Below are 114,887 nucleotides of genomic sequence, written 5' to 3' on the forward strand. Positions count from 1 at the left end.
CTCGACCGCCAGCGACAGCTCGACCAGCGTCTTCACCGGCCCGTCCGCACACAACACCGCGTCCGTGAGCTCGAAGAGCGCATCCGCCCGCTTGTACAGGCACTCGTAGAACTCGACCCGAAAGCGGGACAGGACACCCAACGCCTCGCCCTCGGACGCTCCGGCAGGGACACTCATACACAGCGGCCGTTCCTCGATGCTTCGTTGCTCGACACCTCGAAGCGTGAAGAACGGCCGCCTCCGCTGTCCCGGAAAGAACCGCAGATCAGCAGGTCGGGTGACCCGCGCGGTTAAACGCCAAGCTGAGAGTTGGCGGTGGTGAGCGTGATCTGCTTCACGCCGTCCCTGTCCCGGTCGGTGTCCCCTTGGGCGGGGGACGCTATGAGCATGGCGGGGAGCAGCGTCAGCGCACCCAGCGCCAGTGCGTGTGAGGCTTTCATCGGGCGTCCTCGATTCTGGGGTGTGAGGGAGACGTTCCCTAGCTGATCTAACGTCGACTCGGCCCCGGCTTCCTGTTGTGTGCGGCCGGAGGGGTGTACGCACGCCGGACACCGCTGCGGAACCGATCACCGGACAGGCCCGGCGGCGGTCCATCGAATTCGCCTCCACCGAATGCCGCGCCCTGCTCGACACCTGACAGACCCGCAGCCGCACGGAGACCGCGGTGCGCCGCAGCGTCCCTTTTCGGCCGTGTTCTCCCATCTGCCTTCGGCCGTGCTCTCCCGTCTGCCGAGGTGGTCTTGCCTGGCTTCAGGGCCGCCACCAAATCCGGTTCAGCCCACGACCGGTGGAGACGCCGCCACTTCGCAGCCAGCCCGCGAACAGTGACATAGGCCGACAATTCATCCTCCCGCGGCACGGCCCACCCCTGACGCAACATCACTTGCGGCTGCGCGTTACCTGATTGAAACCTTTTACTACCTAGCGGTAACAAAACAGTTCGTGCCACATTCACGCCCATCACCGGCCGGTGCACCCCCCTCTTCCCCGCCAGAGCCAGAGCTCCCACGCTTCCGCCTGGCCCAGTCCCCGGAGAGATCCCCCATGAGACGCTCCGCCCGCACCGCCGCCCTCGTCGCCGCCCTGGTGGTGGCACCGCTGGTCACCACACCGCAGGCGCACGCCGCAACCCGCAACCCCGTCCTCTTCGTCCACGGTCTGAGCAGTTCGGCCAGCACCTGGAACACCTGGGTCGGCAAGTTCAAGGCCGACGGCTACTCGGACTCCGAGCTGTTCACGTGGTCCTACGACTGGAAGCAGTCCAATCTGACGACCGCCTCGCAGCTCAGCCGGAAGGTGGACGAGATACGCGCCACGACCGGCGCCACGAAGATCGACATCGTCGCCCACTCCATGGGCGCCCTCAACTCCCGCTGGTACGTGAAGTACGGCGGCGGCACCTCCACCGTGGACGACTTCGTGTCCGTGGCCGGCGTGAACCACGGCACCGACATGTCGCTGTTCTGCTCCTTCTACACCTCCTGCCGGGAGATGGTCGCCGGCAGCACCTTCCTCAAGACCCTCAACTCCGGCGACGAGACACCCGGCAGCGTCAACTACGCCACCCTCTGGTCGACCTGCGACGCCATGATCAATCCGGACGAGTCGGCGAAACTGGACGGTGCGACCAACACGTCCGTGGGCTGCAAGACGCACAACGCCATGAACGAGAACTCCGACAACTACGCCAAGGTCCGGGACTTCATCGCCTGACGGTCCATCTCGTGCACGGCATCGCCGACGGGCCGTGCACGGCGAACCCCGCAGGGTGGAGACGGCGATCGGCCGGACTGCCCGGCGGGCGAACCGGCCGGCATCCCGGTGCTCGCTCGCCTGCTCGTCGAGACGGCGGAGCCGGGCATCGCGGTCCGGACGGTGTCCCGCCGAGTGTGCAGCAGGAGCCTCGGCCCTGCTCATGGGGCGGCCATCGCGCAATCCTCCGAGGAGAGAAGCCCTTGGGGAGGTGACGCGATGGCCTCGCCCCAGCACGACTCGCTCCGGCTGACACTGCCACCGCGTACGGCGGACGGAGTCGATCCGATCCGGGTCCTGGCCCAGCGGATCTTGCAGGAACCCGTCGCGTCGGATCGTGCGCAGGGGAAGGACCGGCCGGCCCACCGATGGGGCCGGGTGGCCCCTGATCACACCGGTGCCGGGGCGCCACGCTGGGTGTGGCGGACCTCACCACCGGAGGTGGAGACCATGTCCCGAACCGTCACCGTCGGTCTCGACGACTCACCGGAGAGCCGGGGGGCGGCCGAGTGGGCGGCACGTGAGGCGGTACTGCGCGGACTGCCGCTGAAGGTCGTGTACGTCCAGGAGCGCGCGTCCCGCTACGTCACCCGGACTCCGCTGCTGGATCTCGACGGCTACCGGCGCTGGGCCGAGCGGCTGACACAGGAAGCGGCGGACGGCATACGGCTTCGCCATCCGGGCGTCGAGGTGATCACCGAACTGCCCACGGGGACCGCGGCTGACGTCCTGAGTGAGGCGGCGGGCTTCGCCGAGCTGCTGGTACTGGGCTCGCGGGGACTCGGCAGGCTCACGGGGTTCATGGTCGGCTCGGTGAGCCTGGGAGTCGTCGCCCGCGCCGAGCGACCGGTGGTGCTGGTACGGGCCACGGAGCAGGCAGCCGACGAGCACGCTCCGGATCCGGCGGGCGTGCCGTCCGCTGCGACGCCGTTCCGGCCCGTCGTGCTCGGCCTGGACGTCGATCAGCCGGACGACACGCTGCTGGACTTCGCCTTCGACGCGGCCTCGCGCAGGAAGGCCCCCCTGCGGGCCGTCCACGCCTGGCCCGAACCGCCGCCTTCCTTCTACGGCTTCTCGGGGGGCGCGGAACTCCACGACAGACTCGAGCGCGAGCAGGCCTCGCTCCTGAGCCAGGTGCTGCATCGCTGGCGTCGGAAGTTCCCGGACGTCGAGGTGATCGAGGCGAGCCGTTGCGGCAACGCCGCGCAGGTCCTCGTCAACGAATCCCGTGACGCGTCCCTCGTCGTCGTCGGCCGGCGCATCCGCACCGGCTCCGTGGGCGCTCACATCGGCCACGTCACCCACTCCGCCCTGCACCACATCGCCGGTCCCGTGGCGGTTGTCGCTCACAGCTGAGGCGCCTGGCGAGCGAACCGGACAGCACGGCATGGGCCAGGGGCCCCGGATCGCCGGACGGCTCCGGAAACAGCCGCCCCGGCTGGAGCCGCATCGCGCGACGCCGTCCTCCGGAACCGAGCCGGCCCGGGTGCCGGCGCCGCACCCTGCCGCGAACACGGTTGCTCGAAGCGGGTCCGCAGCCGCGATGCGCCGGGCGAACACCCGTTTCCCGGCCGACGGCGGATGCGTGCCGGGTGACGGTGTGCACCTCGGTGTGGCGGTGTCACTGCGCGGGGGCGGGTCGCCCCGCCCCCGCACGACGCCGCCACCCTCGACCTGCCGCAGCTGACGGCCGGTCCGCAGGATCTGGTCGCCCCGGCCGTGCGGGCCGGCTGCGCGGGGTCTCGGCGCCCGCGGTCACGGTCGCCAACCTCGGCGCCCAGGGGTGAAGACCGTCCTCGGCGTGATCCACCCGCCCCAGGTGGCCTCGTCGGTCACGGCCTTCCGTTCGCGACTCGACCGGTCCAGGGGGAATCCCCGGGTCAGTCGGGCGGGGTGAGGAGCCCGTCGATGAGGTAGACGGTGGCGTTGGCGGTGGTGATGTTGCCGCAGACGATGTCCGCCGTGTTGTTGACCTTGAACGAGGTACCCGAGCCGGAGGTGGTGAGCTGCGAGCCCTCCAGCGTCTTGAACGAGCCGTTCGGCAGCTCACTCGGGGTGACGTCGGCGTCCACGACGTGGTAGGTCAGTACCTTCTTCAACTGCTCCGGGTCGTTCAGCAGGGAGTCGCGCTGTGCCTGGGTCAGGCTGTTGAAGGCGTGGTTCGTGGGCGCGAAGAGGGTGATGTCCTTCGACTGGTTGAGGGTGTCGTCCAGTCCGGCCTTCGTCAACGCCGCCGCCAGCTGAGCCAGCTGGCGGCTTCCGGCCGCGGCGTCCGCCACCTTCTGCTCTGCCATGGCCGCGACACTGCCTTCCCCGCTCCGGGGCAGTTCCGAGCAGTCGGGCCCGAACGTGCCCGTCGGACCGGGAGTCGGCGTCTGTGCGTGGGTGTGCGGGGCGAATGCGCCGAGCGCGAGCGGGACGGCGACCACCGGGGCGATGGCGGCCTGTGCCATACGAGTTGCCGTGAACCTCATGGTGACCTCCTCGGGGATGAGCTTCTGAGCGTGCCGCCGGGGCCGCCCGGTCGGCGTGCCCCGGGCTGCGCGGGAAGAGAACCGCATCCGGACGCAGTGCCTCTCCCTCTCCCGGTGCGGTGACGAGGGACCTCCCCGGTGGTCACTTCCCGGCGCAGACGACCTCGACGAAATGCCCCACCCGCTCCTCCGGCAGGCGGCGGGCGAGGTCCGCCTCACTGATCATGCCGACCAGGCGGTGGTTCTCGACGACCGGCAGCCGTCGGATCCTGTGCTGCTCCATGGCCTGCAGGACCTCGTCCGAGTCGGCCCCGGCGTCGATCGTCACCGGCTTGCCCTGCTCGAGCATGCCCGCGGTCATGGTCTTCGGGTCCTTGCCCTTGGCAAGACACTTCACCACGATGTCGCGGTCGGTGATGATCCCGTGGAGCCGGTCGTCCGGCCCGCAGACCGGCAGAGCTCCGATGCCCAGCTCACTCATCCTGCGTGCCGCGTCCGCCAGGGTCTCGCTCTCCTGGATACACGTGGCGCCGACGTGCATGATGTCCCGTGCAGTGGTCATAGCCGTCTCCTTCGAGCCTCGCGACCTGCGAGGGGAGCCGCCGCCCCGACCGGCCCCCCATGCCAGTGTGGGTCGTCCGCATCCCGTGCGCATGCCAGGGCGCACGCCGTTCCCGGCAGCTGTGGGACGGCCCGGGTGGGTCGTGGTGCCGACGGCACGCGAGTGCAGGTCAACCTGCCGGCAGCACGAGCGTGCAGCTCTCCCCCGGCGCGACGGTGACGGCCCTGTCGGTCAGCACCACCCGGATCGGCGATTCCTCCGAGTCCGGTACGACGATCCGCAACTGCCCCCGTCGCAGCCGTACGCCGACGCCCCAGTGGCCGCGGTACCGCAGCGAGAATCCGTACTCGGACAGCGCGGGAAGAGGCACCGGGTCCAGCCACAGCGCCTCCTCGCGGGTCTCCAGTCCGGTCAGGCCGCGCTGGACCAGGTCGAGGGTTCCGGCCATGGCGCCGAGGTGGATGCCTTCGCCGGTGGTGCCGCCCTGGATATCGGCGACGTCCGCCTCCAGGGCCTCGCGGCAGTACTGCCACGCGTCGGCCCGTCTGACCCGGGCGAGAACCCAGCCGTGGACGAGGCCGCTGAGCGTGGACCCGTGGCTGGTGCGCCGGAGGTAGTAGTCGACCGTCCTGCACCAGAGCTCGTCGTCGAGGTCGTAACCGAGACGACCGAAGAGCTGCCGCAGCTCCGCCGGCGAGAAGAGGTAGCCGAGCATCAGGACGTCGGCCTGCTTGGATGCCTGGTAGCGGTTGACGTCGTCCCCCTCGGCCTCGAGTATCCGGTCGAGGCGCCGGATGTCGTCGTACCGCTCCCGGTAGACGTCCCAGTCCAGCTCGTCGAGGTCGCCGTACCCGTCGAACTGGCTGATGACGCCGCGGTGGTGAGGGACCGTCAGCAGCCGGGACACGTCGTCCCACCTGGGAAGCTCGTCGGCGTCCAGCTTCACGCGTTCCAGGAGTTCCCGGCGACGCCATGCCGGAAGGCGCCGCACGAGGTCCACGGTGCGGCCGAGGACCCACGCCGCGGTGACGTTGGTGTACGCGTTGTCGTCCAGTCCGGGCCGGTCGGCGCCCGGGTAGCCGTCGTGGTACTCGTCGGGGCCGACGACCCCGCGGATGCGGTAGCGGCCCGACTCGGTGTCGAAGACGGCGGTGTCCGCCCAGAAGCGGGCGATGTGCAACAGCATCTCCGCTCCCTTGGTGTGCAGGAACTCCGTGTCGCCCGTGGCCTCGCAGTACCGCCAGACGTTGTACGCGACCGCCGAGCCGACGTGGTGCTGGAGCCGGGTGCGGTCCGGCAGCCACCGGCCCGAGCGGGGATTGAGATGCAGCCGTGGGGCCTCCTCACGGCCGTCGCTGCCGCTCTGCCACGGGTACATCGCCCCGGCCCGCCCCGCCTCCCGGGCGGCGCGGCACGCCTGCGGAAGGCGCCGGTACCGGTAGTTCAGCAGCGCCCGGGACACCTCCGGGAAGTGCAGGTTGAGGTACGGCAGCACGAACAGCTCGTCCCAGAAGACGTGTCCGCGGTACGCCTCACCGTGCAGTCCTCGGGCCGGCACGCCCACGTCGAGGTCCGCGGTGTGCGGTGACACTGTCTGCAGCACGTGGAAGAGGTGCAGGCGCAGGACGCGACCGGCCTGACCGGGCACCTGGACGTCGGCGTGCCGCCACAGCTGGGCCCACGCGGTGACGTGGGATTCCATCAGGGCGGGGAAGTCCCCGGCCGTGGACGCCCGGTCGACCGCCGCCTCGAGCGGATCGCCGATCGCCGGGTCGCGTGAGGTGTGCAGCGCCACGGTCTTGTCCACGACGACGGGAACGCCTGGAGCGATGGGTATCACGAGACGGCGGACGGCTCGGTGCCGAGCGGGACGGAGCCGCGACGAAGTCGGCTCCTGACCGTGGACGACCGTCCGGGCCGCCATGGCGACACCGACGTCGGAGCTGTTGGTGCGGCAGCGCAGCCACACGGTTGCCGACTCCTCCACACCGGTCTGCACATGCGCCAGGTGGCTCCGGTTGAGGGACCGGTACCGGTGCACATTGGCGTTGACCACATCGCCGTCGATCGCCGACTCGACTTCGATCTCTCCCGACCAGCCCTCGGCGGTGAAAACGGTGCGCAGCACTGCCAGATGGGGGTCTGCCATGTGCACCGCGCGGATCTGCTCCACGCTCAGCACGCCGGCCTGCTCGTCCCGGTAGCGGAAGGTCCGGGTGAGCGTGGCACGTCGCAGGTCGAGGGTGTGCCGGTACTGCAGGAAGGGACGGGTGTCCGCGGTGAACCACCGGCCCGGCTGCCCTCCGGCGGAGCGGAGGCGGAACCTCAGCGGCAGCCAGTTCGGGAGGTTGACCAGGTCCTCGTTCACCACCGACCGCCCGGCCACGGTGGACTCCAGGCGGTTGTAGCATCCGGCCACGTATGTCCCCGGATAGTGCACCAGGCCCGCCCTGCTCTCGGGGACGGCCCCACGGGTGGCGAAGTAGCCGTTGCCGAGTGTGCAGAGCGATTCGCGCAGCCGTTCGGCCGCGGGCTCGTAACCCTCGTACTGCCAGGTCCACTCCGCCATACGCCGTCCTCACCCCTCTTCCTTCCCGCGAGGTGTACGGGTGCGCGGTCGACGCGGACGTCAGGTGCGCTCGGGGACGACGGCGACCGGGCACTCGGAGTGGTGGAGCAGGGCGTGGGCGACCCTGCCCAGTTGCAGACCGAAGTGGCCGTGCGGTCTCAGGGCGCCGACGACCAGGAGGTCGGCGCCGACCGAAGCGCTCAGCAGGACCTTGTGGGCGGGCCCTTCGACCGCTCGGGCCTCCACCTCGACCCGGCCCCGGACGAGATCGCGCAGCGCTTCGTCCAGGATGGCCGAAGCCCGCTCCTCGTGCGTGCGGCCGGCGTCGTCCGCGAGGAGGGGATGGTCCGCGCGGTCGTGCGCGGGGCACCGCCATGCCCTCACAGCCTCCAGAACGCAGCCGCGGACCTCGGCCTCGCGGAGGGCGAAACGTACGGCTCCCAAGTCCTCGGCCGCTTCGCCCACACCGACCGCCACCCGTCCGAAGGCCCCCTGCCGGTTCCGCTCGGAACCCCGCACCACGACGACCGGGCACGTCGCGCGGGCCGCCACGGTGAGGCCGACCGATCCCAGCAGCAGCCCGCCGAGGTCACTGCGACCCCGGGATCCCGTGACCAGGGCGGAGGCGTCGTGCCCCTCCCGCAGCAGCGCGGACACGGCATCGTCGGGCAGTACCTCGCCTGACACCTTCACCTCGGGGGCGCGCAGCCGGGCGCGCTCCGCGGCGGACGCGACGATGTGCTCCCCCATGACCTCCTCGGCCGGACGTTCGGTGCTGAAGGACGGCTGCCTGCCCTCGTAGCGCTCCCACAAGGAGGCGTAGACCAGGCGCAGGGGGAGCCCGTGCCGTGCCGCGTGGTCGACGGCCCAGTCGACCGCCCGCAGGCTGGAGTCCGATCCGTCCACGCCCACGACCAGCGGGAGTTCCATCGTCCCCACCGCCTTCCTGTCCGGCCTCGTAAAGCACCCCCTGTGAATACCGTTGCACCACCCGGACACCGCCGCGACACGCGCGGGATCGGCTCCCGTGCCTCCCGCCGCCGGTGGCGCCGGCCCCGGCGCCCCGGCTGGGCCATGTGTCCGGAAGGCCCCTCCCGCCTCCCGCCGCCTCGGGAATCGCCCGGCGGTCCCGGTACCCGGTCAGCCGCCCGGCCACCTCACCGAGAGGCCGGACCGATACGGCGGCCGGTGAGGCGCTGGGGCCGGATCGACACCCACATCTCTCGCTCACCGCCCGCCCACGGGTGGGTGTGGGCGCCGTCTGTCAGCCGTCGCACCGCATCGGGTTCCGTGACGTGTCGCGCCGGGCCGACGGCGAGGACACTCCAGCCCTGGCCGGCGGTCTCGTCCAGATGATCGACTTCGAAGGCGACCTCGGACCCCACCGCCGCCGCGGGCACCGAGCCGGGTGCGGTGCGGAAGGCGATCTCGTCGTCGACGACTTCGTAGTTCACCGGAACGACCGCCGGGCCGTTCGGGGTCGTCAGGGCGACGCGGCCCACGCCATGGGTGGAGAGCAGGGCGCGGCAGTCGTCCGCGCCGAGTTCCCTCAGCTCGGGGTGGAGGAGGGCCTGGCCCTGCCCGGGCGGCTGGTCGGTGCCGCCCCCGCGCAGGGCTTCCACGCTCGTTCCCAGCGCGCCGGCCAGACGGGTCAGGGTGCCCAGACCTGGGTCGGCCGGGCGTTCTTCCAGGTACGCGAGGTACTGCGGAGCCATTGCGGCGCGGCCGGCCACGGTGGCCCGGGTGAGCCCCTGCCGCTCGCGCTCGGCTGCCACCCGCCGGCCGACGTCGCCGGGGCTGGGTGCCCGCCCCGCATCCGGCCTCGAAGGCGCGGGCGTCGCCCCGGACGGGTGCTCCAGGTGACGGACGTGGGCGTCGGGGCCGGGGAACACCAGCGTGACCTCGTCCGTGTCCGACCAGCGCACGTCGTAGGGGGGTGTTCCATCCGCATGGTGGAGTCCGACGATCTCGCCGTCGCGCCTGGTGCCGCCGGTTGCCGGGCTTTCGATGACGAGTTGATCGCCGAGGTGCGCTCGCATGACCGCCGCCCTTTCCTCAGAATGTTGCTGTAACCCAACGTGCCACGCGTGTCGGGCCGCCGCACGGGCCGGAAAGCCCCGATCCAGGGCCGACCAGTCCCCTTCCCGGGACGGCGCCGACGCGGGCCTGAGCCGCACCCCGTCGGAGTGCCGGTTCCGACGGCTCGACATGACCGCGTGCGCCGGCACGGGCCTCGAAGGGACGGGCGTCATGCACCACCGAACGGTCGCGGAGCTCATGACCCGGCAGGTCGTCCGGGCGCGGCGCGATCTACCGTTCAAGGAGATCGTCAAGCTGCTGGCCGAGAACGACGTCACCGCCGTACCGGTGGTGGACGAGCAGGACCGCCCGATGGGTGTGGTGTCCGAGGGGGACCTGCTGCGCAAGTCCGCGGACCAGGCCGACCCGTCCGGCAGGACGGCGATCCCGCATCCGGAGGCGTGGGAGAGGGCAAAGGCCGAGGGAGTCAGGGCAGAGGAGCTGATGTCGGCTCCCGCGGTGTGCGCGCGCCCGGAGTGGAACGTCGTCGAGGCGGCCCGCCTCATGGAGGTCCACGGCATCAAGCGGCTGCCCGTGGTGGACGAGACGGACAAGCTCCGGGGCATCGTCAGCCGCGGTGACCTGCTGCGGATCTTCCTCCGTCGAGACGACGCCATCCGCGAGGAGATCACCCGGGAGGTGCTGCAGCAGACCCTGGGGCTCGCTCCCTCGGAGGTGTCGGTCGACGTACGAGAGGGGCAGGTCACCCTGGACGGATCCGTCGAGTTCCGCAGCCTGGTCCCCGTTGTCGAACGCCTGTGCAGGAGTGTGGACGGGGTCGTCTCGGTCTCCACGCACCTCAGGTACCGGACCGACGACGCCGAAGGACCCGGCGCAGGCCCGTGAGTCGACGTGGAGCGGAGCCCGGGCGCGTCTCCCACATCCGGTCGGGGGCCGGACGATCGCGGCGGGCGTCCGCGCGCGAGGGATGTCACGGCGCCCGGTGGTCCGGGACGGACCGGGCCGCCACGACGAGCCGGACTCTCGCGCTGTGAGCCGTCACATCTGCGGGACGACGGCGATCGGGCACGGCGCGTGATGCAGCAGCGCATGGTTGATCAGGCCCAGCTGGAGCCCGAGGTGCCCGCGTCGCCTGCGGGCACCGACCACGAGCAGGTCGGCCTCGGACGCGGCTTCCAGGAGCGCCTGACGCGCCGGGCCTTCGACCACCCGACGGCTCACCGAGGCGTTCACGTACCGCTCGGCGGGACCGTTCAGCGCGTCGTCGAGCACCTGGGCGGGCGGGCGGCGCGAGGTCCGGACCCCGTACCCGGCCGGGGGCGGCGGATCGGCGAGGCCCCCGAACGGGACGCTCCAGGCGTGCACCGCGACCAGCCGGCAGCGCCGCACATGGGCTTCGCGCATGGCGAAATCCACCGCGGTGCCGCTTCCCTCGCCGTCCTCGACGCCGACGACGACGCTGCGGAACCGGACGCCGCGGTGCTCCGGCCGGCCGCGCACGACGACGACCGGGCAATCGGCGCGCGCCGCCACGGCAAGACTGACCGATCCGAGGAGAAGCCCCGCGAGGTCTCCGAGCCCTCTGCGTCCGAGGACCAGGGCGAAGGCGTTGCGCCCCTTGCACAGCAGGGCTGTTGCGGGGTCCTCGTGCAGCACCTCGCCCGACAGCCGGGCCGAGGGTGCGCCCTTCCTGGCCCGTTCCGCGGCGACGCCGATCGGATCGGCCGCCCCGTGGTCCGGCGCGGCAGCGTGCACGAGGAGTAGCGGCACGTCATGCCGGACTGCCTCATCGGCGGCCCAGTCCACCGCCTCCAGGCTCGCCTCGGACCCGTCGACGCCCACCACCAGCGGGATCGCCACCGATGTCACCTCCGCCACATGCCGGACCTCGTCTCCCTCAGGACCCGCCGCGGCCGGCAGCCTCCCGCAGCAGGCTTCGGCTCGCCGCTCGGTGCGACACCCGCCACCGGAACGTGCGACGTCCACCGTCCTTCCAGCTTCTTACGCCACGAAAACGCTCGCAATGGAGCGCTTCGGCGGAGCCGGTCGCCCGGCTCCGCCGAGTTGCCGAGCGGGTCGGGGCCGGTCGGTGTCAAGGAAGTGTCAGTGATCGGGGCGGGCCGTGGGGAGTCACGGAACGGGCCGCATACTGCTCGTGTGATGCCTGACTGGCTACCGGACCAAGGGATACGCCGGGCCACTCTCGCCCTTGCGGGAGTGGCAGCGGTCCTGATCACCGCCGGCGCGTTCCTCGACGCCATGTGGGTGCTCGGCATCGGAGTCTGGGCCGTCATCGCGGCCGCGGCGATCGAGCTCGTGTACCGGCCTTGACGAACATCTCGGCCACAGGCGCACACCGGTCACCCGGGCCATGCGTTCGGGTGCCGTGGCCCAGAGGCCGACGGGTACGTCCTCCCCCTCCGCCGGCAGCTCCGCTCCGCGGCGGGCCTGCGATCGAACGCACGGCCACGGCCCGGCGGTTCCGCGACGACCACCCGCGCGGTAGGGCGTTGATCGTACGCTCCGCTTCACCCCCGTTCGTCCCCGTTCGTTCCCGCGTTCGCGGGCCGTTTCCGTCGATGGCGGCGGGCCGCCGCGGGAGCGAGTCCCGGCGGCGGCCCGTCCTTCGGACCCGGCGGAGTGCGGTCGGCACGACGGACGCGGGAGCCCCTGGGTCGATGGGGCCGACGCCGACGGGACATCGGGTCAGGAGTCGGGCATGAGCACGGTGTCGACGATGTGGACGGTGGCGTTGGCCGTGGGGACGTTGCCGCAGACCACCTTGGAGTTGTCGTTGATCGTGTAGTTCTCGCCGGATCCGCTGGTGGTGAGCGTGGACTTCTGCAGGGTCTCGTAGGTGCCGTTCCCGAGCTGCTGCGCGGTGAGCTTCCGGCCGACGACGTGGTAGGTGAGGATGTCGGTGAGCATCTGCTTGTCGGCGAGGACCTTGTCGAGGTCGGCCTTGGGGATCTTGGCGAAGGCGTCGTCGGTGGGGGCGAAGACGGTGATGTTCTCGGCGTTGTTGAGGGTGTCGACCAGACCGGCCTTCTTCACCGCGGCGACCAGGGTGGACAGCGCGGGGTTGTTGGAGGCGGCCGTGGCGACGGGGTCCTGCGCCATGCCGTCGAAGGAACCGGCACCTTCCTTCGGCACCGAGGCGCAGGCCGGGCCGAAGGGGCCGCCGGCGGGTGCCGCCCCGTCCCCGGCCGGCGGGGGCTGCTCCTCCGCCGGGGCCGAGGAGGCGGACTTGTCCGCGGCCTCGTCGGAGGCACTGTCGCCACCGCCGCAGGCGCTCAGCGTGAGCGGCAGGACGGCGGCCGCGGTGACGGCCATGGCGGTGCGGCGGAAGCGCAGGGCGTACATCGTGTTCTCCTTGGGTGTGCTCATGATGACCCGGCGTGATCGCCGAGTGGCGTGTGGGTTCGCCGGAGGAGGCAGGCGGGGCTATTCGACGGTGACGAGCACGGAGTGCCGTCCGTCGGCGCCGTCGGGTACCGTCCGGGTCCGTCTCTCCGGCTGCGTCCGTCCGCTGCGGTCGGTCGCGCGGACGCTCAGGGTGTGGCGTCCGGGAGCGGCCCTCCAGGGGAAGGACCACTGGCGCCAGGTGTCGGTGGTGTGTTCGGTGGCGAGGTCGGCGGGCTTCCAGGGGCCGTCGTCGACGCGGATTTCCACCCTGTCGATGCCCCGGTGCTGGGCCCAGGCGACCCCGGCGACCATGACGGTTCCGGCTGTCGGCCGGGCGAAGGGCCTGGGCGTGTCGATACGGGACTGGGTCTTGACCGGTGCCCTGCGGGCCCATTCGCGCTTCACCCAGTAGGGGTCGTAGTCGGCGAAGGTGGTGAGTTCGATGTCCTCGATCCACTTGCATGCGGACACGTAGCCGTACAGGCCGGGCACGACCATGCGGACCGGGAAACCGTGGTCGAACGGGAGGGGCCGGCCGTTCATGCCGACCGCGAGGATCGCGTCACGGCCGTCCATCACGTCCTCGACGGGGGTACCCAGCGTCATGCCGTCGACGGAACGGGAGACGAGCTGGTCGGCGGGGCCGCCGCGCGAAGGGGGCTCGACGCCTGCCTCCCTGAGGAGTTCGGCCAGGCGTACACCGGTCCAGCGGGCGTTTCCGACGTAGGGCCCGCCCACCTCGTTGGAAACGCAGGTCAAGGTGATGTCCCGCTCGATCAGTTCACGCTGCAGCAGGTCCTGGAAGGAGACGCCGAGCGGGCGCCGTACGCCCCTGCCGTGGATGCGCAGCCGCCAGGTGGTGGCGTCCACCCTCGGCACGACCAGGGCGGTGTCGACCCGGTAGAAGTCCTCGTTCGGGGTGGTGAACGGCTTCAGGCCCGGGATGCGCAGAGCGGCACCGGCAGGTACGGACGCGGCCGGTGAACCCGCCGCAGGCAGCATGACCGCGGCCCGGGACGCGACGGCGTCACCGCCGCGGGCGGAGCCGAGGCCGCGTCCCAGCGCACCTGCCCCGGCCGATGCGGCGGCCGCCGCGGAGGCGGTCACCAGGAATCCGCGGCGGTCCCAGTCCGCCCCGCCGGCGGGGCTGTTCGGCGCGCCGCCCCGGCTCACCGTCAGCCGGGCGGTCAGCAGATGGAGAAGCGCGGCGCCGGCCACGGCCCCGACGGCGGAGGGCAGCGCGTCCGTCCAGGACACGGAGTCCGGTCGGCCGAGCGCGGCCACCGCACCGACGGCGCCGACCAGCAGCACCCCGGTGACGGCCGCCAGGCGGTGCCGCAGTGCGAACAGGCCCAGCGTGACGGCGAAGGCCGACAGCACCGCGACGATGCCGAGTTGCAGGACCAGCTTGTCGTGGGTCCCGAACTGACGGATCGCCCAGTCCTTCACCTCGGCCGGGGTGGCGTCGATCACCGAGCCGCCGACCGCGGTCACGGGGCCCGCCTCCGGTCTGACCACGGCCGCTGCGAGTTCCGCCACGGCGAGCGCTGCGAATCCGGCCAGCAGGCCACTGGCGCAGGCCGACACGCGGCGGGTAGCTGATGCGCTCTCGATCGTCACGGGGGGAATTCGGCACGCGGGCCGAGCACGGATTGGTCGGTCCTGCGAACGAGGGAACGAGCAGGTCTCCGTTGACGCAACCGCGAAGTCGTCCGCCGCGCCGCAGGCCCGAGAGGACTCGACGTCTCCTCCGCGCAGCGGCGGACACCCAAGGGCGGCTCGCGGTGGGGAGGCGCGGAGGCAACGGGCGGCGACCGAACCGGCGGACACCGCCGGCCGTGTCCGGGGTCGGGTACCGCGGATCGGGAGAGCGGTGTTCGGGCGGATCGGACCGGATCCCTCTCGCGGCAATCCGCACGGCTCCCAGCAGCGAATAGCTGAAGAGGGCTGCTTCGCCCCGACATCGTTGAGGAGCTTCATGCCTGTCCCACGAGCTGCCCGCCCCGGCACTCCCGCCGCCGCACACGGTCCCTCCGCCGACGCTCTCCTCGTCCAGGTCGCTCGTGGCGACCAGGACGCCTTCGGTGAGCTCTACGACCTGGTGAGCGGCGCGGTCTTCGGCACCATCCGCAGCGTCCTGCGCGATCCGGCCCAGTCGGAGGAGGTGATGCAGGAGGTCATGATCCAGATCTGGCGTACGGCTGCCAGGTTCCGGGCCGACAAGGGCAGCGGTACGAACTGGGTGCTGACACTTGCGCACCGTCGTGCCGTGGACCGGGTCCGCTCGGAACAGGCGAGCGTCGACCGCGACCACAAGGCGGCCCTGCTCGACTGCACACCGGCCTACGACCACGTCACCGAGCAGGTCGAGGCGCGCCTGGAGCACCAGCAGGTGCGGCGCTGTCTGCGGTTCCTCACACGGCTCCAGCGAGAGGCCGTCACCCTCGCCTACTACCGGGGGCTGACCTACCGCGAGGTCGCGGAACTCCTCGCCCTCCCCCTCGGCACCGTCAAGACGCGCCTGCGCGACGGCCTCATCCGGCTCCGCGACTGCATGGGGGTGGAGGCATGATCCGTCGCGCCGGCGGCGCGGGCCTGCACACGGCGACCGGCGCCTACGCTCTGCACGCACTGCCCGAGAACGAACGCGAGAGCTTCGAACGGCACCTCATGGACTGCGGCGCCTGCGCCCAGGAGGTCCGGGAGTTGCAGGCGACGGCCGTCCGTCTCGGCCTGGCCGCGGCCGTCCGGCCCGCGCCCGAGGTGAGAGCGCGGGTCGTGGAGCAGATCCGGCACGTACGGCAGGAGCCGCCGGCGGTACTGCGGTACCGGACGCACCGGCTGCGCCGACTTCCCCGTTTCGCTCTCGCGGCCGCCGTCGCCGTCGGCATCGCCGGCGGTGCCGCGCTCTGGCAGCACCACGAAGCCGGGAACGCCCGGGCCCGCGCGGAACGCGCCGAGGCCGAGGCCGCCGGGGTCTCCCGGGTCCTGACGGCCTCCGACGCGACCTACACCAGCGGCCGGGCGAAGAACGGCGCGAGGGTGACCTTCGTCGTGTCCCGGGAACGCGACCGGGCGGTGATGCTCGCCTCGGATCTCCCGGCGCTGCCGGAAGGCAAGGTCTACCAACTCTGGTTCGACGACGCCGGCACCATGCGCGATGCGGGCCTGCTCGGCGGTGACACCGGCACCCAGACCGTCCTCGTGCACGGGCCCGTACACGACGCGTCCGGCATGGGCATCACCGTCGAACCGTCCGGCGGTTCATCCTCTCCGACGAGCCCGCCCCTGATGGTCGTGGCGCTCCCCGCCTGACGGGGCACCTTCGCGGCGGCGGTGCATGACCACCCGTTTGCCGGGCACACGGCAGGGACCGCGAGCGGCTGCGTCCCGTGCGACCGGCACGCGGGGCAGCCCTGTCCCGAGGGGGTATTCGACGTGAGGGCACCACAGTTCACCTATACCGGCCCGGCGGTCGTCGGCGGAGTGCCGTTTGCCCGTGTCCGGCTGTCCGAGAATCCCCCCGACGAGAAAGGCGCCCCCTGGGCAGGGGCCACCTCGTTCGGAAAGGACGACGAGCCGGAAGGCTTCACGCCCGACATGGCAGGCGACCCGCCCGTGACGGTGGAGTTGCCCGACGGCCGCGCATCTCGGGCTCTCGTCGTCAACGTGCATTTCAACGGCCAGGGCTGGACCATGGAGTTGATCGGATCCGGACCGGTTCCCCGGTGACCCGGGCGGACGCGGAATCCCCGCGCCCCGGCACTCCATCCGCGCCGGCCGGCTTCCACACCTCCCAGGACGGCGAGCGCGTCGTCGACCGCGATCGGTGGGAGCACGAGAAGCACCACCGCTCCACGCTCGCCGCCCCGGCGCCCGCGCCCATGAGACCCGCGCTGCGACGGTCGCCGCGGGGAGATACAACCACGGCCGGACCGGGTCGAGTCTGCGCACCCGGCGCGAGCCCCTCCGCACAGGCGCTCGTCGCACCCGGCGCGGTCGTGGGCACCGCCGCGTCCCCGGGAGCGTTGGACGCGGTCCCCCGGCAACGCACACGGTGCCCACGACCGTGGTGGCGTCTCCACGGCGCCCGGGCCGGGCGCCACCGGCCCCGCTGCGGGCGGACGACGCCGCATTCGGACCACGCCCTACGCGACCGCCACCATGCTGGCGAACACCACGACGTTGTTGGGGTAGTAGCGGCGATCGGCGTCGAACTGGCCGCCGCAGGTGACCAGTCGCAGGCCCGCGTGATCGAGGTTCTTGTAGACCTCCAGGGTGGGGAACTCCTTCTTCGGGTACTCGGCGATGCGGTCCACCGCGAACTCGGCCGTCTTCCCGTCCTCGCGCGTCACCTTGATCGTGTCGCCGGCCTTCAGCGTCTTCAGCTTCTCGAAGACCGCGGCCTTGCCGTTCCAGGTCACATGTCCGGCGATCACCGCCGGCCCCTGGGAGCCGGGAGTGGGGCCCGGCTCGTACCAGCCCGCGAGGTCGGGGTTCTTCGGGGTCGTCATCGTCCCGTCCTTGTTCTGCCCGAGCGACTCGAGCTCACTCTGCACTCCGAGGGACGGGATGGACACCACGCGCGGCGCGGACCGGGCGAGTGCACCCGCGGCCTTGCCCGCTCCCGCGCCCGCCGCCGGGTCCTGTGCCGCGCTCCGGTCCGAGCCGGCCGGCGGTGCCGCCGCGTCCTGGCCGCCGCAGGACGTGAGCAGCAGTGCCGCCGCGAGGGCGATCACTGACACGGTCGCACGCAGGGCACCGGGCCCTGCCCCGCTGCCGGAGGAACGGTTCATGCGGCACCCGCCGTCTTCGCCGTCGCCGCGGAGCGGGTGGTCGTCCACCGGCGGACGGCGACCAGCGCGCCGACCGCCGCCGTGGCCGCGACGGCACTGCCGGTCACCGCACCCGGGGAGAGCCCGGCGGCACCGGATCCGCTGCCGGTCTCGATCCCGCCGACCGGAATGGACCCGACAGCGGCGCCCTTGACCACCCCGCAGTTGGTCGGTGCGGTCGCCTCCTGGGGGAGCTTGGGGTCGAGTTCGCTCTTGCCGGCGCCCTCGACGTCGTACTCGCCGTTGTCGTTGCGGTCGATGCCGTGCTGCACGATGTGGAGGTCCTTGATGTTCTCGACCACGTCCTGCGAGACCGTGATGGTCCGCTTGTAGGTGATCTTGCCCTCCTTGTCTGCGACGGGCATCCGGTCGACGGCCAGGCCACTGCCCGCGTCCGTCCCCCCTTCCGTGGTGAGGGAGATGTTGATGTCGCCGTAGTCCTTCGTGGCCTCGGTGTTGTTGAGGATCCCGTCGCCGTCGGTGTCGTCGCTCGCGTCCGGGCAGTGGAAGTCGCGCCCGTCGGTCGACCCGTGCAGGTGCTGCGCCGAGGGCTGTCCCGGAACCATGCCCTCCGACTTGATCCACACCGTCAGTTCCCTGCCGCGAAGGCTCAGCATGGCCGTTCCCCGGGAACCGGAGTCGTTCAGCTGCTCGAGGTCGATCTGGAACGCCGGGTTCTCAGCCGCGAACGCCGTGGACGCGACGCAGGTGGTCAGGAGGGCGGCGGGAAGCGCGGCGAGCACCGCGATCCGGCCGGTTCGCTTGGACATCACGTTCGTTCCTGTTCCGCAGCCCCCGGACGGGAAAGCCGCATGTCGTACGGATTCCTGGCGATGCCCGGAGGATCCCGGGCATCGACTCACCCCTTGTCCACAGAACCGTTGCCGTGGACGGCGTGACGAGCGCGGCGCACGGGCACCCGACACCGGACACCTGGGCGTTCCGGGCGAACACGATGCCTCCGCCGTGGCCTCGGACCGGACCGGGCGGGACCGGGCACGGGCCGTTGCTCGTTGCAACTGATATGTAGTTACCTTTGAAACGTACGGATCCCCCCGGGTGTTCAATGTCCGGCAGGACGATCCGGGGAACTCGGCATCGCCCTGAGCGTGCCCCCGCGGGAACTGGCGACTTAGGTTGGGGGATGACGACCACCGCATCGCAGGAAGCGTTCCTCCATGCCTTTCACGCCGAACATCCGGCGGTGACGGCAGAGGCGTTCGGGGGCGGCCGCGCCCCGGACGGCCGGTCCAGCTACGAGATCCTGTGTGATCGGGTGGCTGGAAGCAGACGCGTTCTGGACCTCGGATGCGGCGACGGCCTGCTGCTGGAGCATCTGGCACGCAGTGGGGGAAGGCGGCTCGCGGGAATCGACCTCTCCCCGGAGTCACTGGCCCTGGCGCGGCGCCGACCGTCGCTGTCCGAGGTGCGGTTGGAGGAGGGCCGCGCGCAGCGCCTTCCCTTCGCCGACGACAGCTTCGACGCCTGTGTTGCGCACATGGCACTGATGCTGATGGCCGAGATCGACCGCGTCGCGGCGGACGTTGCCCGCGTGCTGTCTCCCGGCGGCGTGCTGGCCTGCGTCCTGGGCGGCGGAGGCGTAGGCGGCGAGGCGTACGAGCGCTTCACCACCCTGTTGCGGTCCATCGTCGAGGAAGCGCCCCCTTCCCGGCGCATCCCGGCACTCGGGGACAGAAGGACGCGCAGTCGCGACGGGCTCGACGAGATCCTGGGGCCGGCGGGCTTCACCCCGACGGACTGGGAGACCGTCCCCATCGATCTCAGCGGTTCGGCCGACGAGGTGTGGGAGGTCGTGTCCCGCGTCTACGACCTCGGCCCGCTGGACGGGGCCGCCGTGGAGCGCCTGCGTGCGGGCTTCCTGACCGAGGCGAAGGAGATGGCGGGCCCGGACGGGCGCGTTCCCTGCGGGTTCAAGATCCACGTTGCGACGGCTCGGCTGCGCTGAGGACCGGCTGGCGGGCGCCCGCCGGGGGGAGGAGCGGAGCCCTGGCTCACCGCTCCCGCGGCCGGCTGCGCGCCCGCTCGGTGTTCCCCGCTCCCGGGCGCGGGCGGCCGCACGGCGTCCGGGCCGGGCACGGACGGCAGGACCCGGGCCACGAGCAGCGCCACGTCGTCGTGGTCGACGGGATGACGCAGGGTGCGCAGGAGCACATCACAGGTGTCGTCCGGGGAGCGTTCGGGGTCGTCCAGGAGGCTGAGCAGGTCGTTCAGGCACGCGTCGATGGGCTGGTCCCGCCGCTCGACCAGACCGTCGGTGTACAGGACGAGCTGGTCGCCCGGGTCGAGGGCGACCGTGCGGGCGTCGAAGTCGCCCTTTCCCACTCCCAGCGGGGTGCCGGTGGGCAGGTCGAGCAGTTCCCGAGTCCCGTCGGCATGGAGGAGGGCGGCAGGCAGATGACCTGCCTGGGACATGTGGCACTGGCCGCTGTGGGGGTCGTAGGCCGCGTAGACGCAGGTGGCGATGGTCTCCTGTGCGAGTTCCTGGGTGATGCGGTCGAGGTTCCGGAGCACCTCCGCGGGGTCGAGGTCGAGGCAGGCGAGAGTGCGGGTGGCCGTTCGGAGCTGCCCCATGGTGGCGGCGGCGCTCACACCGCTGCCCATGACATCACCGACGACGAGCGCGGTCTTGTCGCCGCCGAGCGCGATGACGTCGTACCAGTCGCCGCCGATCTCCACGGCGGCTCGGGCGGGCCGGTAGCGGGACGCGACCGCCAGGCCCGGTCGCGGCGGCGGTGAGAGGGGCAGCAGGCTGCGCTGGAGGGCGAGTACCGTGCGTCGCTGCTCCTGTACGGCGCGGTGCCGCTCGGTGACGTCCACGCTCGACGTCACCACGCCCAGCACCTTGCCGTTGGGGGCTTCGAGCCGGTGGAAGGAGATCGACCAGGCGTGCTCGTTCTCCGGGTCCGCCGGGGTCCTGCCGACGGTGTACTGGTCCAGGACCGGGGTGCCGGTCGCCAGGACCCGGCGCATCGTTGCCGCGAAGGACGCGTCCAGGAACGGCAGCACCTCCTGGACGTGCCGGCCCACGTGCTCGGCGGCAGGCACGCCGTTCATGCGTTCCTCGGCTGGGTTCACCGAGATGTAGCGGAGGTCGGTGTCCAGCACACCCAGGCCGATCGGCGACTGCGACACCAGGCGGGCGGAGAGGGCCAGGTCCCGTTCGACCCGCCGGAGCGTCGTCTGATCGGCAGCCAGGCCCAGGGCGTAGTAGTCGCCCTGGTCGTCCATGAGCCGCATGTTGCGGAACTCCACCAGCCGGGTGCCGCCGTCCTTGTGCCGTACGGGAAAGACGCCGGCCCAGCTGTCTCCGCCCTCCATGACCTGTGCGAAGAGGCCCAGCACGAAATCCAGGTCCTCCTCGTGGACCAGCAGCCGGCCGGCGAACCGGCCCAGGGCCTCCTCGGCGCTGTAGCCGAACAGACTCTCCGCCTGGGGGCTCCAGAGATCGATCCTTCCCTCGGCGTCGAGCAGCACGGCCGCCACACCCAGCAGGTCGAGCAGCCCGCCGGAGGCGGTCGGAGCGAGCTCCCCCACCGTGGGATCGGTCCAGGACCTGGCCGCGCACATACCAGTCCTCCTCACTGCCCGCACCGCGACCTGCGCACCGGTGTGCGGCGCGGGCCCGGCCGGGAGCACTCGGCCGCAGCCCCATCGTCCCTCCGAAAGGGGCACCCCTGCAGCCTCTCGGCCGTGGGCGTCCACGGAGCCGCGTCTCGCAACGCCCACCTCGCGCGGAGCGCCGGGGGAACGTGCACGGGACGGCTCTCCCGCCACCGTCGGCGCCGGGCGGCCGGTCGGCCCATTCGGCGCTCGCCGGCGGGCGGGCGAGCCGGTCCCCCGCCCGCCGGCGGACACCTGCGGGCTGCCCGCCGAGGCCGACGCACTCGGGAACGTCCTCGCGCAGACCGGCACGGCCGACACATGATCGGAGGTCTGCCCGAGCTCGGGGGCCTCCTGTGCGAGACTCGGGTGCCACGGCACCAGGAACCCACGGGCGACGTCCGAGCCGGGGGCAGCGGGCCGAAGCCCGTCTCACCGGAGCCCGGGCCGGCGCCCGCACCGGATTCGGTGTCCGAGCCGGAGGCCGACGCCGGAGCCGGCCCGGATGCCCGTGCCGATGCCCGATCCGGTGCCGTGGCCGGAACCGCCGAGGAGGGACAGAGCCATGCGGGTCGCGCTCTTCGTCACCTGCGTCAACGACACGCTCTTCCCGCGCACCGGCCGGGCCGTCGTCACCCTCCTGGAGCGCCTCGGTGCGGAGGTGGACTTCCCACCGGCGCAGACCTGTTGCGGCCAGCCGCAGTTCAACACCGGTTACCGGCACGAGACCGAACCGCTGGTGCGCCGCTACGCCACCGCGTTCGACGCCTACGACTACGTCGTCACGCCCTCCGGCTCCTGCGCCGCCATGGTCCGCGACAACTACCCGCGCATCGGTGCGAAGGCCGCCGCCGAGGGCCGCGGCCGGGAGCTCGCCGAGGCCGCGGCCCGCGCGGTGCCGAAGACGTACGAGCTGACCGAGTTCCTGGTCGATGTGCTCCAGGTCGTGGACGTCGGCGCGTACTACCCGCACACCGTCACCTACCACCCCACCTGCCACGGCCTGCGGATGCTCGGCCTCGGCGACCGGCCCCGCCGGCTGCTGGAGCAGGTCGAGGGCCTGGAACTGCGCGAACTGCCCGGCGCCGAGGAATGCTGCGGCTTCGGCGGCACCTTCGCCGTCAAGAACGCCGCCGTCTCCGCGGCGATGGGGGCCGACAAGGCCCGCAACATCGCCTCTACGGGCGCGGAGGTGGTGTGCACCGTCGACAACTCCTGCCAGATGCACATCGGGGGGACACTCAGCCGCCTCGGGTCGGCGGTCCGCCCGGTCCACATCGCCGAAATCCTCGCGAGCACGGAAGGGGACCCGCGATGAGCGGCGGTACGTATCTCGGCATGCCCGCCTTCCCGAAGGCCGCGGCCCGCTCCACGCGGAACGCCACCCTGCGCGGCAACCTGCGCCACGCCACGCACACCATCCGCGACAAGCGAGCCAGGGCAGTCGCCGAACTCGACGACTGGCAGCGGCTGCGGGCCGCCGGCGCCGCGATCAAGACCCGTACGCTGCGCCACCTCGACCACTACCTGGAGCAGGTGGAGTACGCGGTGACGGCGGCGGGTGGCCACGTCCACTGGGCGGCCGACGCCGCCGAGGCGAACCGCATCGTCACCCGGCTCGTCCGCGCAACCGGCGAGACCGAGGTCATCAAGGTCAAGTCGATGGCCACACAGGAGATCGGGCTCAACGAAGCGCTGGCGGAGGCCGGCATCACCGCCTGCGAGACCGACCTCGCCGAGCTGATCGTGCAACTCGGCGACGACCTCCCGTCGCACATCCTCGTCCCCGCCATCCACCGGAACCGCTCCGAGATCCGCGACATCTTCCGCGCGAGGATGGCGGATTGGGGCAGGCCCGCCCCGGACGGGCTGACCGACCGGCCCGCCGACCTCGCCGAGGCGGCCCGGCTTCACCTGCGGGAGAAGTTCCTCCGCGCCAAGGTCGCGATCTCGGGCGCCAACTTCATGGTCGCCGAGACCGGCACGCTCGTGGTGGTCGAGTCGGAGGGCAACGGGCGGATGTGCCTCACGCTTCCCGAGACGCTGATCTCCGTCGTCGGCATCGAGAAGGTCGTACCGACATGGCGGGACCTGGAGGTGTTCCTGCAACTGCTCCCCCGCTCCTCCACGGCCGAGCGCATGAATCCGTACACCAGCATGTGGACGGGCACCACCGACGGCGACGGCCCGCGCGCGTTCCACCTCGTGCTGCTCGACAACGGCCGCACCGACACCCTCGCCGACACTGTCGGACGCCAGGCACTGCGCTGTATCCGCTGCTCGGCCTGCCTCAACGTCTGCCCGGTGTACGAACGGGCCGGCGGCCATGCGTACGGATCCGCCTATCCCGGCCCGATCGGCGCCGTCCTCACGCCCCAACTGCGCGGCACGGACAGTGAGCTGGACGCCTCACTGCCCTACGCCTCGTCACTGTGCGGCGCCTGCTACGAGGTGTGCCCGGTCGCCATCGACATCCCGGAGGTGCTGGTACACCTGCGGGAACGGGTCGTCGAAGGCGGTCCGGTGACCCGCGACGGAAGGAAGGTCGTCATCCGCCCGGCGAAGGGCCACGCCGCCGAGCGGGCCGCGATGCGCGCCGCCCGCTGGACGTTCGACCACCCGGGGGTGCTGCGCACGGTCCAGCGTCTCGCCGCGCGCACCCGCCGGCTGCATCCGGAGAACCTGCCGGGGCCCGGCCGGGCCTGGACGGACACCCGGGCGGTGCCGGAGGTGCCTGCCGAGTCGTTCCGCGACTGGTGGCAGCGCACACGAGGGGAGGGCACCGAGTGAGCAGCAGGGACACGGTACTCGGCCGGGTCCGCCGCGCCCTGGCGGACGTACCGCGCGAGGAACGGCCCGGTGACGTGCCGGTCGCCCGCGACTATCTGCGCGTCCACGGTGCGCGCACGCCGGAGCAGACGGCGGACCTGCTCGCCGAGAACCTCACGGACTACCGGGCGCTCGTGCACCGCTGTTCCGCGGACGGGCTGGCGGGGCTCCTCGCCCGGCTGCTGGCGGAGCGCGGTTCCGCGTCGGTGCTGGTGCCGGACGGCCTGCCACCGCGGTGGCTGGCGGCGGCGGACGCCGTGCGGATCGCCGACCGTGCGGGGGGCACCCCTCGGGAGCTCGACGCCGTGGACAGCGTCGTCACCGGCTGCGCCGTCGCCGTCGCCGAGACCGGCACGATCGTGCTGGACGGCGGCCCGGCGCAGGGCAGGCGCCGGATCACGCTCGTCCCGGACCACCACATCTGTGTGGTGCGGGTCCCGGAGCAGGTCGTCGACTCGGTGCCGCGGGCTCTCGGGCGGCTGGACCCGTCCCGTCCGCTGACGTGGATCAGCGGCCCGTCGGCGACGAGCGACATCGAGCTGGACCGGGTCGAGGGGGTCCACGGGCCCCGGACCCTGGAAGTGGTCCTCGTGGCGGACTGAGCCCGGACCCGCGCCGCCGTGACGAGCCCGTGCACGTCGGCCGGCCCCGGTGGGGCCCCGCCCGCGCGGGGACGCGGACGCGGGAACGACGCAGTTTCACGGAACATCGCCGGTGCCTGTCGGTCGGCGGCCGCGGACGCCGACCGACCACCCGGCCGGCAGACCGCCGCCCGGCGTCCTGCCGCACGCCGGTTACTCGTGAGTTCCTCACGGTCCCTTGGTGTCAGTTGTGACTGTCGGGGCCCTGCCGAACCGTGCCAGTCTTCGGGACGTCGAAACCGGCCACAGGGGGAGCGAGATGAACAAGGGGTACGCCGTCTACTGCGACGCCGACCGGACGTTCTACGACGCCCCGCACCGGCTCGCCGAGGACGGGGACGGACCGGGCAGGCCGTACGAGGCGGCGCGCCGCGAGGCGCCGGCGGGCTGGCAGCGGCACCGCAAGGGCGACTGGCTCGCGTACCGTCCACTCGACAGCCACCTGCCGGCGCAGGGCTGGAAGATCCATGTCTCGGCCTGTCTCGACAACGCGGAGAAGGTGCTCGCCCAGGTCTGGGACTACTGCGTGCCCCGGGACATCGCCTTCAAGTTCGTACCGAGCCGGCATCTGCTGCACATCCGCAACGCCAAGTACGCGGAGCGGGCGGGGAGCGGCAAGTTCATCACCGTCTACCCCGCCGACGACGCACAGTGCCGGACCGCGGCCGAGGATCTCGACGCCCTCCTGGCCGGGGAACCCGGACCGTACATCCTGAGTGATCTGCGTTGGGGTGCCGGGCCCGTCTTCGTGCGGTACGGGAGCTTCACGGAGCGGCACTGCCGCGACGAACAGGGGGAGTTACGGCCCGCCGTCGAGGACGGCTCGGGGCGGCTCGTCCCGGACGTCCGCGGGCCCGCCTTCCACGTGCCGGAGTGGATCACACTGCCCGGCTTCCTCCGCCCGCACGCGGAGGCACGGGCGGCCACCACCACCGACGGCATCCCCTACACCGTGGAACGTGCCCTGCACTTCTCCAACGGCGGCGGCGTCTACGCCGGCCGGGACGAGCGGACGGGCAGACGGGTCGTGCTCAAGGAGGGCCGGCCGCACGCCGGGCTGGCGGCCGACGGCGCGGACGCGGTGACGCGGCTGGAGCGGGAGAAGGACGCATTGGAGCGCCTGTCCGGGCTCGACTGCACGCCGGAGGTGCTGGACTGGTTCACGCTCGGCGACCATCGCTTCCTCGTCCTGGAGTACATCGAGGGCCGGCCGCTCAACAGCTTCTTCGCCCGGCGCCATCCACTCATCGAGGAGAACCCCGGCGACCGGGCCCTCGCCGCCTACACGGAGTGGGCGCTGCGCGTCCACGGGTTGGTGGAGGACGCGGTGGCGCGGATCCACGCACGGGGGGTGGTCTTCAACGACCTGCACCTGTTCAACATCATGGTCTCCGAGGACGAGTCGTCCGTGGTGCTGCTGGACTTCGAGGCGGCCGCACCGATCGGGGAAGGCCGCCGCCAGGTCATCGCCAACCCCGGTTTCGTGGCCCCCGCGGACCGCAGGGGCGCCGATGTCGACCGGTACGCCCTCGCCTGCCTGCGTCTCGCCCTGTTCCTTCCGCTGACCAGCCTGTTCGCCGTTGACCGGGCGAAGGCGGCCCATCTGGCGGAGATCGTGGCCGAGAACTTCCCGGTGGACCGCGCCTTCCTGGACACGGCCGTCGCGGAGATCACCCGCGGTCTCCCGTCCGCCCCGTACTCCGGGAGGACCTCGTCGGCGCCCTCCCAGAAACCGGCCGAGACGTCTCCCGCGGATACCTCCGTGACACCGGCCGCGACACCGCCCACGAACCCCTCCGCGAAACCGGCCGAGACGCACGGGCCGGACTACCTGCCCGTCGAGCCGGGCGACTGGCCGCGCAGCCGCGACTCGATGGCGGAGGCCATCCGCGCCTCGGCCCGCTTCGGCCGGGAGGACCGCTGCCTGCCCGGGGACATAGCCCAGTTCGCCGGTCCCGTGGGCGGCGCCTGCTTCGCCCACGGCACGGCCGGAGTGCTGTACGCGCTCGCCGAGACCGGCTGCGGCGCCTGGCCCGAGGCCGAGGAGTGGCTGCTGCGTACCGTGCGCCGTCCGGCGTCCGGCACCCCTCTCGGCTTCTACGACGGGCTCGCCGGCATCGCCTGGACGCTGGACCGCCTCGGGCACCGGGCGGCGGCCATGGACCTGGTCGACCTCGTCCTCGCCGAGGACTGGTCGGCCATGGGGCCGGATCTGCACGGCGGTCTCGCGGGCGTCGGCCTCGCCCTCGACGCACTCGCGGAGTCCACCGGCGAGAGCTCGCTGCGGGACGCCGCCCTCCGCTGCGGCCGGCTCGTCGCCCGCACTGCGGCGGCGGATCGCGCCCAGCCCGCCCGGCAGCGGGCCGGACTGCTCCACGGCGCCTCCGGCCCGGCCCTGCTGCACCTGCGCCTGTACGAACGGACGGGCGATCCGTCCCTGCTCGGCCTCGCGGCCGATGCGCTGCACCGCGATCTGGACCGCTGCGTCCACGGCGCGGGCGGAGCGCTCCAGGTCGACGAGGGCTGGCGCACCATGCCCTATCTCGGTGCGGGCAGCGCCGGCATCGGCATGGTGCTCGACGACTGGCTCGTCCACGGCGACGACGACCGTTTCACCCGGGCGCGGCAGGAAATCGTACGAGCCGCGCAGGCGAAGTTCTACGCGCAGCCCGGACTCTTCCGTGGGGCCGCCGGCATGGTGTTGCACCTGAGCCGGACGGCCGCGGCCGGGCCCGGCACCTCACGGGCCGACCTGGCACGGCAGATCGGTGTCCTGTCCTGGCACGCCCTGCCGTACGAGGGCCGTCTCGCCTTCCCGGGCGAGCAGATGATGCGGCTCTCCATGGACCTCGCCACGGGAACGGCGGGCTGTCTGCTGGCCCTCGGTGCCGCGCTGGACGACGCGCCGGTGCAGTTGCCGTTCCTTCCGCCCGTTCCGCCCGGCCGTGCGAACGGCCCCCAGAGCTGACCTCCGGTCATCGGAGGTCATGGCAAGGCACATTCCGTCCCCGAGAAAGGAAGACCATCATGTCGCTTCTCGACCTGCAGAGCATGGAGACCCCGAAGGACGAGCTCACGGACGAGATCGCCACCGGCGGCGGCAGCCGCGCGAGCCTGCTGCTCTGCGGCGACAGCAGCCTGAGCGTCACCACCTGCAACTGACCCGGTCGTCGCGCGGGCAGTCCGTGCGACGCCGGTGACACAGTCCGAACGGTCCCGGGCGGTTCCCTCGCCCGGGACCGTTCGGCTCGGACGACGAGGGAGCGCCCATGACCACCCAACGTCCGGCGCCCGTGGCCGGTGACCGCACCCGCGGCGTCGACGGGCCGTCCGGGTCCGGCGGCGCCCGCTCGCTGCTGACGGACGCGGTACGGGAGTCCGCCGGACGGACCGCGGCGCTCGTCGCGGCGGGCCTGCTGTCGGCGGGCGCAGCCATCGCCCTGCCCGCCCTGCTCGGCCGGTCACTGGACCTCGTCCTCGCCGGGGCGGCGGAGGCCGGACCGTGGCTGGCGCTGTGCGCGGCACTCGTCGTCGCGGACATCCTGTGCGACGCGGCCTCCGCGCACCTCACCGGCACGCTCACCGCGGTCTCGGCCGCGCGCATCCGCCGCCGTGCCCTGGGCCGGGTGCTCGCCGCCGGGCCGAGGGCGGCCGAGCGGTTCACCGGCGGGGATCTCGTGACCCGGCTGACGGCCAACGTGACGGAGGCCGCCACGACACCCGCGACCGCCGCGGCAGCCGTACCGGCTCTGGTGCTGCCGGTCGGCGGACTGGTCGCGCTCGCCGTGACGGATCTGTGGACGGCTGCCGTCTTCGTGGCGGGAGCGCCGCTGCTGGTGCTGCTCGTCCGCGCGTTCACCCGCGAGACCTCCGCCGGGGTAGCCGAGTACCAGAAGGTCCAGGGGAACATCGCCGCCCGTCTGGTCGAGGCGCTCGACGGAGCCCGCACCGTCGCCGCCGCCGGCACGTGGGAGCGGGAACGCGCACGCATCCTCGCCCCCCTGCCGGAACTCGCCGCCAGGGGGCGGCACATGTGGCACGTCTACGGCCGAGCCGTCGCCCGCGGCGCGGTGCTGCTGCCCCTGCTGGAGACCGGAGTGCTCGCGGTCGGCGGACTGCGTGTGGCGGCAGGGGAGATGAGCGTCGGCGAGCTGCTGGCCGCGCTCCGCTACGCGGCCCTGGCCGCGGGCGTCGGTGCCGTCGTCGGGCAACTGTCGGGCCTCCTGCGCGGCCGGGCCGCGGCGCGGCGCACCGCCGAGGCGATGGCCGTACCCGTCATCGCGTACGGAAAGCGGGGGCTCCCCGCCGACGGTCCCGGCCGGCTGGAGTTCCGCGCCGTCTCGGTGGTGCGCGACGGCCGGACCGTGCTGGGGGGCGTCGACCTGGTCGTGCCGGGCGGTGCCACGCTGGCCCTGGTGGGCCGGTCGGGCTCGGGGAAGACGGCTCTGGCCCGGCTTCCCGGACGACTGGACGACCCGGACGCCGGCACCGTCTTCCTGGACGGCGTCCCCGTGGCGGAGATCGAACGTGACGTCCTGCGCCGGGAGGTGGCGTACGCCTTCGAGCGGCCCGCGTTGTTCGGCGCGACCGTGCGGGAGGCCATCGCCTTCGGGCCCTGCGAACCGTCCATGACCGAGGTCACCGGCGCCGCCCGGGCGGCGGGCGCGGATGCTTTCGTACGCCGGCTGCCGGACGGCTACGCCACACCGCTGACCCGCGCCCCGCTGTCCGGCGGTGAGGCTCAACGACTGGGCCTCGCACGGGCCTTCGCCCATGCCGGACGGCTGCTCGTCCTCGACGACGCCACGTCGAGCCTGGACAGCGTCACCGAACGCCAGGTCGCGCGGGCCCTGTTGTACCAGGTACGGCCCGGTACCCGTCTCGTCGTCGCCCACCGGGTCTCGTCGGCGGCGCGGGCCGACCTCGTCGCATGGCTCGACGGCGGCCGCGTCAGGGCGGTCGGTCCGCATGCCGCGCTGTGGGCGCTGCCCGAGTACCGTGCCGTGTTCGCCGCCCCCGGCGAGGCGCCGGACCGAGTGCCGGGCACCGCAGGGGCGGACGCCGTGCCGGGCGTCGCGCGAGCCGGTGACGGCACCGCGCGTGACGGCCGCGCGGCGTCGAGCCGCCCGACGGAGCACCGCGCGACGCCGAGCCGATCCGCCGCGAACCAGGCAACGCCGCACCACCGCCCGGACGACCACGGACCGGGGAGCGACCCGGCTGAGGGCCACCAGCTGACGGGCGGGACGGCATGACGGCCGCAGGACGGGAGCGGACGACCGCGGGACCGGCCCGATCGGCCACGGGAGCGGCGCCGTCGGCGGCGGACGGTGCGCTCCGGCCCGGTGCGGGGGGCACGAATCCGGACGACGGCGCAGCCACGCCACCGGCCACCGATCCCGCTCGGGGGGCGCTGCGCAGGACACTGCCGCCGGCCGTCCCGTTCCTCACCCGGCGGCGCGGGGTGCTCCTGCGCCTCGGCGGCTGGTCACTGCTGGAGTCCGCGCAGACCTTCCTCGGCGGTTACGCCGTGGCGGCGGCGCTCGACCGGGGGTTCCTCGCCGGGCGTCCGGGCGTGGGACTCGTCTGGCTGGCCCTGGCCGCCGCGGCGGTCGTCGCCGGTGGAACCGCCACGGAACGCGTGTTCCGCCGTCTCGCCGACCTCGTGGAACCGCTGCGAGACGGCCTTGTCCGCAGGGTCGTCTCCTCGGCCCTGTCCGCAGCGGTCGCCGGGCAGCGGAGACACACCGGCCATGCGGCAGTCTCCCGGCTGACCCACCAGACGGAGGCGGCACGGGACGGGTTCGCCGGGCTGGTGATGGTGACCAGGTCCTTCGTCTTCACTGCCGCGGGCGTCGTGGCGGGCCTCGCGGCGCTGGCACCCGCGCTGCTGGTGGTCGTCCTGCCGCCACTGGCCGCCGGGCTCGTGCTCTTCGCCGCGGCGCTGCGTCCGATGGCGACCCGGCAGCGGGACTTCCTGCGTACCGACGAGGAACTCGCCGCCCGGCTCGGTTCCGACGTCGCCGGGCTCCGGGACATCGTCGCCTGCGGTGCGCAGGCGCGCACCGAGGACGCGGCCGGCTCGCTGGTCGACGCCCAGACCCGGTCCGCGCGGGCACTCGCCCGGTGGGCCGCCGTGCGGACCCTCGCACTCGGGGTGGCCGGTCAGGCGCCGGTCGTCCTGCTCCTGGCCACCGCGCCCTGGCTGCTGGACCGAGGGGTCACCGCCGGGGAACTGCTCGGCGCTCTCACCTACCTGACGCAGGCTCTGCTGCCGGCCCTGAACACCCTGATGAACGGCCTGGGCGCGGCCGGCACCCGGCTGCTGGTGATCCTCGACCGCCTCACCGGCCCCGGCGAGCCCTCGGCTCCTGGCTCGACGCCCGCCGAGGCGGCCGTGGGCCGGGTTCCGCCCCGCGCGGCCCCGCGTCCGAAGTCACGTGGCGCGGTCACGGTCCCCGGGCGCCCGGCTCCGCCGGTGGCGCCGCCCGGGGAGTCCGGCGACGCGGCACCGGGCCTGGAACTGCGGTCTCTCTCCTTCTCCTACGGCCCCGGCGCGACGCCCGTGATCGACGGCCTCGATCTGCTGGTGGAGCCGGGTGAGCACCTCGCCGTCGTCGGCCCGAGCGGTATCGGCAAGTCCACTCTCTTCGGTCTGGTCGCCGGGCTGCTGGTCCCGGACCGCGGGCAGCTGCTGATCGGCGGCAGGCCCGTGCACCGTCCGGACCGGGACGCGTTCGCGGCCGGGCGGGCGCTGATTCCGCAGGAGGCCTACGTGTTCGGGGGCAGCCTCCGGGACAACCTGCTGTACCTGTGCCCCGACGGCGCCCCGACGGCCTCCGTGGAGGCCGCGGTGCACGCCGTCGGCCTCGACCGCCTGGCGCACTGGCCGGGCGGGCTGGACACCCGGATCGATCCCGCGGCCCTCTCGGAGGGCGAGCGCCAACTGGTCGCCCTGGCACGGGCGTACCTCGCCCCGGCGCGCCTGGTCCTGCTGGACGAGGCGACCTGCCATCTGGATCCGGCGGCCGAGGCCCGCGCCGAGCGTGCCTTCGCCGACCGGCCGGGGACACTGCTGGTGATCGCACACCGGCTCTCGTCCGCACGGCGCGCGGACCGCGTCCTGGTTCTCGACGGGGTGACAGCGACGGCCGGGCGCCACGAGGAGCTGCTCGAACGTTCCGAGACCTACCGCGATCTCGTGGGGCACTGGCAGGCAGGATGAGCGGCGCCGACCGGCCGGCCTGGTCGTGCGATGCTCAGACCCAGCCGGCGTGCTGGGATATCCGTATGGCGTCGACCCGGTTGCGGGCTCCGGTCTTGCGGGTGATCGCGGACATGTAGTTGCGTACGGTCCCGTGGGACAGGTGGAGACCGCGCGCGATCTCGGCGATCGTCGCTCCTTCCGCGGCCATGCGCAGGACGCTGAGCTCACGCGACGTCAGGGGCATCTCCGCGGCCTGGAGGAAGCCGAAGGCGAGCGACTCATCGACGAACCGCTCGCCCGCGGCCACCTGCCTGATGCCGTCGAGCAACCGCTGCGGTCCCGCGTCCTTGCTGACGTACCCGAGGGCTCCGGCGTCGAAGGCGCGGCGCAGCAGACCGGGTCTGGTGCCGGTGGCGAGCACGAGGAGCGCCGCGGCCGACCCGGTCGCACGCCGCAGCCGGCCGATCAGGCTCCCCAGCATGGCCGCGCCCGGGCACTCGACGTCCACTATGCACACGTGCGGCTGCAGGGAGCGGACCTGCCCGACGGCCGCCCGCCACGACGACTCGCTCACCTCCAGGTCGTGCTCCCGCCCGAGCAACGCCGTCAGTGCGGACCGCATCAGACAGCTGTCGTGCACCAGCAGTACCCGAATCACGCCTCGCCCCCTCAACCGTCCTGCCGCTCAACGTGATCGGCCGGACACCAACGGTCAGTACGTACAGCCGTTGCCCCCGTATCGGATGACTAGTCGCGAACGGGGAGGCACAGGAGCGCTCTCCACAAGCGGAGTGCGCCTTCTGCGCTCCGGAGCGGGAACAGGGCGCACGGAAGCGCGTACGGCGCATGACGCCCTCGACTGCGCACGGGAGGGGCGAGATGCCGGTGCGCCGGGCGCTGACGGCGCGTCATTCGGCCCCGGAGCCGGTACCGAATGACGTCGGACGGTGTGGCGCCGACGCCTGTTCCGCCCTGCGGCTGAGCGCGCCGCCTCCGCGTCGTCCTCAGGACGGCGACCGCTCGGGCCCGGTGCCGAGGGAGCACTTCGCGCGGCTCGGGGCTCCTCCCGCTCCGCCCCTACCGCTCCTCGACCGGGTCGCCCGGCTGCCAGACGGCATCGCTCCACTCCGGCGTGGGCACGGGCCGCGACGGAGCCGGCGGCGGGTCGGTGCCGCGGTTGGGGTTCTGCGGGACGCTCTGCGGCTCGCCCTGGGAGTCGTCCCGCTGTCCGCCCGACACAGGACGTGACGTCTGCCCGCTGCCCGCCCCGCGCTGCTCCGCGGTCCCGCTGGGCTCGGCGACGCGCACGGGTTCCGCCGGGCGCGTCGCCGAGGCGCTCGGGGACGCCGTCGCCGAGGGGGACGGAGAAGCGGCCGGACCCACGGTCGCGGGCGCCGTCGAAGACGACGGCGACGGCGAGCCGGTTCCGGCCGGGGACACCGCGGCGCCGTCCTCACCACTGCAGGCGGTGGCTGCCAGAACCAGTGCCACCAGACACACGGCGCTCAACGGCGCCCGCGAACGGGCGGGCCGCCCGCCGGCGGCCGCGGGAGTGCGGCCGGCGGACGAGGGCTGGGGCGCGGAAGGACGACTCATACCAAGACCTCTGGAGTGGGGGGACGGGTGGCCCGCGCAGGACGCGGCAGGAGTTGGACCGGACGGCGGTACGGAGGGTTGCCCGCCGGAAGATCACAGAACGGAAACCGTCCGAGCGACGGGCGCCCGCCGGCCAGCCACTCGTACCCATGAGTCCCGGTGCGCTTCTCCGCGGCGCGGGATCCTGGGCGCAGCCGCCCCCGCCACCCGACGCCCCGCACCCCGCACCCCGCACCCCGCACCCATGACGCGGACCATCCGGGGACATCGCAGCGCGGCCCCGTTGCACCCGGAGGACCGGACCGCCCCCCATGGCGCCACCCCGCACCAGGTGGCACCAGAGCGGTGCCACAAGGCACCAAACGATGCCACCTCACCACTTCACAGCCCTGCACGAGCACATACGGCGCCACACCGAACCCGACCCTCCGCGCGCGTTTCCGCAGCTCAAGGCAGGCACTTCAGCAAGCCCACCCTGGCGTGGCACCATCCGGGCTTGCGCTTAGCGCCACAGTGGTGCCACTATTGCGCCATGGATCTCACCCCCTATGTCGACAACCTCCGCCGCGAACTCGCGGTGGCCGCCGAAGCCGGCGGCGACGAAGCACGCGAGCTGGCCGGGAGGCTGACCGCCCCTCTGGAGTCGGCGACCCGGCTGACCCTCCTCAAGGCGCTCTCCGCCGCGATGGACGAGATCACCCGCGAGCTCGCCCCCGGCTCTGTCGACGTACGACTGCGCGGGCTCGACCCCGAGTTCGTGGTGACGCCGCCCCCCGCAGACGGCGGCGCCCCGGTGGAGCCGACCGTCCCCGTCGAGACGTTCACGCCGCCCGCGCCGGCCGACGGCGACGAGGGCGGCACCGCCCGCGTCAACCTGCGTCTGCCGGCCCATCTCAAGGCCCGCGCCGAGGAGGCCGCGAGCCGCGAGGGCCTCTCGGTCAACGCGTGGCTGGTGCGCGCCGTGTCGGCCGCGGTCGACGGCGGCACCCGGCAGCGTACGCCCGGTAGGACCCAGACCCTCGGACAAAGCTTCACGGGCTGGGTGCGCTGACCGCGCACCTGCCCTCACCACTTCACCGACACCACGTCCCACCAGCGGGGACGTCCTGAAGACCCAAGAGGACGGGACAGCCATGCCTTCTTTCGACACTCCCGAACCGATCTCGGTCGCCGCGCACGTGGAGGCCGGTTCCCTCCAGTTCACCGCGGGCGACGGCCTCGCCACCGTCGTCGACGTGCGGCCCCGCGACCCCAAGCGGGACCAGGACGTACGGGCGGCCGACCAGACCGAGGTCGCCTACGCGAACGGCACGCTCACCGTCAGGACGCCCAAGTCCGCTCTGTTCGGCCGCACCGGTACCGTCGACGTGACGGTCGAACTGCCCACGGGTTCGCGCGTCGACGCGACCGGCGCCTGGACCCAGGTGCTCACCGAGGGCCGGCTCGGCGCGGTACACGTGAAGACCTCGTCCGGTGACGTACGCCTCGACACCACCGGCCCGCTGAGACTGACCGCGTCCCACGGCTCGATCACCGTGGAACGGGTCGAGGGCACGGCCGAGATCACCACCAGCTCCGGCAGTCTGCGCGTCGGACTCGTCGACGGCCCCGCCGTCCTGAAGAACTCGCACGGCACCACGACGGTCCGCGCCGCGACCGGGGAGGTGCGGGTGAGCGGCGCCAACGGCGACATCGAGATCCGGCGCGCCGAGGACTCGGTGACCGCCACGACCGCCCACGGCACCCTGCGTGTGGGGGAAGTGTCCCGCGGCACCGTCCAGTTGGAGACCGCATACGGCGCCATCGAGGTCGGCATCCGCGAGGGCACGGCCGCCTGGCTCGACGTCAGTTCGGGCTCCGGCCAGGTGCGCAACACGCTCAACGCTTCCGGGGCCCCCGAGACGACCGAGGACACCGTCACGGTCCGGGCCCGCACCCGGCACGGCAACATCGACATCCGCCGCGCCACGGGCTGACCTCCGAAGAACTGCCCCGACACACCCACTTCCCAGACACTCCAGCCTTCGAACGGAGGGCCCCGTGCCGTCTTCTGTCATGCCCACATCCAGTCGGGACGACGGTCGCCACCCGTCGCCGACCGCCGTCTCCACCGCCGGTCTTCGCAAGTCCTACGGCGGCAAGACCGTCCTCGACGGCATCGATCTGCACATCCCGGCCGGGTCCGTGTTCGCGCTGCTCGGCCCGAACGGCGCCGGCAAGACCACCGCCGTGAAGATCCTTTCCACACTCGTCGCCGCCGACGGCGGGCAGGCCCGGGTCGCGGGCCACGACCTCGCCGGTGACCCGCAGGCCGTGCGCGCCGCCATCGGCGTCACCGGGCAGTTCTCCGCGGTCGACGGGCTGATCACCGGAGAGGAGAACATGCTCCTGATGGCGGACCTGCACCACCTCTCCAGACACGGGGGACGGCGGGTCGCCGCCGACCTGCTGGAGCGCTTCGGCCTCGCCGAGGCCGCGAAGAAGCCCGCCTCCACCTACTCCGGCGGCATGAAACGCCGCCTCGACATCGCCATGACCCTGGTCGGCAACCCGCGGATCATCTTCCTCGACGAGCCGACCACCGGCCTCGACCCGCGCTCCCGGCACAACATGTGGCGGATCGTCCGCGAGTTGGTCTCCGAGGGCGTCACCGTCTTCCTCACCACCCAGTACCTTCAGGAGGCCGACGAGCTCGCCGACCGCATCGCGGTGCTCAACGACGGCAGGATCGCCGCGGAGGGCACCGCCGAGGAGCTGAAGCGGATCGTCCCCGGCGGACACGTCCGACTCCGCTTCACCGACCCCGTCGCGTACCGGAGCGCCGCGTCCGCACTGCACGAGGCCTCCCCCGACGAGGAGTCCCTCGCCCTGCGGATCCCCGGCGACGGCAGCCAGCGCGAGCTGCGTGCCCTCCTGGACCGGCTGGACGCGGCCGGCGTCGAGGCCGACGAACTGACCGTGCACACCACCGACCTCGACGACGTCTTCCTCGCCCTCACCGCCGGTGCCGACGTCCCCGATCATCCCGAGGAGACCGTCCGATGAGCTCCCTGCCACTCGCCGTGCGCGACTCCGCCACGATGCTGCGCCGCAACCTCCTGCACGCCCGGCGCTACCCGTCCCTCACCCTGAACCTGCTGCTCACGCCGGTCCTGCTGCTGCTGCTCTTCGTCTACGTCTTCGGCGACGTGATGAGCGCGGGCATCGGCGGTGGCGGTGCGGACCGCTCCGACTACATCGCCTACGTCGTCCCCGGCATCCTGCTGCTGACGATCGGCGGCACCACGATCGGCAGCGCGGTGTCCGTCTCCAACGACATGACCGAGGGCATCATCGCCCGCTTCCGCACGATGGCGATCCACCGCGGATCGGTGCTCATCGGGCACGTCGTCGGCAGCGTGCTGCAGTGCGTGATGAGCGTGGTCCTCGTCGGGGCCGTCGCCGTGGCCATCGGGTTCCGGGCCGTGGACGCCACGGCCCTGGAGTGGGTCCTGGCCGTGGGGCTGTTGGCGCTCGTCTCCACGGCGCTCACCTGGATCGCGGTCGGGATGGGCCTCTCGAGCCCCAACGCCGAGGCGGCCGGCAACAACGCCCTGCCGCTGATGGTCCTGCCACTGCTCTCCAGCGCGTTCGTGCCGGTCGACGCGATGCCGGGCTGGTTCCGGCCGTTCGCCGAGTACCAGCCCTTCACCCCGGCCATCGAGACCCTGCGCGGACTACTGCTCGGCACCGGGATCGGCCACAACGGATGGCTCGCCGTCGTCTGGTGCCTGGGCCTGGCAGCGCTCGGCCACTCCTGGTCCACGTCCCTGTTCGGCCGCGACCCGAAGTAGCGGGAGAAGGGCCGGCCCGCGGGCCGTGGCCGCGGGTGTTCCGCGGCCGGGGCGGCGTACCCCGACACCTCGTCGGCGTACGCCGCCCCGTCGGTGTTCCCCCTCCCGGCCCGGGGGGCACACGGTGCCGCGGCTCGCGGCCGACGTGCTGCGCTCCGCGCGGGTGCGGCGGGAGTCGTACGTGGCCCTGGTTCCCCGAGCCGCTGCCCAGCGTTCCGTACCAGGATGCGGAACGGTCGGCGGAATCGGCGGGCCCCGTTGTCGGCGGCGGCTCTGACGGCTGCTGGGCGCGTGCGACATCCGGCGACATCCACCGGTCGCCGACGTGCAGTTGGTCGGAAGCGGAGGCGGCAAGGCGCCCCGCGTCGGCGAGGACCGCCATCGGCGCCGGGAACGTGCCCGGCTGCTCTGCTCCGTCGATCCCCAACCGGCATGCACCAATGCGGCGTTCGAGCTCGCGGAAGGTCAACGGGCCGGACCATGCGGGCTCTTCCGCGCCCGGCACGGCGCGCTGGGGCGGGCCGACGCGTACTGCCGTGCGGCGGCGCGGGCGCCGTGACGCCGGGCGGTCCGGCGATCCATCGGCGGGACAGCCGTCCTTCGCCCCTGCCGCAGCACTTCCAGATGCAACCGTCGAACACTTCAGGGGCGCGCGGAACCCTCGCGCACGCCCCTGGTACACAGCGAAAGCCCCAGGCCAACAGACGTTTCCCGACAGCCGAACGACCTTTTTCGGGCGCTCTTCGATCCGCGACCCCGAGTTAACGCTGCAAACAGCTTCCCCTGGATAACGTGTGCCTTGACCAGTTGTTGACCTGTCCTTTGGCCTGTCATTGGGCTGGGCGCGCACGGCACGAAGGGGGCGCATGAGCACACGTATGACGGCCCGGACCGCGGGCTGGACCTTCGTCGTCGCTCTGCTCGCCCTGTTCGCGCCGGCGTTCGCCCTGGTCCTTCCGGCATCCGCCACTGCCCATCCACCGTCTTCGCCGCCCCAGGCCCGGCTGGTGACGGAACGTCAACCGTCGGCCCGTGCCGATGCCGGACCCGGCGGGCCCCCGGTCCTGGCCCCCGGCAACGCGACACACCCCGCCTGCGACGACGGCACCCCGTCCGAACGGCCGGGGGACCCCTCGCGCACCCGCGACCGTCACCCGGTCCCCGCGGGCGACGCGGCACGCCGGGGTCCGGCATCACCACGTGGCGGTCCCGCCCCCGCGACCGCCTCGGGGACGGGCTGCGGCAGCACCGCGAGCGCTTCGTCGAGATGCGGGAGACGCCCGACTGACCACGCCCCCGCGGTCCTTCAGGTCTTCCGCTGCTGACAGCGGCGGAGTCCGGCACCACCCTGTCCTGCACGTCCGACGCGCCACCCCCACGGCGCGCCAGGAGGAGTACCACCATGCAGCACATGCAGCCCCTCATCGACAACGCCCGCACGTTCGGACAGCGCCCTGAGGAGTTCGCCGAGCTCGGCCAGGGCCAATCCCCCCAGGTCCTTTTCATCACCTGTTCCGACTCCCGGGTCGTTCCGGCCCTGATCACCGGGGCGCGTCCGGGCGATCTCTTCGAGCTGCGCACCGCGGGCAACATCGTGCCCCCGTACCATTCCGCCCACCCCGCGAGCGAGACGGCCACCATCGAATACGCCGTGGAGGTCCTCGGCGTCCGTGACATCGTGGTCTGCGGCCACTCGCACTGCGGCGCCGTCGGCGCCCTCGTGCGCGGCGACGACCTCGACGGCGTACCCGCCGTCCGCGACTGGCTCTCCCACGCGGCCGGCGAACCGGACACCGCCGACCCCGGCGACCCGTGTGTGGAACGCGCGGTCACCCACCACGTCCTGTCCCAGTTGCTGCGCCTGCGCTCGTACCCGTGCTTGGAGAAGCGCCTGGCCGACGGCACCCTGTCTCTGCACGGCTGGTACTACGAGGTCCACACCGGCGCGGTGCGCGAACACCGTCCGGAATCCGACGCGTTCGAGGCGCTGTGAGGCCGTTCATGAGCACGAGCCCAAGCCCGGAGGCGAACGCCGGAACGGCACGCGAGCGTAGGTACCCTCATCTGAGGCAGGACTTCGCCGCCTCCCTGGTGGTCTTCCTGGTCGCCCTGCCGCTGTGCGTCGGTGTCGCCGTCGCCTCCGGCGTCCCGGCCGAACTGGGCCTGGTCACCGGAATCGTGGGCGGTGTCGTGACCGGACTCATGCGGGGCAGCAGCCTCCAGGTGTCCGGCCCGGCCGCAGGTCTGACCGTCCTCGTCTTCGAGGCGGTCCAGGAGTTCGGCCTCCCCGCCCTCGGCGTCGTCGTCCTGGTCAGCGGTGTGCTCCAGATGCTCATGGGCGCCCTGAAGCTGGGCCGCTACTTCCGCGCCATCTCCCTCTCCGTGGTCGAGGGCATGCTCGCCGGGATCGGTCTGGTCCTGATCGCCGGGCAGACGTACTCCGTCATCGGCGCCGAGGCCCCGGACTCCGGCATCGGCAAGCTCACCGGACTGCCCGCGGCACTCGTCGGCGCAGCCCAGGACGACCGGGCGCTGATCTCCCTCGGCACCGGCGCTGGCACCATCGCCGTCCTGGTGCTGTGGCGGCGGATGCCACGGCCGATGCGTAGGGTCCCCGGCCCGCTCGCCGCGGTCGGCCTGGCGGCCCTCGTCACCCTGCTGCCCGGCGTGGACGTGCCCACCGTCGAGGTCAGGGGCCTCCTCGACGCCGTCCAGCCGCCCCCGCTGGGCGAGTTCGGGAACCTCGGCACGCTCGCCCTGCTCGGCACGGTCGTCGCGTTCACCCTGATCGCGTCCGCCGAGTCCCTCTTCAGCGCGGCGGCCGTGGACCGCATGCACGACGGTCCACGCACCGCGTACGACAAGGAACTCGTCGCCCAGGGAGCGGGCAACGCCGTGTGCGGCGTCCTCGGTGCCCTGCCCATGACCGCGGTGATCGTGCGCAGCGCGGCCAACGTCCGGTCGGGCGCACGCACCAAGGCGTCGCGCGTCCTGCACGGTGTCTGGCTGCTGCTCTTCGCCGCGCTCCTGCCGGACGTCCTCGCCTGCATCCCGATCCCCGCTCTCGCGGGGATCCTGGTCCACGCCGGCGTCAAGCTCGTCCCCGTCGGCACGCTCGCCGCGCTCTGGCGGGAGAACCGCGGCGAGGCCCTCATCCTCGTCGTCACCGCCACGGCGATCGTCGCCGTCAGCATGTTCGAGGGCGTACTCATCGGCGTGGCCCTGTCGGTCGTCAAGACGGCCTGGGAGACATCCCACGTCAGGCTGGAGGTCGTCGACAAGGGCGCCGGCCCCGTCCAGGCGTACCTCTCCGGCAACGCGACCTTCCTGCGCCTGCCGAAGATACTCGACAACCTGGAGGCCCTCCCCCAGGACCGGCCCGTCGAACTCGACATCTCCGGCCTCCACCACCTCGACCACGCCTGCCGCTCCGCGCTGGAGAACTGGAGGGAACGGCACACCGGGACCGGCACGCCACCGGTCAGGGTCACCACGGGTGCGGGCGAGGACCTCGTCAAGTCCGTCATCTGACAGCCCGGTTCAGGTACGCAGCGACTGGCGGAGCCGCGTCCTCCCGGAAGGGGGCGCGGCTCCGGCGCTTGCGGCCGGGGTCGATGCGGCCGCCCCTCGCCCTCGGGATCCGGTCGCCCCGGGGAGGAGCGGTGCCCGGCACGGGGGGCGGCTTCACGAGGACGGCGGCGCACCCCACGCACCGCGGGGTGCGCCGTCCGTACCGGGCCGCCGCGGTGGCCGGTCGTCCGAGGTCAGCAGATGCGGGGCAGCTGCTCGCCGAGCGGCAGATCTACGACGCGCGTGCCTCCCAGCCCGGTACGGGCGACCACCATCCCGGGGTGGTTCTCCACCGCCTCGCCGATCACCGCCGCCTCCGTGCCGAGCGGGTGCGCCCGCATCGCCGCCAGTACGGCGTCGGCGTGCTCACGGGGCACGAACGCGACGAGCTTCCCCTCGTTGGCGACGTACATCGGGTCCAGGCCGAGCACGGCGCAGGCGTTGGCCACCGGGGCCGGGACCGGGACGGACCGCTCCTGGACGACGACACCCGTGCCGGACGCCGACGCGATCTCGTTCAGCGCGGCTGCCAGTCCCCCGCGGGTCGGGTCGCGCAGCACGTGCAGATCCTCCGTGACGGCGAGCATCGCCTCGACGAGACCGGCGAGGGCCGCACAGTCGCTCTCGATCTCGACCCCGAACTCCAGCCCCTCGCGCACGCTCATGATGGCCACGCCGTGGACGCCGATCGGGCCGCTCACGATCACCACGTCACCGGGCACCACACGCTGCGGCCGCAGGTCGACGCCCCGCGGGATCAGGCCGATGCCGGAGGTGTTGATGAAGACGCCGTCGCCGTGGCCCGCTTCGACGACCTTGGTGTCGCCGGTCGCCACCTCCACGCCCGCCGCACGGGCCGCCGCGCCGAGTGCCTCGGCCACCCGCCGTACGACCTCGGTCTCGACGCCCTCCTCGAGGATGAACCCGCAGGACAGGTACGCGGGCCGGGCCCCGCTCATGGCGAGGTCGTTGACGGTGCCGTTGACGGCGAGGTCCCCGATGCTCCCGCCGGGGAAGAACAGCGGGCGCACCACGAAGGAGTCGGTCGAGAACGCGAGCCGTGCACCGCCCAGTTCGACCGTCGCGGAGTCGCCCATGGCGGACAGCGCGGGTCCGCCGTAGGCGGGGGCGAACACCTCGCGGACCAGTTCGGCGGAGAGGGCTCCGCCGCCGCCGTGGCCCATCACCACCCGGGACCGGTCGCGGTGCGGCAGCGGGCACGTCCACGCGAGGACGTCCGGGGCTTCGGTGGTCTCAGACAACGGGACTCCCCTCCGGGGAACGCGTGACGGCGGCCGGCAGGTCCAGCCGCCGGTAGAGGTAGTAGGCCGCGCACGCGCCCTCGCTGGAGACCATCGTGGCGCCGAGCGGGGTGCGCGGCGTGCAGACGGTGCCGAACGCCTCGCACTCGTGGGGCTTCAGCAGCCCCTGCAGGACCTCGCCGCTGCGGCAGGCCGCCGGTTCGCGGGTGTCGATGCCGGTGACCTGGAAGCGGTGCTCGGCGTCGTACTCCCGGTACCGGGACGACAGCCGCCACCCGCTGTCGGGGATGACGCCGATGCCGCGCCACGCGCGGTCGGTGACCTCGAAGACGTCGGCGAGCATCGCGCGGGCCGCGGGGTTCCCCTCCGGCCGGACCGCCCGCGGGTAGGCGTTGTCCACGGTGTGTTCGCCGCGCTCCAGTTGAAGGACGGTGCGGCGTACGCCCTCGAGGATGTCCAGCGGCTCGAAGCCCGTGACGACGATGGGGACCCGGTACCGCTCGGCGAGACCGGGGTACTCGTCGGTGCCCATGACGCTGCACACGTGTCCGGCCGCGAGGAATGCCTGGACGCGGCAGTTCGGCGACCGCATGATCGCCTCGATCGCGGGGGGCACCCGCACATGGGACACCAGCAGGCTGAAGTTCGGGATTCCGAGCCTGCGGGCCTGATACACCGTCATCGCGTTCGGCGGGGCGGTGGTCTCGAAGCCGATGCCGAAGAACACGACCTCCCGGTCCGGGTTCTGCTGGGCGACGCGAAGCGCGTCGAGCGGCGAGTACACCACCCTTACGTCACCGCCCTCGCCACGTACCTGGAACAGATCGCGGCCGGTGCCCGGTACCCGGAGCATGTCGCCGAAGGAGCAGAAGATCACCCCGGGGCGGGACGCGATCTCCAGGGCCTTGTCGATGACTTCCAGCGGGGTGACGCATACGGGGCAGCCCGGGCCGTGGATCAGCTCGACCTCGTCCGGGAGGAGCTGGTCGATGCCGTGCCGGATGATGGTGTGGGTCTGGCCCCCGCACACCTCCATCAGCGCCCACGGCCGCGTCACCGCGGCGCGGATCTCGTCGAGCAGCCGCTCGGCCAGCGCCGGGTCCTGGAACTCCTCGATGTACTTCATCGCCGGGCCTCCTCGAGGGGGTCGCCGAACCCGTCCGGATCGCCGAACTCCTCCTGCAGCAGTCCGAGGTTCTCGAACAGTTCCAGGGTCCGCCTCGCCGACTCCTCGTCCAGGCGCTGCAGGGCGAATCCCACGTGGACGATGGCGTATTCACCGACCCGCAGGTCCGGCAGATACTCCAGGCACACCTCCTTGACGACCCCGCCGAAGTCGACGGTGGCCATGCGGGTGCCGTCCCGTTCCTCGATGTCCAGCACCCTGCCGGGTACCGCCAGGCACATGCGTCTCTCCTCGCTGTCGTGCTGTCTGCCGCCGCGTCATCCGGCGCCCCCCGCGGCACGGGCGGCCACGACGAGCTGGCCGAGCGCCAGCCCTCCGTCGTTCGGCGGGATCCGGTGGTGGCGCAGTACGGTGAAACCGTCCTCCCGCAGCCCGGCCGCGCACGCCGAGGAGAGCACCGCGTTGGCGAACACTCCCCCGGTCAGTGCCACGGTCTCCGGCCCGTGCCGCTCCCGGGCCGTGGCGCAGACCCTGCGGACGAGTGCGGCGACCGCGCCGTGGAAGCGCCCCGCGATCACGGACGCCGGCGTGCCCGCGCGCACGTCGTCGACGACCGCGGCCACGACGGGTGCGGGGTCGGCCGTCATCGCGGCGGCGGGACCCCGGCCCGCCGGACGCAGCCCGAACGCGTACGGCTCCCCGCACTCGCCGTCCGCCAGGACCGCGGCGGCTTCGAGTTCGATCGCGGCCTGGGCCTCGTACCCCGCCACGTGGCACACGCCCGCGAGGGAGGAGACCGCGTCGAAGAGCCGGCCCATGCTGGAGGTCGGGACGCAGTTCAGGCCGCGCTCCAACTGCGTTCGCAGCAGCGGAAGTTCCTGCTCGGGGCAGGCGGCGGTGCAGGGCAGGTCGCCGCTCCAGCCGATACCGGCCGCGCGCAGATGGGCGAGTGCCATGCGGTAGGGGCGCTGCACGGCCGCGTCGCCGCCGGGGAGCGGGACGTAGCCGAGGTGGGCGTAGCGGTGGAAGCCGTCGTAGTCGGCGAGCAGGACCTCGCCGCCCCACACGGCGCCGTCGTCCCCGTATCCGGTTCCGTCGAATGCGACGCCGATCACGGGGCGGCTGCCGTCGAGGCCGTGTTCGGCCATGGCGGAGGCGATGTGCGCGTGGTGGTGCTGGACATGCACGACGGGCCGGCCCCCGGCGTTGTTCCGGGCCCACCGGGCGGAGCGGTAGCCGGGGTGGCGGTCGGCGGCGATCAGCTCCGGCCGCACTCCCGTGATCTCCTCCAGTTGCTCCTCCGCGCAGGCGAAGGCGTGCTGGGTGGCGAGGTCGTCCATGTCGCCGACGTGCGCGGACAGCCAGGCTCTGCGGTCGCTGCCCAGGCAGAAGGTGTTCTTGAGGTCTCCGCCGACGGCGAGGACGGGCGGGACCGGCAGCGGCAGGGTGACCGGCAGCGGGGCGTGCCCACGGGAGCGGCGCAGGGTGAGGAGTTCCCCGTCGCAGACGCGCACCACCGAGTCGTCGCAGGGGACGTGGATGGGCCGGTCGTGCAGCAGCCACGCGTCGGCCAGGTCGGCCAGCCGCTCCAGGGCCTCCTCGTCGTCGGTGACGATCGGTTCCCCGGCCACGTTCCCGCTGGTCATGACGAGCAGCCGGGGGCCGGTGCGTTCCTCGCCGGGAAGGCCGAGCAGCAGCTGGTGCAGGGGGGTGTACGGCAGCATCACACCGAGGTCGGGGCTGCCGGGGGCCACCCCCTCCACCGGCCGCGGGGTTCCGGGCGGGGCGTCGGCGGGGGGTACGCGGCGGCGCATGAGGACGATCGGACGGGCCGGGCCGGTGAGCAGTTCACGCTCCTCGGCGCCGAGGTGGACCAGGTGCCCGATGTCCTCGACGTCCCTGGCCATCAGCGCGAACGGCTTGTCACCGCGGGCCTTGCGGCGGCGCAGCAGTGCCACGGCCCCCTTGTTGCCGGCGTCGCAGGCGAGGTGGTAGCCGCCGAGGCCCTTGACGGCGAGGATGGCCCCGTCGGACAGCAGTTCGCGGGCCTCCTGCAGCGGGTCGGCGACGACGGGCCCGCCGAGGCTGCGGTCGTTGGGGTCCGGAGCGACCACGTGCCGTGGACGGAGGCCGGGGGCGGCGGGGGCCACGATCATCCGCAGCCGCGGTCCGCAGGAGGGGCAGGCAACGGGCTGCGCGTGGAAGCGCCGGTCGCCCGGGTCGCTGTACTCCCGGGCGCAGTCGGCGCACATGGGGAAGCCCGCCATCGTCGTGTGCTCGCGGTCGTAGGGCAGACCCGTGACGATGGTGAAGCGCGGGCCGCAGTGCGTACAGGTGATGAAGGGGTGCCGGTGGCGGCGGTCGGCCGGGTCGGCCAGTTCACGCAGGCAGTCCGCGCAGGTGGCGGTGTCCGGGGAGACCAGGGTTCGCACGGGGCCGTCCCTGTCCGAGGCGACGATGAGGAACCCGCTGCCTCCGGTGACGGGGACCTCCCGGTCGTGGACGGACTCGACGAGTGCGAGGGGCGGGGCCTCCTCGGCGATCCGGGCGCAGAACCGGGCCACGGCGACCGGTGCCCCCTCCACCTCGGCGACGACTCCGTCACCGGTGTTCGTCACATGGCCCGTCAGCTCCAGCCCCGTGGCGAGGTTGTGGAGGAACGGGCGAAAGCCGACCCCCTGCACCACGCCCCGCACGGTGACCCGGCGCCGCTGGACGGACACGGGGGCGACGGGCCCGGGCCTGGAGGCGGCCGGCCCCGGCGCGGAGGTGGTCATGCCCGGGCCTGTGCCATCACCGGCATGTGGACCGCGGTGCCTTCCGCCGCGGCCAGCGCCCGGTCGAGGAGCGCTCCCGTGCCGGCGCCGGTACGGGCGGAGGTGAGGACCACGTCCACGCCCGGATTGACCTGCTCGACGTTGGCGCGGAAGGCGGCCTCGTCGAAGCCGACGGCCTCCGCGATGTCGGTCTTGGTGATCATCACGAGGTGGGCGAGACCGAAGGCGGTGGGGTACTTCAGCGGCTTGTCCTCGCCCTCGGTGACGGAGGCGAGCACCACCCTCAGTGCCTCTCCGAGGTCGTACGAGGCGGGGCAGACGAGGTTGCCGACGTTCTCGACGAAGACCAGCCGGGTGTCCTCGGCCAGCCAGCCGTGGAGGTGCCCGGCGAGCATGTCGGCCTCGAGGTGGCAGAGACCGTCGGTGAGCACCTGCTTGACGGGCAGGCCGGAACGGGCGAGGCGCACGGCGTCGTTCTCGGTGGCGAGATCGGCCGTGAGGGCCGCGGCCGTGACACCCCGTTCCCGGGCCAGCAGGAGTTCGGCCTCGAGCAGGGCGGTCTTGCCGCTGCCGGGGCTGGACAGCACGTTGACGACGGTCGTCCCGCGCGCGGCCAGCTCCCCGCGCAGGACCTCGGCTGTCGCGTCGTTCTTGGCAAGCACCGCCTGCTGCAGATCGACAACACGGCACATGGGTCAGCCCTCCTCGGAGATCGGTTCGCGAACCCGGGGGCCCGCGGGGTCGTCGTGCCACTCCACGGCGGCGATCCGCAGTTCGCGGCCGGAGACCAGTTCCGCGGTGGCCCGGTCGCACACCGGGCAGATCAGCCGCGGCGGCATGCCCACCGCCCACTCGTCGTCGCACGGGGCGCAGCGGGCGAGGCCGGGGACGGTCTCGGTGACGAGTTCGGCTCCCTCGACGAGGGTGCCCGCACAGGCCAGTTGGAAGGAGAAGGCGAGCGCGTCGGGGACGACCCCGGCCAGCTCGCCGATCCGCAGGCGCACGGTGCGCACCGCGGTGGCGCCGTGCGATCGAGCCGCCTCCTCGACCTGGTCGACGACGGCGAGCGCGATGGACATCTCGTGCATCGGTCTCCGTCCTGCGCGGCGGTGGCCCGTTGTGCCCGGGGGCGGGCGTGACCGTGCCCATTACAGGCGCGCCCGCCGGGCCGCTCCGACCGGCGCGCCGACGGTGCCCGGTCGCGTCCGCCGTTCGGTGCAGCGGCCGCGGGCCGGGCGGCCGCCGGGTTCCCGCCGCGCAGTGCGGGCCCGGTTCCCTCGGTTCGGCACCGGACCCTGCGGGGGCTGGTCCCGCGGGTCACGGCACGCGGGTCGGATCCCGCGAGTCACGCGGTGCGCTCACATCCTGCGGATGCGGAGATAGCGCCTGATGTCCGGGAGGAATCCCCTGACGAGCGCGACGACCGCGGTGGCGGCGGCCGCGCCGCCGATGACCTTCTTGTTCATGGGTGTGCTCCTCGTGTGAGACCGGTCGGTGCCGGGGCTGACTGGTGCACCAGGTCCGTGATCATGCGAACCGCTCCCGGTACGGCGGCGGCGACCTGCGGGCTGAGTCCGATCCCCTCCTCGACGCAGGAGGGTTCGCAGCCGACGACGAGGACGCGGCGGGGCGCTGCGGCGCCGGTACCGGCACAGAGCGTGTCCAGCAGGGCCAGTACGGCGTCGGGGGACATCCGGTGGCCGTCGAGGGCGACGGCGTCCGTGGGGGCGACGTTACCGCTGCCGGGGTCCGGCTCGATGAGGTAGAGCGTGCCCGGCTCGCCACCGCGGGCCGTCGCGTCGACCAGGACGAGGGCGTCGTACCCGTCCAGCAACCGGTAGGCGAGGTGGACGCCGCGGATGCCGATGTCGGCGACCTCGACGTGGTCCGGCAGCGGTTGCCCGGCCAGCGCGCGCACGGTCTCGACGCCGAATCCGTCGTCGCCGAGGAAGATGTTGCCGACGCCGGCGACGAGGGTCCGGGGGCGGTCCTGCGCGGGGGCGTTCATACGGTCTCCAGGGGTTCGACCTCGTCGGGCTGGAAGTAGAGGAACCGGCCTTGCTCGCGGCGGATGTCGGCGCCGGGGTCGCCCTCGACGGTGACCGCGATGTGCACACCGCCGTCCACGTCGTGCAGCACGGCCTCGACCAGCGCGGTGCGGCCGTGCAGGAACAGGTCCTGCGCGTCGCTGTGACGCAGGCCGGGCCGCAGCACGACCCGGCTTCCCGCGCCGACGGGGATGCCGTCGACCGTCACCCGGTCGTGCTCGGGGTCGACGCTCGTGTCGCCGCCCGGGTCCCACCAGGGGGTGTCGGGGCGGGCGGTGGCGAGGGGGTCCTCGCGCGGCGCGTGTCCGGTGACCTCCCGCAGGCTGCGGACGGCGCCGTGCAGCCGTTCGAGGACCTCCGCGGGCATGGTGTCGGCCAGGTCGATGACCGCGGCGGCCCGCTCGTCGGTGCCCCTGGCCTCGCGCTTCTCCTCGTCCGTGAGGGCCGCGGTGCGCAGGGCGAGGATCTCGTCGATCTCGGTGGCGTCGTAGAGGGCACCGGGGCTCTCCGGTGCGATGGCCGGATGGTCCTCGAGGATGATCGGCGACGACAGCACCAGGTCCGTTCGGCCGGGTTCGCCCGCGAGCACGGGCCAGGTGTGGAGATTCCGGCAGGCCGCGACGGCTCCCTTGGCCCACTCCGGCGGGTCGGTCATGGACAGGAACGAGCCGCGGTCGAGGCAGAGCAGCAGGTGGCTGGCGACGAGCGAGTACGGCAGCGCAGCGTCGCGGTCCCCGCCGGGCTGCGGCATCCAGTCAGCGGTGTTCTCCACGACGGCCGTGAGCCGCATCGTCCGGTAGGGGCCGTCGAGCTCGGCGGCGGAGAGCCTCACGACGCCGCTGATCTCCTCCCGGCGGCGCAGGAGCCGGCCGACGGTACGCCCCCCGCCGTCCAGGACCGGTTCGGTCTCCTCACGGGCGGGCCGGCTGAAGGGGACGGCGACGCCCTCTCCCGCCAGGTCGGCGACGGGCACGGTCAGTTCGACGCGTTCCTCGACTCCCTCGTCCCAGGGGACCAGGACCCGGTCCTCCAGGTCGAGTTCGCGGACCGTCTCGAAGCCGCCGTTCGCGGTGACCCGCTGGACGGTGCGCCGCTGTGCGTGGAGGAAGCGGACCTCCACCGCGAGATGGGCGCCGGGCCGGGGCTCCATCAGGCACTCGGTGTGCTGGGCGTCGTACTCCTCGCGGCGTGCGCTCCAGGCGGGCGGCACGAGCACCCCGAACTGCCAGCGCAGCCGGTTCTTGGCCGCCGAGGCACGGTACGGGTACAGCACGTAGCCCTCGAAGAGGACCGCGTCGGCGACATGGCGCGCGGTGGCGAGCCGGGCCTCGGTCTCGGGTGTGAAGACGGCGGTGGTCACGGGGCCGTCCTCCCGCCGGACGCGTCGAGCAGGGCTTCGACCGTGGACTCCCAGGAGGGCAGTGCCCGCCGCGAGCGGAAGGCGAGGAGGGTGTCCATGGTCTCCCGTGGCAGCCGGATCCAGGCGCAGCCCGGGAAGTGCTGGTCGACCATCTCCTGCCAGACCTTCACGGGCATCCGGAACGCGGCCTCCCGGTCCCACGGCACCGGTTCGACGTGGAATCCGCCGGCGCCGGTGAAGGCGGTGCCGGAGAAGAGCATCAGCAACGGCACCTCGCCCTCGGACAGGGCGTGGGCGTAGCGGGTCGCGGCGACGTCCATGTCGTAGGTGCACGGCACGGGGAGATCGGTCTCGGTCTCGCCGGTGAAGCCGGGCACCATGTGGGAGACCTGCGCGAACTGCATCGGATGCATCGAGGTGCCCCAGCGCGAACGCTCGCCGAACAGGTCTCTCAGGCCCTCGGCCTCGGAGTCGGCGTAGCCGCGCCGGGCAGGTTCGATGCGCAACTGGCAGCGCAGGGCGAGGGCGTGGACGCGGGTTCCCGGCGACGCGGTGATGCGCAGCCGGAAGACGAGCGTCGGGCCGGCGGCGTACGGATCGGCCCGTACGTCCGTGCAGTGGAAGGTGAATTCGGTCATGCCCGGCTCCCCCGGAGCGGTGTGGCCCGCTGTCGTACGCGGTCGAAGAAGGCGTCGAGTTCGGCGCGGGCCTCGGGTCCGCCGTCGAAGCCGTGCCAGGTGAGCCGCATCCGGCCCACGAGTTCGTAGGCGGTGTCGACCGGGACCAGATGGCACTCGGTGCGGCCGCCGGAGCGGCGCAGCAGCAGTGCCTCCACGTCGGGTTCGAGCATTCCGGCCAGTTCGGTCGCGGCCAGCACCGTCTCCCAGGACGACGGCTCCGGCTCGCTCTCCGTTGCGCCCGCGGGGCTCGGGTAGAGCGCGACGGGCCGTTCGAGCGCCGAGTTGTGGAAGAGGAAGGCGACGCCCACGGGGATCCGCAGCAGTTCCCAGGTGGTGTCGTCGATGCGGTGTCCGGGGTCGGTGAGGTGGCGTGCGGGCACGGCCCGGAAGCGGCCCCGCGACGCGCCGGGCCGGTCGAGGAGCTGGGTGCACGGACCGCAGGCACAGGTCAGGGCCCTCTTCTCGGTGTCCACCAGATGCCGGTGACACGCGTCGGGGAGGGCGGCTCCGCACAGTTCGCAGCGTTCCTCGCGGGGCGGCCGGGGCGCCGTGAACCGGCGCAGTCCGCGCGGCCCCGGGGCGGGCCGCTGCCGCCCCGGACCCGTCGGGACCGCGCTCACGTCGCCGTGGCCGGCGCCCGGCCCGCGGCGGAACCACCGCCGGGTGGCCCTGCGCCGATCTGCAGGAGTGCCGGTTCGCGGGTGACGGGGTGGAGTTCCACCGCCGTCACCTCGGGCGCGAAGCAGCCGAGTGCCTCGACGGCCGCCTGCCGCGCGACTTCCTGGGTGCTCGGACAGCCGCATCCGGTGGAGCCGGTGAGGCGGAGCCGCAGCACGCCGGTGCTCTCGTCGTACCCGGCCGATTCGAGGGAGTGCCGCACGCCGCGCAGCGCACGCGCGATACGCGTGGGCACGTCCTCGGGGTGCAGGTCGTGCAGGACCAGCAGGCTGCTGACGAGTTCGTCGCCGAGCAGCCCGGCGAGCGGCACCGGGGGACGCCCTTCGGCGGGCTCGGCGTCCGGCGGGCGGGCGAGCAGTTCGACGGTCCTGGCAAGTCCGGCGCCGTAGAAGTCCATGAGGACCCGGACGAGTTCCTCGGCCGCCGCGCACGCCCGCTCGTCGCCGTCGGCGGCCAGCCGGTCGAGGATCTCCTCGACGCGGCGGCCCGCCTGCTCCGCACTGACCGTGCCCGTGACCGGGCTCATCCGGCGAGGCCGCTCAGTCCGGTGGGCACGTGCATCGACTTCACCGTCCGGCCGTCGCCCACGTACATGTGGACGCCGCACGGCAGGCACGGGTCGAAGCTGCGGACGGCCCGCATGATGTCGATGCCCTTGAAGTTCTCCGGGGAGTTCTCCTCGAAGATGGGTGTGTTCTGCACGGCGTCCTCGTACGGGCCGGGGGTGCCGTAGGTGTCGCGGGTGCTCGCGTTCCACGGGGTCGGCGGGTAGGGGTGGTAGTTGGCGATCTTGCCGTCCCGGATGACCATGTGGTGCGAGAGGACGCCCCGGACGGCCTCGGTGAAGCCGACTCCGATGGACTCGTCGGGCACGTCGAACTTCTCCCAGGTCTGGCTGCGTCCGGCGCGGACCTCCTCGAGGCCCTTCTCGGCGAAGTGCAGCGCGACGGCCGCGGAGTACGCCTGGAAGTAGGTGCGGGCGCGGTTGCGCTCCAGGGCGTTGCTCCACTGCGGGATCTTCCACTCGAAGGTGGTCTCCGGCTTGGTGAGCGAGCGCGGCAGGTTGATGACGACGCTGTGCCCGGTGGCCTTGACGTAGCCGATGTCGACCAGGCCGGAGAGTGCGGTGGACCAGAGCCGGGCGATGGGGCCGCCGCCGGTGTCGAGCGGCAGGTACTCCTTGCCGTCGAACCAGCGCGGGGACATGACCCAGCTGTACTTGTCTCCGAAGTCCCGCTTCTGGGGGGCGGGGATGGTGTGCTGGTTCCACGGGTGCCGCGGGTCGACCGGGTTGCCGAGGGGGTCGTGGGTGACGAACTGCTCCTGGCCCTCCCAGTCCTCGTAGTACGAGCTGCCGAGCAGGATCCGGATGCCGAGGTTGATCTGGGTGAGGTCGTTCGTGACCAGCTTGCCGTCCACGACGACGCCGGGGGTGACGAACATCTTCCGTCCCCAGTCGGTCATGTTGGCGTAGGTGAAGTCGCAGTACTCGGGGTCGTTCAGGGCGCCCCAGCAGCCGAGGAGCACCCGGCGGCGGCCGACCTCCTCGTAACCGGGCAGGGCCTCGTAGAAGAAGTCGAACAGGTCGTCGTGGAGCGGGACGACACGCTTCATGAACTCCACGTAGCGCATGAGGCGGGACATGTAGTCCGTGAAGAGCTGTACGGAGGCCACCGTGCCGACGCCGCCCGGGTAGAGCGTGGAGGGGTGCACATGGCGGCCCTCCATCAGGCAGAACATCTCCCGGGTGTAGCGGCTGACCTGGAGAGCCTCGCGGTAGAACTCGCCCTCGAGCGGGTTCAGGGAGGTCATGATGTCGGCGATGGTGCGGTAACCGTGCTCGGCGGCGTGCGGCGCCTCGGTGCGCTGCGCCATCTCCCATACGCCCGGGTTGGTCTCGCGGACCATCTTCTCGCAGTAGTCGACCCCGACCAGGTTCTCCTGGAAGATGTTGTGGTCGAACATGTACTCGGCGGACTCGCCGAGGTTGATGATCCATTCACCGAGGTGCGGCGGCTTCACCCCGTACGCCATGTTCTGCGCGTAGACGGAGCATGTGGCGTGGTTGTCACCGCAGATGCCGCAGATGCGGCTGGTGATGAAGTGCGCGTCACGCGGGTCCTTGCCGCGCATGAAGACGCTGTAGCCGCGGAAGACCGACGAGGTGCTGTAGCACTCGGCGACCCGCTTCTGCTTGAAGTCGATCTTGGTGTGGATGCCGAGACTGCCCACGATCCGGGTGATCGGATCCCAGGACATCTCCACCAGGCCGTCGCCGGCCGCTTGTGTCTTCGGTGCCATCGTGTGTGCGGTGCCCTTCTTCACGTCTTCACGTCGTCGAGCCGGAGGGGGTGTCGCCGTCCCGGAGGGGGGTCACGTCGACCACGGGGGCCGGTAGCCGGTGGTGATCCTGTCGCCCGCGTGCCGCCACTTGGGCTCCTTGTCCACGGCCCTGGCCGTGATGTTGCGGAGCCTGCGGATCACGGCGCCGTAGGCTCCGCTCGCCGTGCTGGAGAGCTTGCCGCCGGGCGGCTCGTCCATGAACGGCATGAACTTGTCGGGGAAGCCCGGCATGGTGCAGGCGATGCAGATGCCGCCCACGTTGGGGCAGCCTCCGATCCCGTTCATCCAGCCGCGCTTGGGCACGTTGCACTTGACGACGGGCCCCCAGCAGCCGATCTTCACCAGACACTCGGGCGAGTCGTACGTCTCGGCGAACTGGCCCTGCTCGTAGTAGCCGGCCCGGTCGCAGCCCTCGTGGACGGTCTGGCCGAACAGCCAGGTGGGGCGGAGCTTGTCGTCGAGCGGGATCATCGGTGCGGAGCCGGCCGCCTGGTAGAGCAGGTACGTCAGCGTCTCCGCGAAGTTGTCCGGCTGGATCGGACAGCCGGGAACGCACACGATCGGGATGCCCGCCTTGGACTTCCAGTCCCAGCCGAGGTAGTCGGGCACACCCATGGCGCCGGTGGGGTTGCCGGCCATCGCGTGGATGCCGCCGTACGTGGCGCAGGTGCCGATCGCGACCACGGCGAGGGCGTTGGGCGCCAGCCGGTCGATCCACTCACTGGTGGTGATGGGCTGGCCGGTCTCGGGATCGTCGCCGAAGCCGCACCAGTACCCCTCCTGCTTGATCGACTCGTTCGGCACGGAGCCCTCGACGACGAGCACGAACGGGTCGATCTCCCCGCGCTCCCCCTTGAAGAACCACTCGATGAAGGTGTCCGCGCCACCCACCGGACCGCACTCGAAGTCGATCAGCGGCCAGTGGACCTGGATCTTCGGCAGTCCCGGCAGGGCACCGAGGGCGATCTCCTCGATGCTCGGCTGCATGGCGGCGGTCAGCGCGACCGAGTCCCCGTCGCAGCTCAGTCCGGCGTTGATCCAGAGGATATGGATCGGCTTGTCCTCGGCCGCGGCCGCGCCGGACGAGGCCGCGGCGTCGACCGTGGTCGGCGTTCCTGCATCCATGAGGCGTCTCCTGGGGGATATCGCGACAAAAGACCCGAAATCGGGCCTTCGTCCCTTGCTAACAGGCGGCCGTCCCGGCTGCCACCGCGGCCTCCTCCGGCCGGGTGTCCCGCGGTGGCTCCTTTCGGACGAAGGCCCGCCGCAGCCGGTGGTAGGGGGCGGTCGGGTCGGAGAAGGTCCGCAGCATCCGGGCGAGCTCGTCCGCGCGGTACGCGGCCAGCGGCCGGACGGCCTCGTCGCGCTCCCGCTGCGCCTTCTTGGCGGCGATCCGGGACTGGGTCGAGGGATTCGGGGCGAGGCGTGCCGCCATCCGGGTGACCTCGCCCGCGAACTCCTCGGGGCCGCACTCGACGACCCGCTCGACCAGACCGTGGCGGAGCGCGGCGGTCGCGGTCACCGGCAGGGCCTGGGAGGTGAGGCGTTCGGCCATGGGGCCGCCCACGCGCCGGGGCAGGGAGTAGGTCCAGTACTCCGAGCCGTACAGCCCCATCAGCCGGTAGTGGGGGTTGAGGATCGACCCCGCACGGCACCAGACCTCGTCGGCGGCCAGTGCGAGCATGACCCCGCCCGCGGCCGCGTTGCCGCCGACGGCGGCCACCACGAGACGGTCCGTGGTGGTGAGCACGGCCTCCACGAGATCGTCCATCGCGTTGATGTTGGCCCAGGACTCCGCCGCGGGGTCTGCGGCAGCCTCGATGACGTTGAGGTGGATGCCGTTGGAGAAGAAGTCCCGCGCCGCCCCGAGGACCAGCACCGAGGTGGGCCGGGAGCAGGCCACCCGGTAGGCGTCGAGCAGCCGCCGGCAGTGCTCCGTGCTCATCGCGCCGCCGGGGAAGGAGAACGACAGCACCCCGACGGGCCCCTCCTCCCGGTAGCGGATGTCGCTCCAGGTACGGCGGTGTTCGCCGAGGCCGAGGGGCGCGGGGAGATCCGGCAGGAGCGGCAGCCGGTCCCCCAGCGCCAGGGTGGCGGGCAGCTTGACACCGGACCGTCCCGCGGCGTCGCGGCGGGGCCGCAGTTCGGGGATCCACACGGCGCCGTCCGAAGTCGCCCGGCACAGGGCGCCGGCCCGGGTGGCGAGCAGCTCACCGGGGCGGCCGCGCAGCTGGTCCTCGGGGTGGCCGCCGTGGAGGAACCACTCGCCGTCCAGCAGTTCGTCGAGCACGCCCGGCTGTGAGTCCGCGGCGCGCAGCTTGCGCAGCACGGTCTCGGTGGAGTCGTCCTCCCAGGAGATGCGACGGAGCTCCTGGCGGACGTACGGCCGGACGCTCACCTGGCCGTAGCCGGCGCTCTGCGGCCGGGGCTCGTACGTGCCGGAGGAGAAGCGGTCGACGGCGAGCAGTACGGCGGTGAGGGCGGCGTCGGAGATCTCACCCCGGTAGAGATCGCTCTTGGCGAGGGGCGGGAGGGCGACGTTCGCGGTGGCCCACACGTCTCCGGCGTCCATCTCCCCGTCGGCCTGCAGGACGGTGACGCCCCAGACCCCGGCGTCCTCCTGGACCGCGTAGTCCAGGGACGACGGCCCCCGGTCGCCGACCGGGCCGGGGTGGACGACGAGACAGGTGTGGCGGGTCCAGACGTCGGCCGGGATGACGGTCCTCAGCATGGGGGCGAGCACGAGGCGGGGCTCGTGCCGGCGGACGGCCTCGCGCACGGCGTCCCCGTCCGGGGTGCGCTCGACGGCGACGCTGTGGCCCCGGTCCCTCAGCTCCGCGTGGACGCGCTGGGTGAGGCTGTTGTAGGCGCTGGCGATGAGCAGGATGTGCATGACGGCCTTCCACCGGATCCGGCGGCTGGGCCGTGTCGGCGTCGGTGGCACGATCCGCCGGCGGGGCGGGGCTTCGCGGACACGGTCCAGGGCCGGCGAGTCCGGCCGACTGCGATGCTCCGGTACGGCGGGCCGCCGCCTGCGGCACGGAGCCGCCGGGGTCACTCGAAAGCGACCACCGGCGGGACCGATCGGCGGCGCTCAGAGCGCGGTGTACCGCTCCGGCATCGGCAGTTCCACACCGTCCAGCTCCAGGGTGCAGCCGGGCTTCATCCGCACCAGGTGCGGCTGGTGGACCCGGACGACGAACTCCCGGGCCGGGTCGTCGGGGAGCAGACCGCTGAGCACCGTCGTGCCCGTACCGTGCTCCCTCCGGTACTCGATCACTTTGCCGTCGACCACGAGCTCGATGCCCCCGGTCCTGCCTGGGCCGACGTTGACGGTGATCGAGTGGCGGCCCCGTTCGAGGTGGAAGTGGTGGTTACGCGACATGGCACACCTCCACGGTGAACGGCCAGTCCAGCGTAAGCCCACCGCTCGGCGGGTGCGCGTGGGGGCGCCCGGCCGCCGGAACGGGGCCGGGCCGCGGTCCCTAACGCCCGACGCACCCGAGGCCGGCCGGGGCGCGGCCTGCTCGGACGTATCCGCCGCATCCGGGCGTCCGGGCGCCGGGCGTCCGGGCGCCGGGCGCCGGGCGTCCGGGCGCCGCGGTGAGGACGCCGCCCGGTCCGGCTGATACCACCGGAGCCGCCCGCGGGCACCCTTGTCGCTTTGTCGATTCTCGCGGACAGTACCGGGATGGCGATCGTCGTCCTTCTGGGCACCCTGGACACCAAAGGTCTCGAGTACGCGTGGCTTCGGGAGCGGCTGCTGCGGCACGGCGTCGGGGTGGTCGTCGTCGACGCCGGCGTCGCCGGCGAGCCGCGGCTGCGCGCGGACGTGCCGCGCTCCGAGGTGGCCCGGGCGGCGGGCGCGGACCTGGAACGGCTGCGGGCCGAGGGGGACCGCGGCGCCGCCGTGACCACGATGGCCCGAGGTGCGGCCGTCACCCTCCTGCGGCTGTACGAGGCCGGGCGGCTGCACGGAGTACTGGCCCTCGGCGGCAGCGGCGGAACCTCCATCGCGACTCGCGCCATGCGCGGTCTGCCCCTCGGCGTACCGAAGCTGATGGTGTCGTCGATGGCGTCGGGCGAAGTATCCGCATACGTCGGATCCACGGACATCACGATGATGTACAGCATCGTCGACATCGCCGGCGTCAACTGCGTCTCGGCCCCCGTCCTGGCCAACGCCGTCGATGCCGTCTCCGGGATGGCGAAGGGGTTCGCCGAGAACGCCCGGGCGGTGTGGCCGGAGCGACTGGGGGCGGGCGACAGGCCGCTGGTGGCGGCGAGCATGGCGGGCGTCACGACGCCCGGGGTCGACGCGGCCCGCGAGCGGCTGACCGAGCTCGGATACGAGGTGCTCGTGTTCCATGCCAGCGGCACCGGCGGCCGCACCCTCGAAGCCCTGGCGGAGCAGGGGCTGTTCGCCGGAGTGCTGGACCTGACGCTCAGTGAGCTGGCGGACGAACTGGTCGGAGGCAGCCTGACCGCAGGCCCCGACCGACTGCGCGCCGCGGGCCGCCGGGGCACGCCCCAGGTCGTGAGCCTCGGCGCCCTCGACATGGTGAAGTTCGGGCCTCCCCACACCGTCCCGGAGCGGCTGCGCGACCGGGACGTGCGGGTGCACAACCCGTCCGTGACCGTGGTCCGCACGACCGCGCGGGAGTGCTCCGAGCTCGGCCGGGGCATCGCGGAGAAACTGCGCGGCGCCCGGGGGCCGGCGGAGGTGTGCGTGCCCCTGCGCGGGCTGTCGACGCTCGGGGCACCGGACGGCCCCTACCACGACCCGGTCGCCGACGCGGCCCTGTTCGCGGCGCTGCGGGAGGGGCTGGCGGGCAGCGCGGTGGGGACGGTGGACTTCCCCACCCACATCAACGATCCGTCCTTCGGCCGGGCCGCCGCCGAGCGGCTGCACGGTCTGATCGCCCGCACCGGCCGGACACCGGCCGCGGAACGCCCTTGACCGGCGGACCGCCGGGAACCGGCCGGTACCGTACGTGTGTCTGTTGTGGGGACGAAGGCGCGCGCGGCGCCGGCGGTGCGCTCCGGCCGCGTCCGCCGAGGGGGTGGAATGAACGCATGGACGGTCCCGGGATACACCGAGACCAGAGAACTCGGTTCGGGCGGCAGCGGACGGGTCGTGCTCGCGGTCCACGACGGCACCGGCACGCCGGTGGCGGTCAAGTACCTCGCTGAGCGGCTGCGCCGGGACACCGCCTTCGTCCGTGCCTTCCGCTCGGAGGCACGGCTGCTGAGCGGGCTCGACACCCCGCACGTGGTCCGGCTGTACGAGTACGTCGAGTGCCCCGACGGTGCGGCCATCGTGATGGAGCTGGTGGACGGGATAGCGCTGCGCGCCCTGCTGGCCAGGGAGGGCGCGACCGGCGCCGCGCCCGCCCTCGTGGTGCTCAAGGGCTCGCTGCTGGGGCTCGCGGCGGCACACCGGGCGGGAGTCGTGCACCGCGACTACAAGCCGGAGAACGTGCTGGTGGCACGGGACGGTTCGTCCAAGCTCGTCGACTTCGGTATCGCGGCGGGGCGGGGCACGACACCCGGGGTCGCGGGCACGCCCTCGTACATGGCCCCGGAGCAGTGGACCGGCGGGCCGGCCTCGCCGGCCGCCGATGTGTACGCGGCCACGGCGACGTTCTTCGAGTGCGTCACGGGACGCAAGCCGTACACCGGCGAGAACTTCGCGGAGCTCGCGCTCCGGCACACGAGTGCGCCGGTACCCGTCGACGGGGTGCCCGAGGCACTGCGGCCGCTGATCCGGCGCGGGATGGCGAAGTCCCCGCAGGAGCGGCCGGAGTCCGCGGAGGCGTTCGTCGCGGAGCTGGAGGCGATCGCGTGCGAGGCCGTCGGACCCGACTGGGAGGAGCGCGGCAGGGGGGAGCTCGCCGCGCTGGCAGCGCTGCTGCCGCTGCTGCTTCCCTCGGCCGGTGCGCCGCCCGTCTCCGTGGCGGCGCGGGCGTCGACCTCGCTGGGGCGCGGCCACCGGCTCGGGGGCCTGTGGCCGGACCGGCAGGGACTGTTCGCCGCGTCGCTCGCGCTCGTCCTGGGGCTGCTACTGGTGATCGCGGCGCAGGCCGCCGGCGATGGTCCGGTGAGTCCGGCGGCGCGGGCGGTCGCCACCACGAGCGCCGTGCCCCCGGCGCCGGACACGACCACCGCCGCGCCGTCGCCGCCCGCCGTCTCCGCGTCACCCGGCTCCTCGCCCTCGCCGTCGTCCTCGGCACCGGGGCCGACGGCGACCGCCGGCTCCTTTGGCCCTGCCGCCCCGTCCACCGCCCCCGGGACTTCGACGTCCCCGCCGGTGACCGCACCGGAGCCCCCGCCGGTCACCTCCGAACCACCGGTGACCCCGGAGCCGCCGTCGGTGGCGACCGTGTCGATCGGTTCACTGAGGCAGACGGATACGGCGACGGCCACCGCGACCGTCGAGGTCGTCACGGACGGCACCGGCCCGGTGCGCATCGTCCTGGACTGGGCGACCGCCGCGACCAAGGGCGGCCCGGGCACCCCGGACGGCGCCGCCGACACCTTCGAGCGCAGTGGCGCCACGAGGTACACGCTCACCGTCGAGCACGCGTTCCAGAACGCCAGGGCCTGCTACTGGCGGCTCACGGCGGACAGCTCGCCGGGCGCCGCGAACGGCGGTTCGCGGCAGGAGATCGTGACGAGGAGGTGCACGGTCGAATGAACGACCCGCGCGTCCCCTTCCGCACCCCTCCCCCGTCGCCGGACGGCGAGGGGCACGGCCCGCCGTCGCCCGAGGACTACAGCGCCACGGCGCTGGCCAGTCACTGGTCCGAGCTGCCCGACACGCCGCCGGACGCGGTCGAGGGCACGGTGCTGCGCTTCGGCCCGGGGGTCACGGCGGCGGCGCGGGAGAGATACGACGGGGACCGTACGACCGTCGTGTGGCACACGGGCACGCTGCCGGGTGCCGCGCCCCCGCCGGCTCGCGGCGCCGGCCGGTCGTGGGCGTCCGGGCTGCGCCGCTACGCCCTGGCGGCCGTGATCCTGCTCGCCGTCCTCCTGTTCCTCGGCTGGCAGCGGTTCGGCCCCGGCCCCACGGTCCGCGGCGTCGCGGTGGACACCGACCCCGGCGGCCCGGGCTGTGACGGAACCGCCGTCGTCACGGCCGTGGTGCGCACCGACGGCAGGCCGGGCGCCCTGACCTACCGCTGGGTGCGCAGCGACGGCACCGCGTCCGAGGTGCTGACGGAGCGGATGGCCCGCGGACAGGACAGGGCGCGGCTGCGTCTGCTGTGGACCTTCCACGGCGAGGGCGCCTACCGCGCCCGTGCCGAACTGCGTCTCAGCTCCCCCTCGCGGCACGACGCGTCGGCGGAGTTCCTCTATACCTGTCCGTGACGGGTCTTCTCACTTCCGAACCTCCGAGGTCGAACGTTGCCGGACGCGTATGGCCCGATGGGGGCAAGCGGTGCTAGAAAGGACAGCGTGATCAGGCGCTTCGACCGATTGCGGGGCGTGTCGGTTCGGCCACTGATCGGCAAACGCCCCAGGAGCGTCGCCGGGCAGGTATTCATCCTCCAGGTGGCGGTCGTGGTCCTGCTCGTTCTCGGCACGATCCTCGCCCTGGTCCTCCAGACCCGGCACGACACCGACCGTGAGGCCCGCAACCGGTCGGTCGCGGTCGCCGAATCGTTTGCCCACTCCCCCGGTCTGCTCGCCACGTTGGACACCCCCGACCCGTCCCGGGTCCTGCAGCCGATCACCGAGGAGGCGCGGAAGCGCGCAGGCGTCGACTTCATCGTCGTCATGGACACCAACGGGATCCGCTACACCCATCCCCTGCCGGAACGGATCGGGCACCGTTTCGTCGGCACCATCGAACCGTCCCTCCAGGGCGAGGTGCTGCTCGAGAGCGTGGACGGCCCCCTGGGCAAGGAGGTCCAGGCGGTCGTCCCGGTCACCGGCCCGGACGGCAAGGTCGAGGCGCTGGTGTCGGCCGGCCTGACCGTCCACAACGTCACGGGCGCGGTGAACCGGCAGCTGCCGGTCATCCTCGGCACGGGGGCTGCGGGCCTCGCCCTGGCCACCGCCGGCACGGCCCTGGCGACCAGACGCCTGAAACGCCAGACGCACGGGCTCGGCCCGGCCGAGATGACCCGTATGTACGAGCATCACGACGCCGTCCTCCACGCGGTAAGGGAAGGCGTCGTCATCGTCGGCGGAGACGGAACGCTTCTGCTCGCCAACGACGAGGCCCGCCGGCTGCTGGGCCTGGGCCCCGACTCCGAGGGGCGGCCCGTGCGCGATCTGGCCGGTCTCGAACCCTCGACGGCGGAACTGCTCGCCTCGGGCACGGCGGCCACGGACGAGGTGCTGACCGCCGGAGACCGGCTGCTCGTGGTCAACCAGCGGTCCACCGACGGCCCCGGCGGCCCGCTGGGCACCGTCGCGACCATCCGCGACTCCACCGAGCTGCAGGCGCTGACGGGCCGGGCCGAGGTGGCGCGCAAGCGCCTCCAGCTGCTGTACGACGCCGGCGTGGGGATCGGGACGACGCTGGACGTGACCCGGACCGCCGAGGAACTGGCCGAGGTCGCCGTCCCCTCCTTCGCCGACTACGTCACGGTGGACCTCGCGGACCCCGTACTCAACGGGGAGGAGCCGAACGGCTCCGCGGGCGAGATGCGCCGCACCGCCGTCAGCGGGATCCGCGACGGCCACCCGCTCTACGAACGCGGCAGGCTGATCGCGTTCCTGCCCTCGACGCCGCAGGCCCGAGGGATGGGCACCGGACGGGCCGAGGTGGTGCCGGACCTGTCCAGGGCGCTGGGCTGGCGCGCGCAGGACCCCGAGCGGACGAAGGCGATCGTGGAGTACGGCATCCACTCGCTCATCACCGTGCCGTTGCAGGCCCGCGGAGTGGTGCTGGGGGTCGCCAACTTCTGGCGCTCGGAGAAGCCGGGCCCCTTCGAGGAGGACGATCTGTCCCTCGCCGAGGAACTGGTCGCCCGGGCCGCGGTGTCGGTGGACAACGCCCGCCGGTACACGCGTGAGCACGCGCTCGCCGTGACGCTCCAGCGCAGCCTCCTGCCGAGGGCGCTGCCGGAGCACAGCGCCGTGGAGGTGGCGCACCGCTATCTGCCGGCCCAGTCCGGGGTGGGCGGCGACTGGTTCGACGTGATCCCGCTGCCGGGCAGCCGGGTCGCCCTGGTCGTCGGCGACGTGGTGGGCCACGGGCTGCACGCCGCGGCGACGATGGGGCGGCTGCGGACCGCGGTGCACAACTTCTCCACACTCGATCTGCCGCCCGACGAGCTCCTCGGCCATCTGGACGACCTGGTCGGCCGCATCGACCAGGACGAGATGGGCCCCGGCGGCAGTCCCGACGGCCCGGCGATGACCGGCGCCACCTGCCTCTACGCCATCTACGACCCGGTGTCGCGGCACTGCACGATGGCCCGGGCCGGGCATCCGCTGCCGGCGCTGGTCCGCCCGGACGGCAGCGTCGAGTTCCCGGAGCTCCCGGCGGGGCCCCCACTCGGGCTCGGCGGTATGCCGTTCGAGAGCGCGGTGCTCGAGATCCCCGAAGGGACCAGACTCGTCTTCTACACGGACGGGCTCATCGAGGACCGCAGCCGCGACATCGACGTCGGCATCGAGCTGCTGCGCCGCGCCCTCGCACGCACGGACGGCACACCGGAGCAGACGTGCCAGGGCGTGCTGGAGACGCTGCTGCCCGCCCGCCCGAAGGACGACGTGGCCCTGCTCATCGCCCGTACCCGCGCCCTCGGCCCGGACCGGGTCGCCGAGTGGGACGTGCCGTCGGACCCGAGCGCGGTCGCCGGGATGCGCGCTGCGGCCGTCGCGAAACTGGCGGAGTGGGGGCTGGAGGAGATGGCGTTCGGCACCGAGCTGATCCTCAGCGAGCTGCTCACCAACGCGATCCGCTACGGCACCCAGCCCATTCGGGTACGGCTGCTGTACGACCAGGGCCTGACCTGCGAGGTCGCCGACGGCAGCAGCACCTCGCCGCACCTTCGCTATGCCGCGACCACGGACGAGGGCGGCCGCGGGCTGTTCCTGGTGGCCCAGCTGTCGGAGCGCTGGGGCACGCGGTACACATCCGAAGGCAAGATCATCTGGGCCGAGCAGCCGCTCCCGGGGGACGCGCCGGACACTGAGGCGGGCGGGGAAGCCCTGCTGCGGTTGTTCGACTCCGAGCTGCTCTGAGGCTCCCCGGAGCCCTTCACCTCCGTACAAGAAGCCGGCCTTCGGGTGCGCTTCGGGCCCGGGCTCGTGCCCGGGCCCGGCGCGAGCCGGCCCGTCAGCCCGCGGCGGAGGCGTGCCGGGCGTACGGCGCGGCGGAGGCGACGGCGTGGCAGGCGCCGGGGCCCGTCGCCCGGTACAGGATGCGGCCGCCCGCGACGCGGACTGCCGCCTCGGTGGTGTCGTCGACGCCGGTGATCCCGGCCGCGGCGGCGACTTCCCCCGCACCGTCGCACACGACCCGCAGGCCCGGCCACGCCGACGGCGGAAACGCCTCCCGCAGACACCGGCTCAGCTCCCCGACGACCAGACGCGACAGAGGAACGAGCTCGTCCGGTTGCCCGGTGAGGGCGACGAGGGTGACCCCCGTGCCGGGCGGGGCGGCCCGTACGGCCTCCTCGACGGCAGACAGCCGGTGCATGCCGAGGAAGGCCACCACGCCGTCCGAGGCGAGGGGGGCGGGCCCGCCCCGTACGAGTTCGGCCGCCGCGGGCGGCTCCCATGGCTCGTCGGCCCGGAGCGCGGGCCTTGCCCCGGTGGGCGGGGCCCACCAGTCGCCCAGCTCCAGTCCGGCCAGCTGCTCGCAGGCGCTGACGACGTCGAACGGCTCGATGAATCCCGGCGCCGCCGCGGCCGTGCGGCTCGCGCCGTGCAGGGTGGTGAGGACGGTCTTGGCGAGCCGCACCGAGCGGCGCGGCGGAACACCCGGGACCGGCGTGAGCGGTTGCAGCGCCTCCAGCGCCAGCGCGACGAGCAGTGCGTCCACTTCGAGGAGCTGGCGGTAGGGCCGGCGCAGCCCTTCGTCGGCGGTGACCTCCGGTATGAGGTCGGCTCCCAACCCGGCCGCCCCCGGCCCCGCTGCGCCGGCGCGCCCGGCCCCCACGCGGTCCCGGCCGCCGCGCTCCGACCCGGCGGACGCCGGTCGCGTGACCCAGGCCCGGGCGAGCGCGCCGAGGGCCTCGGCCGCGGCGCGGCCCTGCCCGGGTGCCGGCCCGGCCGTCGAGGGCGCGCGCTCGGCCAGTTCGGCGAGGACGGCGAAGTAGAGGGCGCGCTTACCGGGGAAGTTGGAGTAGACGGCGCCCCTGGTGAGGCCGGCCCGCTCGGCGATGGCGTCGATCCTGGCGGCGCGGAAACCGTGCTCGGCAAACTCGTCCCGGGCCGCCGCCAGCACGCAGGCACGAGTGCGCTGCTGCGTCTGAGTCCTGGTGAGCCGAGCCATCGTTCTCCTCGTCGCGCGTGCGCCGTCGCCCCTGCCTGCTCGAATGAGAGTAACATCTGAATGACGAGACCATCCGGAGGGGGCTGGGCACGTTCATGGCACGCATCGGTGAGGACGGCCACCCGCTGAAGTGTTCCTTCTGCGGGAAGAGCCAGAAGCAGGTGAGGCGGCTCATCGCCGGGCCGGCCGGGGTGCACATCTGCGACGAGTGCGTCGAGTTGTGCAACGAGCTGATCGAGGAGGAGCTCTCCGACTTCACCGCCACACCGCTGACGGAGCTTCCCAAGCCGGCCGAGATCCACCGGTTCCTCGACGAGTACGTGATCGGCCAGGAGTCGGCCAAGCGGTCGCTTGCCGTTGCCGTCTACAACCACTACAAGCGGGTCCGCGGCAGGCAGGAGGAGGACGAGCCGGTCGAGGTGGCCAAGTCCAACATCCTGCTGCTCGGCCCGACCGGCTGCGGCAAGACGTACCTCGCGCAGACCCTCGCACGGCTGCTGAACGTCCCGTTCGCCATCGCCGACGCCACCGCCCTCACGGAGGCCGGCTACGTCGGCGAGGACGTGGAGAACATCCTGCTCAAGCTACTCCAGGCGGCCGACTACGACGTGCAGCGCGCCGAGACCGGCATCGTCTACATCGACGAGATCGACAAGATCGCGCGCAAGGGCGAGAACCTGTCGATCACCCGCGATGTCTCGGGCGAGGGGGTGCAGCAGGCCCTGCTGAAGATCCTTGAGGGCACCACCGCGTCGGTGCCGCCGCAGGGCGGCCGGAAGCATCCGCACCAGGAGTACGTCCAGATCGACACGGCGAACGTGCTGTTCATCGTGGCCGGAGCGTTCGCCGGGCTGGAGACGATCGTCGACGACCGGACCGGAAGGCGGGGCCTCGGCTTCGCCGCCGAGGTGGGTTTCGGGGACGGGGGCGACGACGGGGACCCGTTCGCCAGGGTGATGCCCGCCGATCTGATCAGGTTCGGACTGATTCCCGAGTTCATCGGCAGGCTCCCCGTGGTCGCGCGGGTGTCGGGCCTGGACGGGACCGCGCTGCTGCGGACCCTCACCGAGCCGAGGAACGCCCTGGTCAAGCAGTACCAGCGGCTGTTCGAAATGGACGGCGTGGAGCTCGAGTTCAGCGAGGCCGCGCTCGAGGCCGTCGTGGAGAGGTCGATGCTGCTCGGCACCGGGGCCCGGGGCCTGCGGGGAATCATGGAGCATGTCCTACGGCCCGTCATGTACGAGATCCCGAGCCGCGGGGACGTGGCCAAGGTGATCATCGGCGAACGTACGGTCCGCGAGGACGTCGCCCCCCTGCTGGTGACCCGTCAACCGCCTCCGGAGGAGCCGGGGCCGCGACCCGCATGGGAGGCGCGGTAGGCACCGGTCCCGGGTCCGTTCCGCGCCTGCGCCGGGCGGCACCGCACCGGGAGGACCGAGCAGCGGACCGGCCGCCCCGCCGGCTCGCACCCCCGAGGCGGCGAGCCCGGGCAGGCGGTCCGGATCAGGCCACCGCGCTAAGGGTGTCCACCAGCCGGCGGCGCGCGGCCCGGGCCGCCGGCAGCGCCGCGAGTGCGATCGCGCCGAGGACGGCGGCGGCAGCGAGCAGCGCCAGATGGAGCGGCGACGGGGCCTGCGCGATACCGGCGCCGATGCCGCTGGAGCGGCCCTCGGCGTCGATCAGCCAGCGGGCCAGAGGCACGCCGAGACCCGCTCCCACCACGGCTGCGGCCAGCGCGGTGCAGCCGACCGCGGTGACGGTGACCGCCGTGATCTGCCGGGGTGACAGCCCGATCGCCTTGAGGGCGAGGAGATCGCGCTCCCCGTCCCGTACACTCCCGCCGATCGCCGTCGACAGTTCCGTGAGCCCGATCAGAGCGAGCACGCCGATGAGCCCGGCGACGACACCTCGCATGGTGGAGAGCCGGTCGGCCGGGCTGGTGACCTCGTGGATGTCGAGACTCCCCGCCGACGCGTCGGTCAGCTCGGCGCGGACACGGGCGGGGTCGGCTCCCGGCCGCAGCTGGATCTGGAACAGCGTCGCACGCAGGGCCGGGTCGTTCTCGCGGAGGGTGTCGAGCGAGGTGGAGACGGTCCGTCCGCCGTTCTCCGGTTCGATACTCCGGCCGACGATGTGGAGGATCTGCGGATGGCCCCCGACGGTCATACGCACCCAGTCGCCGACCTCCACGCCCAGGAGGTCGAGCAGGCCCTGCCCCGCCACCGCCTCGTCGGGTCCGTCGGCGGCCCGGCCCTCCGCCACGGTGTACGGGTACGGCCGCTCGCGGGTGCCGAGGCCGCGCAGTGCGATGGTGCCGGTCTGGCCGGGGACGAGCGCCGCGACCTCGACACCGGGGTGGGCCGCCACGACCTGCGGGTGGCCGTCGAGGAGCGCCGCGGCCTCCCCTTCCGCGAGACCGCCGTCCGCGCGGGCGGTCAGCGCAGAGGGCAGTCCCAGTTCCGCCGGTCTGCTGTCGAAGCGCGCGATCGTGGTCCAGGCACTGAGCGCCACGGTGATCAGCAGCAGCGGCAGGGCCAGCCGGACGATGGTGGCGGGGCTCTGCGGACCGCGGGCGAAGGCCCGGTGCCAGCCGAGGACGAGGGCCGGGGGCAGCCCGAGCCCGAGTGCCCTTCTGGCCGGTCCGGACAGCCGGCCGCCCGGGGCCTTCCCGGCCGGGAGCACCGGCACCGGAGGCACCCGGCCGGCCCGCCAGGCGGCGAGGCAGGTGGTGGCGCCGATGAACAGCACCGCGGCGACGGGCACGGCGAGCAGGGCGGCCGTGTGCCCGGGCAGCCCCTGCCAGACGCCGACCGCCTCGCCGAGCCGTCCGGGCAGGGCGCTGCCCAGGGTCTCGATGAGCAGCGTGGCGACCAGGGCGCCGAGCACGGCGAAGGCCAGGTGCTGCACCAGGAACACCCGCACCACCTGCCCCGGGGTGAAGCCGATGGCCTTGAGGACGGAGATGTCCCTGAGGTGGCCGCGCACCCGGGTGCTGATCGCGCCGAAGACGGCGAGCGCGGCGGCCAGCAGCGCACCGAGCCCGAAGAGCCCGAGGACCTGGCCGAGCAGCCGGGTGTCCCCCTGGGCCTCGGATCTGGCCTGCTGCCAGTGGGAGACGTCGGTGACCGCCCCGGCTCCGAGCACGGTGACGGCACGCTGGACGGCGTAGTCGGTGTCGGCGGGATCGGTGAGCAGCAGACCGACGACGCGGCCGGGGCTCTCGCCCGTGTCTCGTACCTGGGCGTGCAGGGCCCAGACGGTGCCGGGTCGCTCGCCGGGCCGGTAGCGCGGTTCGGCGCTGTCCGCGACGCCGATGACGGTCAGGGTGCGGCCGGTGCCGGAGAGGGTGAGGGTGTCGCCCGGGCCCGCGACGAGGGCTCGGGCGAGGCTGCTCTCCAGGACGACGCCTTCGGGGGTCGCCGGGGTGAGCCAGCGGCCGGAGGTGAGGAGCGGACGCCCGGTGGCGGGCGGCTCGGCTCCGGCGCCCCGGAGCTCGACGGAGGCCCGGGCACCACGTGAGGCCACGGTCGCCGCCGCGGTGCGGAACGGGCCGGACACGGCCTCGACCCCGTCGAGGGCGGCGAGCCGGCCCGGGTCGGCGGAGGGCCCGGTGTGGATCCAGACGTGGGCGCCGTGGGACTGGGCGAAGACGCGCTGCCAGGGGTTGGTGGCGTAGCCGAAGAGCGCCGCCGCGAGCAGCAGGGCCGCGACGATGCCCGCGGTGGCGGAGACGATGAACAGTGCCTCGCCCCGGTGGGTGCGCAGATCGGCGTGTGCCCAGCGCAGTGTGGCCCGCACGGTCAGTCCTTCAGTTCGAGGACGCCGGACAGCCCGGCGCCCCGGGCGGGGGTGCCGCCCAGCTCGGCGTCGTCGGCTATACGGCCGTCGAAGAAGCTGATGACCCGGTCGGCGGCGCTGGCGAGCCGTGCGTCATGGGTGACGAGCAGGATGGTCTGGCCGCGCTGGTGGAAGCGGGACAGCAGGCGCATGACCTCGCGGGTGCCCTTGCTGTCGAGGCTTCCGGCGGGCTCGTCGGCCAGCAGCAGCCGGGGATGGTTGACCAGCGCGCGGGCCAGTGCGACACGCTGCTGCTCACCACCGGACAGCTCGCCCGGCATGCTGCGGGCCTTGCCCTCCAGACCGAGCTCGGCGAGCAGCTTCTCGCGCTCGGCGCGCGCCTGCCGGGATCCGGCGCCGGCCAGCAGGGCGGGCAGCTCGACGTTGTCGGCGACTGTGAGGTTGGACACGAGGTTGAAGAACTGGAACACGATGCCGATCCGGCGCCTCCGCTCGGTCGCCCACCGGGCCTCGCTGTAGGAGTCGGTGCACTCGCCGTCGAGCCAGATGCTTCCGCCGTCGGGCCGCTGCAGTCCGCCGAGCAGGTGCAGCAGGGTCGACTTGCCGGCCCCGGAGGGGCCGCTGACGGCGACGAACTCCCCGTGGCGCACGGACAGGTCCACCCCTCGCACGGCGTGGGCCGGGGCGCCCTCTCCATGGTGGGTCTTGACGAGCCCCTCGGCGCGCAGGAGCGGGGCCCGGCCGGTGTCGTCCGGGTCGGGGGTGCGGCTCATTCCAGCCCCTCCAGCTCCTCCTGGCAGCGCTCCAGCCAGTCGAGATCGGCCTGCAGGTGCAGCATGGCTCCCTCGATCAGGAGATGGGCGATGCGGTTGTCCCGGTCCTCGGTCGCGGACAGCTTCGACAGGTTGCGCATGGTGTTGAGGTACTCGCGTCGCTGCTTGTTGATGAGGGCGATCTGGTCGGCGAGTCCGGTCTTCGGGGCGAGGGCGAGCTTCATGAAGAACTCGTCCCGTACCCGCGGCTCGTCCGCCGTCTCCTCGAACCAGGCGCGCAGCGCCTCCGTCCCGGCTTCGGTGAGACGGTAGATCTTCTTGTTGGGCCGGCTCGACTGGGCGACTTCCTCGCCCTGGATCAGCCCCGACTTCTCCAGGCGCCCGAGCGTCACGTAGATCTGGCCGACGTTCGGCTGAGGGTACGCGGAGCCCAGCAGTTGCTCAAGGTCCTGCTTGAGCTCGTAGCCGTGGGCGGGCCCCCGGGACAGCAGCGCCAGGAGGGGCAGACGCACGCGCGCTCCCCTCCTCCCTGTTGTCCGCCAGCCGGCCGAGGGCGGTCCGCTACCGTGTCCGGTGTGGCCCGGATCGCTCTCGTCATCCGATACGGGCCCTAGTATCGCCCATGCCTAACGGGTATACATGCCCTGGACGCGGTCGAAGAAGCCCACGCCGGTGCACAGGAGGAACCTATGCGGTGGATACGTGCCGCCGGTAGGGGGCTCCTCGTCGCGGCGGTGGTGCTCACGGGATACGTCTCGGCGGGCACCGGGACGGGCGCGGACTCCGCCGGCGCGGCACGGGGCGAGGGGCGCGGCCCCATGACGCTGGCCACCGCCGGCGACCTCACCGGGTATCTGGGACCGCTGCTGGAGGGCTGGAACCGCAGCCACCCGGACGAGAAGGTCACGCTGGTCGAGCTGCCGGACTCCGCGGACGAGACCCGGGCGCAGCTGGCCACGGGACTGCGCTCCGGCGACGGCCGTTACGACATCCTCAACATGGACGTGGCGTGGACCTCGGAGTTCGCCGCTGCGGGCTGGATAGCCCCGCTGGAGGCGGGCCGCTTCCCGCTCGACAGCCTCCTGCCGCCGGTGCTCGACACGGCGACGTACGAGGGAAAGCTGTACGCCGTCCCGTATGTCACGAATGCCGGGATGCTCTATTACCGCAAGGACGTCCTCGACCGTGAGGGCCTGACTCCACCGCGCACCTGGGCGGAGCTGGAGCACCAGGCCCGGACGCTGGCCCCCCGGTACGGCCTCGGCGGCTACGCGGGACAGTTCCTGCCGTACGAGGGCCTCACGGTCAACGCGACGGAGGCGGTGTACTCGGCCGGGGGCACGATCCTCGGCGACGACGGCCGGGTCACCGTGGACTCCCCCGCGGCCCGCACCGGCCTCGGCTTCCTCACCCGCGGGGTGCGCGACGGCTGGATCCCCGGGGAGGCGCTGACCTACAAGGAGGAGGAGTCCCGGCATGCCTTCCAGGACGGCAGGCTGCTGTTCCTGCGCAACTGGCCCTACGCGTACGCCGGGGCCTCCGGCAAGGACTCGCGGGTGGCGGGGAAGTTCGGCGCCGTACCGCTGCCCGGACCCGACGGCCCGGGCACCAGCGTGCTGGGCGGGTCGAACCTCGCAGTCAGCGCCCGGGCCCGGCATCCGGAGTCGGCGAACGACCTCATCGCCTACCTGACCAGCACCCCCGTACAGCGGAAGGTGCTGACGGAGGGCGCGCTGCCGCCCGTGCGCGCGGAGCTCTACCGGGACCCCGGACTGATCCGGCGGTTCCCGTATCTGCCCGCCCTGCGGGCCAGTGTCCTGTCCGCCGCACCGCGGCCCAAGAGCGCGCGGTACGGGCAGGTGAGCCTGGCCGTGCAGGCCGTCGTGCACGACGCGATGGCACAGCACCAGGACCCCGACGAGGCCGTGCGCCGGCTCTCCCGCGAGCTCTCTGCGGTCGCCCGCCGGGGCTGAGCGCCCGGCTCTTCATCCGCACCCATCCGGCTTACCTACCTGTTAGGTAACGGGATCACATCACCCCGGACTCAAGCCGTAGGAACATTTACGGACATAAGCCCCAACTCCCTTAGTATTCCTGCACAACCGTTGACACCTTCTCGACACCCCTACTTAACATGCATGCATAACCGCTGACCTTCTGGTCGCGGGCACCCCTTCACGAAGAAACAGGTCAACGGGTGACGCTCACAGCCACGGCCGGCCACGGCCTCTCGCACCGCCCCCCGCACCGCTGGTGGCGCGACGCGGTGATCTACCAGGTGTACGTCCGCAGCTTCCTGGACAGCACGGGCGACGGGATCGGCGACCTGGCCGGGGTCCGCACCGGACTCCCGTACCTGAAGAAGCTCGGCGTCGACGGCATATGGCTGAGCCCCTTCTACCCCTCGCCGCAGCACGACCACGGCTACGACGTCGCCGACTACTGCGACGTGGACCCCGTCTACGGCGACCTGGCCGAGTTCGAGCTGCTGATCGCCGCCGCGCAGCGGCTCGACATGAAGGTGCTGCTCGACATCGTCCCCAACCACTGCTCCAGCGAGCACGCGTGGTTCCGCGAGGCCCTCGCCACCGGCCCCGGCAGTGCGGCCCGCGCCCGGTTCCACTTCGCCGAGGGCCGCGGACCCGGCGGTGACGTGCCGCCGAACAACTGGCACGCGATGTTCGGCGGGCCCGCCTGGAGCCGGGTGACCGAGGCGGACGGCAGCCCCGGCCAGTGGTACCTGCACATGTTCACGCCCGAGCAGCCCGATCTGAACTGGCGCAACCCCGAGACCGGTGCCCACTTCGAGCAGGTCCTGCGCTTCTGGCTGGACCGGGGCGTCGACGGCTTCCGGATCGACGTCGCCGCAGGGCTCTTCAAGCACCCGGAGCTGCCCGACTCCCCCGATCCCGAGGCCGACGCACGCACCCGCGACTCCGTCAACCCCCTCGCCTGGAACCAGCCCGAGGTGCACGACGTGTGGCGCCACTGGCGTTCGGTGTGCGAGGAGTACACCGTCCGCGACGGCCGGGAGCGCCTGCTGGTGGGCGAGGTCTCCGTACCGACCGCGCGCGAACACGCCCGCTACGTACGGCCGGACGAGCTCCACCAGGCCTTCTTCTTCGACCTGCTGAGCGCGCCGTGGGACGCCGCGGCGTTCCGGAAGGTCGTCTCCGAGGCGATGCAGGACATCGCCGGCACCGGCTCCACCGTCACCTGGGTGCTGAACAACCACGACCAGGTCCGCACCGTGACCCGGTACGGAGAGTCCGGCACCGAGGGCAGCGGACTCGGCTCGGCCCGTGCCCGGGCGGCCGCACTGCTGATGCTGGCACTGCCCGGCGCCGCCTACATCTACCAGGGCGAGGAACTGGGTCTGCCGGAGGTCGTGGACCTGCCCGACGAGGTGCTCACCGACCCCATCTTCCGGCGCACCGGCAGCCGGGCGCGGATCCGCGACGGATGCCGGGTGCCGCTGCCTTGGTCGGGCCATGCCTCGCCGTTCGGCTTCACCTCCGGCGCCGAAGGGGCCAAGCCCTGGCTGCCGCAGCCGGGCTGGTTCGCCGAGCACGCCACCGACCGCGCGCTCGCCGACACCCGCTCGTTCTGGCACCTGTACCGCGACGGTCTCCAGCTGCGCCGCGGGCTGCCGCAGCTCGGCGAGGGCAGCCTGCGCTGGCTCGACTCACCGCCCGACGTGCTCGCCTTCGTCCGCGGCGACGGGCTGGTGTGCGCCGTCAACTTCGGCACCGCTCCCGTGCCCGCCCCCGTCTCCGGTGCGCCGCTGCTGTCCAGCGGCCCCTGCCCGACCGGTGCCCTGCCGGGCTCCACCGCCGCCTGGTGGATCAACGACCGCACCACCCCGTGAACCACGCCCGTCCCCGAACCGCACCACCCCGTGAACCACGCTCTGCGACGCTCCGCCCGTTTCCCGACCGGTAAGGAAGTTCTGCCATGAACCCACGACGCACGATGCTCGCCGGATGCACCGCCCTGGCCCTCGCCCTCGGCGCGACCGCCTGCGGCGGCGACCCCGTCACGCCGGCCGACGGTGACGACAGGTCTCTCGACGGCCAGACGATCACGGTCGCCGGCGTCTGGTCCGGCGCTGAGCAGAAGAACTTCCAGAAGGTGCTGGATGCCTTCACCGAGAAGACCGGCGCCAAGACGCAGTTCGTCTCCACCGGCGACAACGTCTCCACCGTCGTCGGCAGCAAGATCGAGGGCGGCAACGCCCCCGACGTGGTGATGGTCCCGCAGGTCGGTGTGCTCCAGCAGTTCGCGAAGAGCGGCTGGCTCACCCCGCTGTCGAAGACCACCGAGAAGTCCGTCGACGGCAACTTCGCGCCCGTGTGGAAGAACTACGGCAGCGTGGACGGCTCGCTCTACGGCCTCTACTTCAAGGCCGCCCACAAGTCGACCGTCTGGTACAGCCCGGACGCACTGGACCAGGCGGGCGTCAAGCCGCCGTCCACGTACGCGGACATGCTGAAGGCCGGCCAGGCCGTCGCCGACTCGGGTCTGCCCGCCTTCGCCGTCGCCGGTGAGGACGGCTGGACACTCACCGACTGGTTCGAGAACATCTACCTTTCCCAGGCCGGTCCCGAGAAGTACGACCAGCTCGCCGCGCACAAGCTCCAGTGGACCGACCCCAGCGTGGTGAACGCGCTGACCACGCTCGGCAAGCTGTTCTCCGACAAGGAACTCATCGCGGGCGGCCAGAAGGGCGCGCTCGCCACCGACTTCCCCGGCTCGGTCGAGAAGGTCTTCGGCCCCGAGCCCGAGGCGGGCATGGTCTACGAGGGCGACTTCGTCGCCGGTGTCGCCAAGGACCAGTTCGGCAGGAAGATCGGCGAGGACGCCTCCTTCTTCCCCTTCCCCGCGGTCGACGGCGGCAAGGCGCCGGTCGTCAGCGGCGGTGACGCCGCAGTCGTGCTGAAGGACGGCAAGAACCAGAAGGCCGCGATGGCGTTCCTGGAGTACCTGGCGACCCCGGAGGCGGCGGCGGTCTGGGCCGAGGCGGGCGGCTTCCTCTCCCCCAACAAGAAGCTCGACCTCGCCTCGTACGGCGACGACACCACCCGCGAGACGGCCAAGTCGCTGATCGACGCCGGTGACTCCGTCCGCTTCGACATGTCCGACCAGGCGCCCGCGGCCTTCGGCGGCACCAAGGGCGCGGGCGAGTGGAAGCTGCTCCAGGACTTCCTGCGCGACCCGTCCGACCCGAAGGCCACCGCGGCCCGTCTCGAGGACGCCGCGGCCAAGGCGTACAAGGGCTGACGTCCCATGACCGCAGTCACCACACAGGCCGCCCCGTCCGCGGGGCGGCCCCGGCCGACGAAGGCCGCGGATCCCCGGCGCAGCGCCCGGCGGCGCCGGCGGGTCGTCGCCCTGGCCTTCGTGCTCCCGGCGCTGCTGCTGCTCGGCGCGCTCGTCGTCTACCCGGTGCTGTTCTCGGTGGGGCGCAGCTTCTTCGACGCCTCCGGCACCCGGTTCGTCGGCGCAGGCAACTACACCGAGATGTTCCGCGATCCCGCCACGCTCAAGGCCGTCCGCAACAGCGCCATCTGGGTCGTCGTCGCGCCGACCCTGCTCACCGGACTCGGGCTGATCCTGGCCGTCCTGGTGGAGAAGGTCCGCTGGGCCACGGCGTTCAAGCTGCTGCTCTTCATGCCGATGGCGGTCTCCTTCCTCGCCGCCGGCATCATCTTCCGGCTCGCCTACGAGGAGGACCCGGACAAGGGCGTGCTCAACGCGGCCGTGGTCGGCGTGCACGACGCCTTCGAAGGCTCGTCGCCGTACCCGACCGCGCGCGCCAGGGACGGACAGGGCCTCGCCAAGGGGCCCGACGGGTCCTACGCCACGACCGGGGCGGCGTCACCGGGAGACGTGCTCACGCTCGGGCTCGTCGGGGTGAAGCCCGCGGAGATCCCGGAGGAGGCGCGCCCCGCGCACGGGGCGGCGCAGAAGAAGGCGGGCGCCGGTGAGCTGTCCGGCGTCGTCTATCTGGACTTCACCCCTGGCGGAGGCGGTGAGCAGGGCACGGTCGACCGTACCGAGAGCGGGCTGCCGGGGATGACCGTCGAGGCGGTCCGGGACGGCAGGACCGTCGCCTCCGCCACCACCGCGGCCGACGGCTCCTTCGCCTTCCGGGACCTGGAGCCCGGCTCCTACACGGTGCGGCTGCCCGCGGCGAACTTCGCGCCGCCCTACGAGGGGGTCTCCTGGCTCGGGCCCGCGCTGGTCACCCCGGCCATCATCGGCGCCTACCTGTGGATCTGGACCGGGTTCGCGATGGTTCTCATCGGCGCCGGGCTGTCCTCGCTGCCGCGCGACGCACTCGAGGCGGCCCGGATGGACGGGGCCAACGAGTGGCAGGTGTTCCGCCGGATCACCGTCCCACTGCTCGCACCGATCCTGACCGTCGTCTTCGTGACCCTGGTGATCAATGTGATGAAGGTCTTCGACCTCGTCTACATCATCGCGCCCGGGCCGGTGCAGGAGGACGCCACGGTACTGGCGACGCAGATGTGGCTGGTGTCCTTCGGCGGCGGCAACGACCAGGGGCTCGGCAGCGCGCTCGGCGTCCTGCTCCTGCTGCTGGTGATCCCCGCCATGGTCTTCAACGTCCGTCGTTTCCGCAGGAGTCAGTCATGAGCGCCACCCCCACCGACCCCGCCGCAGTGCAGGGGCCGGCCGCCACCGGCGGGACGGCACGGGCGAAGTCCGGCGGCCGGCTCGGCCACTGGCTCGGCAACGGCGTGGTCCAGGCCCTCCTGGTGGTGATCGGCCTGGTCTGGATCACCCCGCTCGCGGGTCTGCTGCTGTCCTCGCTGCGTACGCCCCAGGACAACGCGAGCAGCGGCTGGTGGACCACGCTGACCAGCCCGGGGCAGCTCTCCTTCGACAACTACACGGAGCTGCTGGGGAACGCGGGCATCACCCAGGCGTTCTGGAACACCGTGCTGATCTCGGTGCCGGCGACCACCCTGGTCATCGTCCTCGCTGCGCTCGCCGGATACGCCTTCGCCTGGCTGGAGTTCCCGGGCCGGGACTGGATCTTCCTGCTCGTGGTGGCGCTGCTGGTGGTTCCGGTCCAGGTGGGTCTGCTGCCGGTCGCCAAACTCTTCGGCCAGCTGGGGCTGTTCGGCACGATTCCCGGTGTGGTGCTGTTCCACGTGGCCTACGGGCTGCCGTTCGCCGTCTTCCTGCTGCGGAACTACTTCGCGGACATCCCCCGGGAGATGCTGGAGGCGGCACGGATGGACGGCGGCAGCGAGTGGCGGATCTTCACCCGGTTGGTGCTGCCGGTGGGGCGTCCGGCGATCGCGAGTCTGGCGATCTTCCAGTTCCTGTGGGTCTGGAACGACATGCTCGTGGCGCTGCTCTTCGCGGACAGTTCGTCGCAGCCGCTCACGGTGGAACTCCAGTCGCAGGTAAGGCAGTTCGGCAGCAACATCGATGTGCTGGCACCCGGCGCGTTCCTGTCGCTGGTCGTGCCCGTGGTGGTGTTCTTCGCCTTCCAGCGGCACTTCGTCCAGGGAGTGATGGCCGGTTCGGTCAAGTGAGCCGGACCTCCGGCCACGGCCGGTCCTCGCACGCATGACGTGCGGAGGCCGGCCGCGCCCGTACGTGTCGTCACCCGTACGTGTCGTCAGTGGCGGACCGGCCGTGGCCGGAGGCACGCCCGCCGCTCCGTGACACGGGGCGGCGGCGAGCCGGCCCGGGTGCCCTCCGGCGCCGCACCCGACCCCGGCGCCGTACGCGTGCACGCCGGGACGCCGGGACGCCGGGGCATCCGCGGCTCCCGCACGTCACCGCCCCGGCGGTCGCGCCCCGACACACTCGTGCGGAGTAGGTACCGCGGTCGGACGCCCCGTTCCGCGTTCCACTGGAGGCATGCCACATCCCCAGCTGACGGTCGTCGTCCCCTGCTTCGACGAGAGCGAGGTGATCGACGCCTTCCACGCGGCGCTGGTCGGCGCGCTGGAGCCGACCGGGGAGCGCTTCGAGATCTGCTACGTCGACGACGGGAGCGGCGACGGGACCGCCGACCGGCTGAGGGCGCTCGCGGCGGCTTCGCCGTACGTGCGCTACTCCTCCTTCAGCCGCAACTTCGGCAAGGAGGCCGCACTGCTCGCCGGGATGCGGATGGCCCGGGGCGACGCGGTGGTGCTCATGGACGCCGATCTGCAGCATCCCCCCGAGCTGGTGCCCCGGATGCTGGAGCTGTACCGGCACGGCTACGACCAGGTCGTCGCCCGTCGCGACCGCACGGGCGAGGGCGCCGTTCGGTCGGCGGTGAGCCGGGCGTACTACCGGATGGTGCGGCACTTCATGGACGTGGAGATCGCGGACGGGGAGGGCGACTTCCGGCTGCTGTCGCGCCGCGCCGTCGAGGCCGTGCTGTCGCTTCCGGAGAGCAACCGCTTCTCCAAGGGGCTCTTCTCCTGGATCGGGTTCCCGACGGCCGGCTTCACCTACCGCAACGTCGAACGGGCTGCGGGCAGTTCCAAATGGGGCGTCAGACGCCTCCTCGACTACGGCATCGACGGAGTGCTGTCCTTCAACACCCGTCCGCTGCGCCTCGCGATCCACACCGGTCTCTGGCTCTTCCTGTCCGCCCTGGGCTACGCGGTGTGGATCGTCGCGAACGCGGTGCTCAACGGCGTCGAGACACCCGGGTACGCGACGCTCATCACCGCCATCGTCGGCCTGAGCGGCGTCCAGCTCGCGACCCTCGGGGTCATCGGCGAGTACGTCGGCCGGATCTACCACGAGGCGAAACGGCGGCCGCACTACGTCGTGGCCGAGAGCGACGCGGCCTCGCCCCGGCCCGCGGACGGTGTTCCCCCGGCGGCCGCGGCGCAGTCCCGGCCCCGCCGGTGAACCCCGCCGTCCTGCGGCAGTTCGCCGCCTTCGCCGTGATCGGGGTGGTCAACACCGGGGTGTACTACGGGGTGTACGCCCTGCTCCTGATGTGGCTGCCGTACCTGGCCGCGCACGCCCTGGCGTACGGGGTGGGCGTCACGGGTTCGTTCCTGCTCAACTCGTACGTCACCCTCCGCACCCGGCCGACGTGGCGCGGCTTCGTGCGCTATCCGCTGTCGGGGGCGGCCGGTCTCGTGGGCAGCGGCGTACTGCTCCATCTGGCCGTGAGCCGGCTGCGCATGGACGAGCATCTCGCGGCGGTCGCCGCCGGGATTCTCGTCACCCCGCTGTCCTTCCTGGTCGCACGCTGGGCGATCACGTCCGGTGCGCGGCGGGCGGTCACGGAACCCGCGTCGAGCGAGTGATCCGCTCCAGCCCGTAGTACTCGGCGACACACCGGGCGGGCCAGGGGATGCGGCCCCCGTTGCGGAAAGGTTCGAGCATCCCGGCGACCGGAGTCGGTGTGTACGGCGCCACCTTCGCCCCGCGTGCCGCCGCCGCGCGCAGCGCCGTGTCCTGACGGTCCCACTGCCCGGCCCGCACCCGCATGTCCTGGCCCAGGTGGTGAAGCGGCAGTGCCAGCCCCACCACGGACGCGGCGTAGAGGCCCGCCGCTGCCGCTGCGGCCGTCACCACGGCCCACGGCCGGTCGCCGCGCCCGCGCAGCGCCCGGCCCAGGAGGGCGCCGAGGCCGGTGAGCACCAGGACGTACAGGAGCAGGTAGTCGTTCCAGGTACGGGCGGCGGTCACGATGCGCGGGCCGAAGACCGGGTAGGTGACGACGGTGCAGAGATAGCCGGAGACCAGGACGGCGAGCACACCCGCACAGGCCAGCGGCAGGGGACGGCACGGGCGCAGCGCGGCCGGACCGGTGCCGGTCCGGGCGGGACGGACGAGCAGGCCGAGCAGGACTCCGGCGGCGAGGACTCCCCCGTACACCCAGGTCGTCAGGACGGTCTCCGTGATCCGGGCGAAGCCGCGGGCCGAGGCGAGCAGGGAGTCCGGCGCCAGGATCGAGGTGGTCTCGGCGCCGAAGCGCTCTCGCCTGCGGAGGGAGCCCGGCGAGGTCATCAGCACGGCGGTGCCGACCGCGATCCCGGCCGCGCCGGTCAGCGCCCATGTCCGCAGGAAGGGCCACACCCGGTCGGTGACGAGCCGGCGGCCGAACAGCAACAGTCCCCCGAGGACCACCAGCGCCACGACCGAGGTCTCCTCGGAGAGGGTGCCCGTGAAGGCCCCGGCGGCAGCCGCGACGGCCAGTGCGGCGACACGGCCGCGCCGGGTCCCGGCGGTCAGCGCCGGGAGGACGGCGGCGCAGGCCAGCGCGGGAGCCACGGTGTGCGAGACGGACCCCGCCGGCCAGTAGAGGGTCTTGTAGGTGTTGGGGGTCGCGAGGAGGAAGACCGCGGTGGCCATCGCGGCGACGAGCGGCGCGAGCCCGCGCGGCACCGACTGGCGGGCGCGGCGCAGCACCAGGACGACGAGGGCCCACAGCACGGCCAGGACGAACAGCGCGCTCAGGGCCGCGTACCACTGGTGGCCCGCCACGGGGAACCGGGCGTACAGCCCGACGAGGAGGCCGTTGCCGACGCGGCCGTTGTCGGTGACGTAGAACTTCCCGATCATTCCGCCGAAGCCCTGGTCGCGCACCACGGGCAGGAAGCACCACTCGTCGGCACTGGGACGCACATGGCGTCCGAGCCAGGCGGCCGTCGCCAGCAGCGCGAGCGGCAGCGCGGCGAGGAGCGAGGCACCGGCGGTGACGGGGGAGGGAATCCGCCACCGGCCGCCCCTCCACCGGCCGTGCTGCCCTGAGGGGTCACCCGGTTCCCGCGGAACGGTCATATGAGATGCGCCGACGGCCATGTCCGTGACTAGTTGCACGGGCGCCGGCCCGCCCAACCGCCCGGCGGTCATCCGGAGCAGCAAGAAGCCCCGATGGGATCCGGGACGGCGCGACGGTCGCGTGTCGCCTTGCCGGGGCCGCTCCTGATGGTTACGGCGGTTCGGGAAGCCGGGCGCACGGGATCCGACGACCGGTGCACGGCGCACCCGGAAGTGTGCGCGGCGGGCCGGGAAGCCGGGCTCGGCGGTTCGCCCCGGCGCCGCCCCGGCCCCGCTCCGGGCGCGGCACCGATCGGCGGACCGCGCGTCAGGGCCGTTCCGGCGGCTCCGGCTTGCGTCCGACGTGCTCGCCCGGCGTCGCCAGCTCCTCCACCGCGTCCGCGGTCACCACCGCGCCGGTGGACTTCCTGCCGCGCCGGAGCCGGCTCTCCAGCCGGGCTGCGAACGAGGTGAGCGCGAAGTTCAGCACGATGAAGATCACGGCGACGACGGTGAAGCTGGCGACGGTGTTGGCGCCGTAGTTGGCACTCATCGGCCGCACCGACGCCAGGAGCTCGGAGAAGCCGAGCATCGCGCCGCCCAGGGCGGTGTCCTTCACGATCACCACCATCTGGCTGACGATCGCCGGGAGCATGGCCGTCACCGACTGCGGCAGCAACACGTAGCGCATCGTCTGGCCCTTGCGCATGCCGATCGCCCTGGCCGCGTCCGACTGGCCCAGGGGCAGTGCCAGGATCCCGGCCCGGACGACCTCGGCGAGCACGGAGGAGTTGTAGAGCACCAGGCCGGTCACCACGGCGTACAGCGGCCGGGTGCCGGGGCTGATGTCGGAGAGCGTGGCGTAGGCCGCGTTGGCGAACAGCATCAGGATGAGCACGGGGATGGCGCGGAAGAACTCCACCACCGCGCCCGCCGAACCGCGGACCCACCAGTGGTCCGACAACCGGGCGATGCCGAGGACCGCGCCGAGCGGCAGCGCGATCGCCAGTGAGAGCGCCGCGGCGACGAGTGTGTTCTCGAGCCCCGGCAGGAGATAGGTCGTCCACACCCGGGAGTCGGTGAAGAACGGCGCCCATTTGGACCACTCCAGCTGGCCCTTGCCGGCGAGGCCCGTGACGACCCACCACGCCAGGGCAGCGAGGACCACCAGGAAGCCCAGCGTGTACAGGATGTTGCACCGCCTGGCCCTGGGCCCTGGGACGTCGTACAGGACGGAGCTCATCGCTTCACCGCCACCTTCTTGCCGACCCAGCCGAGGAACAGGCCGGTGGGGAGGGTGAGGACGATGAAGCCCGCCGCGAAGACGGCCGAGATGAGGATGAGCTGCGCCTCGTTCTCGATCATCTCCCGCATCAGCAGCGCGGCCTCGGGGACGCCGATGGCCGCGGCCACGGTGGTGTTCTTGGTCAGGGCGATCAGCACGTTCGCGAGCGGGCCCACGACCGAGCGGAATGCCTGGGGAAGGACGACGAGTGTGAGCACCTGGACGAAGCCCAGTCCGAGCGCACGCGCCGCCTCCGCCTGGCCCACGGGCACGGTGTTGATGCCCGACCGCACTGCCTCGCAGACGAAAGCCGACGTGTAGGCGATCAGCCCGAGTACGGCGAGCCGGAAGTTGATCACGTCGAAGGTGTCGGCTCCGAGGCTGACACCCAGGGTCTGGAACAGCCCGAGGGACGTGAAGACGATGATCACGGTGAGCGGGATGTTCCGGACCACGTTGACGTAGCCGGTACCGAAGCCGCGCATCACGGGCACCGGGCTGACCCGCATCGCGGCCAGCACGGTGCCCCAGACCAGGGATCCGATCGCGGACCAGAGGGTGAGCTGGATGGTCGTCCAGAACGCCCCGAGCACGTCGTACCCCTGCAGGAAGTCGAACACGGTTGCGCCTCGGTGACGTCGTCTCGGTGGTTTCGGTCGTCTCGGCGTCTCGGCGGTCTCGGTGGCCTCAGCCGGTGAAGACGCCGATCCGCGGCGGAGGTTCGCTGCGGTAGCCTGCCGGTCCGAAGTTGGCCTCCACCGCCTTCTGCCAGGAGCCGTCCTCGACCATCTTCTGCAACGCAGCGTTGATCTTGTTCCTGAGTTCGGTGTCGCCCTTCTTCACGCCGATCCCGTAGAACTCGTCGCTCAGCTTGAAGCCGCCCAGCCGGAACTTGCCTTTGAACTGGTCCTGCGCGGCGTAACCGGCGAGGATCGCGTCGTCGGTCGTCAGCGCGTCGATCGTCTTGTTCTCCAGGCCCGTCAGGCATTCGGAGTAGCCGCCGTACTCCTGCAGCTGGGCCTGCGGCGCGATCCTCGTCTTGACGTTCTGTGCCGAGGTGGAGCCGGTGACCGAGCAGAGCTTCTTGTCGTTCAGGTCGGACGGCTTGGCGATGGATCCGTCGCCGGCCCGGACGAGCACGTCCTGGTGCGCCAGGAAGTACGGCCCGGCGAAGTCGACCTTCTTGCGGCGCTCGTCGTTGATCGAGTACGAGGCGGCGATGAAGTCGACGTCGCCGCGCTGGAGCAGCGTCTCGCGGTCGGCGCTCTTGGCCTCCTTGAAGACGATGTCGGACGGGGCGTAACCGAGCTGCCGGGCCACGTACCGGGCCACGTCGACGTCGAATCCCTCGTAGCCGCCGTCCGGCGTCTTCAGTCCGACCCCGGGCTGGTCGAACTTGATTCCGACGGTGATCTTCTTCTCGTCGTCCGAACCGCCGCCGCCGTCCGAACCGCAGGCCGTGGCGGCGAGTGCGAGCGCTAGCACCGCGGCGGCCGCGGCGGAGACCTTGCGAGGCATCATGGTGATCATCCCTGGGGATCGCTGGGTGGTACGTGTTTCCGGCACGTCGCGCGCGGGCGCCGGGCCCTCAGTGGTGGAGGATCTTCGAGAGGAAGTCCTTGGCCCGGTCGGTACGGGGGTTGGTGAAGAACTCTTCGGGTGTGGTCTCCTCCACGATCCCGCCGTCGGCCATGAACACCACGCGGTTGGCGGCCGAACGGGCGAATCCCATCTCGTGGGTGACGACCACCATGGTCATTCCGTCCCTGGCGAGCTGCCGCATGACCTCCAGCACCTCGTTGATCATCTCCGGGTCCAGGGCGGAGGTCGGCTCGTCGAACAGCATGATCTTCGGGTCCATGGCGAGCGCTCGGGCGATCGCCACCCGCTGCTGCTGCCCGCCGGAGAGCTGGGCGGGGTACTTGTCGGCCTGCGTCCCCACGCCCACCCGGTCCAGAAGCGCGCGGGCCCGCTCCTCGGCGCTCCTCCTGTCCTTCCCGCGGACCTTGATCTGGCCGAGGGTCACGTTCTGCAGGACGGTCTTGTGCGCGAAGAGGTTGAACGACTGGAAGACCATGCCGACGTCGGCGCGAAGCCGGGCGAGTTCCCGGCCCTCGGCAGGCAGGGGCCGGCCGTCGATGGCGATCTCGCCGGAGTCGACGGTCTCCAGGCGGTTGATGGCGCGGCAGAGCGTGGACTTGCCTCCGCCGGAGGGGCCGATGACGACGACCACCTCACCGCGGTCGACGGTCAGGTTGATGTCCCGCAGGACGTGCAGCGGACCGAAGTGCTTGTCGACGTGGTGCAGCTCGACCAGCGCACGGCTGCTCATGCCCGGGTTGAAGGGTTCCTTGCTCACGGCCGCTCCGCTCGTCGGCTTCATCGTCCGTCCACTCCGGCCGGGCCGCACTCCGGGGCCGGACGCGCCGGCGCGGTGCCCCTGGAGTGCGGCCCGCTTCCGGGTCCCGGTGGCGGGACGCCCCGTCGCGGAACAGGCCATTGTCGTACTCCCACTGAGTGACGTCACGGACACGGTGAGCGACCGGATGTGGAGGATGTGAGCACCGGCAATGTCCGGCGCATATGCACCCAGGCGGACGCAGGGCTCGGACCGCCGGGCCCGCCCAGGTCCACGACGGTTTCACGCCGGGGGGCGTCCGCCCGGCGCGGAGCGGGGCAGACGGGGCCGCCGGCACTCTCCTAACCTCCCGGCCCATGCGCATCACACACCTGAGACGCCTCGGCCAGTCGGCCGCTCTCGCCACGGCCCTCGTATGCCTCGGCGCGGCGCAGCCCGCCGCGGCCGACACCCCGGACCTGGCCTTCACCGTCGACCAGCCGGTGACCACACCGGGCTCGACCGTGTCGCTGACGATGACCCTGACCAACAACCAGTCGACGGACATCTGGTTCGTTTACCAGTCGGTGCAGCCGACCTGGGCGACGACCCAGCGCAAGGACCTCAAGTACAACTTCGTCTCGTGCACCGCCCAGGGCGCCGTCTGCTCGGGCACCGGCTCGACCGCCCTCGGCGTGAACTACGAGATCCCGCTGGCCCCCGGCACTTCCCGGACCGTCACCCTGACGTACCAGGTCGCGGCCGACTCCGGCTGCAACGGAACCATCGGCTTCTACTCGTACCTGTACTACGAGTACGACAACGGGCAGCGCACCAAGGACGGCATCCACAACACGCCGGAGACCCGGGTGGCCTGCGCTCCCGCGGAGCCCGCCGCCTCCTGACGGCCCCGGCACCCCGGCGCCCCCGCCGGGCCTCCCCGACCTGACCCACCTCCCCGACCTGACCCACCTCCCCGACCTCCCCGGGACACCGCGGCGGCCGCCGGACGCACTCGCGACGGCGGCCGCCGTCGGCCGTACGGGCACGGCTTCGAGCGGCGGCGCCCACTGGTACGCCCCCCTACGCGTCGGCACCCGACCGGTTCCGATCACACTCCCGCGCGTGCGCGCGGGCACCCACCCGGCCGGTGTCGGCACACCCCTGGCCGAAAATGCTCATCCGCCGCGGCCGGCGCCTTGTCCGCCCGACCGGCGACTGCAAGCGTTTACCCGCCGCGCCCGCCCGGCCCCCTGGCACACGAACCGCTCCCGCCCATCGCCGACTTCCGTGGGACACCTGCACTTTTCCGTCAGTTTTCACCGTAGGCGCACAGAACCCACACAGAGCCTCCACTATGTCTCGGGACAGGGCACAACGGCACGGCGTTTCCGGGGGGAGCCGCCGCGTCGTTGTGCCGGGGGGTCAGGGGGAGGGACACCACCGCATGAAGCGGATCCGCGTCCGGCGGACCATACGGACGACCGCGCTCGCCGCAGGAGCGCTCATCATCTCGCTCGGCGGACTGCCGCCTGCACCGGCGCAGGCGGCCGAACCGGCGCCGAGGATCGACCTCCGGGTGCTGGTGGTCTCCGACGGGGGGCCGGCAACGGCCGCGATCGCCGCGGAACTCGACAGCACGGGCACCCCGTACACCGTGGTCGACCTCGCGGACGAGGGCCGGCCCGTCATCGACGCCGCCTTCCTCGCGGACGAGGTCGACGGCCGTCCCCGCGCCAGGTACCAGGCCGTGGTGCTGCCCAACGACCAACCGTTCCCCGCCGGTTCGCAGGAGATGGCCGCCCTGGCGGCCTACGAGCAGACCTACGCGATCCCGCAGGTCGACGCGTACACCTACGCCCGGCCGCAGGCGGGGCTGGAGTACCCGGTGAACGGCGGGTACGCGGGACCCGTGGACGGCATCACCGCACAGGTGACCGCGGCCGGGAAAGCCGGACCCTTCGGCTATCTCGACGGCGCCTTCACCTTCGAGGACAACGACCCGGCGGTGGACGAGAGCTGGGGCTTCCTCTCCCGGCCGCGGGCGGGCGCCGACTTCACCACCTACGTCGACGCGCCCCTCCCGGGGGGAGCCGCCCGGGGCTCGCTCGTCGGCGAGTACCGCCACGACGGCCGCCGCGAACTGGTGGTCACCTTCGTGGCCAACCAGTACCAGCAGCAGTTCCGTCTGCTCGCCCGGGGGATCGTCGACTGGATGACACAGGGGACACGGCTGGGCACCTCGCGCAACTGGTTCTCGGTCCACATAGACGACGTCTTCGCCGCCGACGACCGCTGGGACACCGAGCTCAACTGCACACCGGGTGACGTCGACTGCCTGCCCGGCCAGGGCACGCCGAACCCGATCCGGATGACGCCCGACGACGTCGGGCGCGCGGTCGAGTGGTCGCGGTCCCGGAACTTCACCCTCGACCTCGCGTACAACGGCGGCGGCAGCGTCGAGTACCGGGAGGAGCACGACGGGGCGGATCCGCTGGCGGACCGGCTCACCGGGGACCGTGAGGCGTTCCGCTGGATCAACCACACCTACGACCACCCGTACCTGGGCTGCGAGCAGGACGTGAGCGTCGTTCCGTGGAAGTGCGCCACGAATCCTGACGGCAGCGTCCGCTACGTCGGGCGGGACGAGATATCGCGGCAGATCTCCGACAACCGCCAGTGGGCCGAGCGGGCCGGACTGCCTCTGGAGGGCGGCGAGTTGGTCACCGGGGAGCACTCCGGCCTCAAGCTGCTGCCGCAGCAGCCCGAGGACAACCCCCACCTCGCCCCGGCGCTCGCGGACAACGGCATCGCCTGGCTCGCCTCGGACAACTCCCGTGATCCGGTGCAGCGGCAGGTCGGCCCCGCGCTCACCGTCTCGCGCCACCCGATGAACGTGTTCTACAACGTGGGCCGGGCCGCGGAGCAGGTCGACGAGTACAACTGGATCTACACCAGCAGGGCCCAGGGCGGCAGCGGCATCTGCGAGGACTCGGCCACGACCACCTGTCTCGACGCGCCGCTCGACCCCGCGACGGGCTACGCGGAGTACATCGTGCCGCTCGAGGCACGGATCGCCATGGGCCACGTCCTGGCCAACGATCCCCGGCCGCACTTCATCCACCAGTCGAACCTGGCCGAGGACCGCATCGCCTACCCGGTCCTGGACCGGATCCTCGACCAGTACGCGGCGCTGTACGCGGACGACACCCCGCTGGTGAACCCCAGGATGAAGGACGTCGGGGCGGAACTGCGCGAACGGGCCGCGTGGGACGGCGCGGTGAAGGCCGGTGAGGTCACCGCCTACCGGATCGGCGACACGGTCACCGTCACGGCTCCGGCGGGTACGGCCGTCCGCGCCACCATGCCGGCGGGAACCACCCGGGTACTCCCGGACGGACCGGCTGCCTTCGGGGAGCCGTACGCGGGCACCGTCTCCGGCAGCGTGCCACCCGGTCCCGGCCAGGAGGGCGTGACCCTCTCGCTGCCGTCGGCCCCCGAGTCCGGGAGTCCGGCCGCCGGCCCCGGCCTGGCCACGGCGCCCGCTCCCGAAGGTCCCGTGCCCGCGGGCGCCGCTCGCCCCGTGGTCCCGGGCGCCGAGCGCTGACCCGAACGCACCGGCCGCACCAGCTCACCGCGAGGACGCGGGTTCCGGACGCCGCACGCCGTGCAGGGCGTGCGCCGTTCCCGCCGGGAACGCCCGGAACCCGCCCCGCCCCGCCCTCCTGCCGTGGAGCCCATCCATGCACGTATCGCCTCGTGCGCCGCGCCGAGACGCGGCACGCGTCACCCTCCTCACCGAAGGCACCTACCCGCACAGTCACGGCGGGGTGAGCGTCTGGTGCGACCAGCTCGTCGGCGGCATGCCCGACATCGACTTCGACATCATCGCGGTGACCGGCACCGGACGGGAGTCCGTCGTCTGGGAACTGCCCCCGCACGTGGCCGAGCCGGTCACGGTGCCCATGTGGGGCCCCGCACCCCCCGGTTCACCGCCCCGCGGCCGGCGTGAACGCCGGCTGATGGCGGCGTACGAGCGCTTCCTCACGGCGCTGGTGGACCCCTCCGCCGAGGAGGGGTTCTCCCCCGCCCTGTACGAACTGGCCCACGCCGCCCGGGACGGGGCGCTCGGTCCCGCGCTGCGCGGTGACCGGGCGCTGCGTGTCCTGACCGCGGTGTGGAACCGCCGGGGCCTGACCGTCCGGGAGGCGCGGCCCAGCCTCCACGACGCGGTCACCGCGACCGCGCTGCTGGAGCACGCCCTGCGGCCGCTCGCGGCGCGGCCGCCGGAGCGCGGAGTGGCGCACGCGGTCAGCGGCGGTGTGGCGGTGCTGCCGGGGCTGGCCGCGCTCGAACTCCACGGCGTCCCCCTACTGCTCACCGAACACGGGGTCTATCTGCGCGAACGCTATCTCGGCTACCGGACCGCTCCGTACCGCTGGCCCGTCAAGGCGGTGCTGCTCGGCTTCTTCCGGCTGCTGGCCGAGGAGAGCTACCGCCGGGCCGCCCTCGTCACGCCCGGCAACCGCTACAACCGGCTGTGGGAGGAGCAGGGCGGCGCCGACCCCCGGCTCATCCGCACCGTCTACAACGGAGTGGACCCGTCCGCCTTCCCGCCGGCGGGCCCCGAACCGCAGGGCCCGACGCTCAGCTGGGCGGGGCGCGTTGACCCCATCAAGGACCTGGAGACCCTGATCCGGGCGTTCGCCGAGGTCCGCGGGGCGCTTCCCGCCGCCACCCTGCGGCTGTTCGGCGGCACACCGCGGGGCGGCGAGGCGTACCGGGAGCGGTGCGAGGCACTCGCGGCCTCACTCGGCCACGGCGACGCCGTCACTTTCGAGGGCCGGGTCGACGACATCAAGGACGCGTACGCCGCGGGCAACGTCGTGATGCTGTCCAGCATCAGCGAGGGATTCCCCTTCACCCTGATCGAGGCCATGTCGTGCGGCAGGGCAACCGTCTCCACCGACGTCGGCGGCGTCCGGGAGGCGGTCGGCGACGCCGGGCTGGTCGTCCCGCCCCGCGACCCCGGGGCCATGGCCGCGGCCGCGCTGGAGCTGCTGGCCGATCCCCCGCGCCGGGCGGCGATGGGCGAGGCCGCGAGGCTGCGGGTGATCGAGCAGTTCACGCTCCGGCAGACCATCGACACCTTCCGCGCCATCTATCTGGAGCTGTCCGTCCGCGGGGTGCGGCTGGCCGATCCCTGGGGCACTCCCCTCAGCGACGAGGCACCCCTGGGGAGCGTGGCCGGATGAGCGGGCCGATGGCTCTCGAACCCGACGGCGGGCAGGGCGACACGCTGGCCCTGCGGCTCACCGCGCCGGACGCCACCCTGTCGCTGCGCCTGCCCCGGCGCAGACGGATGCCGGACGACCCGGTGGACGTCCTCGCCGCCGAGCTCGCCGATCGCATCGGACCCGCGGTGCACGCGTACGAGGTCGCGGCCCTGCTGGAGTCCGAGGGCCTGACGGGTGAGCAGGTCCAGGAGCGCTACGGGCATCCCGATCTGTTCTCGCTCGCCGCCGATCTGTACGCGCGGGTGCCGCGCAGCTTCCCCGAGCCCCCGCGCGGGCCGGATCCCTGGGCGCCGGACCACGTCAGGTGCGCCCTGCGCGGGGCGCTGTTCGCCCTGCCTGGCCTGGCCTACCTGCTGACCGCCGGCCTGTGGCACTCGCCCCGCGGGGTGTACGCGCTCGTGCTCGCGGGCCTGCTGTCGTGGGCCTGGGGCCAGGCGCTCAGCCACCGGGCGTATCTGCGGCTGGCGGTGGGGCCGCCGGAGGCGGGCCGGACGCTGCTCGTGGGCGCGCCCTCGGGTGCTCTGCTCGCCACGGCGGCCGCCCTCGCGGTGGCGGGGCCCGGGCCCGCCGCGCTGTTCGGCGCAGGGCAGTCGCTGTACCTCGCGGCGGCCGGAGTGCTCCTGGTCCGCGGCCGGGAACGGCTGCTGCTCGGCACGCTCGCCCCCCTGGCCGCGGGCGCGGCAGTGCTGCCGTGGTGGGACCCGGGACCGCTGCCGCGGATCGCACTCCCGGTGCTGACGGTGGTGCTGGCCGTCGCCGTCGCAGGCCGCGAGATCCGGGGGATGCTCGGTGCGGAGAAGGCGTCCGGCGGCGGCACCCGGCCACGGCTGCTCGGCTCTTTGCCGTACGGGCTGTTCGGTCTGGCCGCGGGCACGCTGGTGATGTCCCTGGGGCAGCGTCAGCCCTGGGCCGTGGTCGTGCTCACCGTCAGCATGGGGCCCGCGGAATGGCTGCTGTACCGCTACCGGGGACTGTCGGTGGCGGCGCTGCGGGCCTCGGCGGACGAGGCCGGGTTCCGGCTGCGGTCCGCCCGGACGCTGGCGCTGTGCATGGGCGGCTATCTGCTGCCGCTCGTCCCGGCGGCGCTGTTCACCGGCGCCGAACCGGCGCCCCTGCTGACCCTCGCCGCACTGCTGTGGGCCGCGTTGCTGCTCCAGGCGTTCGGACTGGCCTGGCTCCCGGCCCTGGCCACGCTCACCGCGGCCGCCGGGGTGGCCGCGGTGACCCTGCTCGGCGGCCCACCGGGCGCCACCCCGCTGCTGATCTGCTGCGGCACCGCCGCCGGGGTGCTCGTCACCGCCGTCCTGTGGTGTCTGGGCAGGCCCACCGCGCACTCCTGACCCCGCCGTCCGCCGCTCGTGCCGCTCGCGACCACCGCCCGGCCAGGCCCACGGGTTCCGGGCCCTGCCTCCGGCCCGCTTCCGTCCACCGCTCGCACACCACCACCCGCACACCACCGCTCGTTGCAGCGAACCTCCCCGAAGGGAACCACAGTTGACATCCGCACCGCTCGCCGCCGTCACCGGAGCCGAGGGCTTCATCGGCTCCCATCTGACCGAGGCCCTCGTCGCCTCGGGACACCGTGTCCGCGCGATGGCGCAGTACAACTCCTTCTCCTCCTACGGCTGGCTGGAGACACTGCCGCAGGACGTCCTCGACCAGGTCGAGATCGTGCTCGGTGACGTCCGTGACCCCGGCTCGGTCCGCGGGCTCGCCGAAGGGGCCGACGCCGTCTACCACCTGGCGGCACTGATCGCGATCCCCTACTCCTACCGCGCCCCCCACAGCTACGTGGACACCAACGTCACGGGCACGCTCAACGTGCTGGAGGCCGTGCGGACCCTTCAGACCCCGCGGCTGGTGCACACCTCCACCAGCGAGACGTACGGGACCGCGCAGACCGTGCCGATCAACGAGGACCACCCCATCAACACCCAGTCCCCGTACGCGGCTTCGAAGGCCGGCGGGGACCGGCTGGCCGACAGCTACCACGCCAGTTTCGGCACACCGGTGGTCACCCTGCGGCCCTTCAACACCTTCGGCCCCCGCCAGTCGATGCGTGCCGTCATCCCGACCGTCATCGGGCAGGTCGCCGCCGGGGAGCGCACGATCACTCTCGGCGACCTCCGGCCCACACGCGACTTCACCTACGCCACGGACACGGCCGCGGCATTCCTGGCCGTGGGCACCGCACCGGCCGAGGCGGTCGTGGGCCGGACCCTCAACGCCGGTACCGGCGGCGAGATCTCGGTCGGCGACCTGGTGCGCCTCGTCGGCAAGGTGATGGACACCGAACTCGACGTCCGGGAGGACGAGAAGCGCATCCGGCCCGCGAACTCCGAGGTGATGCGGCTGGTCGCGGACGCGACCCGGCTGCGGGAGGCGACCGGGTGGGCTCCCGCCCTCGACCTGGAGCAGGGACTGGCGCGGACGGTGGAGTTCTTCCGCGACCCCGCCAACCTCTCCCGCTACAAGACCGGCATCTACAACATCTGACCCGGCGGACCACCGACCACCGCACTCAAAGGGGGGCTCCCGTGCACGCAGTAATTCTCGCCGGAGGCAAGGGCATCCGGCTGCGCCCGTACACCACCGCACTGCCCAAGCCACTCGTCCCGATCGGCGACCGGCACGCGATCCTGGAGATCGTACTGCGCCAGCTGGCGGCGAGCGGCTTCACGAGCTGCACCATCGCCGTCGGCCATCTCGGCCACATCATCCGCGCCTACGTCGGCAGCGGTGCCCGATGGGGGCTGAGCATCGACTACGCGACCGAGGAGAACCCGCTGGGCACCATGGGCCCGCTGCTGACGATGCGCGACCGGCTGCCGGAGTCGTTCCTCGTCATGAACGGGGACATCCTCACCGACCTCGACTTCGCCGACGTCCTGGGCCGGCACCGCACGAGCGGGTCGTCGCTGACCATCGCCACGTACGCCCGCAAGGTGCACATCGACTTCGGAGTGCTCACCACGGACGCCGGGAGGGTGGTCGGCTTCGCCGAGAAACCGTCCATGGACTACCGCGTCTCCATGGGCGTGTACGGGCTGTCCCGTGACACGCTCGACGGATACACCGCCGGGCTGCCGCTCGGCTTCGACGAACTCGTCCTGGACCTCCTGAAGGCCGGGAACCCGCCGGGGGCCTACGAGTTCGACGGCTACTGGCTCGACATCGGCCGGCCGGACGACTACGACCGGGCCAACGCCGAGTTCACCACCCACCAGTCACTGCTGCTCAAGGGAGCCTGAACACCCCATGCGCATCCTCGTCCTGGGCCACACCGGGTACCTGGGCCGCCACGTCGCCGCACAGCTCAGCGCGCTCGGGAGCGTGCGGCTGTTCGGCGGGGGCCGGTCCCCGGACGCCGACCTCCGCGTTGACCTCGCCACGGCCGACACGGGGCGGCTGGCCGAGAGCCTCGCGGACCTCTCCCCCGACGCGGTGGTCAACTGCGCCGGGTCGCTCGGCGCCGACCCGGTGACCGATGCCGAGGTCAACGCGCGCGGCCCGGCCGTGCTGTGCGCGGCACTGCGCAAGGCCGCGCCGACCGCCCGACTGGTGCACCTCGGTTCGGCGGCCGAGTACGGGGCGGGCGAGCCAGGTGTACCGGTCACGGAGGAGGCACCGACGCGGCCCGTGGGCTCGTACGGCGCCACCAAACTGGCCGGGACGGTGGCCGTCGCCTCGTCGGGCCTCGACGCGGTCGTGCTGCGCGTGGGCAACCCGGTCGGACCGGGCGCCGCGCCGATGAGCCTGCCGGGCGGCACCGCCCTCCGGCTGCGCCGGGCGGGCAGGGACCACGACGCGGTCGTGCGGTTCGGTGACCTGTCCGCGCATCGCGACTTCGTCGACACGCGGGACCTGGCCAGGGCGGTGGTGCTGGCGGCGACCGCCTCCGGGCCGCTGCCGCGCATCCTCAACATCGGCGGCGACCGCGCCGTTCCGATCCGGGACCTGGTGCAGGGGCTGGCGGCCGTCGCCGGGTTCCGGGGCCGGGTCGACGAGGCCGGCATCGGGTCGGCGCGCTCCGCAGGCGTGACCTGGCAGTGCTCGGACATCACAGCGGCGCGGGACGCCCTCGGCTGGGAACCGCGGTTCACCCTGACCGACTCCCTCACCGCGCTGTGGGCGTCGCTCGGCGCCGACGGGGAAGCGGACCCGGTGGCATGACGCTGCTGGTCCCGCTCTATGTGCATCCCGCGGAGGACCCGGAAGCCTGGCGGCTGGTCGCGGCCGCCGGGGACCGGGTCCACGGGGTGGTGCTGAACCCGGCCGACGGCCCCGGGTCTGCGCCCGATCCCGCGTTCGTCTCCGCCGCCCGCGCCCTGCGGGAGGCGGGCACGCGCGTCCTCGGCTATGTCGACCTGGACTACGGGGTGCGCCCGGACACGGCGGTGGCCGGTGATCTGGACCACCATCGCGATTGGTACGACGTCGACGGCTGCTTCTTCGACCAGGTGCCCGCCGACCGGTCCGCCCTGCCCGCCTGCCGCCGTCTCGTCCGCGCCGCACGCCGGCGGGGCCACCGCACGGTCGTCCTCAACCACGGGGTGCACCCGGCGCCGGGCTACGCCCGGATCGCCGATCTGCTGGTGACGTTCGAGGGCCCCTGGCCGGTCTACCTCTCCACCTTCTCCCGGCCCCGCTGGACCGCCCGGCATCCGCCCGAACGGTTCTGCCACCTGGTGTACGAGGTGCCCACGGCACTGGCGGACGTCGCGGCCCGGGCGGCGGGCGAGCGCGGGGCCGCGGTGCACTGCGCGGTCACCGACTCCCTGCCCAACCCCTGGGGCGCACCGCCCCCCGCCCTGTACCGGGAGGCTCCGTGAACCGCCGTCGTCTCCCCGGGCTGTGCCTGCTCTTCGCCGTGCTGCTGGTGGCCGGGTGCTCCGGCGGCACCCCACCGGATCCGGACGGGGCCCGCTGGCAGCCGCGGCCCGGCACGGCCTGGCAGTGGCAGCTCGACGGCCGCGCGGACCCGTCGGCGGCGGACGTGCCCGTGTACGACATCGACGGCTTCGAGAACAGCGCCGACGACGTCGCACGGCTGCACCGGGACGGACGCCGGGTCATCTGCTACATCAACGCCGGTGCCTGGGAGCGCTTCCGCCCCGACCAGGCGGACTTCCCGGTGTCTGTACGCGGCCGGCCGAACGGCTGGGACGGCGAGCGGTGGCTCGACATCCGCCGGCTGGACGTGCTGGGCCCCCTCATGGAGAAGCGCTTCGACATGTGCCGGGAGAAGGGCTTCGACGCGGTCGAACCCGATCTGCTGGACGCCCATCTGAACGACACCGGATTCCCTCTGACCGCCGCCCACCAGCTCGCCTACAACCGCATGATCGCCCGTATCGCCCATGAACGCGGACTGTCCGTCGGATTGAAGAACGACCTGCCGCAAGTGGAGGAGTTGGTGGGCGACTTCGACTTCGCGGTCAACGAGGAGTGCGCGCAGTACGGCGAGTGCGCGAAGCTCACCCCGTTCGTCGCTGCGGGGAAGGCCGTCTTCCATGTCGAGTACGCGCTGCCCAACCGGGACTTCTGCGCGGAGTCCCTACGGCTGGGCCTGTCCTCCATGCGCAAGCGGCTGCAACTGGACGCATGGCGCCGCCCGTGCTGAGCGGGCCGGGCGGTAGGGCCGGCGGGCGCGCCGGGCCGGGCGGTCAGACCGAGGGACGCAGGAAGCGCCTGAGCTTCGTCAGCGGCCAGGTGTTGACGACGTCGTCCTTGGAGAGCCAGCCGCGCTGGGCCGTCGCCACCCCGTACCGCATGTAGGGCAGATGGATGGTGGAGTGCGCGTCCGAGTCGATCGCGAAGCGCACGCCGTGGCGCTTGGCGCGCAGGATGTCCTCGTCACCGAGGTCGAGCCGCTCGGGGTGGGCGTTGATCTCCAGGGCCGTGCCCGTGCGGGCGCAGGCCGCGAAGACGGCGTCGAAGTCGGCGTCGATGGGAGGCCGTTTGCCGATCTTGCGCGTCGTGGGGTGGCCGATGACGGAGACGTACGGGTTCTCGCAGGCCCGGACGAGGCGGCGGGTGAGGGCGTCCCGGCTCTGGTTGAAATGGGAGTGGATCGAGGCCACGCAGATGTCGAAGCCCGCGAGGAAGTCGTCGGGCCAGTCCACGTCCCCTTCGGGGCCGATGTTGAGCTCGGTGCCGTGCAGCAGTCGCATGCCCTTGTGCTTGCGGTCGAGTTCACGGACCCGTTCCCGCTGGGCGAGCGTCTTCTCCTTCGTCATGCGCTGCATGGCGAGATCCGGGGCGTGGTCGGTCACCGCGTAGTAGGAGTATCCGCGCGCCGCGGCCGCGGCGACCATCTCCTCGAGCGGTGCCAGACCGTCGGTGAGATCGGTGTGGGTGTGCAGATCTCCGCGAATGTCGTCCTCGGCGACCAGCACGGGCAGTTCACCGCGGAGTGCGGCCGCGATCTCACCCCGGTCCTCGCGCAGCGGCGGGGGAATCCAGGGCAGACCGAGGCGTTCGTAGATCTCCTCCTCGGTCGAGGAGGCGATCTTCTCGCCGCTCTCGGCGTCGAAGAGCCCGTACTCGGACAGCTTGAGCCCTTGGCGCACCGCGATCTCGCGGGTGCGGATGTTGTGCGCCTTGGCCCCGGTGAAGTACTGCAGTCCCGCGCCCCAGGAGTCGGGCGGCAGCACCCTCAGATCGACCTGAAGGCCCTTGGTCGTGCGAATGGACGTCTTCTTGGCACCGTGGGCGATCACCTCGGCCGTGTTCGGGAGTGCGGTGAGCGCGTCCATGAAGGGAGCCGAGGCGTCCGCGGCGACGAGGACGTCGATGTCGCCGATGGTCTCGCGCATCCGGCGCAGCGATCCGGCGTAGGCGCACCTCTCGCAGCCCTCGACGCCCGCCAGTTCGGCGACGATCTGCTCGGCCGCGTCCATGGCGGCGTTGAGGAGGATCCGGGTGCCGGCCTTCTGCATGAGCGCGATGCCGTGGAGGATGTTCGCCTCCGTCTTCTCGCCGAAGCCCCTCAGATCGCGCAGCCGCTCCTCGTGGACGGCTTCGAGCAGTTGGTCCACGGAGGAGATGCCCAGCTCTTCGTACAGGAGCAGCGCCTTCTTCGGCCCGAGCATGGGGATGGCGATGAGCTCCCGCACCCCGGCGGGAACGGACTGCCGCCGTTCCTCCACCGCGCTGATCTGCCCGGACGTCAGATACTCCACGATCTTGTCGGCGATGGACCTGCCGACGTGGGGAATCTCGCGCAGCCCTTCGGGGTCGAGGGTGGCCACGTCGGCGGGGTAGCCGCCGATCGCACGGGCGGCCTTCTCGTACGAACGGGCCCGGAAGGCGTCGCCGCCGGTGATGGCGATGAGGTCGGCGTACTCCTGGAGGATCGCCTCGATCTCGTCGTTCGCCCTGGCCATGGATCCAGCGTCACACGGCGGCCCATCGGGCGCCGCGCGGGCCCCGGCCTCCGGGGGTCCCGGGAGGCCGGGGTGTCACGGGGTGCCCGATGGGCCGCCGGTGGCCGCGGGTTCGCGGGCCGGCGGCTCGGGGGCCGCCCGGTCGTCGTCCTGCGCCAGGAACTCGACGACCGCGAGGGCGAAGAGCAGGCCGAGGGCCAGTCCGACGACGACCCAGGCGGTGGGGTACGACCAGAGGACGTACGCCAGCACGGCGGCGGCGACCAGCACCCAGGTGATCCACGTCCGGTAGCGGCGCACCCACGGGCCGACCGGCCCGGTGCGCAGGCCAGCGCGGTTCGCCGTGGCGCGGGTGGCGGCGATGCCGGACGTCCACAGCTGCCGGGCGAGACCGGCGTAGCGGCCGGGTCCGGTGAGCCAGGCGGCGAGGGCGACGACGACGCCGAGCATCACGATGTTGCGGATCGTGGTGCGCAGGAAGCGGACGAGGGCGTCGAACACGGCCTCCGCCGCGGGCTGGGACACCCCCTTGGGCAGGGAGTCCAGGTAGATCAGCCGGAACACCGTGAGGCCCGCGCCGAGCAGCGCTGTGGCGACCGCGACCCCCAACGCGGCCGCCACCAGGGCCTTTCTGCGATGGGCGGAGAGCAGCACTCCGGCGGCGATCAGCACGACGGCCACGATCGGCAACCAGGTGCCCGCGAGCTGGAGCAGTCGGAACCCGGTCTTGACGCGGCCGATGTCCTCGGACTGGAGGACGGTGAAGTCGGTGTGGATCTCGGGAATCTTCTCGGCGATGGTGAGACCCTCGTCCACCAGCCGCTGTTTGACCTGCTCGATGACGGGCGCGAGGTCGATCTTGACGGCGTTGTCGGTGAGCTCGATGGCTCCGCCCCCGCTGCCGGTGAGGGCCTTGTCGACCGCGGCGTGGATCCGGCGGTTCGCGTCGGTCCAGATCCGCTGGAAGGTGTCGGAGGCGACGATGTCCTGGGTGCGGGCCTGCACGAAGCTGCGGACGGCGTCCTCCAGGGCGCCTCCGAGCCGGCCGATCAGGGCGTCGAGCTGCGGCCGGTCGGCGGGTGCCACGTCCTCCAGCAGCGCGGGGAGGTCGATCTGCTCCATCACGACGTTCGTGACCCGGGTCGCGACGGCTGCCTGGACGTCGGGGTCGGAGGCGAGCGGAGCGACGGTGGCGACGTAGCGGTCGGTGTCGCCCACCTCGCTCTTGGCCCAGGTCGCGACCGCGCTGAGCGGGGCGAGCACGCAGCCGATCACGATCAGCACCGCGGCGAGGGCGGAGCGCATACGGTGCCGGGGCGGCCGGGCCGGAGGGTGCTCCCGGGCCTCCAGTGCCGCGATCCGGGCACGCAGCTGCTCCAGGTCACGTCCCTCGGAGTCGGTGTTTCCGTCCGGCATGCGCACTCCTCCGCTGGTGGGCAGGCTGACAACAGCAGACCCCGGGGCCCGCGGGTGCGCGAGCCGGGAAGGGCCGCTCAGGTGAGGGTCCGGGGGAGCGGTTCGAGGAGGCACCGGCCGACCGGCCAGGGGCCGCCGGCCACGGAGGTACGGCCGTGACACCGAGACGGCCGGGGCTGCTCGTGGGGGGATGCCGGACGTACGAGGGCTCCGGAGCGGGTTCGGCAGGCGGGTCACCGCGGGGTTCCGGACCCGTGCCGCCGGGCTGCGCCGAGTTGCCCCCGGCACGCCGAAGGCCATCGTGGAACTGTGGACGGAGACGACGCACGGCGGCGGGACTCGGCCATCCTCGATGCCCTGTTCACCCAGGCACCGCACGGCCTTTTCCTGTGTGACGACGAGCTGCGGGTCATCCGGTTCAACAGCGCGGCGCCCGGGGTGCGCGGCATTCCTCCCGAGGAGGTGCTGGGCAAGACCGTCGCCGAACTCACCGAGGGCTTCAGCGGTGACCCCGTCGTCGCCCTGGCGGAGGGCGTGCTCCGCACCGGCACGGTGGTCCACGACCGCCTGATCACGGGCAGGCCGCTGTCCGATCCCGACCGGGACATGACCGTCTCACTGTCGATCTTCCGGCTGGAGGGGACCGACGGCGAGATACTCGGCCTCGCCGTCATCGCCGACGACGTAACGGAACGCGAGGCGGCCCTCGGCCGGCTGGACCTGCTCCACCAGGCCCGGCAGTCCATCGGCACGAGCCTCGACGCGTACGAAACGGCGGAGGAGCTGGTGGAGGTCCTCGTGCCCCGGCTCGCCGACGCGGTGGCGGTGGACCTGCTCGACGACGCCTTGCGGGGGCGACCGCTGCGCCCCGGCCCCGTACCGGCGGACACGCCGTTGCGCCGGGTCGCGTTCAGATCCGTCCTCGGCCGTGAGCAGGGGCCGCGCAAGGGCGAACTCAACACCTTCGGCGCCCACACCCCCTACTCCCAGGTCCTGAACGACCTCGCACCGCGGCTCATCACCGACGTCGACGCGAACCACGCCTGGTTGGGCGCGGACCCCGAACGCGGCCAGCCCATCGTGTCCGCGGGCGTCCACTCCCTGATGGTGGTGCCGCTGACGCTGCGGGAGACGGTGCTGGGGGTGGCCGCCCTCTACCGCTTCGAGCGCCCCGAGCTGTTCGACGACGCGGATCTCGCCCTCTCGACGGAACTGGTGGCCAAGACAGCACTGCACCTCAACAACGCCTGCAGTTTCGCCCGTGAGCGCACCGTGGCGACGACGCTGCAGCAGGGGCTGATGCCGGGCCGGCCCCCCGAACTGACCGCGGTCGACACCGCATACACCTATCTGCCCGAGAGCGCGGGAGGGGACTGGTACGACGTCATCCCGCTGTCCGGCGCGAGGGCCGCCCTGGTGGTGGGTGACGTCGCCGGGCACGGCATCGAGGCCGCCGCCACCATGGGCCAGCTGCGCACGGCCCTGCGCACGCTCGCCCTGCAGGACCTGGAGCCCGGTGAACTGCTCGACAGGCTCGACGAGACGGCCGCCTTCCTCAGCCGGACACGCTCACCGGTCGGACACGGCGACGATGCGCCCACGGACCACCTCGCCACCTGCGTGTGCATGGTCTACGACCCGGTGTCCCGGGTCTGCGCCGCCGCCCGGGCCGGCCATCCGCTCCCGCTGGTGCTGGGGCCCGACGGCTCGGCGGTGGAGTTCGACGTACCGGACGGTCCCCCACTGGGCGCGGGGGGCACCGGTTACGCGTCCGCCACCGTCACCCTCCCGGAGTCCACCCTGCTGGCGCTCTACACGAACGGCCTGGTCAACACTCCCGGCCGGGACGCCGGGAAGGCCCGTGCCCGGCTCCACCAGATCCTCGCCCAGCCCGAGGTGTCCCTCGGGCGGCTCTGCGACTCCGCGGTCTACGAGCTCCTGCCCCGCCGCCCCCGGGACGACGCGGTGCTGCTGCTCGCCCGTACCCGCGCCCTGCGCGCGGACCGCGTCACCAGCTGGACCCTGCCCCGGGACGGCTCGGTCGTCGCCACGGCCCGCCGGCTGATCGAGCACCAGCTCCAGGCGTGGGACATGCCGGACGCCGTCTTCACCACCGAACTGATCGTCAGCGAGCTGGTGACCAACGCGATCCGCCACGGGCAGGGGCCGATCGAGCTGCGGGTGATCCTCGACCGCACCCTGATCTGCGAGGTCTCGGACGCCAGCAGTACCTCGCCGCACATGCGCCATGCCACCGCAACGGACGAAGGAGGCCGCGGACTGTTCATCGTCATGCAGCTCAGTGACCGATGGGGCACCAGGACCACCGGAGACGGCAAGACCATCTGGTCGGAACAGGCGATCCAGCACGGCACGGCCCGGTAGGGTCCACGCACACCAGAGCGCCTTGGCACGGACCGCGCTCCGTCCTGACTCGCCCGGAGGGTCCCGGGCGCGACAGCATGGAGGGAGGACGGCTCTCGGCGGCTGCCCGCGCGAGGAGGCGGAACAGACGGTGACCAGGCAACGCTTTGCGTTCTGCGGGGCCGAGCTGGCAGCTGTCTACGTCCTCGCCGGAGGGGGCCGCGAGCTCCACCTGGCCGAGCTGACCGGTGACCGCAGGATGCTGTACGGGCTGCCTGCGATCATCGCCGTGGAGGGCCACTCCCCCGCCGCCGAGGCCTTCCGCGCCGGCCGCCCGCTCTGGCTGAACCCGAAGGAGCTGGCGGCGTACGTCGAGCTCGACCCCCACCACTTCCCCGGCCGCCGCGGGGAAGGGGTGGAGACGGCCGCCCGGCTCTCGCTCGGGGCGCTGCCGCTCGGGCGGGGCGCCAACGAGCTGGGCTGTCTGATAGTGGCGGGCGAGGTCACCGACGGCTTCAGCCCCGACCGCCGCGCGCTGCTGGAGCTCTACGCCGACCAGGTCGCCGCCGGGCTGGAATCGGCCGCAGCCCGATTGCCGGGCCGTACGCCTCCGCAGCCGCACCTGGCGCAGGCCGCCCTGGTGCCGCTGCAGGGCGGCGCGTTCATCCTGGAGCTGAGCACCGGTCGCATGGAGGCCCACGAGTACGTCCTGGAGCTTCTCGGCGTCCCCGCCGAGGAGTTCGACGGGCGGGTGGAGACCCTGCTGGCCTGCGCCGTCCCCGACGACATCCCGGCCCTGATGGAGATCGTCGAACCGGGGCGAATGTCCGCGGCCACCGAGCAGCTGGCTTTCCGGATCCGCCGGCCCGGCGGCGAGCTGCGCTGGCTGGGGCTGCGCTGCCGGGTCGAGGTGGACGCCGACGGCACACCCGAGCGGGTGCTGGGTGTGGTGGCCGACGCCGCCTATCTGCGGCCCAGTGCCGACGAGGTCTCGGTGGTGCAGCGGCTGTCGGCCAGGCTGGCGGGGGCGAGCACCATCCGGGAGGTCAGCAGGCTGGTGGTGGCCTCGCTCCGCGGTCCGCTGGAGGCGAGCCGGGTCGCGGTCGCCGAGCGGGAGGGGGACCGGCTGGTGGTCACGGTCCTGGACCCGCCGGAGCCCGACGCCTGGCCCGCGGTCTGGCGCTCCGAATGGCGCTCCGAATGGCCGGACCTCTCCATCCACGAGATGCCGACGCTCGAGGGTGCGCTGCGCGAGGGGCATGTGAGCCTGTGGCCGGCGGGCGGGGACCTCGAACCCGCTCTGGCGGAGATCGGGCGCGGGGGTCTCGCGGTGCTCCCGCTCCGGGCGGACGGGCGGATGGTCGGGGTGTGCCTCGTGGGATGGGACGACGAGCACCGGTTCGACCCGGAGGAGCGGTCGCTGATGACCGCCGCCGCGGCCCTGGTCGGGCAGGCCCTGATGCGGGCCCACGCCATGGACGCCGGGCACGAACTGGCCACGATGCTCCAGCGCAGCCTGCTGCCGAGGAAGCTCCCCGAGCTGCCCGGCGGTGAGGCCGTCGCCCGCTACCTCCCGGCCACGGCGGGGCTCGAGGTCGGCGGCGACTGGTACGACGTCATCCCGCTCGGCGACGGCCATGTGGCCCTGGTCATCGGGGACGTGCAGGGTCACAGCGCCGGGGCGGCGACCATCATGGGCCAGATGCGCACGGCGGTCAGGGCGTACGCGGTGGAGGGGCACCCTCCGGACGTGGTCGTCGCCCGAGCCAACCGGCTGCTGGTGGGCATGGAGACCGATCTGTTCGCGACCTGCCTCTACGTGGACCTCGACATGGAGGAGGGCATCGCCCGGCTCGTACGGGCCGGGCATCTGCACCCGGTGATCCGGCATCCCGACGGCAGTACCGAGGAGCTGATGGTCGAGGGCGGCCCCCCGCTGGGCGTCCTCGCCGACGAGGAGTACCCGATGACGGAGGCGGGCCTGGTGCCCGGCACCCTGCTGATGCTGCTGACGGACGGGCTGGTCGAGTCGGCGGCCCTCACCCTGGAGGAGGGCATGCGGCGGGTGTGCGACACGCTCGCCACGGCGGACCCCTCCGACGCCGGGCGGGTGGCCGACGAGCTGGTCGTGGCGGTGAACCGGCGCGACGACGACGTGGCCCTGCTGCTGCTCCGTTACGACGGCACCCGGGTCCGGCCGATGAGGACCCACTGGACGGTGTGGCGGCTGCCCAACGCCGTGATGCACGCCCGGCGTTTCACGGCACGGACCCTGCGTTCCTGGGGCGTGGAGGAGGAGCTGGAGGAGGCGCTGCTGGTGGTGTCCGAACTGGTCACCAACGCCATCGCCCACACGCAGGGCGAGGTGCGGCTCGATCTCACACTGTCCGCCGACCGGTTGCGGATCGCGGTGAACGACGCCTCTCCCCGCAGCCCCGTCAAGCCCGCCGACCAGGACTGGGAGGCGACCGGCGGCCGCGGGCTGCTCATCGTCGAGGCCACGACCGCGTCGTGGGGCGCGGTGCCGCTCAGTGGTGGCAAGCAGGTGTGGGCGGAGATTGCGCTGGCGCCGCGCGAGCGGGTGGCCAAGGCGCGCTGAGCCGGAAACACCGGCGGCGGTGTGGAGGAACGGACGAAGGAGCAGAAGAAGCAGGGGCGCGCCCGGCAGTGGGCGATCTGCCCGGTCGTCCGGCACGGCGCGGCTCGATCCCACCGTCCCGGTGCTCCGCGCCGTCGACCCGGGGATCTCCGCTTCCGGCCTGGTTCTCGGTGCCGTGGTGCCGCGTCCGCGCGGGCTACCAGGGCAGCGGCTGCTCGGTCCAGATGACCTTGCCGCTACCCGTGTAGCGGGTGCCCCAGCGCGCGGCGAACCGGGAGACGAGGAACAGCCCCCGGCCGCCCTCGTCGGTGGTGGTGGCCCGGTGCAGACGGGGGGCGGTGCTGCTGCCGTCGGAGACCTCGCAGATCAGGGAGCGGTCGCGGATCAACCGCACCGTGATCGGTCCGCCGGCGTGGCGGATGGCGTTGGTGACCAGTTCGCTGAGGATCAGTTCGGTCGTGAACGCCTCCTCCGCCAGCCCCCAGTCCTCCAGGGTCCGGGCGGCTTCGGCACGTACCCGGGCCACTTCGGACGGTTCCACCGGCACGTCCCAGGTGACGGCGCGGTTGCCGCCCAGCACCCGGGTGCGGGCGACGACCAGGGCCACGTCGTCACTGGGACGCTCCGGCAGCAGGGCGTCCAGCACCGCGCGACAGGTCTCCTCCGGCGTTCCGCCGGCGTGGGCGAGCGTGCGGCGCAGCAGGTCCAGACCCTCGTCGATGTCGCGGTGCCGGTCCTCCACCAGGCCGTCGGTGTAGAGCACCAGGCTGCTGCCCTCGGAGAGATGCAGTTCGCTGGACTCGAACGGGAGTCCGCCGAGGCCGAGGGGCGGCCCGGCCGGCACCCCGGGGAACTCGACCTCGCCGTCGGGGTGCACGATGACCGGCTCCAGATGTCCAGCGCGGGCCACGGTGCACAGCCGTGACATGGGGTCGTAGATCGCGTACAGACAGGTGGCGCCGGTGAGCGCGGTGACCGACCCGTCGGTGTCCTCGTCCTGGTCGATGCGCGAGACCAGTTCGTCCATGTGCCACAGCAGCTCGTCCGGCGGCAGGTCGAGGGTGGCGAAGTTGTGGACGGCGGTGCGCAGCCGCCCCATGGTCGCCGCGGCATGGAGGCCGTGGCCGACGACGTCCCCGACCACGAGGGCGACCCTGGCACCCGGAAGCGGGATCACGTCGAACCAGTCCCCGCCGACCCCGCCGACCCCGCCGAGTCCGGCCTGGGCGGGGAGGTAGTGGTAGGCCACGTCCAGGCCGGTCTGCTCGGGCAGGACCCGCGGAAGCAGGCTCCGCTGGAGGGCGACCGCCATCGAGTGCTCGCGGGTGTACCGGCGGGCGTTGTCGATGTTCACCGCGGCACGGGCGACCAGCTCCTCCGCGAGCGACACGTCGTCGTCGTCGAAGGGCTCCGGCTTCTGGGAGCGCCAGAACGTGGCGACGCCCATCGTCACGCCGCGGGCCCGCAGCGGAGCAGCGATCATGGAGTGGATGCCGTAGCCGACGAGTCGGTGGGCCCGGGCCGGTTCCTGTTCCTGCCACCCCGAGAACGCGGCCAGGTCGGCCTCCAGGATGGTCTTGCCCCGGGCGTACGCGACGGCCTGGGGGGTGGTGGGGACGAAGTGGATCAGTCGGCCGGACGGGTAGAGCGGGGTGTCGTGACGGACGCCGGTGAAGGCGATGCGGCGCATGTCCGTTCCGGTCTCCGCCGGCTCGTCCCCGCTGAGCACGGGATCGGGGAGATCGACGGTGACGTAGTCGGCGAACCGGGGGACGGCGAAGTCGGCCAGCTCCTGCGAGGTCCGGACCACGTCGAGGGTGGTGCCGATCCGGATGCCGGCGTCGTAGACGAGTCGCAGACGGCCCTGCGCGGTGTCGGCACGGCCGCTGAGGGCCCGCAGCTCGGTGGTGTCCCGCAGGGTGGCCACGGTGCCGCAGGGCCCCGAGCCGTCCGGCTGCGGGCCCATGGCGCGCTGGTTCACCGCGACCAGTTGGTCCTCGATGACGTGCACCTCGTCGCTCGCCGGGCGGCCGGACTCCAGGAGCCGGGCGATCTCGGGGTCCATGGCGATGTCGCAGACGGGTCGCCCCTGGGCGTCCGGGGGCAGCGCGAGCAGCCGTCGTGCCTCGTCGTTGACGAGCACCAGCCTGCGGTCCTCGTCGACGATCAACACGCCCTCCCGCACGGCGTGCAGGACCGCGTCGTGGTGCTCGTACATCCGGGTCATCTCGGTGGGCCCCAGGCCGTGGGTCTGGTGTCGCAGCCGCCTGCTGATCAGCGCGGCCCCGGAGGTGGCGACGACCAGGGTGAACGCCGCGGCACCGAGCAGGAGGGGAAGCTGGTCCTGGGCTCCGCCGGCCCGCTCCACCGCGATGCCGGCCGCCACGAGACCGATCACCTCGCCGTTCGCGTCCGTCACGGGCGCGACGCTGCGGATCGAGGGGCCGAGAGTGCCGGTGACGGTCTCGGTCACCGTGCCGCCGGCCGCCGCCGGGGCGATGGTGCCGATGTACTTCCCGCCGATCTCCTCCGGATTCGGGTGGGTGTACCGGGTGCCGTCCGGGGCCATCACCACGACGAAGTCGACGCCGGAGGTCTTCCTCGCGGCCTCGGCCTTGCGCTGCAGCACCGCGCTCGGGTCGGGGCCGCGCAGCGCTTCCTTGACGCCCGGTGCGGTGGCGTACGTCTGGGCGACGGCGACCGACCGCTTGCGCGCCTCCCGCTCGCCGTCCGACCGAGCCTGCAGGAGCAGTGCGGCGACGGCGGCGGCGACGAGCAGCAAAGCCACCGTCACCTGCAGGACGAACACCTGACTGGCGACGGTGCGCGCGCTCATCATGGAGCGGAGACGGCCGAGAAGTCCGGCCATGCTCCTATCTAACACCGGGCGGCTACGGCGGGCGACCGCGTCGGCCTGCCGTAGCCGCCGTCGCGGGGCGCCCCGGCGGGAGGGGAGGTGCCGCCGCGAGGGGTCTCCGGTGCGGCCGTGGTGCGCGGGTGGCGCGGGTGGTGACGGGGACGTGCCCGGGCTCGAACCAACCGGCGGATCCCGTCCGTGCCGGACGCCCTCGGGACCCTGCCCGTCGCGGGCGGACGCGACGGGCAGTGGCCGCCGCGTGACGGCGGCCACCCCCGTCACCCTCTTGCCGGCCGTGCCGGCACCGGCGCGCGTCAGTTCACGCCGGTCCCCTCTCAGGACCCGGATCCCCCGTACCACGGTCCCACGCCCTCGACGCCCTCCGGTCCCCCGCCCTTCCGGGCCCCGTGACCCGTCCCGGCCCATCGGCCCCTCAGCCCCTCAGCCCCTCAGCCCCTGGTCAGCCGCAGCGTCACGAGCTCGAACGGGCGCAGGTCGAGGGACACCGTGTCGCCGGTGCGCTCCAGCGTCCGGTCCTCGGCCCCCGGACGCTCCAGCAGGTCCGTCGCCAGCGCTCCCGCCAAGGGGAAGCCTGCCGTCAGCCTCGCGCGGGCACGCCCACCGCGCGACTCGTGGAAGCGGACCACGACATCGCCGCTGCCGTCGTCGGCGAGCTTGACCGCCGTCACCACCACCGCGTCGTCGTCCACCGCGACAAGCGGCGCGACGACCGCGTCCGCACCCGTCACCCGCCGCTCCGGAAGGTTCACTCGGTACCCCTCGCGCACCGCGTCGCCGATCGTCGCGCCCGGTGCGAGAGCGTGCCGGAAGCGGTGGACCCCCTGGTCGGTCTCCGGATCGGGGAAGCGCGGAGCGCGCAGCAGGGACGTCCTGAGTGTGGTCGTCGTACCGGAGTCGGTGGTGCGGACGGTACGGGTCACGTCGTGGCCGTACGTGGAGTCGTTGACCAGCGCCACGCCCCAGTCCGGTTCGCCGATGTGGACGAAGCGGTGGTTGCATGCCTCGAACTTGGCCGCCTCCCAGCTGGTGTTGGTGTGCGTCGCCCGGTGGAAGTGGCCGAACTGGGTCTCGGACGCGTACCGCTCGGCGTGCACGTCGAGCGGGAAGGCCAGCTTGAGGAACTTCTCGGTCTCGTGCCAGTCGACTTCGGTGTCGATGTCGAGCCGCTTGGCGCCGGGCGCGAGCGACAGCACCTGGCGCACCTCGGACGCTCCGAAGGAGCGCACGATCCGCACGGCGGCCGCGCCGGGTTCCACGGCGCCTTCCGGACCGGCGGCACCTTCCGGACCGGACTGCTCCACGAGATCAGCCTCCACCAGGTCCGTCACGGTGTTCCGGTAGAACTCGTCCACGTCCCACGCGTCCCACATGTTCGGGAAGTCCGGGTGCAGTTGCAGCAGGTTGGCGGCTTCCCCCGGCGGGACGGTCTCCCGCTCGGCGCCGATGTCGTACACGGAGACGACCAGGCCCCGTCCGTCGATCTCCACTCGGAGCAGTCCGTTGTCGAGGACGTATCCGCCGCCCTCGCGCGGCTGCAGATGCGCCGCGCCGCCGCCGGTCGGCCGAGCGGCACCGCCCGCCGCGACCCCGTGCCGTGCGTGCGGGGCGGAGTTGAAGACCAGCTCGGCGGAACCGTCGCCGGCGAGGGCACGCTGGGCGGCGTCGACGAGGGCGTTCAGCTCCTCGGCGACCGCGGCGTACGTCCGCTCGGCCTCGCGGTGCACCCAGGCGATGGACGAGCCGGGGAGGATGTCGTGGAACTGGTGCAGCAGCACCGTCTTCCAGATCCGGTCGAGCCGTTCGTACGGGTACGGGAACCCGGTCCGCACCGCGGCCGTCGCGGCCCACAGCTCGGCCTCGCGCAGCAGGTGCTCGGAGCGGCGGTTGCCCCGCTTGGTCCTCGCCTGGCTGGTCAGCGTGGCCCGGTGCAGTTCGAGGTACAGCTCGCCGACCCACACCGGCGGATTCTCGTACTCGGCCTCGGCCTTGGTGAAGAACTCCCGAGGAGTCTCCCAGACCACGGTCGCCGCGCCTTCGAGGTCCCGCATCCGGGCGGCCTTGGCGACCATTTCCCGGGTGGTGCCGCCGCCCCCGTCACCCCAGCCGGTGGGCGCGAGCGAGTGCCGGGCGACGCCCTTGTCCTTGAAGTTCCTCGCGGCGTGGGCGATCTCGCTGCCCTTCATGGAGCAGTTGTAGGTGTCCACCGGAGGGAAGTGGGTGAAGATCCGCGTCCCGTCGATGCCCTCCCACTGGAAGGTGTGGTGCGGGAACCTGTTCGTCTGCGACCAGGAGATCTTCTGGGTGAGCAGCCGCCTGGAGCCGGCCGCCCTGATGATCTGGGGCAGCCCCGCGGCGAACCCGAACGTGTCCGGGAGCCAGGCCTCGTCGTTCTCGATGCCGAACTCGTCCAGGAAGAACCGCTTGCCGTGGACGAACTGACGCGCCATGGCCTCCGATCCGGGCATGTTGGTGTCGGACTCCACCCACATCCCTCCCGCCGGCACGAACCGGCCGTCGGCGACGGCCTTCTTCACCTTGGCCCACACCTCCGGCCGGTGCTCCTTGACCCAGGCCCACTGCTGCGCCTGCGACATGGCGAAGACGAAGTCGGGCTCGTCCTCCAGCAACGCCGTCATGTTGGAGGCGGTGCGGGCGACCTTGCGCACGGTCTCCCGCAACGGCCAAAGCCAGGCGGAGTCGATGTGGGCGTGGCCTACGGCGCTGATGCGGTGCGCCGAGGGCTGGGCGGGGGTGGCCAGTACCCGCTCCAGGCGGGCCCGGGCGGCGGCAGCGGTGCCGGGGACGTCCTGCAGGTCGACGGCGTCCAGGGCCCGGTCGACAGCCCGCAGGATCTCCCAGCGCCGGGCGGAGTCCGCCGGGAGCTCCTCCATCAGCTCGCCCAGCACCTCCAGGTCCATCACCAGCTGCCAGACGTCCTCCTCGAAGACGGCGAGGTCCATCCGGCTCAGCCGGTACTGCGGCTCGGTGCCGGCGGTCTCCCTGTCCCCCAGCGGGGTGGGGAGGAACGGGTGGTAGTCGAGGATGACGGGGTTGGACGCCGCCTCGATGTGCAGCCGCACCTGCTCGCCGCCCTCTGCGGGCGCCGCGATCCGGACCCACTGGTTGCGCGGGTTCAGTCCCTTCACCGGGGTGCCGTCGGGCCGGTAGACGAGCCCTTCGCACTGGAACCCGGGCATGTTCTCGTCGAAGCCGAGGTCGAGGACCGCCTCGACCGTCCTCCCCGCCCACTCGGCCGGGACGGTCCCGGTCACCCGGAACCAGCTGGTCCCCCACGGCGCGCCCCACCTCGTGCCGACGCTGATCGGCGAGGGCTCGGCGGCCAGCCCTTCGGCGACCGGTACGGGCTCACCGGGGGCGTTCCAGACGGCCACGTCCAGCGGGACGGACGCGGAGTACACGGCGGGTCGGATGCGTTCGTCGAGGACGCGCTTCAGTCGGGCCTCGACCAGGCTGCGGTCGTCATGCATGAGGGCTGCTCCGTAAGGGGTTCGGAATGCGGGGGCGGGTGTCACCAGCGGTGGACGACGGCTGCGGCCGGCGAGACGGGCTCTCCGTGGCAGGTCGGGGATCCAGGGCCGGTACGGGGGGGGTCGCGGACCCCTCTCACACGTGGTGACCGGTGGTCGCGACCGGCCGGGCACGACGGCACCCGGACCTGCCGCCGCCCCGGGGCGGGCGCCACGGGGACGGCGAACGGTGCACGTCCGCAGGGGCCGTGCGGGCCATGCCTACCGTGAGGGCCGTGCGGGCCGTCATCGGACCTCGTCCGGGGTGACGACCTCGGTGATGCCTCGGGCTGCCAGATGCCCGGTCTCGCCCGCCCTGCTCGCGAGGACGGCGGCGGGCCGGACCCCGTCCGCGGTGAGCCGGGCGAAAGCCTCGAAGACGGCTCCGCCCGGCGCGCAGACCGAGCGCCGCGGGGCGGTGTCGTCGTCGCCCGCGTCGACGACGAGCGCCGTGGTGCGCGGGGCGGGCCGGTGCGGACGTTCCCGCTGCTCGCGGACGATGCGGGCGATCGTCCGTCCGGCCGGCTTGACCTCCCGGTCGCTGGTCATCAGGCCCAGGCTGTACTCGAGTTCGGGGAAGTCGGCCAGGGAGCGCGACACGTCGTGCGAGCACCACCAGGTGACGCCCCACAGGTCTTGGCAGTCGAGGGCGTTGGCCACGGTCGCCTCGGTGAAGGTGTCCGCGTGCTCGGCGGGCACCAGCGGTGCGGGCGCGCCGACCTCCTGCAGCCACACCGGGCGGTGCGGATCGTCCGCCCACGCCTTGGAGAGCTCGACGAGGTACGCGGCGTGGTGCTCGGTCGCCGTGCCCGTGCGGCCGTGGCGCTGGGCCGTGCCGTTGAAGACCCAGGAGTGCACGGCGGTGACGGCGCCCAGCCGGGCCGAGTGCGCGGGTGTGAACGGCTGGTCGTCCTGGTACCAGGCGGCGTCGTACTCGGCGTGCAGGTGCAGTCCGCCCGGCGCGCCCTCCTCGCAGGCGGCCAGCAGCAGACCCAGCCACCGCTCAGCCTGCTCCGGTGTGATCCGGTCGGGGTCCGGGTGCGGACCGGCGGAGAACTGGTTGACCTCGTTGCCGATGGTCATGCCGATGAAGTTGGGTCGGTCGGCGAGGGCTTGGGCGAGCGTGCGCAGATACTCGGCCTGGCCCGTCACCACGTCCGGATCCGTGAAGATGCTGCGGCGGTGCCAGGTCCGTGTCCAGGACGGCAGGAAGTCGAAGCTCGACAGGTGCCCCTGCAGTCCGTCGACGCTGACGTCCAGCCCACGCTCCGCGGCCGCGTCGGCGAGCAGGACGAGCTGCTCCACGGCCCGCGGGCGGATCAGGGTGCGGTTGGGCTGGAAGACCGGCCACAGCGGGAAGACCCGGACGTGGTCGAGGCCCAGTGACGCGACGGAGTCCAGGTCGCCGCGTACGGCGTCGAGGTCGAAGTCGAGCCAGTGGTGGAACCATCCTCGGCTCGGAGTGTAGTTGGCGCCGAAGCGCACGCGTGAGGTCATGTGTGTCAGGGGCTCCTCGGAGGGTTCGGGGGACGGGACGGTTCGGCGGGCCGGTCGCGTGGACGGTGCGTCAGCCCTTGACCGCGCCCTCGCCCACGCCCCGGAAGAAGTAGCGCTGGAGGCATGCGAACAGGACGATCAGCGGCAGCACGGCGATGATCGTGCCCGCCGCGACGAGGCGTTCGTCGTTCGCGAAGGTGCCGTGCAGGTAGTTGAGCCCGATGGTCAGGGTGAAGTTCTGCGGATCGCTGAGCACGATCAGCGGCCACAGGAAGTCGTCCCAGGCGCCCATGAAGGCGAAGATGGCGACGACCGCCAGGGTGCCCTTGACCGAGGGCAGCGCGATCCGCGCGAACCGCTGCCAGACATTGGCCCCGTCGACGAACGCGGCCTCTTCCACCTCGTAGGGCAGATTGAGGAACGCGTTGCGCATCAGCAGCACGTTCAGCGCCGAGACCGACAGCGGCAGCACCACACCGACGAGGGTGTTGTTCAGTCCGAGCTCACGCATGGTCGTGAACTGGGCGATGATGATGCCCTCGACGGGCACGAGCATCGCCAGGACGAACGCGACCGTGGCGGCCTTGCGGCCCCGGTAGCGCAGCCGGGCGAGGGCATAGCCGGCGAGTGCCGCTCCCGCGCAGTTGGTCACCACGTTGGCCACCGCGACGGTGAGCGAGTTGAGCGCGTAGTCCCACACGGGGATGGTCGCGGCGACACGGCTGTAGTTGGCGAGCGTGGGCTGCTCGGGAAGGAAGCTCGGCGGGGAGCTGAAGATGTCCTCGTGCGGGCCCTTGAGCGAGGTGGCCAGCTGCCACAGGAACGGCCCGACGGTGAGCGCGAGGACGGCCAGCAGCAGCACGTAGCGCAGCGCGACCTCCCAGACGGGCATCCGGCGCCCGCTCTCCCGGCCGCCGCGGACGCGCCCCCGCTCCGCACCCTCCTCCTGCCGTTCCACAGCGTCCTTCCATCGGTCCGAGCGGTCCTTCCGCCGGCTCATGCGCCCTCCTTGCGGTCGGCGCGCAGCACCAGCAGCATCAGCGCGACCGTGACGGCGAAGACGACCACCGAGATCGCCGAGGCATAGCCGACCCGGCCGCTCAGTCCGGTGCCGGTGCGCTGGACGAGCATGACGAGGGTGGTGTCCTCGCCCGCGGGGCCGCCGTCGGGGCCGGCCATCAAGTACACCTCGGAGAAGACCTTGAAGGCCGCCACCGAGGAGAGCGCCCCCACCAGCACCATCGTGGAGCGGACCGCGGGAAGCGTGACGGCGAGGAACCGGCGTACGGCCCCCGCGCCGTCCACGGACGCCGCCTCGTGGAGCTCGCGCGGGACGTTCGCCAGCGCCGCGAGATAGATGATCATGTAGTAGCCGAGGCCCTTCCAGACCGTGACCGCCATGGCGCTCAGCAGGAGCAGCCACTGGTCGCTGAGGAAGCCGACCCGGCCGACGCCCACCGCCTCCAGCACCGAGTTCACCAGCCCGCGTTCGTCCAGCAGCCACACCCAGATCAGGCCGACCACCACGATGGAGGCGACGACCGGGGTGTAGAAGGCGGAGCGGAAGAACGAGATGCCGGGGATCTGCTTCTGCACGAGCAGTGCCAGCAGCAGCGGCAGGACCACCAGTGCGGGCACGACGCCGAGCACGTACAGCGTGCTGTTGCGCAGGCCGGTCCAGAACATCTCGTCCCCGAGCATCTCCCGGTAGTTGTCCAGTCCCACGAACCGGCCGGGCAGCAACGTCCTGCGATCCGTCAGGGAGTTGGCCACCGTGGAGAGGAACGGATAGAGACTGAAGGCGCCGGCGACCAGCAGCCCGGGGGCAGCGAACAGCCAGGGGCTCGTGGGCAGATGCCGTCTGATACGGCTTCGTCCGTCCCGTGGCCGGCGACCGGGCGGGGGGCTCTTCGGTGCGCGCCGCTCCGCCGTGCTGCCGGCGGTCGCCGTCGAGGACGCGATGGGGGTCGTCATGGCCCGGTCCCTGCTCGTCCGGATCTCAGCTCTGCCTCAACAGCCGGTCGCACGCCTTGACAGCGTTGTCAAGAGCTTCCTCGGGGCTCTCCTTGCCCTGGAGCGCCCTCGCGACGGCGTTGCGCAGCTCGGTCTTCATCTGGTCGCTCATCAGCACCGGGGTGTAGTTGACCGCGGTCTTCAGGGACTTGGCGGCCGCGATCCGCACCCGCGTCCCGTCGGTGCCGTCCTCCTTGGTGAAGTACGGGTCGTCGAGGGAGCCGGCGGTGCTCGGGAAGATGGCGACCTGCTTGGCGAACTCCATCTGGTGACGGGCGTCGGTGACGAAGTGCGCGAAGGCCACGGCGGCCGGCGCCCGCTCGGTCCGGGCGTTCACCATGACCCCCATCACGTACATGTTGTCCTTTCCGGTGCTGCTGATCTGCTCGGTGATCCCGATGTTCTCGTACAGGGCCGGGGCGTCCTTCCTGAACTTCTCCAGGTCCAGGGCGGAGCCCGGGTTCATCGCCACCGCCTGGGTGAGGAACTTCTTGCCGGCCGACTCGGGCGTCGCGGTGAGCGCCTGCGGGTCGAGCGCCTTCGCCTCGTACAACTCCTTGTACCTGGTGAGCAGTTCGACACCCTTGGCGTCGTTGAAGGTGAAGGCCGTACCCTCCTCGTTCATCAGCCGCACGCCGTAGCGGCCGAAGTCCTCGATGGTGGGGATGTTGGCCAGCGTGGCGATCCTGCCCTTGCTCTCCTCGGCGATCCGGAGCGACTGCTCGAAGAGCTCGTCGTACGTCGTGGGGGGCCTTTCCGGGTCGAGCCCGGCCTCCTCGAAGAGGCGCTTGTTGTAGAACAGCGGGCCGGTGTTGAGGTACCAGGGGAAGGCGTACGTGCCCTCCGTCCCCGGGATCCGGTGACCGGCCCAGGCACCCGGCAGGTACTCCTTCTCGTACTGCGCGGCCGCCTTGTCGAGGTCGAGGGCGAGACCGGCCTTGGCGAGCGGGGCGAGCAGGTCCGGTGAGACGTTCACGACGTCGGGGAGGGTGCCGCCGGCGGCGTCGGCGCTCAGCTTGTCGGCGTAGCCCTCGGCGGGCTGATCGATCCACTTCACCTCCGTGCCGGGGTACTTCTTCTCGAACTCGGCGATGAGGCCGGTGAAGTAGGGCTTGAAGTTGGCCTGCAGGTTCCAGGTCTGGAACGTGATGCTGCCCTGGACCTTGCCGGAGGCGTCCGCCGCGCCCCCGCCGCCCGACCCGCCTCCACAGGCGCTGAGCGGCAGGACGACGGCGAGGGCGGCGGCAGCGGCGGCTGCTCTGCGGGCGGTACGGCGGGGGATGGGCACGGTGGATCGGCTCCTTTGCTCGGCCGGACGTGACGGCGGCATCCGGCGCACGGGGCGCCGCGGACGTTTGGGAGCAGACCCTGCATTGCGTTCCCGGGAAAAGTCAATGCATTGACTCGACGAATCCTATCGACCCGGCATCACCGCAGTTCAGCGACCTGTACATACAAGGTTGCCTGATCGACTAATGCGCTTTAGGGTGCAACCACTCAAGCGCATTAGTACACTGAGGGACCGAGGTCGGGAAAGGGGCACGGATGGGAGCGGATCCCCCGTCCGCCAAGGACGCGTCGCAGCGCCGGCGGGTGCCGGCCCGCCGGCCGACGATGAAGGACATCGCCCGGCGGGCGGGGGTCTCGGAGAGCGCCGTGTCGTTCGCGCTCAACGATCGGCCGGGCGTCTCCGAGATCACCCGCGACCGGGTGCGCCGGGTCGCCGAACAGCTGGGCTGGCGGCCGAGCACCGCCGCCCGCGCACTGTCCGGTGAGGGCGCGGCGACGGTGGGCCTGGTGGTCGCACGGCCCGCGGGTACGCTCGGCGTCGACTCGTTCTTCCTCCAGCTGGTCTCCGGCATCCAGGAGGTGCTGTCGGAGCGCCATCTCGGTCTGCTCTTCCAGGTGGTGGAGGACGTGGGCGCCGAGTGCGCGGTCTACCGCCGCTGGTGGGCCGAGCACAGGGTGGACGGAGTCCTGGTCGTCGACCCGCGGACCGACGACCCGCGGCCGGCGCTGCTCGACGAACTCGGCCTGCCGGCCGTGGTGATCGGCGGTGCCCCCGAGGAGGGCGGTCCGGCTCTGTCCACCGTGTGGGCGGACGACACCGGCGCGATGGCGTCCGTCGTGGACCGGCTCCATGCGCTCGGGCACCGGCGGATCGTGCACATCGCCGGACTGCCCGGTCTCGCGCACACCGAGCGGCGCATCCGCTCACTGCGCGCCGAGGCCGCGCGGCTGGGGCTGACCGAGGTCCGTTCCGTCACCACCGACTACTCGGACGCGGAGG

91 protein-coding genes and 2 pseudogenes (1 of these 93 running past the window's edge) are annotated in these 114,887 nt (G+C 72.5%); 45 read left to right on the top strand and 48 right to left on the bottom strand.

What is annotated here, in order from left to right:
* Both QMZ92_RS07590 and QMZ92_RS07595 read right to left on the bottom strand, forming a co-directional pair.
* Positions 1-177: pseudogene (locus tag QMZ92_RS07590) on the bottom strand (NF041680 family putative transposase); the annotation flags it as partial.
* A gap of 113 nt (positions 178-290) precedes the next feature.
* Positions 291-440, bottom strand: coding sequence for a hypothetical protein (locus QMZ92_RS07595; RefSeq protein ID WP_283296453.1), 150 nt, complete (start codon positions 438-440; stop codon positions 291-293).
* A gap of 604 nt (positions 441-1,044) precedes the next feature.
* Here QMZ92_RS07595 and QMZ92_RS07600 point away from each other — a divergent pair.
* Both QMZ92_RS07600 and QMZ92_RS07605 read left to right on the top strand, forming a co-directional pair.
* A complete protein-coding gene (locus QMZ92_RS07600; protein ID WP_283296454.1) occupies positions 1,045-1,713 on the top strand; it encodes an esterase/lipase family protein in 669 nt (222 codons plus the stop codon).
* A 489-nt stretch (positions 1,714-2,202) separates the two neighbouring features.
* A complete protein-coding gene (locus tag QMZ92_RS07605) occupies positions 2,203-3,108 on the top strand; it encodes a universal stress protein (RefSeq protein WP_283296455.1) in 906 nt (301 codons plus the stop codon).
* Positions 3,109-3,632: 524 nt separating this feature from the next.
* Here the strand turns inward: QMZ92_RS07605 and QMZ92_RS07610 are convergent.
* From QMZ92_RS07610 to QMZ92_RS07630, 5 genes are all read right to left on the bottom strand, one after another.
* Positions 3,633-4,226: a fasciclin domain-containing protein gene (locus QMZ92_RS07610; RefSeq protein WP_283296456.1), complete on the bottom strand. Its 594-nt coding sequence runs from the start codon at positions 4,224-4,226 to the stop codon at positions 3,633-3,635.
* Positions 4,227-4,368: 142 nt separating this feature from the next.
* A complete protein-coding gene (locus tag QMZ92_RS07615; protein ID WP_283296457.1) occupies positions 4,369-4,788 on the bottom strand; it encodes a CBS domain-containing protein in 420 nt (139 codons plus the stop codon).
* Positions 4,789-4,957: 169 nt separating this feature from the next.
* Positions 4,958-7,357: a glycoside hydrolase family 65 protein gene (locus QMZ92_RS07620; RefSeq protein ID WP_283296458.1), complete on the bottom strand. Its 2,400-nt coding sequence runs from the start codon at positions 7,355-7,357 to the stop codon at positions 4,958-4,960.
* 60 nt (positions 7,358-7,417) lie between these two features.
* The gene (locus QMZ92_RS07625) at positions 7,418-8,287 is read right to left on the bottom strand and encodes a universal stress protein (RefSeq protein ID WP_283296459.1); all 870 of its coding nucleotides are present in this window, start codon (positions 8,285-8,287) and stop codon (positions 7,418-7,420) included.
* A gap of 227 nt (positions 8,288-8,514) precedes the next feature.
* Positions 8,515-9,396, bottom strand: coding sequence for a pyridoxamine 5'-phosphate oxidase family protein (locus QMZ92_RS07630; RefSeq protein WP_283296460.1), 882 nt, complete (start codon positions 9,394-9,396; stop codon positions 8,515-8,517).
* 211 nt (positions 9,397-9,607) lie between these two features.
* Here QMZ92_RS07630 and QMZ92_RS07635 point away from each other — a divergent pair, with 211 nt between their 5' ends.
* A complete protein-coding gene (locus QMZ92_RS07635; RefSeq protein WP_283296461.1) occupies positions 9,608-10,282 on the top strand; it encodes a CBS domain-containing protein in 675 nt (224 codons plus the stop codon).
* A 153-nt stretch (positions 10,283-10,435) separates the two neighbouring features.
* On the opposite strand, the gene QMZ92_RS07640 is transcribed toward QMZ92_RS07635, so the two are convergent.
* Entirely contained in the window at positions 10,436-11,257 is an 822-nt protein-coding gene (locus tag QMZ92_RS07640) for a universal stress protein (RefSeq protein ID WP_283296573.1), read from the bottom strand.
* Positions 11,258-11,557: 300 nt separating this feature from the next.
* On the opposite strand from QMZ92_RS07640, the gene QMZ92_RS07645 reads away from it, so the two are divergent.
* Complete coding sequence (locus QMZ92_RS07645) at positions 11,558-11,728, top strand: hypothetical protein (RefSeq protein ID WP_283296462.1); 171 nt, start codon at positions 11,558-11,560, stop codon at positions 11,726-11,728.
* 375 nt (positions 11,729-12,103) lie between these two features.
* On the opposite strand, the gene QMZ92_RS07650 is transcribed toward QMZ92_RS07645, so the two are convergent.
* Complete coding sequence (locus QMZ92_RS07650) at positions 12,104-12,760, bottom strand: fasciclin domain-containing protein (protein WP_283296574.1); 657 nt, start codon at positions 12,758-12,760, stop codon at positions 12,104-12,106.
* 81 nt (positions 12,761-12,841) lie between these two features.
* Positions 12,842-14,431 carry a molybdopterin-dependent oxidoreductase gene (locus tag QMZ92_RS07655; RefSeq protein WP_283296575.1) on the bottom strand — a complete coding sequence of 530 codons (1,590 nt, stop codon included), beginning with the start codon at positions 14,429-14,431 and terminating at the stop codon, positions 12,842-12,844.
* Between the two features lie 349 nt (positions 14,432-14,780).
* On the opposite strand from QMZ92_RS07655, the gene QMZ92_RS07660 reads away from it, so the two are divergent.
* From QMZ92_RS07660 to QMZ92_RS07670, 3 genes are all read left to right on the top strand, one after another.
* Entirely contained in the window at positions 14,781-15,374 is a 594-nt protein-coding gene (locus QMZ92_RS07660) for a sigma-70 family RNA polymerase sigma factor (RefSeq protein ID WP_283296463.1), read from the top strand.
* Positions 15,371-16,117, top strand: a complete 747-nt coding sequence (locus tag QMZ92_RS07665; RefSeq protein WP_283296464.1) for an anti-sigma factor — start codon at positions 15,371-15,373, stop codon at positions 16,115-16,117. Before QMZ92_RS07660 ends, QMZ92_RS07665 begins: the two co-directional genes overlap by 4 nt.
* A 123-nt stretch (positions 16,118-16,240) precedes the next feature.
* Positions 16,241-16,534: a hypothetical protein gene (locus tag QMZ92_RS07670; RefSeq protein ID WP_283296465.1), complete on the top strand. Its 294-nt coding sequence runs from the start codon at positions 16,241-16,243 to the stop codon at positions 16,532-16,534.
* A gap of 416 nt (positions 16,535-16,950) precedes the next feature.
* Here QMZ92_RS07670 and QMZ92_RS07675 read toward each other — a convergent pair whose 3' ends face one another.
* Both QMZ92_RS07675 and QMZ92_RS07680 read right to left on the bottom strand, forming a co-directional pair.
* On the bottom strand, positions 16,951-17,598 hold the full coding sequence (locus QMZ92_RS07675) for a class F sortase (protein WP_283296466.1): 648 nt from the start codon (positions 17,596-17,598) through the stop codon (positions 16,951-16,953).
* Positions 17,595-18,410, bottom strand: coding sequence for a hypothetical protein (locus tag QMZ92_RS07680; RefSeq protein ID WP_283296467.1), 816 nt, complete (start codon positions 18,408-18,410; stop codon positions 17,595-17,597). Before QMZ92_RS07680 ends, QMZ92_RS07675 begins: the two co-directional genes overlap by 4 nt.
* Before the next feature lie 371 nt (positions 18,411-18,781).
* Between QMZ92_RS07680 and QMZ92_RS07685 the strand changes: the two are divergent.
* A pseudogene (locus QMZ92_RS07685) lies at positions 18,782-19,210 on the top strand (class I SAM-dependent methyltransferase); the annotation flags it as partial.
* A 251-nt stretch (positions 19,211-19,461) separates the two neighbouring features.
* Here QMZ92_RS07685 and QMZ92_RS07690 read toward each other — a convergent pair.
* A complete protein-coding gene (locus QMZ92_RS07690) occupies positions 19,462-21,225 on the bottom strand; it encodes a SpoIIE family protein phosphatase (protein ID WP_283296468.1) in 1,764 nt (587 codons plus the stop codon).
* Between the two features lie 598 nt (positions 21,226-21,823).
* Between QMZ92_RS07690 and QMZ92_RS07695 the strand changes: the two genes are divergently transcribed.
* The 7 genes from QMZ92_RS07695 to QMZ92_RS07725 all read left to right on the top strand — a co-directional run bounded on the left by QMZ92_RS07695 (position 21,824) and on the right by QMZ92_RS07725 (position 31,953).
* Complete coding sequence (locus QMZ92_RS07695) at positions 21,824-22,576, top strand: (Fe-S)-binding protein (protein ID WP_283296469.1); 753 nt, start codon at positions 21,824-21,826, stop codon at positions 22,574-22,576.
* Positions 22,573-24,048, top strand: coding sequence for a lactate utilization protein B (locus QMZ92_RS07700; RefSeq protein ID WP_283296470.1), 1,476 nt, complete (start codon positions 22,573-22,575; stop codon positions 24,046-24,048). Before QMZ92_RS07695 ends, QMZ92_RS07700 begins: the two co-directional genes overlap by 4 nt.
* Positions 24,045-24,689, top strand: a complete 645-nt coding sequence (locus tag QMZ92_RS07705; protein WP_283296471.1) for a LutC/YkgG family protein — start codon at positions 24,045-24,047, stop codon at positions 24,687-24,689. The genes QMZ92_RS07700 and QMZ92_RS07705 overlap by 4 nt, the downstream gene beginning before the upstream one ends.
* Positions 24,690-24,987: 298 nt before the next feature.
* A complete protein-coding gene (gene lanKC, locus QMZ92_RS07710; protein WP_283296472.1) occupies positions 24,988-27,696 on the top strand; it encodes a class III lanthionine synthetase LanKC in 2,709 nt (902 codons plus the stop codon).
* Between the two features lie 59 nt (positions 27,697-27,755).
* Positions 27,756-27,890 (top strand): SapB/AmfS family lanthipeptide, encoded by a 135-nt coding sequence (locus QMZ92_RS07715; protein ID WP_093652864.1) that lies wholly within the window; start codon positions 27,756-27,758, stop codon positions 27,888-27,890.
* Positions 27,891-27,997: 107 nt separating this feature from the next.
* Positions 27,998-29,983: an ABC transporter ATP-binding protein gene (locus QMZ92_RS07720; RefSeq protein ID WP_283296473.1), complete on the top strand. Its 1,986-nt coding sequence runs from the start codon at positions 27,998-28,000 to the stop codon at positions 29,981-29,983.
* Positions 29,980-31,953, top strand: a complete 1,974-nt coding sequence (locus QMZ92_RS07725; RefSeq protein WP_283296474.1) for an ATP-binding cassette domain-containing protein — start codon at positions 29,980-29,982, stop codon at positions 31,951-31,953. The genes QMZ92_RS07720 and QMZ92_RS07725 overlap by 4 nt, the downstream gene beginning before the upstream one ends.
* 34 nt (positions 31,954-31,987) lie before the next feature.
* Here the strand turns inward: QMZ92_RS07725 and QMZ92_RS07730 are convergent, their stop codons facing one another.
* Complete coding sequence (locus QMZ92_RS07730) at positions 31,988-32,593, bottom strand: response regulator transcription factor (protein WP_283296475.1); 606 nt, start codon at positions 32,591-32,593, stop codon at positions 31,988-31,990.
* 419 nt (positions 32,594-33,012) lie between these two features.
* A complete protein-coding gene (locus QMZ92_RS07735) occupies positions 33,013-33,243 on the bottom strand; it encodes a hypothetical protein (RefSeq protein ID WP_283296476.1) in 231 nt (76 codons plus the stop codon).
* An 820-nt stretch (positions 33,244-34,063) separates the two neighbouring features.
* Here QMZ92_RS07735 and QMZ92_RS07740 point away from each other — a divergent pair.
* From QMZ92_RS07740 to QMZ92_RS07765, 6 genes are all read left to right on the top strand, one after another.
* A complete protein-coding gene (locus tag QMZ92_RS07740; RefSeq protein ID WP_283296477.1) occupies positions 34,064-34,582 on the top strand; it encodes a toxin-antitoxin system HicB family antitoxin in 519 nt (172 codons plus the stop codon).
* Positions 34,583-34,664: 82 nt separating this feature from the next.
* A complete protein-coding gene (locus QMZ92_RS07745; protein WP_283296478.1) occupies positions 34,665-35,507 on the top strand; it encodes a DUF4097 family beta strand repeat-containing protein in 843 nt (280 codons plus the stop codon).
* 79 nt (positions 35,508-35,586) lie between these two features.
* Complete coding sequence (locus QMZ92_RS07750; RefSeq protein WP_283296479.1) at positions 35,587-36,576, top strand: ATP-binding cassette domain-containing protein; 990 nt, start codon at positions 35,587-35,589, stop codon at positions 36,574-36,576.
* Entirely contained in the window at positions 36,573-37,364 is a 792-nt protein-coding gene (locus QMZ92_RS07755; protein ID WP_283296480.1) for an ABC transporter permease, read from the top strand. Before QMZ92_RS07750 ends, QMZ92_RS07755 begins: the two co-directional genes overlap by 4 nt.
* Positions 37,365-38,775: 1,411 nt before the next feature.
* Positions 38,776-39,357: a carbonic anhydrase gene (locus QMZ92_RS07760; protein ID WP_283296576.1), complete on the top strand. Its 582-nt coding sequence runs from the start codon at positions 38,776-38,778 to the stop codon at positions 39,355-39,357.
* A gap of 8 nt (positions 39,358-39,365) precedes the next feature.
* On the top strand, positions 39,366-40,895 hold the full coding sequence (locus QMZ92_RS07765) for a SulP family inorganic anion transporter (protein WP_283296481.1): 1,530 nt from the start codon (positions 39,366-39,368) through the stop codon (positions 40,893-40,895).
* A gap of 233 nt (positions 40,896-41,128) precedes the next feature.
* Here QMZ92_RS07765 and hypE read toward each other — a convergent pair whose 3' ends face one another.
* The 16 genes from hypE to QMZ92_RS07840 all read right to left on the bottom strand — a co-directional run bounded on the left by hypE (position 41,129) and on the right by QMZ92_RS07840 (position 56,593).
* Positions 41,129-42,118, bottom strand: coding sequence for a hydrogenase expression/formation protein HypE (gene hypE / locus QMZ92_RS07770; protein WP_502962011.1), 990 nt, complete (start codon positions 42,116-42,118; stop codon positions 41,129-41,131).
* Between the two features lie 70 nt (positions 42,119-42,188).
* Complete coding sequence (gene hypD, locus QMZ92_RS07775; protein ID WP_138056765.1) at positions 42,189-43,322, bottom strand: hydrogenase formation protein HypD; 1,134 nt, start codon at positions 43,320-43,322, stop codon at positions 42,189-42,191.
* On the bottom strand, positions 43,319-43,603 hold the full coding sequence (locus tag QMZ92_RS07780) for a HypC/HybG/HupF family hydrogenase formation chaperone (protein ID WP_283296483.1): 285 nt from the start codon (positions 43,601-43,603) through the stop codon (positions 43,319-43,321). The genes hypD and QMZ92_RS07780 overlap by 4 nt, the downstream gene beginning before the upstream one ends.
* A 36-nt stretch (positions 43,604-43,639) precedes the next feature.
* The gene (hypF, locus tag QMZ92_RS07785) at positions 43,640-46,099 is read right to left on the bottom strand and encodes a carbamoyltransferase HypF (RefSeq protein WP_283296484.1); all 2,460 of its coding nucleotides are present in this window, start codon (positions 46,097-46,099) and stop codon (positions 43,640-43,642) included.
* Positions 46,096-46,791 carry a hydrogenase nickel incorporation protein HypB gene (gene hypB / locus QMZ92_RS07790; RefSeq protein ID WP_283296485.1) on the bottom strand — a complete coding sequence of 232 codons (696 nt, stop codon included), beginning with the start codon at positions 46,789-46,791 and terminating at the stop codon, positions 46,096-46,098. The genes hypF and hypB overlap by 4 nt, the downstream gene beginning before the upstream one ends.
* Positions 46,792-46,794: 3 nt before the next feature.
* Positions 46,795-47,187: a hydrogenase maturation nickel metallochaperone HypA/HybF gene (locus QMZ92_RS07795; protein ID WP_283296486.1), complete on the bottom strand. Its 393-nt coding sequence runs from the start codon at positions 47,185-47,187 to the stop codon at positions 46,795-46,797.
* Positions 47,188-47,457: 270 nt separating this feature from the next.
* A complete protein-coding gene (locus QMZ92_RS36295) occupies positions 47,458-47,565 on the bottom strand; it encodes a DUF6893 family small protein (protein WP_502962009.1) in 108 nt (35 codons plus the stop codon).
* Positions 47,562-48,107, bottom strand: a complete 546-nt coding sequence (locus tag QMZ92_RS07800) for a hydrogenase maturation protease (RefSeq protein ID WP_283296487.1) — start codon at positions 48,105-48,107, stop codon at positions 47,562-47,564. Before QMZ92_RS07800 ends, QMZ92_RS36295 begins: the two co-directional genes overlap by 4 nt.
* Positions 48,104-49,507 carry a hypothetical protein gene (locus tag QMZ92_RS07805; protein WP_283296488.1) on the bottom strand — a complete coding sequence of 468 codons (1,404 nt, stop codon included), beginning with the start codon at positions 49,505-49,507 and terminating at the stop codon, positions 48,104-48,106. The genes QMZ92_RS07800 and QMZ92_RS07805 overlap by 4 nt, the downstream gene beginning before the upstream one ends.
* Positions 49,504-50,145 (bottom strand): DUF6084 family protein, encoded by a 642-nt coding sequence (locus QMZ92_RS07810; protein ID WP_283296489.1) that lies wholly within the window; start codon positions 50,143-50,145, stop codon positions 49,504-49,506. Before QMZ92_RS07810 ends, QMZ92_RS07805 begins: the two co-directional genes overlap by 4 nt.
* Entirely contained in the window at positions 50,142-50,807 is a 666-nt protein-coding gene (locus QMZ92_RS07815; RefSeq protein WP_283296490.1) for a DUF5947 family protein, read from the bottom strand. Before QMZ92_RS07815 ends, QMZ92_RS07810 begins: the two co-directional genes overlap by 4 nt.
* Positions 50,804-51,391: a NifU-related iron-sulfur-binding protein gene (locus QMZ92_RS07820; protein ID WP_283296491.1), complete on the bottom strand. Its 588-nt coding sequence runs from the start codon at positions 51,389-51,391 to the stop codon at positions 50,804-50,806. The genes QMZ92_RS07815 and QMZ92_RS07820 overlap by 4 nt, the downstream gene beginning before the upstream one ends.
* A complete protein-coding gene (locus QMZ92_RS07825) occupies positions 51,388-53,166 on the bottom strand; it encodes a nickel-dependent hydrogenase large subunit (RefSeq protein ID WP_283296492.1) in 1,779 nt (592 codons plus the stop codon). The genes QMZ92_RS07820 and QMZ92_RS07825 overlap by 4 nt, the downstream gene beginning before the upstream one ends.
* A gap of 72 nt (positions 53,167-53,238) precedes the next feature.
* Positions 53,239-54,333, bottom strand: coding sequence for an NADH-quinone oxidoreductase subunit B family protein (locus QMZ92_RS07830; RefSeq protein WP_283296493.1), 1,095 nt, complete (start codon positions 54,331-54,333; stop codon positions 53,239-53,241).
* Between the two features lie 58 nt (positions 54,334-54,391).
* A complete protein-coding gene (locus QMZ92_RS07835; RefSeq protein WP_283296494.1) occupies positions 54,392-56,101 on the bottom strand; it encodes an enoyl-CoA hydratase-related protein in 1,710 nt (569 codons plus the stop codon).
* Between the two features lie 201 nt (positions 56,102-56,302).
* The gene (locus tag QMZ92_RS07840; RefSeq protein ID WP_283296495.1) at positions 56,303-56,593 is read right to left on the bottom strand and encodes a hypothetical protein; all 291 of its coding nucleotides are present in this window, start codon (positions 56,591-56,593) and stop codon (positions 56,303-56,305) included.
* 306 nt (positions 56,594-56,899) lie between these two features.
* On the opposite strand from QMZ92_RS07840, the gene QMZ92_RS07845 reads away from it, so the two are divergent.
* The 4 genes from QMZ92_RS07845 (at position 56,900) to QMZ92_RS07860 (ending at position 63,414) form a co-directional block, all read left to right on the top strand.
* The gene (locus QMZ92_RS07845; protein ID WP_283296496.1) at positions 56,900-58,168 is read left to right on the top strand and encodes a Tm-1-like ATP-binding domain-containing protein; all 1,269 of its coding nucleotides are present in this window, start codon (positions 56,900-56,902) and stop codon (positions 58,166-58,168) included.
* 108 nt (positions 58,169-58,276) lie between these two features.
* Complete coding sequence (locus tag QMZ92_RS07850) at positions 58,277-59,905, top strand: serine/threonine-protein kinase (protein WP_283296497.1); 1,629 nt, start codon at positions 58,277-58,279, stop codon at positions 59,903-59,905.
* Positions 59,902-60,582 carry a hypothetical protein gene (locus tag QMZ92_RS07855; protein WP_283296498.1) on the top strand — a complete coding sequence of 227 codons (681 nt, stop codon included), beginning with the start codon at positions 59,902-59,904 and terminating at the stop codon, positions 60,580-60,582. The genes QMZ92_RS07850 and QMZ92_RS07855 overlap by 4 nt, the downstream gene beginning before the upstream one ends.
* Before the next feature lie 117 nt (positions 60,583-60,699).
* Positions 60,700-63,414, top strand: coding sequence for a SpoIIE family protein phosphatase (locus QMZ92_RS07860; RefSeq protein ID WP_283296577.1), 2,715 nt, complete (start codon positions 60,700-60,702; stop codon positions 63,412-63,414).
* A 94-nt stretch (positions 63,415-63,508) separates the two neighbouring features.
* On the opposite strand, the gene QMZ92_RS07865 is transcribed toward QMZ92_RS07860, so the two are convergent.
* Positions 63,509-64,669 carry a TetR/AcrR family transcriptional regulator gene (locus QMZ92_RS07865; protein ID WP_283296499.1) on the bottom strand — a complete coding sequence of 387 codons (1,161 nt, stop codon included), beginning with the start codon at positions 64,667-64,669 and terminating at the stop codon, positions 63,509-63,511.
* A 95-nt stretch (positions 64,670-64,764) separates the two neighbouring features.
* On the opposite strand from QMZ92_RS07865, the gene clpX reads away from it, so the two are divergent.
* Entirely contained in the window at positions 64,765-66,048 is a 1,284-nt protein-coding gene (gene clpX / locus QMZ92_RS07870; protein WP_283296500.1) for an ATP-dependent Clp protease ATP-binding subunit ClpX, read from the top strand.
* Positions 66,049-66,172: 124 nt separating this feature from the next.
* Here clpX and QMZ92_RS07875 read toward each other — a convergent pair whose 3' ends face one another.
* From QMZ92_RS07875 to QMZ92_RS07885, 3 genes are read right to left on the bottom strand one after another with little or no spacing between them, the layout of a single operon-like run.
* A complete protein-coding gene (locus QMZ92_RS07875; protein WP_283296501.1) occupies positions 66,173-68,467 on the bottom strand; it encodes an ABC transporter permease in 2,295 nt (764 codons plus the stop codon).
* Positions 68,468-68,469: 2 nt separating this feature from the next.
* Positions 68,470-69,240, bottom strand: coding sequence for an ABC transporter ATP-binding protein (locus QMZ92_RS07880; protein ID WP_283296502.1), 771 nt, complete (start codon positions 69,238-69,240; stop codon positions 68,470-68,472).
* Positions 69,237-69,752 carry a PadR family transcriptional regulator gene (locus QMZ92_RS07885; RefSeq protein WP_283296503.1) on the bottom strand — a complete coding sequence of 172 codons (516 nt, stop codon included), beginning with the start codon at positions 69,750-69,752 and terminating at the stop codon, positions 69,237-69,239. The genes QMZ92_RS07880 and QMZ92_RS07885 overlap by 4 nt, the downstream gene beginning before the upstream one ends.
* Before the next feature lie 177 nt (positions 69,753-69,929).
* Between QMZ92_RS07885 and QMZ92_RS07890 the strand changes: the two genes are divergently transcribed.
* From QMZ92_RS07890 to QMZ92_RS07920, 7 genes are all read left to right on the top strand, one after another.
* Positions 69,930-71,213: an ABC transporter substrate-binding protein gene (locus QMZ92_RS07890; protein WP_283296504.1), complete on the top strand. Its 1,284-nt coding sequence runs from the start codon at positions 69,930-69,932 to the stop codon at positions 71,211-71,213.
* Between the two features lie 224 nt (positions 71,214-71,437).
* Positions 71,438-73,108: a glycoside hydrolase family 13 protein gene (locus QMZ92_RS07895; protein ID WP_283296505.1), complete on the top strand. Its 1,671-nt coding sequence runs from the start codon at positions 71,438-71,440 to the stop codon at positions 73,106-73,108.
* Between the two features lie 86 nt (positions 73,109-73,194).
* Entirely contained in the window at positions 73,195-74,520 is a 1,326-nt protein-coding gene (locus QMZ92_RS07900) for an ABC transporter substrate-binding protein (RefSeq protein ID WP_283296506.1), read from the top strand.
* A 6-nt stretch (positions 74,521-74,526) separates the two neighbouring features.
* Positions 74,527-75,897 (top strand): ABC transporter permease subunit, encoded by a 1,371-nt coding sequence (locus tag QMZ92_RS07905; protein WP_283296507.1) that lies wholly within the window; start codon positions 74,527-74,529, stop codon positions 75,895-75,897.
* Positions 75,894-76,808: a carbohydrate ABC transporter permease gene (locus QMZ92_RS07910; RefSeq protein ID WP_283296508.1), complete on the top strand. Its 915-nt coding sequence runs from the start codon at positions 75,894-75,896 to the stop codon at positions 76,806-76,808. Before QMZ92_RS07905 ends, QMZ92_RS07910 begins: the two co-directional genes overlap by 4 nt.
* 331 nt (positions 76,809-77,139) lie before the next feature.
* Positions 77,140-78,129 carry a glycosyltransferase family 2 protein gene (locus tag QMZ92_RS07915; protein ID WP_283296509.1) on the top strand — a complete coding sequence of 330 codons (990 nt, stop codon included), beginning with the start codon at positions 77,140-77,142 and terminating at the stop codon, positions 78,127-78,129.
* Positions 78,126-78,536 (top strand): GtrA family protein, encoded by a 411-nt coding sequence (locus QMZ92_RS07920; RefSeq protein WP_283296510.1) that lies wholly within the window; start codon positions 78,126-78,128, stop codon positions 78,534-78,536. Before QMZ92_RS07915 ends, QMZ92_RS07920 begins: the two co-directional genes overlap by 4 nt.
* Here the strand turns inward: QMZ92_RS07920 and QMZ92_RS07925 are convergent.
* The 5 genes from QMZ92_RS07925 to QMZ92_RS07945 form a co-directional block, all read right to left on the bottom strand.
* Complete coding sequence (locus QMZ92_RS07925; RefSeq protein ID WP_283296511.1) at positions 78,511-80,037, bottom strand: DUF6056 family protein; 1,527 nt, start codon at positions 80,035-80,037, stop codon at positions 78,511-78,513. The genes QMZ92_RS07920 and QMZ92_RS07925 overlap by 26 nt on opposite strands.
* 286 nt (positions 80,038-80,323) lie before the next feature.
* Positions 80,324-81,238 (bottom strand): amino acid ABC transporter permease, encoded by a 915-nt coding sequence (locus tag QMZ92_RS07930; protein WP_283296512.1) that lies wholly within the window; start codon positions 81,236-81,238, stop codon positions 80,324-80,326.
* Complete coding sequence (locus tag QMZ92_RS07935) at positions 81,235-81,900, bottom strand: amino acid ABC transporter permease (RefSeq protein WP_283296513.1); 666 nt, start codon at positions 81,898-81,900, stop codon at positions 81,235-81,237. Before QMZ92_RS07935 ends, QMZ92_RS07930 begins: the two co-directional genes overlap by 4 nt.
* Before the next feature lie 67 nt (positions 81,901-81,967).
* A complete protein-coding gene (locus QMZ92_RS07940; RefSeq protein WP_283296514.1) occupies positions 81,968-82,801 on the bottom strand; it encodes a glutamate ABC transporter substrate-binding protein in 834 nt (277 codons plus the stop codon).
* Between the two features lie 67 nt (positions 82,802-82,868).
* Positions 82,869-83,612 (bottom strand): amino acid ABC transporter ATP-binding protein, encoded by a 744-nt coding sequence (locus QMZ92_RS07945; RefSeq protein ID WP_283296578.1) that lies wholly within the window; start codon positions 83,610-83,612, stop codon positions 82,869-82,871.
* 383 nt (positions 83,613-83,995) lie between these two features.
* Between QMZ92_RS07945 and QMZ92_RS07950 the strand changes: the two genes are divergently transcribed.
* The 9 genes from QMZ92_RS07950 to QMZ92_RS07990 all read left to right on the top strand — a co-directional run bounded on the left by QMZ92_RS07950 (position 83,996) and on the right by QMZ92_RS07990 (position 94,538).
* A complete protein-coding gene (locus QMZ92_RS07950) occupies positions 83,996-84,523 on the top strand; it encodes a COG1361 family protein (RefSeq protein WP_283296515.1) in 528 nt (175 codons plus the stop codon).
* Positions 84,524-85,065: 542 nt separating this feature from the next.
* On the top strand, positions 85,066-87,225 hold the full coding sequence (locus QMZ92_RS07955) for a hypothetical protein (protein ID WP_283296516.1): 2,160 nt from the start codon (positions 85,066-85,068) through the stop codon (positions 87,223-87,225).
* A gap of 136 nt (positions 87,226-87,361) precedes the next feature.
* Positions 87,362-88,873 carry a GT4 family glycosyltransferase PelF gene (gene pelF, locus QMZ92_RS07960; RefSeq protein ID WP_283296517.1) on the top strand — a complete coding sequence of 504 codons (1,512 nt, stop codon included), beginning with the start codon at positions 87,362-87,364 and terminating at the stop codon, positions 88,871-88,873.
* A gap of 8 nt (positions 88,874-88,881) precedes the next feature.
* On the top strand, positions 88,882-90,255 hold the full coding sequence (locus QMZ92_RS07965; RefSeq protein WP_283296518.1) for a hypothetical protein: 1,374 nt from the start codon (positions 88,882-88,884) through the stop codon (positions 90,253-90,255).
* Positions 90,256-90,409: 154 nt separating this feature from the next.
* Complete coding sequence (locus tag QMZ92_RS07970) at positions 90,410-91,411, top strand: SDR family NAD(P)-dependent oxidoreductase (protein ID WP_283296519.1); 1,002 nt, start codon at positions 90,410-90,412, stop codon at positions 91,409-91,411.
* Between the two features lie 41 nt (positions 91,412-91,452).
* Entirely contained in the window at positions 91,453-92,166 is a 714-nt protein-coding gene (locus QMZ92_RS07975) for a nucleotidyltransferase family protein (protein WP_283296520.1), read from the top strand.
* Positions 92,167-92,173: 7 nt separating this feature from the next.
* Complete coding sequence (locus tag QMZ92_RS07980; RefSeq protein WP_283296521.1) at positions 92,174-93,088, top strand: NAD-dependent epimerase/dehydratase family protein; 915 nt, start codon at positions 92,174-92,176, stop codon at positions 93,086-93,088.
* On the top strand, positions 93,085-93,747 hold the full coding sequence (locus QMZ92_RS07985) for a spherulation-specific family 4 protein (RefSeq protein ID WP_283296522.1): 663 nt from the start codon (positions 93,085-93,087) through the stop codon (positions 93,745-93,747). The genes QMZ92_RS07980 and QMZ92_RS07985 overlap by 4 nt, the downstream gene beginning before the upstream one ends.
* Entirely contained in the window at positions 93,744-94,538 is a 795-nt protein-coding gene (locus QMZ92_RS07990) for an endo alpha-1,4 polygalactosaminidase (RefSeq protein WP_283296523.1), read from the top strand. Before QMZ92_RS07985 ends, QMZ92_RS07990 begins: the two co-directional genes overlap by 4 nt.
* 43 nt (positions 94,539-94,581) lie before the next feature.
* On the opposite strand, the gene polX is transcribed toward QMZ92_RS07990, so the two are convergent.
* Both polX and QMZ92_RS08000 read right to left on the bottom strand, forming a co-directional pair.
* Positions 94,582-96,303 carry a DNA polymerase/3'-5' exonuclease PolX gene (gene polX, locus QMZ92_RS07995; RefSeq protein ID WP_283296524.1) on the bottom strand — a complete coding sequence of 574 codons (1,722 nt, stop codon included), beginning with the start codon at positions 96,301-96,303 and terminating at the stop codon, positions 94,582-94,584.
* A 75-nt stretch (positions 96,304-96,378) separates the two neighbouring features.
* Complete coding sequence (locus QMZ92_RS08000) at positions 96,379-97,719, bottom strand: hypothetical protein (RefSeq protein WP_283296525.1); 1,341 nt, start codon at positions 97,717-97,719, stop codon at positions 96,379-96,381.
* A gap of 309 nt (positions 97,720-98,028) precedes the next feature.
* Here QMZ92_RS08000 and QMZ92_RS08005 point away from each other — a divergent pair, with 309 nt between their 5' ends.
* Positions 98,029-100,104, top strand: coding sequence for an ATP-binding SpoIIE family protein phosphatase (locus QMZ92_RS08005; RefSeq protein ID WP_283296526.1), 2,076 nt, complete (start codon positions 98,029-98,031; stop codon positions 100,102-100,104).
* Between the two features lie 130 nt (positions 100,105-100,234).
* The gene (locus QMZ92_RS08010; protein ID WP_283296527.1) at positions 100,235-102,682 is read left to right on the top strand and encodes a SpoIIE family protein phosphatase; all 2,448 of its coding nucleotides are present in this window, start codon (positions 100,235-100,237) and stop codon (positions 102,680-102,682) included.
* 196 nt (positions 102,683-102,878) lie between these two features.
* On the opposite strand, the gene QMZ92_RS08015 is transcribed toward QMZ92_RS08010, so the two are convergent.
* The 6 genes from QMZ92_RS08015 to QMZ92_RS08040 form a co-directional block, all read right to left on the bottom strand.
* Positions 102,879-105,551: a SpoIIE family protein phosphatase gene (locus tag QMZ92_RS08015; protein ID WP_283296528.1), complete on the bottom strand. Its 2,673-nt coding sequence runs from the start codon at positions 105,549-105,551 to the stop codon at positions 102,879-102,881.
* 437 nt (positions 105,552-105,988) lie between these two features.
* Positions 105,989-109,048, bottom strand: a complete 3,060-nt coding sequence (locus tag QMZ92_RS08020; RefSeq protein WP_283296529.1) for an alpha-mannosidase — start codon at positions 109,046-109,048, stop codon at positions 105,989-105,991.
* 285 nt (positions 109,049-109,333) lie between these two features.
* Positions 109,334-110,584, bottom strand: coding sequence for a glycoside hydrolase 5 family protein (locus QMZ92_RS08025; RefSeq protein ID WP_283296530.1), 1,251 nt, complete (start codon positions 110,582-110,584; stop codon positions 109,334-109,336).
* 70 nt (positions 110,585-110,654) lie between these two features.
* A complete protein-coding gene (locus tag QMZ92_RS08030; RefSeq protein ID WP_283296579.1) occupies positions 110,655-111,476 on the bottom strand; it encodes a carbohydrate ABC transporter permease in 822 nt (273 codons plus the stop codon).
* A 104-nt stretch (positions 111,477-111,580) separates the two neighbouring features.
* Complete coding sequence (locus QMZ92_RS08035; RefSeq protein WP_283296531.1) at positions 111,581-112,558, bottom strand: carbohydrate ABC transporter permease; 978 nt, start codon at positions 112,556-112,558, stop codon at positions 111,581-111,583.
* 25 nt (positions 112,559-112,583) lie between these two features.
* Positions 112,584-113,885: an ABC transporter substrate-binding protein gene (locus QMZ92_RS08040; protein WP_283296532.1), complete on the bottom strand. Its 1,302-nt coding sequence runs from the start codon at positions 113,883-113,885 to the stop codon at positions 112,584-112,586.
* Positions 113,886-114,142: 257 nt separating this feature from the next.
* Between QMZ92_RS08040 and QMZ92_RS08045 the strand changes: the two genes are divergently transcribed.
* Positions 114,143-114,887: the 5' portion of a LacI family DNA-binding transcriptional regulator gene (locus QMZ92_RS08045; RefSeq protein ID WP_283296533.1), read on the top strand. It continues 347 nt past the right edge of the window; the window shows 745 of its 1,092 coding nt (coding positions 1-745); it begins with the start codon at positions 114,143-114,145; its stop codon lies off the right edge, out of view.

It is taken from the genome of Streptomyces sp. HNM0645 (assembly GCF_030056615.1).
GTDB classification, from domain to species: domain Bacteria; phylum Actinomycetota; class Actinomycetes; order Streptomycetales; family Streptomycetaceae; genus Streptomyces; species Streptomyces marianii.

What these genes read in the sequence shown, in the direction of transcription:
- QMZ92_RS07595 (WP_283296453.1), bottom strand. Translation starts at nt 440, where the DNA reads ATGAAAGCCTCACACGCACTGGCGCTGGGTGCGCTGACGCTGCTCCCC.
- QMZ92_RS07600 (WP_283296454.1), top strand. Translation starts at nt 1,045, where the DNA reads ATGAGACGCTCCGCCCGCACCGCCGCCCTCGTCGCCGCCCTGGTGGTG.
- QMZ92_RS07605 (WP_283296455.1), top strand. Translation starts at nt 2,203, where the DNA reads ATGTCCCGAACCGTCACCGTCGGTCTCGACGACTCACCGGAGAGCCGG.
- QMZ92_RS07610 (WP_283296456.1), bottom strand. Translation starts at nt 4,226, where the DNA reads ATGAGGTTCACGGCAACTCGTATGGCACAGGCCGCCATCGCCCCGGTG.
- QMZ92_RS07615 (WP_283296457.1), bottom strand. Translation starts at nt 4,788, where the DNA reads ATGACCACTGCACGGGACATCATGCACGTCGGCGCCACGTGTATCCAG.
- QMZ92_RS07620 (WP_283296458.1), bottom strand. Translation starts at nt 7,357, where the DNA reads ATGGCGGAGTGGACCTGGCAGTACGAGGGTTACGAGCCCGCGGCCGAA.
- QMZ92_RS07625 (WP_283296459.1), bottom strand. Translation starts at nt 8,287, where the DNA reads ATGGAACTCCCGCTGGTCGTGGGCGTGGACGGATCGGACTCCAGCCTG.
- QMZ92_RS07630 (WP_283296460.1), bottom strand. Translation starts at nt 9,396, where the DNA reads ATGCGAGCGCACCTCGGCGATCAACTCGTCATCGAAAGCCCGGCAACC.
- QMZ92_RS07635 (WP_283296461.1), top strand. Translation starts at nt 9,608, where the DNA reads ATGCACCACCGAACGGTCGCGGAGCTCATGACCCGGCAGGTCGTCCGG.
- QMZ92_RS07645 (WP_283296462.1), top strand. Translation starts at nt 11,558, where the DNA reads ATGCCTGACTGGCTACCGGACCAAGGGATACGCCGGGCCACTCTCGCC.
- QMZ92_RS07650 (WP_283296574.1), bottom strand. Translation starts at nt 12,760, where the DNA reads ATGTACGCCCTGCGCTTCCGCCGCACCGCCATGGCCGTCACCGCGGCC.
- QMZ92_RS07660 (WP_283296463.1), top strand. Translation starts at nt 14,781, where the DNA reads ATGCCTGTCCCACGAGCTGCCCGCCCCGGCACTCCCGCCGCCGCACAC.
- QMZ92_RS07665 (WP_283296464.1), top strand. Translation starts at nt 15,371, where the DNA reads ATGATCCGTCGCGCCGGCGGCGCGGGCCTGCACACGGCGACCGGCGCC.
- QMZ92_RS07675 (WP_283296466.1), bottom strand. Translation starts at nt 17,598, where the DNA reads ATGAACCGTTCCTCCGGCAGCGGGGCAGGGCCCGGTGCCCTGCGTGCG.
- QMZ92_RS07690 (WP_283296468.1), bottom strand. Translation starts at nt 21,225, where the DNA reads ATGTGCGCGGCCAGGTCCTGGACCGATCCCACGGTGGGGGAGCTCGCT.
- QMZ92_RS07695 (WP_283296469.1), top strand. Translation starts at nt 21,824, where the DNA reads ATGCGGGTCGCGCTCTTCGTCACCTGCGTCAACGACACGCTCTTCCCG.
- QMZ92_RS07700 (WP_283296470.1), top strand. Translation starts at nt 22,573, where the DNA reads ATGAGCGGCGGTACGTATCTCGGCATGCCCGCCTTCCCGAAGGCCGCG.
- lanKC (WP_283296472.1), top strand. Translation starts at nt 24,988, where the DNA reads ATGAACAAGGGGTACGCCGTCTACTGCGACGCCGACCGGACGTTCTAC.
- QMZ92_RS07715 (WP_093652864.1), top strand. Translation starts at nt 27,756, where the DNA reads ATGTCGCTTCTCGACCTGCAGAGCATGGAGACCCCGAAGGACGAGCTC.
- QMZ92_RS07720 (WP_283296473.1), top strand. Translation starts at nt 27,998, where the DNA reads ATGACCACCCAACGTCCGGCGCCCGTGGCCGGTGACCGCACCCGCGGC.
- QMZ92_RS07725 (WP_283296474.1), top strand. Translation starts at nt 29,980, where the DNA reads ATGACGGCCGCAGGACGGGAGCGGACGACCGCGGGACCGGCCCGATCG.
- QMZ92_RS07740 (WP_283296477.1), top strand. Translation starts at nt 34,064, where the DNA reads ATGGATCTCACCCCCTATGTCGACAACCTCCGCCGCGAACTCGCGGTG.
- QMZ92_RS07745 (WP_283296478.1), top strand. Translation starts at nt 34,665, where the DNA reads ATGCCTTCTTTCGACACTCCCGAACCGATCTCGGTCGCCGCGCACGTG.
- QMZ92_RS07750 (WP_283296479.1), top strand. Translation starts at nt 35,587, where the DNA reads ATGCCCACATCCAGTCGGGACGACGGTCGCCACCCGTCGCCGACCGCC.
- QMZ92_RS07755 (WP_283296480.1), top strand. Translation starts at nt 36,573, where the DNA reads ATGAGCTCCCTGCCACTCGCCGTGCGCGACTCCGCCACGATGCTGCGC.
- QMZ92_RS07760 (WP_283296576.1), top strand. Translation starts at nt 38,776, where the DNA reads ATGCAGCCCCTCATCGACAACGCCCGCACGTTCGGACAGCGCCCTGAG.
- QMZ92_RS07765 (WP_283296481.1), top strand. Translation starts at nt 39,366, where the DNA reads ATGAGCACGAGCCCAAGCCCGGAGGCGAACGCCGGAACGGCACGCGAG.
- hypE (WP_502962011.1), bottom strand. Translation starts at nt 42,118, where the DNA reads ATGGGCCACGGCGGCGGCGGAGCCCTCTCCGCCGAACTGGTCCGCGAG.
- hypD (WP_138056765.1), bottom strand. Translation starts at nt 43,322, where the DNA reads ATGAAGTACATCGAGGAGTTCCAGGACCCGGCGCTGGCCGAGCGGCTG.
- QMZ92_RS07780 (WP_283296483.1), bottom strand. Translation starts at nt 43,603, where the DNA reads ATGTGCCTGGCGGTACCCGGCAGGGTGCTGGACATCGAGGAACGGGAC.
- hypF (WP_283296484.1), bottom strand. Translation starts at nt 46,099, where the DNA reads ATGACCACCTCCGCGCCGGGGCCGGCCGCCTCCAGGCCCGGGCCCGTC.
- hypB (WP_283296485.1), bottom strand. Translation starts at nt 46,791, where the DNA reads ATGTGCCGTGTTGTCGATCTGCAGCAGGCGGTGCTTGCCAAGAACGAC.
- QMZ92_RS07795 (WP_283296486.1), bottom strand. Translation starts at nt 47,187, where the DNA reads ATGCACGAGATGTCCATCGCGCTCGCCGTCGTCGACCAGGTCGAGGAG.
- QMZ92_RS36295 (WP_502962009.1), bottom strand. Translation starts at nt 47,565, where the DNA reads ATGAACAAGAAGGTCATCGGCGGCGCGGCCGCCGCCACCGCGGTCGTC.
- QMZ92_RS07800 (WP_283296487.1), bottom strand. Translation starts at nt 48,107, where the DNA reads ATGAACGCCCCCGCGCAGGACCGCCCCCGGACCCTCGTCGCCGGCGTC.
- QMZ92_RS07810 (WP_283296489.1), bottom strand. Translation starts at nt 50,145, where the DNA reads ATGACCGAATTCACCTTCCACTGCACGGACGTACGGGCCGATCCGTAC.
- QMZ92_RS07820 (WP_283296491.1), bottom strand. Translation starts at nt 51,391, where the DNA reads ATGAGCCCGGTCACGGGCACGGTCAGTGCGGAGCAGGCGGGCCGCCGC.
- QMZ92_RS07825 (WP_283296492.1), bottom strand. Translation starts at nt 53,166, where the DNA reads ATGGCACCGAAGACACAAGCGGCCGGCGACGGCCTGGTGGAGATGTCC.
- QMZ92_RS07830 (WP_283296493.1), bottom strand. Translation starts at nt 54,333, where the DNA reads ATGGATGCAGGAACGCCGACCACGGTCGACGCCGCGGCCTCGTCCGGC.
- QMZ92_RS07835 (WP_283296494.1), bottom strand. Translation starts at nt 56,101, where the DNA reads ATGCACATCCTGCTCATCGCCAGCGCCTACAACAGCCTCACCCAGCGC.
- QMZ92_RS07840 (WP_283296495.1), bottom strand. Translation starts at nt 56,593, where the DNA reads ATGTCGCGTAACCACCACTTCCACCTCGAACGGGGCCGCCACTCGATC.
- QMZ92_RS07845 (WP_283296496.1), top strand. Translation starts at nt 56,900, where the DNA reads ATGGCGATCGTCGTCCTTCTGGGCACCCTGGACACCAAAGGTCTCGAG.
- QMZ92_RS07850 (WP_283296497.1), top strand. Translation starts at nt 58,277, where the DNA reads ATGAACGCATGGACGGTCCCGGGATACACCGAGACCAGAGAACTCGGT.
- QMZ92_RS07855 (WP_283296498.1), top strand. Translation starts at nt 59,902, where the DNA reads ATGAACGACCCGCGCGTCCCCTTCCGCACCCCTCCCCCGTCGCCGGAC.
- QMZ92_RS07865 (WP_283296499.1), bottom strand. Translation starts at nt 64,669, where the DNA reads ATGGCTCGGCTCACCAGGACTCAGACGCAGCAGCGCACTCGTGCCTGC.
- clpX (WP_283296500.1), top strand. Translation starts at nt 64,765, where the DNA reads ATGGCACGCATCGGTGAGGACGGCCACCCGCTGAAGTGTTCCTTCTGC.
- QMZ92_RS07880 (WP_283296502.1), bottom strand. Translation starts at nt 69,240, where the DNA reads ATGAGCCGCACCCCCGACCCGGACGACACCGGCCGGGCCCCGCTCCTG.
- QMZ92_RS07890 (WP_283296504.1), top strand. Translation starts at nt 69,930, where the DNA reads ATGCGGTGGATACGTGCCGCCGGTAGGGGGCTCCTCGTCGCGGCGGTG.
- QMZ92_RS07900 (WP_283296506.1), top strand. Translation starts at nt 73,195, where the DNA reads ATGAACCCACGACGCACGATGCTCGCCGGATGCACCGCCCTGGCCCTC.
- QMZ92_RS07905 (WP_283296507.1), top strand. Translation starts at nt 74,527, where the DNA reads ATGACCGCAGTCACCACACAGGCCGCCCCGTCCGCGGGGCGGCCCCGG.
- QMZ92_RS07910 (WP_283296508.1), top strand. Translation starts at nt 75,894, where the DNA reads ATGAGCGCCACCCCCACCGACCCCGCCGCAGTGCAGGGGCCGGCCGCC.
- QMZ92_RS07915 (WP_283296509.1), top strand. Translation starts at nt 77,140, where the DNA reads ATGCCACATCCCCAGCTGACGGTCGTCGTCCCCTGCTTCGACGAGAGC.
- QMZ92_RS07925 (WP_283296511.1), bottom strand. Translation starts at nt 80,037, where the DNA reads ATGGCCGTCGGCGCATCTCATATGACCGTTCCGCGGGAACCGGGTGAC.
- QMZ92_RS07930 (WP_283296512.1), bottom strand. Translation starts at nt 81,238, where the DNA reads ATGAGCTCCGTCCTGTACGACGTCCCAGGGCCCAGGGCCAGGCGGTGC.
- QMZ92_RS07940 (WP_283296514.1), bottom strand. Translation starts at nt 82,801, where the DNA reads ATGATGCCTCGCAAGGTCTCCGCCGCGGCCGCCGCGGTGCTAGCGCTC.
- QMZ92_RS07945 (WP_283296578.1), bottom strand. Translation starts at nt 83,612, where the DNA reads ATGAGCAGCCGTGCGCTGGTCGAGCTGCACCACGTCGACAAGCACTTC.
- QMZ92_RS07950 (WP_283296515.1), top strand. Translation starts at nt 83,996, where the DNA reads ATGCGCATCACACACCTGAGACGCCTCGGCCAGTCGGCCGCTCTCGCC.
- QMZ92_RS07955 (WP_283296516.1), top strand. Translation starts at nt 85,066, where the DNA reads ATGAAGCGGATCCGCGTCCGGCGGACCATACGGACGACCGCGCTCGCC.
- pelF (WP_283296517.1), top strand. Translation starts at nt 87,362, where the DNA reads ATGCACGTATCGCCTCGTGCGCCGCGCCGAGACGCGGCACGCGTCACC.
- QMZ92_RS07965 (WP_283296518.1), top strand. Translation starts at nt 88,882, where the DNA reads ATGGCTCTCGAACCCGACGGCGGGCAGGGCGACACGCTGGCCCTGCGG.
- QMZ92_RS07980 (WP_283296521.1), top strand. Translation starts at nt 92,174, where the DNA reads ATGCGCATCCTCGTCCTGGGCCACACCGGGTACCTGGGCCGCCACGTC.
- QMZ92_RS07985 (WP_283296522.1), top strand. Translation starts at nt 93,085, where the DNA reads ATGACGCTGCTGGTCCCGCTCTATGTGCATCCCGCGGAGGACCCGGAA.
- polX (WP_283296524.1), bottom strand. Translation starts at nt 96,303, where the DNA reads ATGGCCAGGGCGAACGACGAGATCGAGGCGATCCTCCAGGAGTACGCC.
- QMZ92_RS08000 (WP_283296525.1), bottom strand. Translation starts at nt 97,719, where the DNA reads ATGCCGGACGGAAACACCGACTCCGAGGGACGTGACCTGGAGCAGCTG.
- QMZ92_RS08015 (WP_283296528.1), bottom strand. Translation starts at nt 105,551, where the DNA reads ATGGCCGGACTTCTCGGCCGTCTCCGCTCCATGATGAGCGCGCGCACC.
- QMZ92_RS08020 (WP_283296529.1), bottom strand. Translation starts at nt 109,048, where the DNA reads ATGCATGACGACCGCAGCCTGGTCGAGGCCCGACTGAAGCGCGTCCTC.
- QMZ92_RS08025 (WP_283296530.1), bottom strand. Translation starts at nt 110,584, where the DNA reads ATGACCTCACGCGTGCGCTTCGGCGCCAACTACACTCCGAGCCGAGGA.
- QMZ92_RS08030 (WP_283296579.1), bottom strand. Translation starts at nt 111,476, where the DNA reads ATGCCCGTCTGGGAGGTCGCGCTGCGCTACGTGCTGCTGCTGGCCGTC.
- QMZ92_RS08035 (WP_283296531.1), bottom strand. Translation starts at nt 112,558, where the DNA reads ATGACGACCCCCATCGCGTCCTCGACGGCGACCGCCGGCAGCACGGCG.